The sequence below is a fragment of the Micromonospora sp. LOL_014 genome, from assembly GCF_048060245.1.
Classification (GTDB): Bacteria; Actinomycetota; Actinomycetes; order Mycobacteriales; family Micromonosporaceae; genus Micromonospora_E.
In genome coordinates this window covers 1-114997 of record NZ_JBHMIP010000018.1, presented here as the reverse complement: position 1 = coordinate 114997, position 114997 = coordinate 1, and the positions used below count along the sequence as shown (strand labels likewise).

The window sequence follows — 114997 nt, the reverse complement described above, 5'->3', positions numbered from 1 at the left end:
TCAACTTGGACGGCCCGGTGGCGGCGAAGACCTTCGACGTCACGTTCTTCGGTGAGCCCGGAATCGTGCCGGTGCCGCACCGGGACGCGACCACCGGGCAGGCGTTCCACACGGCCGTCGACGCGCTGCTCGGGCAGGTCACCGCCGGCCGGGCCGGACACCCGTGCGACGTCCGGTTCGGCCGGCAGGTGGTGGCCGTCCTGGCCGCCGCCGACACCGCCCGGACCGAGCAGCGCACCGTCAACGTCCCGGCTGAAAAACCGGTCGCCTGAGCGATGCCCGCCGGTTAATCTGCCAGGCGTGTCGACCACCTTCCAGGCGCTGATCCTGACCGGCGGTACGCCGGCCGGGTGGTGCCCGTTGCTGACTGCCCGCCCGCGTGCCCGGCGTCCCGTCCTGGCCTGCGGTCAGTTCGCGCCCGGCAGTTGACCGGCAGTTGACCGGCACTCCGCCGGTCACCAGTGCTGCTGATTCCGATCCACCCGTCGGCCCGCCGACGGGTACCAGTCGCGCGCGAAGCACCCCGCCCCGGCCAGGGCGGTCCGAGTCCTGCCCTTTCTGGACCGGCCGCCGGACCGGCGGCCGGTCCGTGAACCGCCGAGCCGGCCCCTGCCGGCCGGCAGACTGGACCTGGCCGTGCCTCGCCCCCACCGCAAATCTGATCCGACACGCAGATCCGATCCGACGCGAAACCTCGACCCGACCCGGGTCGGTGCCGCCACCGGCGCCGACCGTACCCGTCGGGCCTTCTCCCAGACCTTTCTGCACGACCGGGCGGCCATCGACCGGGTGGTCCGGGCCGTACGGCCCACGCCCGGTGAGCTGACCATCGAGGTCGGTGCCGGCACCGGGCAGCTGACCCGGGTGCTCGCCCGGGTGCTCGCCCGGGTCGACGGCCGGCTCCTGGCGTACGAGGTCGATCCGGACCTCACCGCGCGCCTGGCCCGCCGGTGTGCCGATCTGCCGAACGTGACGCTGGCACCCGGCGACTTCCTGGCCGCCGGGCCGCCGGCCGAGCCGTTCGCGGTGGTCGGCAACATCCCGTACGCCGCCACCGCGCCGATCGTGCGGTGGTGCCTGCACGCGTCCCGGCTGCGCGCTGCCACCCTGGTGACCCAATTGGAGTACCCCCGCAAACGCACCGGCGACTACGGTCGATGGAGTCTGCTCACCGTCCGCACCTGGCCGGAGTTCGACTGGCGGCTGGCCGGCCAGCTGCCGCGCACCGCGTTCCGGCCGGTACCCGGGGTGGACGCCGGCATCCTGCGGCTGACTCGCCGCCCGGTGCCGTTGGTGCCGCCCGCCGCGACACCGGCGTACCAACGGCTGGTCGAGCTCGGGTTCAGCGGTGTCGGCGGTTCGGTGGCGGCGTCGCTGCGGCGTGGCTTTCCCGTCCGCCGCGTCGACGCGGCGTTGCGGGCCACCCGGATCCCGGTCGACGCCCTGGCCGGCGAGATTTGGCCGGAGCAGTGGCTCACCCTGTTCCGGCTGATCACCGCCCGCTGACCCGTCGCCTCAGCCGGTGGCCAGCGCCAGCCACTGGTGGCTGGTGACCTCGGCGCTGGGCGGCACCAGCAGCCGGTCGAGTGTGCCCGGCGTCGCGGCCACCAGATCCCACAGCGCGCCGCCGGGCAGCCGGACCCGGGCCAGCGGGGTTCCCGCCGGATACGGCTGGCCCGGCACCACCAGCCAGCGATGCAGCCGCGCGGACCCGCCCGGGATGCCGAACGACAGCGGAACCATTGCGGTGGTCTCCGTCGACGCGCGGATGGTCCGTGGGCCACTGCGCGGCAGCCACCGGGCGGCACCGTGCACGGTCGCCAGCTCCGGCTCCTCCACCTGACGCAGCGGGCGCTGGAAGGCGTCGTGTACCGCCTGCGCCACGGCAGGCATCCGGGCCCCGCCGCCGACCAGCAGCACCGATCCGATGCTTGCCGGTGGCACCCCGACGGCGGCCAGCATCTGCCGGCAGCAGGCGATCGTGCGGGCCAGCAGCGGGGCCACCAGCTGCGCCAGGTCCGCTCGGGTCAGCCGGTACGCCGGGGTGTCCGGCAGCAGGAAGTCCTCCACCGCCGGGGTGTCACTGAGCTGGTGCTTGATTCGGTTCGCGAAGTCGGTGACCGCCATGCCGAGCCGCAACGTGGCCGGGGCGGACTGGCTGGCTGCGGCACTGGCCAGCAGCGGCGCCAGCCACTGCTGGCCGTCGGCGTGGATCCGTCCGGCCAGCAGCGCGTCGATGTCCCGGCCGCCGCAGTCGTCGATCGCCGCGTGTCCGAGCACCTCGTGCCAGCGTTCGTCGATGCGCACCAGTGCCGTGTCGAAGGTGCCTCCGCCCAGGTCGTAGACCAGCACCAGCTCGCCGGGGACCGGCGGTGGGCCGGCGACCGGGGCGAACGCGGCCGCGACCGGCTCCGGCAGCAGCTCGACCGGGCCGAGACCGGCCGCTTCGGCTGCGGCGATCATCTGCGCGCGGCGCGGGTCGTCCGGGCCGTACGACGCCGGAACCGTCACCACCGTCCGGTGCACCGGGGCGCCGTTTCGCCGCTCGGCCTCCGCCCGCAGCGCGGTCAGCACCGCCGCGACCTGCTCGATCGGCCGGAACCGGCGATCCCCGAGCGTCATCGGCACATCGGCGGCCATGCCGCGTTTGAACTCGGCGGCGTACGCGGTCGGCTCGGACCGCTTCCGCCGCTCCGCCAACGCGCCGACGATCATGCTCTGGCCGTCCCAGTGCACCGCCGACGGCCAGGTCGGCGCGCCGGTGACCGGGTCCGGTACCAGCTCACCGGTCTCACCGGTGACCACCATCGCGGCGGAGGAGGAGGTGCCGAAGTCGACCACCAGGACGGGCTGGTCAGACATCCCAGACATCGATCAGGCTCCGCTCGTTGGACTCCCAGTTGGCCAGCAGGTGCCGGCTGTCGGCGCTGAACCCGACCCGGACCCGCTGCCCGGTGCCACCCAGCACCCGGAACAGCTCCTGCCCGGTCGACGTGTCCTGCAGGACCACCGCGGCGATGCCGTCGAGCGCGCCGGCGACTGCGGCCCGCAGTTGCCCGTCGGCGCTGACCACAGCCGTGCCGAACCCTTCCCGCCGGCTGTGCTCGGCGAACTCCGGCATCCGCTGCTTCCACCGGTCGTCGGTGATCCGGTCGATCTGGCTGCCGGTACGCAGGTCCCACAGGGTCGTCACGGTGCGCCGGTACCGGCCTACCGCCTTCGCCCGGCCCTCGGCCGCTGCCCGCCACCCGGTTTCGTCGATCAGCACCCGGTGCGGCTCGCCCGGATCGCGGAACCGGGCGCTGAGCTTGCCGGTCTCGATATCCCACACCGAGATGAACCCGTCCGTGGCCCAGGCCACCACCGCCAGCCGGCCGTCCGGGTCGACGAACACCCGGCCGGTCGGCTGTGCGCCGGCGGTGTGCTCCGGGCGGAACTCGGCGCGGACCGTGTCGTCGGCGATCGCCCGGAGCCGGACCAGCCGGGCCGCCGGGTCGCACTCCACCAGATGCTCGCGGTCCGGGGTGAGCAGCCAGCTCCCGGTGGACTCCAGGTGCCGCCGCCGGGGCGGCGGCTGGCGCTGCAGGGCCACCGCGTCCTTCGCGGTGGCCACCACCAGGACCGGGCCGACCAGGTCGCCCGGGTACGCCTGCTGGCCCAACTGCCGGCCGTGCTGGGCGGCGGTGAGCTCGAAGACCCGCTCGTCGGGGGTACGGATGTGGGCGAGTACCGCCCCGGCCGGGTAGGGCTCGCCCGGCGGCACGCACCAGCGCAGCAGCCGGGCCCGACCGCCCGGGATCTCCCACGAGGTTGGCTCGGTGCGCCACCGCTGAGGCTCGGCGGTGACGGTGCGCCCGCTGGCGCCGGCCGCGAACCGGGCCGTGCCGCGCAGCACCGCCAGCTCCGGGTCCGAACCGCAGCGCAGCGGCCCCGGCGACCCGGCGTCGATGATGCCGAGGCCGGCCCGCAACGTGGTGTGCACCGCCGGCAGGTAGGCGTTGCCGCCGGCGACGACCACCGCGGCCAGGTCGGCCGGTGCGGCGCCGACCGCGCCCAGCACACCTGCGGCGCCCTCCACCAGCCAGCGCAACGCCGGTTCGGCGAACGCGTCCAGCCAGGCCCGGGTCAGCCGGTACGGCGGGGTGAGCGGGGTGAGGTGATCGACCACCTCGTCGGCGTTGACCAGTTGGTGCTTGAGCCGGCGGGCGAAGTCGATTGCCTCGTGGTAGGCGCGCAGCCCGGCGTCACCGGGTGCGGCGAGCATCGGCTCCAGCCAGGCCCGCCCCTCGGTACGCAGGTCGTTGATGAGCAGCGCGTCGAGCTCCTGCCCGGCCGGGCTGGTCTGCTGAGCGAGCTGGACGGTGTGGCTGCCGTACACCTGCACCAGCGCGACGGTCCAGGTCGCGCCGAGGTCACAGACCAGCACCAGCGCGCCGGCCGGCAGGTTGTCGCCGGTCGTCGGGTCCAGCGCCGCCGCCACCGCGCTGTCGATCAGCTCGACGTCGCGGAACCCGGCGGCCGCACCGATGGCGAGCATCGTGTCCCGACGGGGATCGCCGGGCAGGTAGTCCGCCGGCACCGACAGGGTCAGCCGGTCGATCTGGCCGCCGTACAGTTGGCGAACCTCATTGGCGACCACGGTGAGGTACGCGGTGAGCGCCTCGGCGCCGGTGACCTCCCGGTGTTCCAGCCGCATGGCCGCCTGGGCGTCGACGGCCCGGCGTGGCCCGTCGATGTACCGCCGCGGCATGGCCCGCTTACGTACCTCGGACGGAGTGCCGACCAGGAATCCCTCGTCCGCCAGACACACCGACGACGGCCAGCTGGTCGCTCCGCTGGCCGGTTCCTTGACCAGGGTCGTCTGGTCCGCGACGACCAGCGCCACCCGGGTGCCCGAGGTGCCGACATCAACCACCAGGATTGGCTCGGTCATGTTCCCGCCCTCACCACAGCAGTTCGGCGATTGATCGTCCTGAAAGTTCCGGGACAGTGTCCGTTAGCGCCGCCGTCACGTCCACCCTGGGGCGATGCGCGCGGTACGCCACGGACAGGGGTGAACGTAACGGAAACTGGTCGCGTTGGTGGACCCGCCCCCGTGTGTTCGGTCACCAACCGCGATCGTCGCTGCTGGAACCGCTAGACTCGGCGACTGCGAAGGGGAGTAGCTCCCAACATCGCGGTCGACACACTGGTGCTGCGCACCCGGCCGCGACGACCCGGCGGTACGTCGGGTGGGCGAGACCTTCGACCCAGGCTGCAGTAGCCGGGTCGAGGTCCGCGTGCCACGATCCGGCCCCGACCGGATGAGAGGCACCATGGACGGCTTCCTTGCCGCGACCGCGATCAGCTTCGGCGTGATCTTCATCGCCGAGCTGGGCGACAAGTCACAGCTGATGGCGTTGACCTTCGCCACCCGATTCAGGACCTGGCCGGTGCTGATCGGCATCACCGCGGCCACCGCCGTCGTGCACCTGGTGTCGGTCGCCCTCGGGTACGGCCTCGGCGTGGCCCTGCCCACCGGCTGGATCGCGCTGGCCGCCGCGCTGGCGTTCATCGGGTTCGGCTTCTGGACACTGCGCGGCGACACCCTCACCGACGAGGAGTCCCGCCGGGCGCAGCGGACCACCAGGACAGCGGTGATCGCCGTGTTCACCGCCTTCTTCCTGGCCGAGCTGGGGGACAAGACGATGCTGGCGACGATCACGTTGGCCACCCGGCACGGTTGGTTCGGCACCTGGCTCGGCTCCACGCTCGGCATGGTCGCGGCAGACGCGCTGGCCATCGTGGTCGGCCGGCTGCTCGGCCGGCGGCTTCCCGAACGGGTGATCGCGTACGGGGCGGCAGCGCTGTTTTTCGCGTTCGGCTGCTGGCTGCTGGTCGAGGCGGTCGTCGAACTGGCCGGCTGACCCGGCGCCCGTCGATGTCGGCCGTGCGCACAGCAACACGCGTACCGACGGCCGGTCCTGGGTACGTTGAGCGGTATGCAGCACTTCACGATCGCCACCGTCGCTGAGCAGAGCCCCGATTTCCGCCGGGTGCTCTGGACCGGTGAGCACTCCCAGCTTGTGATCATGACCGTTCCGCCAGGCGGCGAGATCGGCGAGGAGGTCCATGCGGACATCGACCAGATCCTCACCTTCGTCAGCGGTGTCGGCGAAGCGCTGGTGGCCGGCGAGCGGCAGGCCGTCGCCGCCGGTGATCTGGTCGCCGTGCCGGCCGGCACCAAGCACAACTTCGTCAACACCGGCCCCAACCCACTGGTGCTCTACACCGTCTACGGTCCGCCGGAGCACACCGACGGAGCGGTGCACCACACCAAGGAGGAGGCGGACGCGGCGGAGGCGTCCGGCCAGGACGAGCCGCCCACGTCGTGACGGCGGCCTCCGCCGTACACCTCGGCTATCCGGCGACGCGGCCGGTTCAGCCCTCCGTCGCCCCGTTGAGCAGTGACGGATCGCGTCGGATCAGCTCTGCCAGGCGGGCCGCCGGACCGTCCTGGGCGGGCTGTCCGCGCGGCGGCCATTCCGGTGGGCGCCCGGCGGTCGGCACCCCGGGCGCCGCCGGGTCGCCGGACGGCGGGTTCGGCCCCGCCGCAGGCGTACCGCCGTCGACCGTCACCTGCACCCGGCCGTCCCGGTTGCCGACGGTGAGCTGCACGGCCTGACCGCCGTCGGTGAGGTGGACCGTCGCGGTCAACCCAGGGTGGCGCTCGACCACCTGCCGGACCGCCGCGGCGATCTCGTGCGCCGCCGACGCCGTCCGGTCGTTGCCCTGACTGACCCGCTTCTGCAACTGGTCGCGTCGGGCGAGCCGGGCGAGCGCGTCGTCCAGGTCACCACGCATCTGTCCTCCTCTGCTACCACCTCAGGATGGCTGACTCCGTACCGCTCGGTCCAGCGCCCGGTCCAGGACCACCAGCAGCGCGTCCCGGACCGACAGTCGGTCGCGGGCGTCGTACGCGACGACCGGAACGGCCGGGCCGGTCGCCAACGCCCACCTAACCTCGTCAATGCTATGACCAAGGCGGCCGTGGAAGGTATTTACTCCCACCACGAACGGCAGCCCGGCCCGCTCGAAGTAGTCGACGGCGGGATAGCAGTCGTCCAGGCGTGAGCTGTCCACCACGACCAGTGCGCCCAACGCCCCCCGGGCCAGGTCGTCCCACATGAACCCGAAACGGGTCTGACCCGGGGTGCCGAACAGGTACAGCTTCAGACTTCGGTCGATCGTGACACAGCCGAAGTCCATCGCGACGGTCGTGGTGGTCTTGCCGGACTCCGAGCCGGGGTCATCGACTCCGACGGAGACGGTGGTCATCTCCGCCTCGGTGGTCAGCGGGGCGATCTCGGAGATGGCCCCTACGGTGGTGGTCTTGCCGACCCCGAAGCCACCCGCCACGACGATCTTGACCGGGATCGGCGCGGTCCGGGGTGCGGCCCGGTGCCGGGCTGTCGGGGGCGGTCCGGCGGTCGGACGGTCAGGAGATGGCACGTAGTCCACGGATCACTCGCAGGATGGTGTCGGCATCGGCAGGGGCGTCGACGTCGGGTACGTGGACGTCGAGATGGGCGGAGGCGCGGAGGTCACCGACGAGCACCCGGGTCACCCCCAGGTGCAGCCCCAGCCGGGCGGACAGTTCCGCGACGGAGATCGGGTCGGCGGCGAGCGCGATGATCGCCCGCAGCTCAGGGGCCAGGCCGGCTCCCGAGGGGCCGGGGCCGAACAGGTCCGGTGCCCGGGCGGTCACCTGCGTCTCCAGGTTGATGTCCGGGTCCGCCCCGGTGACCCGACCGGCGGTCAGCACGAACGGCCGCAGCGTCGTTGGCGCGGTGTCGCCGTCCGACCGGTCCGGCCCGCCGCCATCGGACTTGCCGACACCGGGCGAAGCCCCACCCGCCGGGGCGTCACCCGCCGGCGGGGTACGCAGGTAGGGGCGGATCCGCGGCTGCGGATCGACCGGCTCGTCCGCCCCGTACGGCGGTCGGGTCACGACTGGACGGAGTTCTTCAACTCGGCGATCAGCCGGGGAGTGAGCGGGCCGCCGGCGCGCCCGGCGAACAGGGTCATCTCGTAGGCGACGGTGCCAAGGCTGGCCGAGCGGTCGGCGATCACCCCCAGCACCGATCCGGAACTGATCGAGCTGACCAGCAGGTAGCCGTCGGCCATGTCGACCACCACCCGGTTCAGCGTGCCGAGTGAGTACCAGTTCGCCGCGCCACCGGCCAGGCTGGTCATGCCGGACACCACCGCCGCCAGCCGCTCGGCGTTGGCCCGGTCCTGAATTCCGGACATGGCCATCAGCAGCCCGTCAGAGGAGACCGCGATGGTCTCACGGACACCGGCTGTGCTGGAGGTGAACGAGTCCAGCAACCAGTTGAAGGTCTGCGCTTCGGCGCTCAGCGAGCCGTTGCCGTTGCCGGCCGGGGTCGTCGGGCGTTCCGCGGTGTCCGGCGTGTAGGGACTGTTCATCCGTCGGTTCCTTTGCTGCCGTGCTGAAAGGTGGTGGTGATCTCGGTGAGCGCGCGCTGAACGCCCGTCTCAAACTCGTCCAGGGACTCCTTGGCCCGCTGCGGGTCCGGTGGCCAGGACTGGCTGTTGCCGGCGGTTGCGCTGGCCGGGGGCGGGTCGGGCAGGCTCGCCCCGGGCACCCGCTGAGTGAGGCGGTCCGACCTGGCGACCGCCGGGTCCTGCGCAACCGCTTGCTGTGCCCGCCGTACCCCGGCCTCGAATTCCTCCAGCAGCGCTCGTGCGGCGACCGGGTCGGCCGGTGCGTCGCTGAGCGCCGCCGGTCCGCCGCCGACCGGATGCTGGGCGCCGGGAACGCGCTGCCGCAGCGGTCCACGTCCCACCGGCTCGGCGGCGGGCGCCGCCGCCGGCTGGTCCGGTGCCCCGGCCGCTTCGGCCGTCGTGCCGAACGCGTTCCACGGGGTTCCGGTGCCGAGCGACCGGGTGGCCCGCTGCACCGCTGACGAGTCGAAGCCGGCGCCGGAGCCGTTTGGTGTGCCGGTGCGGACGCTGGCCCGCGCGACGGTCCGTTCCGGTCGGGGCTCGCTGGCGGTTGCCGGCGGCGCGGCCGCCGGACTGTCCCCGGACGGTCCGTCCGGGGCGGTGCCGATCAACACCGCATCGGCCGGGACCGTGCCGGGTATCGGCGCGACGGTGGGCGCGACCGCTGGCGACCGGCTGGCGGAACCGGTGGCCATGGCCGGTCCAGGGGTGCCGGTGGCCGGCACGATCAGATTGGGTCCCAGGTCGACCGTGACCGTGACCCCACCGCCCGGCGTGGCGGTCAGTTCGACGTTCATCGCATGCCGGCGGGCGAGTCGGCCGACCACGAACAGGCCGAGGACCTCGGTCGGTACCAGGTCGAGCCGTTCCCGTCGGGTCAGCCGGGCGTTCTCCTCGGCCAGTCGTGCCGGAGACAGCCCGAGCCCACGGTCGGAGACGCTGACCCGCAGACCGTCATCGAGCGGCCCGGCGGTCACGGTCACCCGGGTGTGCGGTGGCGAGAAGACGGTGCCGTTCTCCATCAGCTCGGCCAGCAGCAGCACCATGTCGGCGATGACCGACGGCTGGAGGGCGTACCCGGCTGGTGCCTGTACGTCGACCCGGGTGTAGTCCTCGATCTCGCCGAGAGCGAGTCGGATGACGTCGGAGATCGGCAGTGGGGCCATGTGCTCCTCGGCGCCGGTCGCGCCGGAGAGCACCACCAGGCTGCCGGCGTTGCGCCGCAGCCGGCTGGAGACGTGGTCGAGCCGGTAGAGGTGCTGCAGCCGGCGCGGGTCGGTCTCCTCCCGCTCCAGCCGGTCGATGATCGACAACTGGCGGCCCACCAGGTTCTGCGTCCGCCGTCCGACGTGGCCGAACATCTGCGCCACGTTGCGTCGGCTCGACACCTGTCGTTCGACGAGCCGGGCGGCGGTCTGCTGCACCCGTTCGAAGGCGCGGGCCAGGTCGCCGATCTCGTCGGTGGCGGAAACCTCGACCGGGTCGAGGTGCACCGGGTCGGGGCGTTCCGATTCGTCATCGGCCACCCGGACCAGCTCCGCCTCGGCGATCCGGGCGACCCGGTCGGCCGAGGAGGTGAGCCTGGCCAGCGGCTGGGCGACCGACCGGGCCACGTACAGACTCAACGCGACGACCGCCAGCAGGACCAGCAGCGCACCGGCCACCACGCCGTACGCGATGAAGAGGATCTGTTCCTGCCGCCGGGTCACGTCGACCGTGACGTCGATAACGATCTTGCGTTCGACGAACCGGCCGAGGGCGATCAGCGACTCCAGGGCCGGGAACAGCGTGGTTACGGACAGGCCGGCCAACGCCTGGGTCGGGTCGACTGGGAAGCCGTCCTGCGCGCCGGCCTGGGAGGTGGCGGTGAACCCGCTGCCGAGCCGCTGGTCGAGCGCCTCCTCGACCAGGCTGTAGAGGGCCACCTGGTCGGCGGTGGCGAATCGGCTGAACCGAGCGGCGTTCTCCTGCGCGGCGACCAGGCTCATCGCGTACCGGGTGGCGGACTGCGGATCGCGGGATCCGACCACCAGCAGCATGTGAGCCGCTCCGGCGCTGATCGCGGCATCCAGCCGCAGCGCGGCGTCCAACGCTACGATCTGGCGTCCCTCCGGGGTGGCGACGTCGGCCGAGTCGACCAGCTTCAACCCGTCGATCAACCGCTCGATGAGATCGCCGTACGTGGCCATCACCTGATCGCTGGTTGCCGTGCGGTCGCGTACCGCGGACCGGACCTCGGCGAGGTCGTCGACACTGTTGACCGCTGCGGTCAGTTCGGTGCCGAGGTGGTCCCCCAGCTCCGCCCGGATGTCGGCGACCCGGTCGGTGACGGTTGCCTCCTGCAACACCAGTCGGGACCGATCCACGCTGTCCAGCAGGTAGCCGATCGCCAGCAGACGTTCCTGCTGCAGGTCCTGGGCGAGCGAGCCGATCTGGCCACCGGTCTGCACGGTACGGACCGTGTCGGCGGCTCGGCCGGCCAGCGCGGCGCGGTCGATCACGATCGGCACTGTCAGGGCAGCGACCGCGATCAGCGGGATCATGACCAGCAGGGCCAGCTTTCCCCGGATCCGTAGCCTATCGAGCAGCAACGGTCGGCCCCCATCGTCCGGTGCCCGGGTCGGCGGTGCCGGCGGGTGCGCCACCGTGCGCCGTCGGGTCGAGTTCCGGCCAGCGGGTCTGCTGGTCCGCCGCGTCCGGACGGGGCTCGGCCGGTCCCGGCGGGTGACCGGTCCCGGCGTGGCCGGCCGCACCGGTGCCGGGCTGGCCGGCGGTCGACGCGGGCTGGCCGAGGTAGGCGATGACCATCGGGGCTACGGCCAGGGCGAAGGCCACCACCAGGGCGCCGGCCGAGACCCACTGGCCGCGTTGCAGGGTGCTGATCCGGTCGGTGATCAGATTGTCCAGCTCGGCCAGCATGGTGCCGGTGAGTTCGGCCGCTGCAACCTGGGCATCGCCGCGAAGCCCGATGAGCGGACCCAGGTCGGGCAGCGCTGCCCCGCCGCCCGGTGCCGCGGACCCGTCCTCCGAAACGACATCTGCGGGTTTCAGCGCGGCGGCGGCAGCGGCAATGGTGTCCATGCTGCGCCGGAATCGGTCGACCTGGGTGAGCAGGTTGCTGCTCATCGTCCGGCTGTCGGTGCTCTCCACCGCGGCTTGGACGTTGTCGGCCAGGTCGCCGGCGGGAGAGAGCACGTCGCCGGCCGCGCTGATCAGCTCGACCAACGCCAGTGGCTGGTCCTGCGCCGGCCGGGTCGGCAGCAGCACGGCGAGATCCGCGAAGCGTCCGGTGGCGACGATCGCCTCCGGCAACTCCTCGGCCGCACCGTCCTGCAGGTGGTAGGCGTCGCCTTCCGGGTCGCGCGTCAGGTTCGAGCTCTCCCGGATTCGGTCGTACTGGGCCAGCAGCAGGTCGGTGGCCTGGCGGTACGAGTCGAAGGCTTCGGCCGGCCGGCTGAACTGCCGGTCCGACAGGGATTCCACGGCGGAGCGCAGCGTCGCCCACCGTTGCTGGGCCCGTAGTGACGCACCGATCCGCTGGTCGACCTCGGTGACCGCGTCGAGAGCCCGAAGCAGCGCCTCGTCGTTGACCGGCTGACCGGCGACGGCCGCTGACTGTGCGTCGACCAGGGCCACGGTCAACTCGTTCAGCGCGCTGAGATACGCCACGCCCTCGCGTTCGCGTTCGGCGAAGGCGATGTCCGCCGAGGTGCCGCGCCACAGCTGCGTGAACAGCACGCAGACGGGTACGAGCATCAATACGGTGATGGCTGATCGGAGCAGTGCTCCGTCGAGCCATCGCTTGCGGCGTACGGCGTCCTGTGCGGGTCGCCGTACGGCTTCGTGTGCAGGTTGCATCGCCCACCCCCCTGGCGGTAGCAGCGAATTACGGCGGACAGCGTCGAGTGCGCAGGATCGCGTCGTTCGTGCGGCCCGCCGGCAGGGAAGATAGATGCCCTGCCGGCGGGCCGGAACCCTCCGTGAGGCCGCCAGTCGCGCACCGTACGGTCGACTCCACCGCAATGTGCGAGGACGGCTACGAACAGTGAAAATTCGTCGTTCAGCAACCGTTTTCTGTCTGATTTGGGGCTTATAGCAGAATTATCGGTATCTGCGGGTGGTCGGCCGAATGGGTATTGGTATCGGGCAGACTGTCGGATCGGCGCTGGTCGACATGGCTCAACCTGCTACCGGCCAACGGCTAGTCGACCGGACCGCTGACCGGCGGAACCGTCCCTTCGCCGAGCAGATCGAGCACCAGTGCCGCAGTCCAGCTGAAAGCCGCTGATCCGACCCCGTCGCCGGTCTCCGGGTGGAAATACTCGTAGTAGCCGGACCGGCGGACCAGTTCCAGCATTGCGTCACGCAGCGTTTCGGCCTGATCCAGATGGCCATGCTCCCGAAGTCCCCGGCAGATCAGCCAGTTGATGTTGATCCACACCGGTCCGCGCCAGTAGCGCACCGGGTCGAAGTCGGCAGCGGAGCGGTCGTAGCTGGCCACCGGCATCGACGCAGACAGCCCGAACCGGTGCGACTGGGCCGTCGCCACCAACGCCGCGACTCGGTCGGGCGGTAGGTCGGGCAGGATCAGCGGGACCAGACCGCTCACGCAGCGTGCCGGACTGAGCCGTCCGGTCCGGACATCCCGGGCGTGGTACATGCCGGTCTGCGGGTTCCACAGTTGGTCGTCGACCGCCCGGGTGATCCGCGCGGCTCGGTCCAGGTGGACCGCCGGGTCGGCGCCGATCACGGCGGCGATCCGGGCGAGCGCGTGTTCGGCGGCGGCCAGCAACGCGTTGAAGGTCGGACATTCGACCACGAAATCGTGGCGGGCGGCGAGCTCGTCGTCCCGGTAGCCGCCGTCGCGGTAAGCCAGCGCCAGCGCGACGAACCGGGCGTAGTCCTCATCGGTCGGCCGGTGGGCCGCCGCGGCCACCCGGTTGTCGTGCCGCTGCCGCCCGACGAGCACGCCGAGGTCGGCCGGTACGGCGGCCAGCGCCGCATCCCAGGCCGGGCTGTTGTCCAGGCCGGACTCCCAGGGGTGCACGATGCTGGCCAACCCGTCCCCGCTGGCGTCGCGACAGCTCGACAGATAGTCCTGGGCGGCGACCAGCCGCGGGTAGAACCAGCGCAGCTCGGCTTCCGCCTGCGGCCCCGGTGCCCGTCGGTAGATTTCCCAGATGGCGAGGGCGTGGGCGGGCGGCTGGACGATGCCGGTGCCGTCCGGGTGCCCGGGACGGCGCAACGGCACCTGCCAGAAACCCGGTCCGGGAAAGTAGTCGTGTTCGGCGACGTCCGGGTCGAAGACGATGTGCGGGACCCGTCCGTCCGGCCACTGCGCCAGGAACAGGCTGCGCAGGTCGAGCCAGGCCCGGTCGGGGTCGATCCGGGCCAGGCCGATCGCGATGAACGCCGCGTCCCAGCTCCACTGGTGCGGGTAGAGGCTGCGCGACGGCACGGTGTGGTTGCGCGACCAGTTGGCGTCGAGCACGGCTCTGGCCATGTGCCACAGGTCGGCGGGCGTGCGTTCGGTGAGTTGTCCGGCCGGCGGCCGGTCCGTGACCGGGATCCTCGCGATGGCCGTGTGGGCGGTGCTGATACTGCTCATTCTTCCGTCCTGGTCAATCTCCGGCCGGGCCGTCGGCCAGGCAGGAACCACCGCCAGTGGTGGGGTGGTAACGACGAATGTACGCGCGGTGAACAGCATGTGCCCTTGTCGCAGGCAGCGGTAGGGTCTGTCGGCTACCGGACGATGAGTCGTCCGGTCAAGGAATACGGGCAGGTCGAAGGGGGTAGGCGGGGAGGATGGCAACGCATGGTGAGCAACCTGTGGCAATTCTGTCGTCCGGGGTCGGGATGCCGCTGCTCGGGTTCGGCACCTGGCAGGCGACGGGCGACGCCGGGTACCGGGCGGTCCGAGCGGCATTGGACGCCGGCTACCGACACGTCGACACCGCCACGATGTACGGCAACGAGGCAGAGGTCGGCCGGGCGATCAAGGACAGCGGAATCGCCCGGGACAAGATCTTCATCACCACCAAGCTGCCGCCCGAGCGGGTCGGGCGGGAGGCGGAGACGCTGGCTGCGAGCCTGGCCGCGCTGGGCACCGAGTACGTCGACCTGTGGCTGATCCACTGGCCACCGGCCGGTGGTGCCGGCGTGCCGACCTGGCGCGAGTTCGTCGCCCACCGGGATACCGGTGCGGTCCGGGCGATCGGTGTCTCCAACTACGGCCTCGACCAGATCGACGAACTGACCGAGGGGACCGGGGTGGTGCCGGCGGTCAACCAGGTGCCGTGGGCACCGGCGATGCATGATCCGCGGACGGTGGCCGAACACCGCGACCGCAGGGTGGTACTGGAGGGGTACAGCCCGTTCAAGAACACCGACCTCGCCGACCCGGTGCTGGCCCGGGTCGCCGCCGCCCACCAGGCGAGCCCAGCCCAGGTGGTGCTGCGCTGGCACATCCAGCACGGCATCGTGGTGATTCCGAAGTCCGTCACGCCGGAGCGGATCCGTACCAACGCCGACGTCTTCGGCTTCACACTGTCCGCCGACGAGATGGCCGCGATCGACGCCCTGCGCGACTGAGGCCCACTACCACCGGCTGCCGGGCGGGTAGGTCGCGGCGCTGTCCGGGATCCCGGGCCGGGCCTGCGGCGGACGCGTCACTCGCACCGCGGGCCGGGCCCGGGTCCGTGGATCAGCCGGTGGTGCAGGTGGTGCCGTTCAGGGTGAAGCTGTTCGGCGAGGAGTAGCTACCGCTGTAGCTGGCCTGGTAGCCGAACGAGGCGGTCCCCCCGGGGGCCAGCATGCCGTTCCAGCCCACGTTCCGAGCGGTCACCGACGATCCGCTCTGGGTGACGGTGGCGTTCCACGAGTTGCCGACCGTCTGCCCGGCCGGCAGTTGGTAGGCCAACGTCCAGCCGTTGATGGTGCCGCCACCGGTGTTGGTGACGCGTACGTCGGCGGTGTAGCCGTTGTTCCAGGTGTTCGCCGTGTAGCTGACCCGGCACCCGCCACCACCGGGCGGCTGACTGGTCGGCGGGGCGGTGGTCGGCGGGGCGGTGGTCGGCGGGGCGCCGCCGGTGGAGACCGAACCGGAGAAGGAGTTGACCCCGAGTCCGACGCCGCCGTTCCACGGCTCGAAGCCGGCCTGGACGCTGGTCAGGTACCAGGAGTTGGTGATCTGCCCCCGGGCCCGGACGTCGGCGATGAAATCGAGCACGTTGAAGCTCCAACTGGTGATCGACGACGGGGCCAGGTAGGACACCACGTTGTTGGAGCCGTTGCTGCCGGTCCAGACCTGCCAGCTGCGGCCGGCGACGGTGGCGTTGCCGACCGGTGAGCCGATCGGCTGGATGGAGCCCTGCCGGTGGAACCAGATCATGATCTCCATCTGGCTGACACCGTTGGTGCGCGGGGTCGGGTCGAGCCAGATGTCGTACGAGGCGTTGTACGTCCCGTTGCCGACGTACTGGTAGTTGATGCTGGTCGGTGCGTTGCTGATCCGGCTCACCTGGATCGGCATGTTGGTGCCGGGGGAGCAGTTGGTGTAGTGGCAGCCGTAGAAAATTGACGGGTACGACACCGGTGCGCCGTTGGTCGGTGAGCTGCCTTGCTGCGAGGTCACCGAGAAGCCGGTGCCGGTCACGTTGATGCACTGTTCGGCGGTGGTGCCCCAGCGGTTGTTCTGCACCACGTAGCGACCCTGAATGGTGGTGCTGCCGTACTGTTCGCAAATTCGTGTGTCGGCCTGGGCTGGCGTGGCGGCGACCACGGTGACGAGGCCGCCGGTGAGCAGCAGTACGGCTGCGGCGGCGGCGCGGATCGGACGTCTCATGGTTCTCCTTAGACCGTGGAGACGGCGGGTAGGAACCAACGTCGCGGGAGCGCTCCCATCACGGTAGATCACATCGACATACATGAAAAGAGTCAGTGGGAGATCAGCCCGCGGGCGGCGGCCACCTGGTCGGCGGCGGCCCGCAGCGCCTCGACCATCCGGGCTTCGCCGGCGGCGTCGATCCGGTTCGCCGGGACGGACAGGCTGATCGCGTCGCCGGCCGGCTGGCGCAGCGGCATCGCCATCGCCAGGCAGACGATCCCCTCGGTGTTCTCCTCCCGGTCCACGGCCCAGCCCTGGGCGCGGACCTCGGCCAGGGCGGCGTGCAGGGCGGCCTGGTCGGTGATGGTACGCCGGGTCATCCGGCGCAACGGCCAGCTCAGCAACTGGTCGACGGTGTCGTCCGGATGTTCGGCGAGCAGCGCCTTGCCCAGCGCGGTGGCGTGCGCCGGCAGGTGCCGGCCGATCGCGCTGTACAGCCGCAGCGGGTGCACCGACTCGCGCTTGGCCAGGTAGACCACGTGCGGGCCGTCCAGCCGGCCGAGATGGACAGTCTCACCGAACTGCCCGGCCAGCGCGTCGAGCACGCCGTCCAGCAGGCTGACGGCGTTGTCGGCGGCCAGGTACGCCGCGCCCACCTGCAGCGCCCGTACGCCCAGGCCGAACCGGGTGCCGGTGGGATCGGTCTCCACCCAGCCGCGATGCACCATCGTGCGCAGTATCCCGTGCAGGCTGCTCTTCGGGATCTGCAGGACCCGCGCCAGTTCGCCGAGGGACCGGCGGTCGGGGGCGGCGGCCAGCGCCTCCAGTACCTCCAACGTCCGGCCGGCGGACTTCACCGGCTGGAAACCCTCCTGCGCCGCCATGGCGGTCACTCTAACCAGCGCCGCACCGGTTGACAGCGATGTGCCACGGAGTATGGTCACGTATGTGACCGATGTTCATGATGCTGAACGTGAGTCAACCGGCCGAGAGACCGACCAGGGCGCGCACGACGGCGGCGACGTCGTCTCGGTGATCGGTGCGGGGCGGATCCTTCCGGTGGTCGTCCTGGCCGATCCGGCCGGTGCCGCGCCACTGGCCGAGGCGTTGCTCGCCGGCGGGCTGCGTACCGCAGAAGTGACCTTCCGCACCCCGGCGGCGGCGGACGCGATCGCGGCGATGGCCGGGCACCCCGGCATGCTGGTCGGTGCCGGCACCGTGCTCACCGTCGAACAGGTCGACCGGGCGGTCGACGCCGGCGCCCGGTTCGTGGTCAGCCCTGGCTTCGGACCTGCCGTCGTGCGCCGCTGCCAGGAGCTCGACCTGCCGGTCTTCCCCGGGGTGTCCAGCGCCACCGAGATCCAGATGGCCCTCGACGCCGGGCTGGACACGGTCAAGTTCTTCCCGGCCGAACAGCTCGGCGGGGTGGGCATGGTGTCCGCGCTCGCCGCGCCGTTCCGGTCGGTGCGCTTCATTCCGACCGGCGGGGTGAGCCCCGCCAACGTCGCGGACTACCTGGCCAACCCGGCGGTCCTCGCCGTCGGCGGCACCTGGATGGTCGCCCCCCGCCTGCTCGAGGCCGGCGACTGGGCCGAGGTGACCCGGTTGACCGCAGCCGCGGTCGCCGCTGCCCGCGCCGCCGACTGACCGGTTCGACCCGGCGTGGGACCGACCTTGACAAGGACCGGTTCGACCGCGATCAGGACCGGTCCGACCGTTTGACTGAGGAGTCGTGAGATGGCCGAACAGCACCCTGTCGACCGCGCCCCGCTGCACCCCCGGCCGGCCGCCGACTGTCGCTACGACCTGGTCTCGCTCGGCGAGGTCATGCTGCGGCTGGACCCGGGTGAGGGACGGGTGCGCACCGCCCGCAGCTTCCGGGCCTGGGAGGGCGGCGGCGAATACAACGTCGCGCGGGGGCTGCGCCGCTGCTTCCGCCTGCGTACCGCGGTCGTCACCGCGTTCGCCGACAACGAGGTCGGCCGCCTGCTGGAGGATCTGGTGCTGCAGGGCGGCGTCGACACCGCATACGTGCGCTGGCTGCCGTACGATGGGATCGGCCGCACCGTCCGCAACGGGCTCAACTTCACCGAGCGCGGCTTCGGGGTGCGCGGCGCGATCGGCACCTCCGACCGGGCAAACAGCGCGGCCAGCCAGTTGCGCCCCGAAGACGTCGACTGGGACCACCTGTTCGGTACCCTCGGCGTGCGTTGGCTGCACACCGGCGGCATCTACGCGGCCCTGTCGCCGACCACGCCGGACACGATCGAGGCGGCGATGACAGCCGCCCGCCGGCACGGCACGATCATCTCCTACGACCTGAACTACCGGCCCAGCCTGTGGAAGGCGGTCGGTGGACAGTCTCGGGCGCAGGAGGTCAACCGGCGGCTGGCCGGCTACGTCGACGTCATGATCGGCAACGAGGAGGACTTCACCGCGAGTCTCGGGTTCGCCGTGCCGGACACCGACGAGAGCCTCACCGACCTGGAGGTCGCCAACTTCCAGCGGATGATCACCGAGGTGACCGGGGCGTACCCGAACTTCAAGGTGGTGGCGACGACGCTGCGTACGGTGCGTTCCGCGACGGTGAACGACTGGGGTGCGGTCGCCTGGTCGGCACCGACCGGTTTCGTGTCCGCCACCCACCGGCCGGGCCTGGAGATCCTGGACCGGGTCGGCGGCGGTGACAGCTTCGCGTCCGGCCTGGTCTACGGTCTGCTTGAGCTGGGTGACCTGGCGGTCGCGGTGGAGTACGGTGCCGCCCACGGGGCGCTGGCGATGACCACTCCCGGGGACACCTCGACGGCCAGCCTCGAGGAGGTGGCGGCGCTCGCCGGTGGCGGTGGGGCAAGGGTGCAGCGCTGAGGGTCCCGCTGGCACCGATGAGCCGTTAAGATTGTCCATTGGTGGATGTTGCCCGGTGCCGTGGCGGGTGGCATTCGCGCGGAGCAAGCAGGGTGGGATGGGCCTACCGCAGGCAGTGTTGCCGGCAGTAGTCTCTTGGCTTCAATGAGTGTCTATTCCCCCGGAGGCGGCGCGGACCATGGCTCAACCACCCGTGCGCGTGCTCATCGTCGGTGCCAGCGTCGCCGGGCTGGCCGCCGCCCGGGCGCTGCGGCTGGCCGGCATCCGGCCCGAGCTGGTGGAGAAGCTGGCTCCGACCGTCGTTGCCGGCGCTGGGATCTTCCTGCCCGGCAATGCCATCCGCGCGCTTCGTGAACTCGGGCTGGACAATCCGTTGCGCCCGCTCGGCGCGGTGATCCGGCACCAGCGATTCCTCGACGCAACCGGTGCCGAGCTGTGCTCGGTCGATCTAAAACAGCTGTGGCAGGGGGTCGGGCAGTGCCGGGCGTTGCCCCGCGCCGACCTGCATCAGGTGCTACTCACCGGTGCCGGCGGCGAAGTGCGGTACCACACCGAGGTGTGCGACGTGGAGATCGGCGACGAGACCACCAAGGTCGCCTTCGGCGACGGTTCCTACGCCGAGTACGACCTGGTCGTCGGAGCGGACGGGCGCCGGTCGGCGGTCCGTCGACTGGCCGAGATCGGTGGCGCGCCGCACCCGGTCGGCCAGATCGCCTACCGCAGCGTGGTCAGCGGCGGTCCGGTGATCACCGAGTGGACGGCACTGCTCGGGCGACGGTCCGGCATCGCGCTCGCCCCGATGGGCTACGGCCGGGTCTACCTCTACGCCGACGAGCCGTTGCCGGCCGGCTCCGCCCCGCCGGCCGACCCGTTGGTCCGGCTCCACCAGCTCCTCGGTGACTACGGTGAGCCGGTGCCAGCGGTCCTCGACGCGGTGGAGAAGGTCCAGGTGGCCGTCACCGACGAGGTGGAGCTGAGCGGCTGGTCCCGGGGGAACGTGGTGCTCGTCGGGGACGCTGCCCACGCCACCGCACCGACCCTGTCCCAGGGGGCGGCGATGGCGTTCGAGGACGCGCTGGTTCTGGCCGAGGAGCTACGCGCCGCGCCGTCGGTCGTCGAAGCGCTCGCCAGGTACGAGAGCCGACGTCGGCCGCGTACCCAGTGGGTCCTGGACCGGACCCGCGACCGGGACCGGACCCGCGACGCCGCCCCGGCCCTGCGCGACCCGATGCTGCGTGCCAAAGGCGGCACCATCTTCCAGGAGCACTACCGGTTGCTCGTCGACCCGGTGTGAGCCGACCGGCAGCCCGCAGCGGGGCAGGCACCCGGCGTGCGGACCGGCGGTGAACGGGGACTATCCTGCCTGCGAGGCACGGCCAGCGGATCATCACCCCGGGCGCCGTGGGATTGACGAGAACCGGAGGCCATTCGTGACCACCGTCGCACCGAAGCCGATCGCCAGCCGGCCCTTTCCGGTCCGCAGGCCGGTCCGCGGCTCGGCCATGGCGCGGCTGCTGCGCACGACCGACGCGAAGCAGATCGGGATCATGTACATGATCACCGCCTTCGCGTTCTTCATGATCGGTGGCCTGATGGCCCTGATCATGCGTGCGGAGCTGGCCCAGCCGGGGATGCAGTTCCTCTCCCCGGAGCAGTACAACCAGCTGTTCACCATGCACGGCACGATCATGCTGTTGTTCTTCGCGACGCCGATCGTGTTCGCCTTCGCCAACTACGTTACGCCGATCCAGATCGGCGCGCCGGACGTTTCCTTTCCCCGGCTGAACAGCTTCGCCTACTGGCTGTACCTGTTCGGTGGCACCTTGGCGATGGGTGGCTTCCTCACCCCGGGCGGCGCCGCCGACTTCGGCTGGTTCGCGTACACCCCGCTGAGCAGCGTCGAGCACTCTCCGGGCGTCGGCGCCAACATGTGGATCGTCGGCTTGGCGATCTCCGGTCTGGGCACCATCCTCGGCGCGGTGAACATGATCACCACGATCCTGACCCTGCGCGCGCCGGGCATGACCATGTTCCGGATGCCGATCTTCACCTGGAACATCCTGGTCACCAGCCTCCTGGTGATCATGGTCTTCCCGCTGCTGGCCGCCGCGCTGTTCGCGCTCGCCGCCGACCGCATGCTCGGTGCCCACGTGTACGCGCCGGAGACCGGCGGGCCGCTGCTGTGGCAGCACCTGTTCTGGTTCTTCGGCCACCCCGAGGTGTACATCGTCGCGCTGCCGTTCTTCGGCATCATCAGCGAGATCATCCCGGTCTTCTCCCGCAAGCCGATCTTCGGCTACAAGGGTCTGGTGGCCGCCACGATCGCGATCGCCGCGCTGTCGATGAGCGTCTGGGCGCACCACATGTTCGCCACCGGCGCGGTGCTGCTGCCCTTCTTCAGCTTCCTGTCCTTCCTGATCGCGGTGCCGACCGGCATGAAGTTCTTCAACTGGATCGGCACCATGTGGCGGGGGCAGATCAGCTTCGAGACGCCGATGCTCTGGTCGATCGGCTTCCTGGTCACCTTCCTCTTCGGCGGTCTGTCGGGTGTCCTGCTGGCCAGCCCACCGATCGACTTCCACGTCTCGGACTCGTACTTCGTCGTCGCACACTTCCACTACGTGCTGTTCGGCACGATCGTGTTCGCGGTCTTCGCCGGCATCTACTTCTGGTTCCCGAAGTTCACCGGTCGGATGCTCGACGAGCGGCTGGGCCGAGTGCACTTCTGGCTGACCTTCGTCGGCTTCCACACCACCTTCCTGGTGCAGCACTGGCTCGGGGCCGAGGGCTTTCCCCGCCGGTACGCCGACTACCAGGCGATCGACGGCTGGACGACACTCAACATGATCTCCACGGTCGGCTCGTTCGTCACCGGCATCTCCACCCTGCCGTTCCTGTACAACGTGTGGAAGTCGTACAAGGCCGGACCGCTGGTCGAGGTCGACGACCCGTGGGGCCACGGGAACTCGTTGGAGTGGGCGACCAGTTGCCCGCCACCGCTGCGCAACTTCGACCGGATGCCCCGGATCCGCTCCGAGCGACCGGCGTTCGACCTGAAGTTCCCGGAGCTGGCCGCCGGCCACCACTCGGTCGCCGGCCCGCCGGAGGGCGGTGCCAAGCCGCTGACCAGCGAGTCGGACGGCGGTGCCACATACCAGGAGGACACCGCCAGCAACGTCGACCGGCGCTGACCCACTGGCCGGCGCTTACCCCACGATCGGTCTACGACGCGGCCCCGGGCGACATCGCCCGGGGCCGCGTCGGGTGTTCGGGCAGCCCGTCACCGCGGTGCCGGCACCCGGTCCGGCACCGGCCGGCGGCGCCACCGCATCGCGACCATCGGCAGCGCCAGCAGCAGCCCCGCCGCACCGATCGCCACGAACCCCCACGTCGGCGTACTGGCGTCGATCACCGCACCGGTCAGCGGTGCCCCGACGGCCATGCCCACGGTCAACGCCGAACCGTGCAGACCCATCGCCTCGCCGCGTACCGCCGCCGGGGCCAGCCGGGCGACCGCGTCGGACGTGGCGGCGATCGTCGGCGCGCAGAGCAGCCCGGCCGGGGCCAGGGCCAGCCCGAGCGTCCACCAGTGCCCGGCCCCGAGCCCGACCGGGACCGTGGCGGCGGCCAGCGCGACCATCAACCCAACCGGCGGCACCGCACGCCGGGTCGCACCGTAGGCGAACCCGCCGACCAGGGAGTACGCCCCCCAGCCGGCGAGCACGACGCTGGTCCAGGCCAACTGGTCGCTCTCCCGCAGCGCGGCGATCAACGCCACGTCGGTGCCGCCGAGCACCAACGTCGACGCCGTGCCGACCGCGAGTACCCCGAACAACTGCGGGGTCAGCCAGTCCCGGCGGGCGATCCGGGTGCCAGCCCGGTCGGCTTCCTCGTGCCGGGCCCGGATCGGCGGGTCGACGACAAACAGCGCCAGCCCGGCGGCGACCAGGCCAGCGCCGACCGCGACCATCGCGATCCGGGGGGAGACCGCGGTGGCGAGCAGCACCGCCAGCGCCGGGCCGACCATGAAGGAAAGCTCGACCGACATCGAATCCAGGGCGTACGCCGGACGGCGCTGTTCCGCCGGGACCAGCGCGGCCAGCGACTGCCGGATCACCGAGAACACCGGCAGGCTGAGCAGGCCGGCGACGACCGCGGCGACCAGCAACGCGGGGTACGGCAGCGCCTGCGCCACGGTCCAGAAGACGCCCTGGGCGGTGACCGAGACGACCAGCGCCGGGCGTAACCCGCGTCGGTCGACCAGCCGACCCAGCAGCGGTGCGCCGATCGCGGCCCCGATGGTCAACGCGGTACCGGCCAAACCGGCGGCGGCGTACCCCCGGCCCAGGCCCAGCACGACGTACAGGGTCAGCGCCACACCGGCGGCGGTGTTCGGCATCCGGGCCAGCACCGACAGGGCGAGCAGCCGGGCCACCCCGGGCAGCGCGAGCGCCTGCCGGTAAGGAGTCAAATTCATCGACAGTGTTACCTCCGGCCGGCATCATGCCCGCCGGGTACGACGTCGGCCAGCCGATATCCGGGCCGGCTTTCCGGCGGGTCAGGTCGGACGCAGCACCGGGGAACCGGTCAACGTCACCCCGGCGGCCCGCATCGCGTCCACCGCCACCTCGGTGGTATCCCGGGCCACCCCGGCGGTCAGGTCGAGCAGCACGGTGGTATCGAAGCCGGCCCGGGAGGCGTCCAGCGCGGTCGCCCGTACACAGTGGTCGGTGGCGATGCCGACCACGTCGACCCCGGTGATGCCGTGTTCCCACAGCCAGTCGGCCAGGCCGGTGCCGTCGTCGCTGTGGCCCTCGAAGCCCGAGTAGGCCGCCGCGTACTGGCCCTTACGGAAGACTGCCTCGATCCGATCGGTGGCCAGCCCGGGATGGAACTCGTCCCCGCCGGTGCCCACCACGCAGTGCGCCGGCCAGGTGTCGACGAAGTCCGGCGGGTCGCCGAAGTGCGCGCCGGGGTCGACGTGGTAGTCCTTGGTTGCCACCACGTGCCGCCACCGCTGCTGCGGTGCCTCGGCGACGGTCTGGGAGATCGCCACCGCCACATCGGTGCCGCCGCCCACCGCGAGTGAGCCACCTTCACAAAAGTCGTTCTGTACGTCAACGATGATCAGTGCCCGGTGCATGCTCGTCGTCCTCCTGCTGCTGACTTCTGCATGGTCGATTACCAGCCGCTACCGGTCGCGGCCCGGCGGTCACTGGACGGCGGGCACGACGGTCACCGGGATGGTTGGATCTCCGGCGGACAGCTTCAGCCCTTCCCACGGTATCGAGATGAGGCAGCGGCGCAGGTGCTCGCGGGACTCGTCGAGGGTCGGCCGGGTCCGCGCCTCGCCAGCGGCGACAAAGGACCGTTGCAGCACCCGGTCACCGTTTGCCCGGTCCGGGACTCCCTGCGAGACGACAATCTCCTCGGTGGCGGTGCCGGTCGGCTTGTGCCGGCGTACCGCCACCTTCCGGCCCCCGACAGTGGCCTTGTTCTCGGAGCGCTTGACCACCGGCCGGCCGTCGACCTCGACCAGCTTGTACACCAGCCGGGCGGTCGGCGCGCCGGAGCCGGTCACCACTGCGGTGCCGGCACCGTACATGTCGACCGGCTCGGCGGCGAGCGAGGCGATCGCGTGCTCGTCGAGATCACCGGAGACAATGATCTTGGTCTCGGTGGCGCCGAGCGAGTCGAGCAGCTCCCGGGACTGTTGCGCCAGGACCGACAGGTCGCCGGAGTCGATCCGGATCGCCCGCAGGTCCGGCCCGGCGACCTCGATCGCATTACGGATGCCCTGGCTGATGCTGTAGGTGTCGACCAGCAGTGTGGTGTCCCGCCCGAGCGTGGCCACCTGTGACGCGAACGCCGCCCGTTCGTCGTCGTGCAGCAGGGTGAACGCGTGCGCCGAGGTTCCCGCGGTCGGGATGCCGTACCGGGCACCCGCCGCCAGGTTGGACGTGGCCGCGAAACCGGCCAGGTACGCGGCCCGGGCCGCCGCCACCGCCGCCTCCTCGTGGGTGCGCCGCGAACCCATCTCAATCACCGGCCGGCCGCGGGCGGCGGTCACCGCCCGCGCCGCCGCCGCCGCGATCGCGCAGTCGTGGTTCAGCACCGACAGCACCAGAGTCTCCAGCAGGACGCACTCGGCGAACGTGCCGGAGACGGTGAGGATCGGCGAGTTCGGGAAGAACAATTCTCCCTCGGCGTACCCGTCGACGTCCCCGGTGAACCGGTAGTCGGTCAGCCACTGTGCGGTGCCGGCGTCGACCACCGCGCGGTCCCGCAGGTGTCGGACGGTTTCCGCGTCGAAGCGGAAGTCCCGGATCAGGTCGACCAGCCGACCGGTGCCGGCCACCACACCGTACCGGCGGCCGGTCGGCAGCCGCCGGGCGAAGACCTCGAACACGCAGTGCCGGTGCGCGCTGCCGTCCGCCAACGCGGCGGCGAGCATGGTTAGCTCGTAGTGGTCGGTCAGCAGAGCAGGGCTGGCGCTGGTCACCTGGCTACTGTACGGCCGCCCGGCCGGTGCGGCCCGGCCCGGCCTGGCCCGGCGGCCCCGGCTCGTCGGGCAGAGCGCGCACCGCCTCGGCCAGGTTGGCACGCCCGGTCACGCCGAGCTTGCCGTACGCCCGTTGCAGATGGTTCTCCACGGTGCGGGGCGACAGGAACAACCGCTGGGCGATCTCCCGGCTGGCGACGCCGGCCGCCGCCAGCTTCGCCACCTGGTGCTCCCGGTCGGTCAGGTTGGGCAGGCCGGCCAGCAACGCCGGGGTACGCACGTCGACGCACTGGCCGAGCGACCGGCCGAGCAGCATGTTGGTCTGCCCGGTGACCGGCGACCGGGCCAGCCGCTGCCGCCGTACCGCCATCGCGGCGGACTCGGCGGCGAACAGGTGCAGCCCGAGGCCGGCGAAGCCGCTGGCAGCGCGCAGCAGGGCACCGTACGGTCCGTTGGTGGCGCCTTGTGCCTGGCGCAGGACCAGCGGCGGCAGTGGGCCTTCGACCACCTTGGCGAGCTCGGTCAGCCGGTCCACCGCCAGGTCGGCCCGGTCCAGCCGGACCAGGTCGTGCAGCACCATCACCTCGTGGCCGGCGAACCCGTCGGTACGCAGCCGGGCCGCCAACTCCCGCAGCATGTCGACCGCGCCGGTGACGTCCCCCTCGGCGACTGCCACCCAGCAGCGCGCCTGCTCCCGCCACGGGTACAGGATGGCCATCCCGGGCATCTGCGCCCGGTCCGAGTCGGCCATCGCCGCAGCGGCCTGGGCCGCCTCGCCACGCAGGGCGGCCGCGTGTGCCCGTTCGGCGTGGGCCAGCCCGGCGTACACCCGGCCGGTGGCCAACGTGGCGCACGCCTGCAGGCTGTGTCGCAGCGCCTCGTCGAGCCGGCCGCGCAGCCGGGCGGCCTGCGCCCGGATCACCGACAGGTAGCCGGACCCGAGCCGGAAGTCACCGGCGTCGGCCAGGTCGGCGAACTCCTCGGCGACGATCGTCTCGATCCCGGGCAGCTCCCCGGCGAGCACCAGCCGGGTGCCGCGAGCGAGTTCCAGTGCCAGCTGAAGGTAGGGAAGTTCGGTTCGCCAGTGCGGGGCGTCGGCCACGACCCGGGCGATGGCCCGGCCGCTGCCGGTCAGGTCGCCCTGCGCGGCCTGTAGGTGGGCGATGGTGCACTGGGCCAGCCCGTGGGCGGCGGGACTGGCCGCCGGCCGGGCGAGTACGGCGCGGGCCAGCCGCAGCGCGGCGTCACACTCCAGCCGGTGCAGCCGCATGATCGCCTCGAACGAGTCGACCCGGACCCGCTCGGCCGGGTCGGTCAGCTCGCGGGCACCGGCCGCCAGGTCCTCCGGCGTCGACTCGTTGCCGAGCCCCCAGTAGGCGACCAGTCCCAGCACCATCAACCAGCGGCTGCGTCGTTTGTCGGTGGTGACCTCGTCGCGGACCGCCTCGATGGTGGCCAGCGCCCGCTCCGGCTCGTCTCGGAACATCAGGATGGTCGCCCACAGCTCGGCGGCGTCGAACCCGCCGCCGGCGTCGTACGCTCGGGCGGCCAGCCGGTCCGCCAGTGGGACGTCGTACCCGGCGAACGCCCGGCCGGCAGCGTCGAGCAGCATCGCCGGGTCGTCGGCGGTGTTCGACTCGAGCCGCCAGACGGCGACCCGCAGCAGGTCCTCCCGGCGGCGTGCCCCTACCCCGTCCACGAGCGAAGCGAGCTGCGCCTGCAGCCGCTGCGCCCGGGTGACCGGGCATCGGCGGCGCACCACCTCGCCGTACAGCGGATGGGCCATGTGCACGTCCTGCCGGCGGTCGTCGACGTCGACCCGGATCAGTCCTCGTTCCTCGGCGGCCTCCACATCGGCGTGCCGGCTGGTCCGCAGCAGCAGCCGCAGCCCGATCGGCTGGCCGAACGCCACCAGCTCGACGACGCCGCGGACCGGCGGGCTGAGCTGGCCGATCCGGGTGTCGATCAGGTCAGTCAGGCTCGGCGCCAGCTCCAACCGGCCGGTCCACCGCCACACCCCGTACGTCTGGGTCAGCTCCTGCCCGGACTGGGCGGCGATGACGAGCTCCCGCAGCAGCAGCGGGTTTCCCTCGGACAGCCGCCACAGCCGTTCGGCCGAGGTCGGGTCCAGCGGTCCACCGAGCAGTTCCATCAGCAGGCCAGTGCTGTCGACGACGTCCAGTGGCGCCAGCTCGTCGTGTACCACCAGATCGTCGGCCCACAGTGCCCGGATCGGCAGCGGCACCGGCTCGCCGCTGAGCAGCGTACCCAGTACAGTGGCCCGACCGGAGCGGGCGATCAGGTTCGCCGCCGCCGCCGAGGAGGGGTCGAGCAGATGCGCGTCGTCGATGGCGAGCACGATCGGCCGGCCTGCGGCCCGTTGTCGTAGCGACTCGACGGCCCACCGCAGTAGCGCCGAGGGGGACAACCCGGGTGGCTGGTTCGCCGGGAGCACCTGGGCGAGGCCGGCGAACGGCAGGCCCGCGGCGCTGACGCTGCCCGAGGCGGACCAGACCGCGTAGCTCTTGGTCGGCAGTCTACCTACGACTTCGCGCAACAGCCGACTCTTGCCGATCCCGGCGGAGCCACTGAGGATCAGGCCGCGACCGCCGTCGGTGGCGGCGGCGAACAGCCGGTCGAGCTCTTCGGACCGTCCTACGAAGCTCCACAGGCCCATGGCAGGGGAGCATATAGAACGGTCGCCAAGGGGGAAGGGTCGGTCACGGATCGCAGTTGAGTATGAAGTGTTCGGTCAGTGAGTAGCGACAGTCGTCGCTGTGTAGGTGATTGTGCACGTAGCGTCGGTGGACTGGTAATTCGTGGCGATGACGCCCGAAGGAGCTCGTCTTGTGGAGTCCGTGACAGTACCGGCGAATCGCCCGGCCACCCGCGCCGCCGCCCGCGTTCCCCGGCAGCGCAGGCAGCCGCGCCGCCCGGGTGACCTGGTTGTGGAGTAGCCGATGGCCGCCCCGGCGCCGCCGCCCCCACCGGCCGACGAACCGGTCGCGGCCGTCGTGGTCGGAGCCGCCGCCAGTAGCCGCTCGGCCGTGCTGACCGCGTTTGTCGACGGTGAACCGCTGCCCGATCTGCGTCCGCCCGAGAGTTTCCTGGTCGTCCGGCACGGTACGGTCGAGCGGATCGCGGCATATCTGCCCGGCTGGTCGCAGCCGTGGATCGTCCCGGCGCGGTCAGCGCGGTCCGGTGCCAACCTGGCCCTGCCCCGTCCACCGCGCCGGGTCGAGGTGATCCGGCCGGATGCCTCGCTGCGCCGGCTCAGCCTGGTCGATTCGCCCGACCTGGAGACGCTCCGGTCGGCCGGCGCGACGGTGCTGCTCGACACGGCGGTACGCGGCGGCGCGCTGGTCTTCGTGGTTGGTGCCGGGCCGCCGCCCGGGCAGATCGAACACGAACTGCTGCGCCGGACGCTGGGTGCCGGTGTCGCGGTGTTCGTCGCGATCACCGCGGCCGGCGTACAGAGCGCGGGCGGGTCGTTCCAGCGGGCCGAGCTGCTCGCCGCTGTTCCGGAGCTGGAACAGGCACCCTGGCATTCGGTCGACGCGGCAACCGGCGATGCGGTGTTTCTCCGCCGGGAGGTGACCGACTGGGCAGCCCGGGAGGCGCTGCACCGGGCCGGCGCCGGTCTGGCCGATCAGCTGGCGTTCGACGAGCCACTGACACTGCCATCCGGCGGGCCGGCAGTCGGCTGGTCCGAGCGGCTGGACCGGGTGGTGCGACGGATCGGCCAGCGGGTGCGGCACACCCTGGCGATCGAGCTGGCCAACCTGCACCTGGCTGCCGTCCGCGAGTTGTTGTTCGGCGGTGGACCGGCCGGGATACCCGGCTTCCTGGACCGCGAGCTCCTGACCCTGTCGTTGCACGCCAGCGCGGCCTGTGCCGCCGGCGTGGACGACGCGGTGGACGAGGCGGTCGAGCAGGTGTTCGGGCCGGACCCGGCACAGCGGCTCGGACCGCTGCTGCGCGAGCAGCTCCGCGGCCGGCTGCTCGGGGATCCGCCCAGGGCGGTCGCGGAAGGACTCCTGACGACCGCCGCGGGCCGGTGCGAGCCGGTGCCGTCCACCGTCGCCGGGCCGTCCACCATGGTGGTGGATGTCTTCGCCGCGTACCCGGTGCAGCGGTCCCGGTGCACGGTGCCGCCGATCGGCGTCGCGCTCGCCGCCGACTGCTGGCATCCGCGCGGTGGACCGTCCGGGATGGCGCCGGACCAGGCCCGGTCCTGGATCCAGCAGGCGCTGCGGGCGGTGGAGATCGCGCTGTCCCAGGAGATCGCGTTGCGGTTCGCCGCAGTACGGCGTGGCCTGGCCAACCTGTTGGCTGATGCGATCGACAGCGGCGACGCGCCGGGCTGACCGCGGTGGGCGTTGTCCGCCCCGGCCCCACCGATGGCACGATGGGGGAATGGCGGCTCCCCAGGTTGCTCCGGTCGAGACGCCGGACACGGTCGAGACGCCAGGTGACGAACGCCTGTGGGTGACCATCGTCTGGGACGATCCGGTCAACCTGATGACGTACGTGACCTGGGTCTTTCAAAAGTTGTTCGGGTACAGCCAGGCCAAGGCGGAGGAGTTGATGCTCGACGTGCACAACAAGGGCCGGGCGGTGGTGTCCAGCGGCGCCCGCGAGCGGATGGAGCTCGACGCGTCCCGGCTGCACGCCTACGGGCTCTGGGCGACGGTCGACCGGGCATGAGCATGTTCCGGCGCCGCAACGGGCGCGTCGTGGCCGTCTTCTCCCCCGACGAGGTACGGGTGTTGCGCAAGGTCGCCGGTGAGGTGGTGAACCTCCTCACCGACGGGTTCGAACGGGACGACCCGGTGGTCGACCGGCTGTTTCCGGACATCTACCCGGACGATCCGGCGAGCTCGGCGGAGCTGCGGCGATACACCGAGAGCGACCTCAAGACGGCAAAGATCGACCAAGCGGGCGCCGTGCTCGCCGCGTTGCCGGCCGACGCCGGCGACACGGGCGCGGAGGTCCGCCTGGACGGCGAGGCGGCCGAGGCGTGGCTACGCGCGATCAACGACGCCCGGCTGGCGATGGGCGTCCGGTTGCAGGTGCGGGCCGACACCGATCTCGGCGCTGAGCTGGCGGCGGCCGAGCGGGACGATCCGTCGTCGAGCCGGCTGTACCAGCTGTCGGTCTACGCCTATCTGGGCTATCTGCAGGAGTCCCTGCTCGGCGCGTTGCTCGACTAGTGTCGACGAGCGTGACGACCGCCACGGGCCGGCCGGGCCGGAGAAGCGGAGAAGGCGGTAGGCTGGGGTGGTGCTGAGCATCGACCGGTCGATCATCGACGCGATCGTCGCCCATGCCCGCCGGGACCACCCTGACGAGGCGTGCGGCGTCGTCGCCGGTCCGGCCGGCTCGGACACGCCGACCCGGCACATCCCGATGCAGAACGCGGCCCGCTCGATGACGTTCTACCAGTTCGACTCGATGGAGCAGTTGCATCTGTGGCGGGAGATGGACGACCGGGACGAGGAGCCGGTGGTGATCTACCACTCGCACACCGCGACCGAGGCGTACCCGTCCCGCACCGATGCGGCGATCGCCGGCTGGCCCGAGGCCCACTACCTGCTGGTCTCCACCCGTGACCCGGAGGTCACCGAGATCCGGTCGTTCCGCATCGTGGACGGCGTGGTGACCGAGGAGCCGGTCAATCTCATTGACGCCGGTGTCGACCCGCACGCGGTGCAGTCGTACCTGTTCGGGCAGACCCCGACCACGGTCGACTACGAGTGTTCGTCCGGCCGCTGACACCTGGCGCCGTACCGCACCGCGATCTGGTCCGACCTACCGTTGCAATAGGAGCACGTCAATGTCTATCGAAGTTCGCGTCCCCACCATCCTGCGTAGCTACACCGGCGGCGCCAAGGTCGTCGAAGGCACGGGGGACACCCTCGCCGCCCTGCTGAACGACCTCGACGCCAAGCACTCCGGCCTGCGTGGCCGGCTGGTCACCGACGAGGGCAACCTGCACCGGTTCGTCAACATTTACGTCAACGACGAGGATGTCCGTTTCCTCGGCGCGCTCGACGCCAAGGTCGCCGACGGGGACACCGTGACGATCCTGCCCGCGGTGGCCGGCGGCGCGAGCGACGTCGCCCCGGCCGCCACCGACACCATCAGCGGCTGAGCGGCCCGCCATGACGCGCTACGACAGCCTGCTCGACGCGTGTGGCGGCACCCCGCTGGTCGGCCTGCCCCGGCTCTCCCCGGTGGTGCCCGACGGGGCGCCGCCGGTACGGCTGTGGGCCAAGCTGGAGGACCGCAACCCGACCGGCAGCGTCAAGGACCGGGCGGCAATGTTCATGGTCCGCGCCGCCGAACAGGCCGGGCAGCTCCGGCCCGGCGACACCATCCTCGAACCCACCAGTGGCAACACCGGGATCTCACTCGCCATGGTGGCGAAGCTGCGCGGCTACCGGCTGGTCTGCGTGATGCCGGAGAACGTCTCCGCCGAACGGGTCCAACTGCTTCGGATGTACGGCGCCGAGATCATCTTCTCGCCGGCCGCCGGCGGCTCCAACCAGGCGGTGGCCACCGCCAAGCAAATCGCCGCCGAGCACCCTGACTGGGTGATGCTCTACCAGTACGGCAACAGCGGCAACGCCCAGGCGCACTACGAGACCACCGGGCCGGAGCTGCTGCGCGACCTACCCACGGTCACCCACTTCGTCGCCGGGCTCGGCACCACCGGCACCCTGATGGGCACCGGGCGCTACCTGCGGGAGAAGGTCGACGGCATCGAGGTGGTCGCCGCCGAGCCCCGCTACGGCGAGCTGGTGTACGGGTTGCGCAACATCGACGAGGGCTACGTGCCGGAGCTGTACGACGCGAACGTGCTCACCCGGCGGTTCTCGGTGGGTACCCGCGACGCGGTGCTGCGGACCCGGCAGTTGGTCGAGGTGGAGGGGCTCTTCGTCGGCTTCTCGACCGGTGCCGTACTGCACGCCGCGCTCGCCGTCGCGCACGAGGCGGTCAACGCCGGCCGCCGCGCCGACGTGGCGTTCCTGGTCGCCGACGGCGGCTGGAAGTACCTCTCCACCGGTGCGTACGGCGGCACGCTGTCCGACGCCGAGGAAGCGCTGGAAGGTCAGCTCTGGGCCTGAGGCGCACCGGCGGCATGGTTTGTGCTCCGGCGCTCCGGTGCAAATGATTGGTTGCGCTATGGGCGATCCTGGGGCGGGTTGTCGAAGTCGCTCCAGTTGTTCGCGCTTCGGTGTCACGTTGACGACAAGTTGCAGCGGATCTTTCATTCCGCCGCTGGCCGCGGCGTAGGCTGCCGAGCGTGGCAGAGCCGCTGGTGGAGATCTTCGATGGCATGAACGGCGCATCGCCGGTGTCTCACCGCGATCGTGGGAACAGTTGATGCGTCTGACCGTACTCGGCTGCGCCGGGAGTTTCCCCGGGCCCGAGGCCGCCTGTTCGGCCTACCTGATCGAGGCGGACGGGTTCCGCCTGCTCGTCGACTTCGGCTCGGGTTCGCTGTCCGCCCTGCAGCGGTACGTCGGCCTGCACGCGGTCGACGCGATCCTGCTCACCCACCTGCACTGCGACCACATGCTCGACGCCTGCACCTACGTGGTGGTGCGGCGCTACGCCCCGGACGGCCCGTACCCGCCGCTGCCAGTCTACGCCCCGGCCGGCGCGCCCGACCGGATCGCCACCGCGTACAACATCAGCGGCGAGCCGGTCGACGACGTCTACACCTTCTACGGCCTGCAGCCCGGCAGCTTTCCGATCGGCCCGCTGCAGGTCACCGTCGACCGGGTCAACCACCCGGTGGAAACCTACGGGGTACGCGTGGAGCACGGCGACCGGGTGCTGACCTACTCGTCGGACACGGCACCCTGTGAGGCGCTGCTGCGGCTGGCCCAGGACGCGCACGTCTTCCTCTGCGAGGCGAGCTACCTCGACGGGGTGGACAACCCGCCGGACCTGCACCTGACCGGCCGGGAGGCCGGGGAGGCCGCAACCAAGGCGGGGGTCGGTCGGCTGCTGCTGACCCATCTGGTCACCGCCTGGGGCAGCGAGGCGTTGACGTTCGAGGCGGCGGCATCGAGCTTCGACGGGCCGGTCGAGATCGTCCGGGCCGGCGCCCACTACGAGGTCTGACCGGTCGACACCGGCCAACGGTTCTTTTGCCGCAGAGTTCGCCCGCTGGTCAACGCGGCGTAGCCTCGGCCACCCGCACAGGCGAGACCGTGACACCCATGCGCGTCGCGATCGTCACCGAGTCCTTCCCGCCGGACCTCAACGGGGTGGCGCACTCCGTGGTGCGGGTCGCCGAACACCTGGTCGCCCGCGGGCACGAGCCGTTGGTCGTCGCACCGGCGCCGGCTGCGGCCGAGCGGGCGGAGGTCCACGTCCACCCGTACCCGGTGGTCCGGGTGCCGAGCCTGCCGGTGCCGCTCTACCGCAGTTTCCGGCTCGGCCTGCCGAGCCGCCGGCTCACCGAGGTGCTGGCCGACCACGCCCCGGACGTCGTACACCTGGCCAGCCCGTTCGTGCTCGGCGCGCGGGGACTGACGGTGGCCCGCCGGTTGCGGCTACCCACCCTGGCGGTCTACCAGACCGACGTGGCCGCCTACGCCCGCGCGTACCACCTGGGGTGGAGTGCGGCGACGGTATGGCGCTGGCTGCGCGAGATCCACAACGCTGCGGACCGCACCCTGGCGCCGTCGACCGCTGCGGCCGTCGACCTGACCGCCAACGGCATCGACCGGGTACGCATCTGGGGCCGCGGCATCGACCCGGTCCGGTTCGCCCCGGCCCACCGCTGCGAACCGACCCGCCGCGAGCTGGCCCCCGGCGGTGAGACGCTGGTCGGTTACGTCGGCCGGCTCGCCGCCGAGAAGCGGGTGGACCTGCTCGCCGAGACCAGCCGGCTGCCGGGCGTACGGGTCGTGGTGGTGGGTGACGGACCGGCCCGCAAGGAGTTGGAGCGCGCCCTGCCGGCGGTCCGCTTCCTCGGCGCCCGGCACGGCCGGGACCTGGCCCGGCTGTACGCCAGCTTCGACGTGTTCACCCACACCGGTCCGCACGAGACGTTCGGTCAGACCGTGCAGGAGGCGCAGGCCAGCGGCGTACCGGTGGTGGCGCCGGCCGCCGGCGGGCCGGTGGACCTGGTCACGCCCGGGGTGACCGGGCTGCTGGTGCCACCCGGTGATCAGACGGCGCTCGCCGGGGCGGTCGCCGGGCTGGTCGCCGACCCGGCCCGTCGGGCCCGGTACGGACGGGCCGCGCGGGCCGCGGTCGCCGGCCGCACCTGGGCGGCGATCGGCGACGAGCTGATCGAGCACTACCGCGCCGTGCTGGACGTACCCGGCGTCGTGGCCCGCCTGCCGGTCGCCGCCTGAGCGGACCGGTCCGGTGTGACCCGGACGGGGCCCGCAGCGGCGCGGCACATAGGCTCTGCACATGGCACGACCCGACGGACGCACCCACGCTCAGCTACGACCGGTGACCCTGACCCGCAACTGGAGCATGCACCCGGAAGGGTCGGTGCTGGTTGAGTTCGGGCAGACCAAGGTGCTCTGCACCGCGAGCGTCACCGAGGGGGTGCCCCGCTGGCGGAAAGGGTCCGGACTGGGCTGGGTGACGGCCGAGTACGCCATGCTGCCGCGGGCGACCACCACCCGGTCGGACCGGGAGAGCGTCAAGGGTCGGCTGGGCGGCCGGACCCACGAGATCTCCCGGCTGATCGGGCGCAGCCTGCGCGCCGCCGTCGACCTGAAGGCGCTCGGGGAGAATTCGATCGTGCTGGACTGCGACGTGCTGCAGGCCGACGGCGGCACCCGGACCGCCGCGATCACCGGCGGTTACGTCGCGTTGAACGACGCGGTCAGCTGGTTGGCCGACCGCAAGGCGCTCAGCGGCAAGCCGGACCGGGTGATGCGGCGCTCGATCGCGGCGGTCAGCGTCGGCGTGATCGCCGGCGAACCGCGGCTGGATCTGTGTTATCTGGAGGACGTCGCGGCCGACGTGGACATGAACGTGGTCTGCACCGGCGACGGGGACTTCGTCGAGGTGCAGGGCACCGGCGAGGCGGCGGTGTTCGGCCGGGACCAGCTCGACGCCATGCTCGACCTGGCGGTCGCCGGTTGCGCCGAGCTGACCGCCGCGCAGCGTAGGGTGCTGGACCGGTGAGCGCGGCACCGGCCGGGCGTACCCGGCTGCTGCTCGCCACCCGCAACGGCAAGAAGCTGACCGAGCTGCAGCGGATCCTGGACACCTCGCTCGGTGCCCACCGGGTCGAACTGGTCGGGCTGGCCGACCTGGAGCCCTACCCGGAGGTGCCCGAGTCCGGTCTCACCTTCGGCGAGAACGCGCTGCTCAAAGCCAGGGAAGGCTGCCGGTACACCGGGCTGCCGACGGTCGCCGACGATTCCGGGCTGGCCGTCGACGCGCTGGGTGGGATGCCCGGAGTGTTCAGTGCCCGGTGGTCCGGCCGGCACGGTGCCGACCTCGCCAACCTGAATCTGGTGCTGGCCCAGCTCGCCGACGTGCCGGACGAACACCGGGCGGCGTCGTTCGTCTGCGCTGCGGCCCTGGTGCTGCCCGGCGGCAAGGAACACCTGGTCGAAGGACGCCAGTCCGGCCGGCTGTTGTGCGCCGGTCGCGGCGACGGTGGCTTCGGTTACGACCCGATCTTTCTCGGTGACGGTCAGGAACGGACCAACGCCGAGCTCAGCCCGGCCGAGAAGGACGCGATCAGCCACCGTGGCAAGGCATTCCGGTTGATGGCAAAGGTCGTCGCGAAGACCGTCGGATGACGCCGGTAGATTTAATTAGTGCTTAGATCTCTGGTTACGCGGCGTACATCTGAGCTCACCCCCGTTAGGCTCGCGCGGCAAGCTCATGCCACAGGGGGGCTGTTTTCTTGAGTAGACACAGATTGAGCGACGCCATCGCGCGTACCGGGTCCGGCCGCCGCCGGCTCATCGTCGGCGGCGTGAGCGCCGCGCTGCTGGCCGGCATGGTGGTCACCGCTCTGCCGTTGCTCGCCGACGACGAGGTCACCGTGCCGGCCACCGCGGACACCACCGCCACCGACGTGCCGCAGGACGGTGACAACGGGGCGAAGACCACCCTGGCCACCTGTCCCGCGCTCTGCGAACGCAACCCGCGGGGGGCCCGGGACGCGATCGTCGAGTTCACCGTCGACCAACTGCCGAAGGCCGTCCGCAACCTGCGGGTCCGTCTGCAGTTGTACTCCTGGCAGGACCTGAACGCGCAGGTCACCGCGTACCGGACCGCAGTGGACGCCCGTCAGCCGCGGCCGTCGCTGGCCGGGGCGGACGGGATCGCCCGGACCGTCGACCGGGCACTCGCGACGCTGCCGACGGTCCGCAAGGGCTACAACGAGTGGGACGTGTCCGCGCAGGTCGCCGGCAACGGCACCTACACGTTCGCGCTGCGCCAGACCGGGCTGAACCAGCGCGTCTACTGGCCGTCGGTCGAGTACCGCGACCAGTCAATCCGACCCCGGCTGGTGATCAGCTACGAATCGGCGGCGGACGCGCCCAGCACTCCGCCACCGGCAGCGGCGCCCACTCCGTCCGCGCCGCCGAGCGCGCCGGTGCCGACCACCGCGGCCCCGTCGGCGTCCGCATCGGCGTCCGCTTCGCCGACCGTCGCGCCCAGCGCGTCGGCCAGCCCGCCGGCCTCCGGCGCCGGCTGCGGCTCGGTGTCGGACCTGCTGGTACCCGCCTGTGGCGCCTGGTGGGGGATGTACTCGCCGACCAGCGCCGCGAAGGGCTGGAACCACGGGGGTGCGGTCGCCGAGGTGGAGGCGCAGGTCGGGCGCAAGTTCGACATCGTGCACCGCTATCACGATTTCTCGAACGCCGGCAGCAACGGGGCGTTCCCTGACAAGTTCGAGCAGGAGCAGATGCGGGGCGGCCGGTTGATGTTCTTCGCCTGGGAGTCCCGGATCTTTTCCTCCGGCACCACGTTGAGCTGGCGGGACGTCTACAGCGGCCGGTACGACTCGGTGATCGACGACGTGGCCGGCCGGATCAAGGCGACCGGGGTGCCGGTGTTCATGGGCTTCGACCACGAGCCGGAGGACGAGCCGGCCAAGGGCAGCGATGCCGACTTCGTGCGGGCCTGGCGGCACGTGCACCAGCGCTTCGCAAAGGCCGGCGCGGACAACGCGGTCTGGGTTTGGGTGATGATGGGCTGGTCAGGCCATTACGACCGGTACGCCGACCTCTATCCCGGCGATGCCTATGTGGACTGGGTCGGCTACGATCCGTACAACTTCTACGCCTGCAACGGTGGCAAGACCTGGAAGGACCCGCACACCACGGTCGGTGGGTTCTACCGGTGGCTGGACGAGCACCGCATCGGCGTGGGCAAACCCCGGATGCTGGCCGAGTTCGGCAGCAACTTCCACCCGGACGACCCGGCGGCGAAGCAGCGGTGGTTCGAGCAGTTCCCGGCAGCGATCAAGGCGCATCCGAAGATCAAGGCGGTGGTCTACTTCAACTCCGCCGGATCGACGCGCACATCGGCCACCTGCAACATGACGATGAACCACAACCCGTCGGCGCTGGCCGGATTCACCAGGGCCGGCAAGGACTCCTACTTCCGGCAGCCGCTGCCGGGCCGGAGTTGACCTGGTAGAACGTTCAGCCAAGACTGGTAGAAACCCGATCGGCTGCCGTCCGATCGGTGGATGTCTGACCCGGCTGGGGTTGGCGCACGCTGTCTGAGACAATTTCCCATCTGGAGGGAAGCGTGAACCAATCCCAGCCTGGCTGGCGTCTGTCCAGCGGCCGTCGCGTGTGGGCATCGTCCCTGGTCGCGACTGCTGTAGTGCTGACACTGATCATCGACGCGACGGCTGCGGGTGCCGCCGTCGTCCCCACCCCGGCCCCGGCCACTCTGGTCTCGACCAACCCGGCGGACCACACCCCACATGCTCGCAACGGCGAGGCCCGAGCGTTCGCCGAGATCGGTGGCGTGATCTTCGTCGGTGGCACCTTCACCGAGATCCGGCCGACCAGCTCGGCGACCTGGCAGGCCCGGCCGTACCTGTTCGGCTACCAGCGGTCCACCGGTGCGCTGGTCGCCGGCTTCCAGCCCGACCTGGACGGTGCGGTGAACACCCTCGAGGTCACTCCGGCCGGTGAGCTGATCGTCGGCGGGGTCTTCCGCAACGTCAACGGAGAGGCCCGCCGCAATCTGGTCGCCCTCGACCCGGCGACCGGTGCCACGGTGTCCTCCTGGGAGGGCCGCTCCGACGGCGGAGTGGTCCGCGACATGGAGGTCAGCGGCGACTGGCTCTACATCGGTGGTGCGTTCAACTGGGTCAACGGCACCCAGCACGCCGGGCTCGCCCGGCTGGACGTGGACACCGGCGCGATCGATCCGACCTTCGATGTCGACATCGCGGTCGGCCGGCACGACGTGCCGCCGTACGTGTGGACGCTCGACGTCGCGCCCGACGGTGACACGCTGGTGTTCGGCGGCAATTTCCGCGAGGTCGAAGGCCTGACCCGGGAGCAGATCGCGATGGTCGACCTGACCGGCACCCCGGTCCTGGCCGACTGGGACAGCAACCATCGGTTCGCGCCGAGCTGCTCCTGGCGAACCTTCACCCACTACGTGCAGGACATCAGCTTCGGCGACGACAGCAGCTACTTCGTCGTCGGCACCAACGGTGGCTCGGGCTGGCCGGCCGCGTACTGCGATTCGCTGGCCCGGTACGAGACCGCCGACCGGGGCAGCGGCCTCGACGCCACCTGGCTCAACTTCACCGGCAACGACACCATCACCTCGGTGGTGGTCCGCGACGGCATCGCCTATACCGGTGGGCACTTTCGCTGGCTGAACAACCCGAACCGCAGCGACAACGCCGGCGACGGCGCGGTCGACCGGCTCGGCATCGGCGCGGTGACCGTGGCGACCGGGATGCCGGTCAACTGGAACCCGCGGCGCAGCGGCGGATCGGCGCTGCCGGCCGGCGCGAGCAGTTGGGGTTCCGCAGTACCGGTGCTCTGGTTCGGCTCCGACGGCCTCTACTTCGGCCACAACTCCGACGGCATGGGCAACGAGTACCACGGCCGGCTGGGCATGTTCCCCGACGCGGGCGGGCGGACCATCGTGTCGCGTAACCCACCGACCGACAGCACCGGTTACCTCTACCTGGCGGCCGCCAACGGCGACCTGACCAAGGTGCCGTTCGACGGGGCCACGCTTGGCGCGGCGACCATCACCAACCAGCCCAACCTGGTCGACGCCGGCGCGGTGTGGCGGGTGCACGACCGGATCTACTGGGCCCGCCCGGTCGCCGGCACCGAGACCGGCAGCCGGCTGGACATCTCGATGTTCAACGGCAGCAGCGTCGGCGGTCCGTGGGAGAGCTCGGGCTATAACTCCTGGTTCGACGCGTTGTCGCTGAACGCGGCGTTTTACCTGGACGGCCGGCTCTACTACACCCGCGCCGGCAGCGGTAACAACCAGCTGTTCTACCGGTACTTCGAACTCGACGGCAACTATCTCGGCGCCACCGAATTCACCGTGCCGACCGACGGCGTCACCTGGAGTTCGGTCCGTGGCATGGCCTGGGTGGCCGGCAGCATCGTGTTCGGCTCGTCCGACGGGCGGCTGCGAGCGGTGCCGTTCGATCCGACCGCCGACGTCGCCGTGGCCGGCACCTCGGTGACCGTGCTGGCCGAGCCCGACCCGGCGCTCGACTGGACCAACCGGTCGATGTTCTTCGCGGCCGAGTGACCTGGCGGTAGACCGCCCGGTGACCAGAGGTGGGCCGGCGGCAGCACCGAGGCTGCCGGCCCACCGGCCATTTTGTATGGTGAGGCATCGTTGCACAGGGGAGGCGGACCGGTGGGGTCGAGCACACGTCGGCACGGCGCGTTGCTGCGGGTGTTGTTCGCCGTCAAACGGACCTACTACCAGCTGCGCTATCCCCGGCTGCGGCTCGGCCGGGACGTCGAGATCCGGGGCCGGGTCCGGCTGCGCAGAGGGGTACGGGTGACGATCGGCGACCGGACCCGGCTCAACAAGCTGGTCCGCTTCGCCGGCACGGGTGAGGTCACCGTCGGTGCCGACTGCCTGCTCAATGCCACCTGGATCGGTAGTTGGACCAGCGTTGAGGTCGGCGACCGCTGTCTGCTGTCCGACTGCGAGCTGATGGACAACGACTTCCACAATCTCCCGCCGCAGCTGCGGCACGTACCGCCCGGCCCGGCGACCCGGGCACCGATTGTCGTCGGGGACAACGTCTGGATCGGGGCGCACGTCCTGGTGATGAAGGGCGTCCGGATCGGCCACGACAGCGTCGTCGGTGCCGGCACGGTGGTTCGCGTCGACGTACCTGACCGGGTCGTCGTGATCGGCAATCCGCAGCAGATTGTGAAGAAGTTCGATGAGTGACCAGCCAGCCCGGACCGTGACCCTCACCGACCTGCTGCGGATTCCGAGTCTGCGGTGGATGACGGTCGTCGCGGGTGCCGCGACCGGCCTGCTGTTGGCGATCGGCTACCTGGTGGTGGCCCCACCCGCGGCCTCGGCCACCGCGGTCGTCGCGGTCCGGCCGGTGGTCACCGACGCCTTCACCTATCCCGGGGCCGGTGCCGACCGTTCGGTCAACATGAACGTCGAGAGTGGCATCGCGGCCAGCACCGAGGTACTCTCCCGGATCGCCGAGGCCCGGTCTTCCGACGTCGTGGAGGTCCGCCGGGCGCTGGAGATCGAGGTCCCCACCGGCGGCCAGATTCTACGGTTCACCTACTCGACCGGCACGGTCGACGACGCAGTCGACACCGTGAACCTGGCGGCCGCCACCTACCTGCAGGTCCGCCAGGAGATGTACGAGCAGCAGCGGACCGACATGCTGGCCTCCTACGACGAGAGCATTGTCAAGGTCGCGGAGCAGCAGGACGCGGCGCAGAGTCGGCTCGCCAACGCGAACAGCACCCCGGCGGCCGACGCCGCGCTGGCCGAGTTCGGCTCGCTGAGCAATCAGCTGACCGAGCTCAACGCGGCCCGTACCGAGATCGCCGCGATCGACGTCACGCCCGGCTGGATCACCCAAAGTGCCCAGCAGCAGCTGTCCACCGACGGTCCGCCCGGGATCCTGTACCTGGTGGCCGGTCTGCTGGTCGGCGCGGTGCTCGGGGTGCTGCTGACCTACCTGCGGGAGTCGGTGGACCGGCGGATCCGCAGCGAGGCGGAGGCCAGCGAGGTCGCCGGGCTGCCACTGCTGGGCACCGTACGCCGCCGCGGGTTGCGGGTTGACGCGCGTACCGTCGATGCCGACGTCCGGTACGTCGGCATGGCCATAGCCGAACAGCTCCGCCAGGCGGTCCGTACTCCGGTGGTGGTGATCTCGTCGCGGAACCGGGAGGACACCACCCCGATGACCGCGAGCCTCGCCGTCGCACTCGCCGCCGACGGGCAGGACGTCTACATCGGCGACGACAGCCACCGGGTGACCGCGCTGCGCGACGCGCTGCTCGCCGATCGGCGCCGGGTGCCGTCCGGGCCGTTCGTGCCGGCCCAGCCGGGTGGTACGGCCCCGGCCCAGCCGGGGGGTACGGCGCAGCGCCCCGGCGACAGCGGCGACCCGGAGAGCACCTTGATCTTCTCCCTGCCCAACGCCGACCAGGACCGTACGGTGATCCTGCCCCGGGTGACCGACACGGCGGACGCCCCGGCGGGTCCCGCACGGCGACCGTCGCCGCGGCCGACCGCCGGCACCGGGCAGTCCCGGCCGTCGACCGGGGACCGGTCGGCGGCCGGTGACGGTGGCCCGGTGGTAGCCACCATCCCGGTCCGTACGCTGCCGGCGGACGCGCTCACCGTCGGGGCCGGCATGGTCCGGATCGGCCTGTACGCCCAGGCACCGCGCGACGGGGAGATCGTGTTGTTCAACGCCCCACCGGCCGAGTCGGACGAGCGTGGCGTGCGGGAGGCGCGGACCGGCACCGCGATCGTCGTGGTCGAGCGGGACCGTACCCGGCTGGCCGACCTGCGTCGGTTGACCGACCGGTTGCGCGCCGCCGGGGCCGAGCCGCTCGGCTTCGTGCTCACCGGCAGCGGCCGTGGTTGACCAGGCCCGGCACCCCCCGGCGCTGCCGATCTGGCCGCTGTGGCTGATGTTCGGCCTGGTGCCGGTCTGGTGGCTCAGCGGGCTGTTCTACTTCGGCTGGCCGGTGCTCGGCGCGCTGCTGCTGATCGTCATGTTCGTCCGGGGGCGGATCCCGTTGCCCGCCGGCGCCGGACTCTGGCTGGCCTTCCTGGCTCTCGTGGTGGTCAGCGCCACCCAACTGGCCGACGTCGGCGCGCTGCTCACCTTCACCTTCCGGTTGTTGTTCTACGTTACCGCGATCGTCGTCTGCTGCTACGTGTACACGATGGCGCGGGAGCGGGACGCGTTGACGGTGGTGCTCGGCCCGCTGTGCGCGTTCTTCGTCGCCCTGGTGTTGCTCGGCTGGCTCGGCCTGCTGATGCCCCGGTTCGGCATGGTCACCCCGTTCGAACTGGTGCTACCGGGTGGGTTGTCCGGCAACCCGTTCATTCGGGACATGGTGCACGCCCAGGCGACCGAATACAGCGCCCGCTCGACCAATCCGATCTTCCGGCCGGCGGCCCCGTTCGCCTACACCAACACGTTCGGCAGCACGTTCGCCATCACCCTGCCGGCGGTGGTGGCCTGCCTGCTGCTCGGTGCCCGGGGGCCGGCCCGGGCGGTCCTGCTGGTCGCCCTGCCGTTGTCGCTGCCGCCGGCGTTCCTGACCCTCAACCGGGGCATGTTCCTCAGCCTCGGCGTCGGGCTGGCCGTGCTCGGCCTGCGGGCCGCGGCCCGGGGCAACGTCAAGGCGTTGGCGTCCATGCTCGGGATGCTGGCCGTCGGCGGGCTGGTCACCCTGTTCATCCCGATCGGCGAGCTGATCGAGCGCCGGGTGAGTGTCAGCGACACCAACACCGACCGGCTGTCGCTCTACCTGGAGGTGCTGCGCTGGGTCCAGCGGTCGCCGCTGCTCGGTTTCGGTGCGCCGGTGCAGGTCGACACGGTCACCGCCGACGCGCCGATCGGCACCCAGGGCCAACTGTGGGCGGTGCTGTTCAGCCACGGTATTCCGGCGTTGGTCTGCTTCATCGGCTGGTTCGTCATCGTCGGGCTCCGCTGCTGGCCGGTTCGGACGGCGGCCGCGCAGTGGCTCTCCGTCGTGCCACTGATCGGCCTGGTCCAACTGCCCTTCTACGGCCTGGTCAACCAGAACCTGACTGCGATCTTCTACGTCGCCGGGGTGGCGTTGGTGCTCGTCGACCGGGAACGTCCGGGTCGCCCGCCCAGTCAGCGTCCAACCCCGCAGCCTCTGGCCGGGGCTGCACGGTGACCGCCGCCACCGATCAGCGGGAGACCCGGCGTAGCGCCCGCAGCGGTGTCATCGGACTGGCCGGCGCGGCGGTCAGCGGGCTGTTCGGCTTCGTCCTGGCGGTGGTCATCACCCGCGGCTACGGGCCAACCGGCGCGGGCGCGTTCTTCGCCGCCGTCGGACTGCTCACCGTGGCCACTGCGGTCTGCACCCTGGGGGCCGAGACAGGACTGCTCTGGGCGTTGCCCCGGCGCCGTACCGGCGCCACCGGGGACGCCGCCCGGATGCTGCCGGTGGCGTTGCTGCCGCCGCTGGTGTTCGCCATCGTGGTGGCCGTCGTCGGGCTGCTGGTCGCCCCACAGCTCGCGGACGGCCTGTTCGACCGAGCGAGCACGGAGACCGTACGCCTGGTTCAGCTCTGCGCGGTCGGGTTGCCGGTGCTGGTCGCCACCGGCCTGATGCTCGCGGCCGTACGCGGGGTCCGACCGATCGGCGGCTACGTGGCGGTGCAGTTCTTCCTGCTGCCGATCGGCCGGCCGGTGCTGGTCGGCCTCGCCGCGCTGGCCAGCGGCGCAGTGCTGCTCGGGTTGGCCGGCTGGCTGGTGCCGGCGCTGGCCGCCCTGCTGGTCTGCGCCGGCCTGGTCGCCGGACCGCTCGGTCTGGGGCGTGGCGCCCGACTGCGGGCCGGGTCGGCGGACTGGCGTGGCTTCTGGCGGTTCGCGCTGCCGAGGGCCGGCTCGGCCGCCATCGACGCGGGCGGCATGTGGATCGGGGTGCTGCTGGCGGTGGTGCTGGCCGGGCAGGCCGAGGCGGGCATTTTCGGCGCGGTCGGTCGGTACATCCTGGCCGGGCAGCTCGCCCTGCAGGGGCTGCGGGTCGCGGTCGCGCCGCAGCTGTCCCGGCTGCTCGGCGCGGACCGGCCGGCCGAGGCGGCGGCGGTGCACCGGCAGACCACCAGCTGGGCGATCGTGCTCTCCTGGCCGGTCTATCTGCTGCTGGCGGTCTTCGCACCGGGTTTCCTGAGCATCTTCGGGCCGGAGTTCGCCGCCGGCGCTACGGCGATGACGGTGCTGGCGGTCGCGATGCTGGTGAACGTCGCGGTCGGAAACGTGCAGACGTTGCTGCTGATGAGTGGTCACAGCGGCCTGCACCTGGTGGCCACGCTGGTGAATCTGACGGCGACGGTGTCGTTGGCGTTCTGGCTGGTGCCCCGGCACGGGGTGCTCGGCATGGCGGTGGCCTGGGCCACCGGGATCGTGCTGGAGAACCTGATCGCGGCGACCGCCGCCCGGCTGGTGGTCGGGCAACCACTGGTGGACCGCCCGGTGTCGGTGGCGGCGGCGGCGACGTTGGCCGGTGTCGGGGCGGTCAGCGTGGTTGCGGTCGCTGCGGCCGGCCGGGACGCGGCCGGCCTCGGTACCGCGTTGGCTCTGGTCGGCGCGGTCGTGATCGTAATGTCGGCGCTGCCGGGTGTGCGGCGCCGGGTGTGGCGCAGCGTCAGACAGAGAGGTGGGTGAGACGGCCATGGCGTCCATCAGGGACCGCATCAAGCAGGCGGTACCGACCCAGGTGACCGACCGGGTACGCGAGTCGATGGTGCACTATGGAGTACGTACCAGTCACCGTCGCCCGCTGCCGGACTTTCTGATCATCGGCACGAAGCGCGGCGGCACCACGTCGCTGTGGAACTACCTGATCCAGCATCCGCTGGTGCCGCGGCTCTTCCCGGCCTGGAACACCAAGGCCACCCACTACTTCGAGGAGCACTGGTCGCGGGGGGAAGCGTGGTACCGGTCGCACTTTCCCACCGAGCGTCAGCGCGCCGCGCTGACCGCCCGGTACGGCGGCCCGGTCCGTGCCGGCGAGGCCGCTCCGCTGTACATGTTCCACCCGACGGCCGCCGAGCGGGTCCAGCAACTGCTGCCCCAGGTACGGCTGATCGTGCTGCTGCGCGATCCGGTCGAGCGGGCGTACTCGCACTGGAAGGAGCGGCGGACCGAGGGCAAGGAGCCGCTGGACTTCCCGCAGGCGTTGGCGAGCGAGCCGGAGCGGACCGCCGGTGAGCGCGACCGGCTGATCGTCGATCCGAACTACTTCTCCGAGCCGTACGACTGGTACACCTACCGGGCGCGTGGGCGCTACCTGGAGCATCTCGAGCCCTGGCTGGACCGGTTCGACCGCGCCCAGTTCCTCTTCCTGACCAGCGAGGAGTTCTACCGCGACACCCGGTCGGCCTATCTGCGTACCCTTGATTTCCTCGGCCTGCCCCGGCATGAGCTGCCGACGTTCAAGGTGTACAACGACCGCCGGTCGGCGCCGATGGACGACGCGTTGCGTGCCGAGCTGACCGCCTACTACCAGCCGCACAACGAGGCGCTGGCGCAGCGGCTGGGGTTGCGGCTGGACTGGGCCGGGGCGCCGCGATGACCGGCACCGACCCGCGTCGCCGCGACGACGGTCTTGGTTGGGTGACCCGGGCGGTCTTCCCGGACGAACGGGTGCGGCTGACGCTGCTGCCGGCCGGGGCGTCGCAGCCGGCGCTGGATCCAGCCGACCGGCTGCTGGCCCGGTACGCGGTGGTGCCGTCGCCGGCCCGGGCCCGGTTTCTGTTGCCGTTGGGGCCGCGTCGGGTGACCGCCGCCTCGGTCTGGGCGTACAACGCGCTGCGCCCGCTGCGGGTGCGGCTGCCCCGGGCGTTGCTCGGTCTGGCGGCCCGGACCGGGGTGCTGCAGGTGACCCGGCCGGCGGTGCTGACCGTGTCGGCCGGGCCGGGGTCAGCCGGGCAGCTGACCCTGGTCGACGATCTGGCGGCGCACTCCGGCGGGGCGCGCTGGTACGCGGCGATCGGAGTCCGTCCGCCGGACCCGAACCACAAGCCGACGGTGCAGCTGTTCGACGCGGCTGGCCGGCCGCGCGGCTACGCCAAGATCGGATGGAACGACGCCACCCGCGAACTGGTCCGTGCCGAGGCAGCCGCGTTGGCGGCGGTGGCGCCGGTAGCGGGGGTGGGTGAGTATCCGATGGTGCCGAGGTTGCTGGCCGCAGGCGAGTGGTCCGGTCAGGCGGTCACTGTCGTCGAGCCGCTGCCGGCCGACGTGCGAGGGGTCGGGGTGGGCGAGCCGCCGCAGGTCGCGGCGGTGCTGGCGGTCGCCCGGCGGGGTGGTGCGCCGGCCGCGCCGCGGCCGCTGGCCGGCTCGGCGTTCCTGGACCGCCTGCGCCGGTCGGCCGCCGCGGCCGCGGGTGACTCCGACGGTACGGCCGCCGACGCCGCGGCGGCAGGTGCACTGGATCCGCTGGCCGGACGCCGGCTGGCAGCGGCGGTGGAACGGCTTGCCGAGCGGTTCGAGCAGGTGCGGGTCGAGTTCGGTCACTGGCACGGTGACTGGGTGCCGTGGAATCTCGGCCGGTACGCCGGCCGGCTGGTCGCCTGGGACTGGGAGCACAGTGGCCCCGACGTACCGGTCGGCTTTGACCTGGCGCACGATGCCTTCCAGCGCAAACTGGTGCTCGACGGGGCTCCGGCGGCGAGCGCGGCGGCTGCTGTGGACGCCCAACTGCACCGGCTGGCCCCAGCGTTGGGTGTGGACGCCGAGCGGCGGCGGCTGATCGTCCAGAGTTACCTGATTGAGATGTGGCTACGGACCTGGCGGCTGGCGGCCGGCGGTGCCGGTTGGAATCCGGCGCTGCACCCGGCGCTGCTGGACGTGATCGAGCAGCGGTGCGCCGACTGACAGTCGCCCTGGATCGTCTCATATATTGAGACCCGCTTGTCGTGGGCCCGACGTCTGGATTGTCGATCACGTGATTGCCAGCTTGCCGGCGGTGGCGCCTGGGTCTGCTTGCCTACTAATCCTATCGAACGGATAGAAATACTTTCACATTCTTGGGCACGGATAGTAACTGCTTGTTGGAATGCTCGGTGGTCGTACGGTTTCGGTGTGTAGCTGCGAGCTGTGGTGATCGGGGATGTTGTCGCAGGTCAAGTGGATCGACGGGAAGGCGTCAAGCGACCCCCGCCAATTATCTTTCCGGCCGTGGTCGCATATATTGTCAATGCAAACAGTGGTTGGCCGGCTAGTGAACTCTGGGGGCATCTGTGGCCAACAACGTGCCTGACGTTGACAGTGCACCCACGCTCCTGCTCGTCGGCTCGAGCGGTGGTCACCTCGCGCAGTTGCTCGCGCTCGAGCCGTGGTACGTCAACCGAACCCGGTGCTGGGTGACCTTCGACACGCCGGACGCCACGTCGCTGTTGCGTGGCGAAGATGTCATGTGGGCGTACCATCCGACGACCCGGAACCTGCGGAACCTGGTCCGCAACGCCCGGCTCGCGGTGCGGATCTTCCGGCGGCGGCGGGTCGCCGCCGTAATCACCACCGGTGCCGGAGTGGCCTTTCCCTTCGTGTTCCTTGCCTGGTTGCGCGGGGTGCCGGCGATCTACATCGAGGTCTATGACCGCATCGACACGGCGACGCTCACCGCGCGGCTGTGTCGCCCTTTCCTGTCGGCGATGCTCGTGCAGTGGGAGGAGCAGCGGCGCCAGTACCCGGAGGCAACCGTCGTTGGCAACCTGCTATAACTGTGCGCATTTATGAATGACGATGACATGTCAACGTAACAAGAGTAGAAGTGGCCAGGTCAAGGAGTTGATCGTGGTGGAATCCGCGTTGTCGAACACCGGGCCGACCAGCGTCGCCGCACGAATCCCCCGGCAGCGCGTCGGGCCGCGTACCGGCACCATCCTGGTCGCCGTCGGGACCGACCGGCACCGGTTCGACCGGCTGATCGGCTGGCTGGAGGACTGGCACACCGCCGCGGACCGGGTCGAGCTGATCGTGCAGTACGGGCACAGCCAGGCACCGAAGCTGGCCGGGGCAGTCGACTTCCTCGACCACGACGCGCTGCAGCAGGCCATGCAGCGGGCCACCCTGGTGGTGTGCCACGGCGGCCCAGCGACCATCCTCGAAGCGCGTCGGCACCGGCACCTGCCGATCGTCGTACCGCGGGATCCCACTCTGGACGAGCACGTCGACGACCATCAGATGCTGTTCGCCCGCCGGCTGGCCGACGCCGGGCTGGTCCGGCTCTGCCAGTCGCGTACGGCGCTGTTCGAGGCGCTGGAGGACGGGCTGCGCGCCCCGGCGAGCTTCGGCGTCACCGCCGACGCCGGCACCGACGCGGCACGACTCGCGGCCGTCGCCCGGGTCGGCGAGATCATCGAAGGGTTGATCTCATCGGCGCATCCGCGCCGCGTGCTCAGCCGGCGGTCGCGGTGACCGCCGGCCGGACCCCGACGGTCAGCGTCGTGGTCCCCACCCGGGACCGGCCCGAGCTGCTGCGCGAGGCCATCACCGCGATCCGCGAGCAGGACTATCCGGGCGTCGTCGACGTGGTGGTGGTCTACGATCAGTCCACTCCGGACATCACGCTGGCCAGTGACGATCCGCACCGGACGGTCCGGGTGATCGGCAACGGCCGGACCGCCGGCCTGGCCGGCGCCCGCAACAGCGGCATCCTGGCCGCGACCGGCGAGCTGGTCGCGTTCTGTGACGACGACGACCGGTGGCTGCCCGGCAAGCTCGCCGCCCAGGTCGCCGAGCTGCTCGCCCACCCGGACGCCGAGTTCGTCAGCTGCGGTATCCAGGTCAGTTACGACGGCACCGTCAACGACCGGGTGCTCGACCTCGACAGCGTGTCGCTCGCCGCGCTGCTGCGCGACCGGATGACCGAGCTGCACCCGTCGACGTTCGTGATCCGGCGCGCCGCGCTGGTCGACGGATTCGGGCTGGTCGACGAGGAGATCCCGGGCAGCTACGCGGAGGACTACGAGTTCCTGCTCCGGGCCGCCCGCAGCGCCCCGCTGCGCAACCTGCGGACGCCGTACGTGCTGGTCCGCTGGCACAAACGGTCCTACTTCGCGCAGCGCTGGGACACCATCGCCACCGCCCTGCAGTGGCTGCTGGACCGCTACCCGGAGTTCGCCACCGAGCCGGCCGGCGAAGCCCGGGTCGCCGGTCAGATCGCCTTCGCCGAGGCCGCCGCCGGGCACCGCCGCGGGGCGATCCGCTGGGCCCGGCACACCCTGGCCCGCAACCCGCGCGAGCCGCGCGCCTACCTCGCCCTCGCCGTCGCCAGCCGGGCGGTACGGCCGGACCTGGTGCTCCGTACCCTGCACAAGCGCGGCCGAGGAATTTGATGACACGGCCTGGGCGCGCAGCGGCCTGCTGAGACGAGCGGGCATCGCTGTGCCTCCCGGCGCTCCGAGCGGATATCGGTGAAGGCGGGCCGGCAGGGCGTGACGGCGACACGCATCGGGTCAGCGCAGCGGGCCGATCCGGGCCTCGATCTCCGCCCGCAGCTCGGTGCCGGCCACCACCGCGCGCGTCGCCTCCAACGCCGGGGCCAGGAAGATGTCCGGCCCCGGCTGACCGGCGACCCCGCCGACCAGCTTCACCGCCGCCTGCCCAGCCGGCGACGGCCGCAGCGGGGCGCGCAGCTGCAGGCCGCGTACCGCCGCCAGCAGTTCCACCGCGAGTAGGCTGGTCAGGTTGTCCAGCACGGTACGTAGCTTGCGGGTCGCCGCCCAGCCCATCGAGACGTGGTCTTCCTGCATGCCGGAGGTGGGCACCGAGTCCACCGAGGCCGGTGCGGCCAGCCGGCGGTTCTCCGCGACGATGCCGGCCGCAGTGTACTGGGCGATCATCAGCCCGGAGTTGACCCCGGCGTCCGGGGACAGGAACGCCGGCAGGCCCCGGGACCGGTTCAGGTCCAGCAGCCGGTCCACCCGGCGTTCGCTGATCGACCCGACCTCGGCGGCCGCGATGGCCAGGAAGTCGGCGGCGAAGCCGAGCGGCGCGCCGTGGAAGTTGCCGGTCGACTCGACCCGCCCGTCCGGCAGCACCACCGGGTTGTCCACCACCGACCGCAGCTCCCGGCCGGCGACGGTGCCGGCGAACGCCAGGGTGTCCCGGGCCGCCCCGGCCACCTGCGGCGCGCACCGCATCGAGTACGCGTCCTGCACCGCGTGCAGCAGATCGTCGCGGTGCGAGTCCATCACCGCCGAGCCCTGCAACAGCCGGTGGATGTTGCCCGCCGACACGCCCTGACCGGGATGCGGCCGGATGGTGTGCAGGTCGGCCTGGAACGGCCGGTCCGAGCCGAGCATCGCCTCGATCGCCAGCGCGGCGGTGACGTCGGCCATGGTGAACAGGTGCCCGGCGTCCTCGACCGCCAGCAGCAGCATGCCGAGCATCCCGTCGGTGCCGTTGATCAGTGCCAGACCCTCCTTGGCGGCCAGCTCCACCGGGGCCAGCCCGGCCCGACGCAGCGCCGCCGCGCCGTCGACCCGGTCCCCGGTGTCCGGGTCCCGTACCCAGCCTCCACCCATCAGCACCAGCGCGCAGTGCGCCAACGGCGCCAGGTCACCGGAGGCACCGAGCGACCCGTGCTCCGGCACCCACGGGGTGATCCGATGGTTGAGCAGGTCCAGCAGCGCCTGCGCCAGCAGCGGCCGTACCCCGGAACGGCCCAGCGCCAGCGACCGCACCCGCAGCACCAGCATGGCCCGGACCACCTCGTCGGGCATCGGCGCGCCGATCCCGGCCGCGTGCGAGCGGATCAGCGCGTGCTGCAGCTCCGAACGCCGGTCCGGCGCGACAAAACTGCTGGCCAGCGCGCCGAAACCGGTGGAGACGCCGTACACCGGGCGGCCGTCGCGTTCGATCGACTCGACGATGTCCCGGCTGCGGGCCATCGCCGCGACCGCGCCGGGGCTCAGCTCGACCCGTGCCCCGTCCCGGGCCACCGCCCGCACCTGTGCGGCGGTCATCCCGTCCGGTTCGATCGTCACAGTGGACATGTCGGTACTCCGTCGTGCAGGACCTGATGGATCAGCGGCACCCCCGGCCGGTAGGCCAGGTGCAGATGGGACGGCGCGTCGAGCAGGAGCAGGTCGGCGCGGGCGCCCGGGCGCAGCACGCCGACGTCGGCGCGGCGCAGCGCCCGGGCACCACCGGCGGTCGCCGCCCAGACCGCCTCCGCCGGCGTCATCCCCATCTCCCGGACCGCCAGTGCCACACAGAACGGCATCGACGTGGTGTACGACGAACCCGGGTTGCAGTCGGTGGCCAACGCCACCGTCGCTCCCGCGTCGAGCAGCCGGCGGGCATCCGGGTACGCCGCCCGGGTGGAGAACTCCGCGCCCGGCAGCAGCGTCGCCACCGTCGCCGACCCGGCCAGCGCCGCCACGTCCGCGTCGGACAGATGAGTGCAGTGGTCGGCGCTGGCGGCCCCCGACTCCACCGCCACCGATACCCCAGGGCCGGGACCCAGCTGGTTGGCGTGCACCCGCAACCCCAGCCCGGCGGCGGCCCCGGCGGCCAGCACCGCGCGGGCCTGGTCGGCGTCGAACGCGCCGCGCTCACAGAACACATCCACCCAGCGGGCGTACGGGGCCGCGGCGGCCAGCATGTCGCCGGTGACCAGGTCGACGTAGTCGTCGGGGCGGTCCGCGTACTCGGCCGGCACCAGGTGGGCGCCGAGGAACGTCGTCTCGTCGGTGAACTCCGCCGCCACCCGCAACGACCGGGCCTCATCGGTGATGCTGAGCCCGTACCCGCTCTTGATCTCGATCGTGGTGCTGCCCTGCCGCAGCGCCTCACGGCGTAGTCGCCCGACGGTGCCGCGCAGCTCGTCGTCGCCGGCGGCGCGGGTCGCCGCCACCGTGGTCCGGATGCCGCCGCCGTCGTAGCGGACGCCGGCCATCCGGGCGGCGAACTCGCCCGCCCGGTCCCCGGCGAAGACCAGATGCGCGTGGCTGTCCACGAAGCCCGGCAGCCCGGCCCGGCCGCCCGCGTCCGACCGCCGGTCGGCGGCCGGCGCGTGCGCCCCGCGCCCCACCCAAACGATCCGGTCGCCGTCGACCAGCACCGCCGCGTCGGTCAGCAACCCCAGCGGGCCGCCGTCGTGGGTCGGATCGTTGGTGACCAGCTCCCCGATGCCGGTCACCAGCAGCGTGCCGCTCACCGGCAGCGTGCCGCTCACCGCCGTCACCGGGTCACCGCCCGGATCGCGGCGGCCAGTTCGGCCGGTACGTCGACGTGCAGATGCCGGCCGTCGGCGACCACCGGTCGGCCGTCGACCACCACGTCGGTGACATCGGCGGCGGTCGCCGCGAAGATCATCCCGGCCGGGTCGACCCCGGCGGTCCGTACGCTGTCGCACCGGACGGTGACCAGGTCGGCACGGGCGCCGACCGCGATCCGGCCGGCGTCGGCCCAGCCCAGCGCGGCGTGCCCGGCTTCGGCGGCCATTGAGATCAGCTCGCCGGGGGAGAAGTGCCCCCGCCGGCCGGTGCGCAGCCGCTCGTGTGTCTCCACCGCCCGTGCCTCCTCGAACAGGTCGACCACCGCGTGGCTGTCACTGCCCACGCTGAGCGTGACCCCGGCGGCCGCCAGCGGGCCGGCCGGGCCGATCCCGTCGGCCAGGTCCCGCTCGGTGGTCGGGCAGAGGCAGACCCCGGCCCGCGCGCCGGCCAGCAGCGTCACGTCGGTATCGGTCAGGTGGGTGGCGTGCACCGCGGTGGTGTCCGGGCCGAGCACCCCGGCGTCGGCCAGCAGCGCAGTCGGGGTCCGGCCGTACCGGGCCAGACAGGCCGCGTTCTCGGCCGGCTGCTCCGACAGGTGTACGTGCAGCGGGACGCCCCGCTGCGCCGCCGCCCCGGCGACGACCGGCAGCTCGGCGGCGGGTACCGCTCGTACCGAGTGGACCGCCGCGCCGGCCCGGACGTGGTCGCCGGTGGGCCGCCACCCGGCGGACCGGTCCGCCCAGTCGGCCGCGTCGGCGTCGCCGAACCGGCGCTGCACCCCGGTCAGCGGTGCCCCGTCCACCCCGGCGGTCAGGTAGCAGGTGTCCAGCAGGGTGATCCGCACCCCGGCGTCGGTGGCGGCCTGCGCGAGCGCCTCGGACATCACGTTCGGCTCGGCGTAGCGCCGGCCCTGCGGATCGTGGTGCAGGTAGTGGAACTCGCCGACGCAGGTCACCCCGGCGAGCGCCGCCTCGGCGTACACCGCGCGGGCCAGCGCCAGGTAGCTGTCCGGGTCGAGGCGCCCGGCGACCGCGTACATCCGCTCCCGCCAGGTCCAGAAGCTGCCCCGGTCGTCGTGAATCTGTCCGCGCAGCGCCCGGTGGAAGGCGTGCGAGTGGGTGTCGGCCAGGCCGGGCAGGGTCACCCCGGCGAGCCTCGGCACGCCCGGCGGTGCCGCCACCCCGGCTGTGACCGCGGTGAACCGGCCCGCCTCGGCCTCGATCAGCACCCCGGCCGCCGGGGCCGGCCCGCCCAGCCAGGCGTGTTCGGCGTACCAGCTCATCCGGGCCGCCCCGGTTGCCGGCACCTTCGTCCGGGCCGCCCGATCCGCCGGCCGCTTCATTCGCCGGCCAGGTCGGCCAGCGCGGCGGCGAGGGCCCGCACCCCGGCGGCGCAGTCGTCGTCGGTGGCGTGCTCGTCCGGGGCGTGCGACACCCCGGTCGGATTCCGCACGAAGATCATCGCCGTCGGCACGTGTCCGGCCAGGACGCCGGCGTCGTGCCCGGCGGCGGTCGGCAGCACCGGCACCGCAGCGGTCCGCCGCGCACCCACCGCCGTGGCGATCCGGTCGGTCAGGTCCGGGTCGAAGGCGACCGGCGGGCTGTCCGACTCGCGGACCACCGCCACCGACGTACCGTCCGCCTGTGCCCGGGCCGCCGCGTCGGCCCCGACCGCCTCGACCAGTGTGGCCAGTGCGGTGGTGTCGGCGGCCCGCGCGTCCAGCCAGGCGTGCACCTGGGCCGGGACCGCGTTGGTGGCGTTGGGCCGCACCGAGATCCGGCCGATGGTGGCGTGCGCGCCCAGCAGGCGGGCCTGCGCCTCGGCGGCGAGTACGGTGTGCGCGCAGGTCAGCATCGGGTTCCGGCGGTCGACCATCCGGGTGGTCCCGGCGTGGTCGCCGGCCCCGGTGAACTCCAGCCGCCACCGCCCGTGCGGCCAGATCATGCTGGCTACCCCGACCGGGGCACCGAGGTCGACCAACGCCCGGCCCTGCTCAACGTGCAACTCGACAAAGACCCCGATCCTGGCCAACCGGTGCGGGTCCGGCCCGGCCCCAGCCGGGTCGGTGCCGCCCGCCCGCATCGCCTCGGCCAGCGTCACTCCGTCGGAGTCGGTCAGCGCCAGCGCGTGCGCCGCCGACACGCCGCCGGTGAGCAGCCGCGACCCGAGGCAGGCCAGGCCGAACCGGGCCCCCTCCTCCTCGACGAACGCGGCGACGGTCACCGGCCGCGCCGGGGTGAACCCACGGTCCCGCAGCTCGTCGACGGCGAGCAGCGCCGACACGATGCCGAGCGGTCCGTCGTAGCCGCCGCCGTGCGGCACCGAGTCGAAGTGACTACCGGTGACCACCGCCGGGGCGGCCGGATCCACGCCGGACGGTACCCAGTCGGCCCACAGGTTGCCGTTGCCGTCGGCCTGCACCGCAAGCCCGCGCCGGACCGCCTCGGCGGTGAACCACTCCCGGCAGGTCAACTCCGCCGTTGACCAGGCATAGCGCAGGTAGCCGCCGGTCGCCGGATCACGCCCGACGCCGGCCAGCTCCGCCCACATCGCCCGGAACCGCTCGGCCAGCGGGTCAGCGGTGGTCACCGGGGCCGGGCCGGTCATCCGCGGCCCATCGGCACCGGCAGGTCGTGCGCGGCGGCGACCTGACCGGCCAGCTGGTATCCGGCGTCGACGTGGCGCAGCACCCCGGTCGCCGGGTCGTTGCGCAGCACCCGTTCGATCTTCTGCCGGGCCAGCGCCGATCCGTCGGCGACGCAGACCTGACCGGCGTGCAGCGACCGGCCGATGCCGACCCCGCCGCCGTGGTGGATGCTCACCCAGGACGCGCCGCTGGCCGCGTTGACCAGGGCGTTGAGCAGCGGCCAGTCGGCGATCGCGTCCGAGCCGTCGGCCATCGCCTCGGTTTCCCGGTACGGCGACGCCACCGACCCGCAGTCCAGATGGTCCCGACCGATCACCACCGGGGCGGCCAGCTCCCCGGCGGCGACCATTTCGTTGAACCGCGCCCCGGCGAGTTCCCGTTCGCCGTACCCGAGCCAGCAGATCCGGGCCGGCAGCCCCTGGAACGCGACCCGTTCGCCGGCCAGCCGGATCCAGCGGGCCAGCGCCTCGTTGTCGCCGAACAGGTCGAGGATCGCCCGGTCGGTGGCGGCGATGTCGGCCGGATCGCCGGACAGCGCCGCCCACCGGAACGGGCCCTTGCCGGCGCAGAACAACGGCCGGATGTACGCCGGCACGAAACCGGGGAAGTCGAACGCCCGGTCGTAGCCACCGAGCCGGGCCTCGTCGCGGATCGAGTTGCCGTAGTCGAACACCTCCGCGCCGGCGTCGGCGAAGCCGACCATCGCGGCGACGTGCCGGGCCATCGACTCCCTGGCCCGCTGCGTGTACTCCTGCGGTGCCCGGCCGGCGTACGCCGCCGCGTCGGCCAGCTCGACCCCTACCGGCAGGTAGCTCAGCGGGTCGTGCGCGCTGGTCTGGTCGGTGACGATGTCGATTTCGACGCCGTCGGCGAGCAGCTGCGGCAAGACGGTCGCCGCGTTGCCGACCACGCCGACCGACAGCGCCCGCCGGTCCCGCCGGGCCGCCTGCGTCGCCGCGACCGCCTCGGCCAGCGAGCTGACGACGGTGTCCAGGTAGCCGGTGGCGACCCGGCGGGCGAGTCGCTGCGGGTCGACGTCGACGATCAGGCACACCCCGCCGTTCATGGTGACGGCGAGCGGCTGCGCGCCGCCCATCCCGCCACAGCCGGCGGTCAGGGTCAGCGTGCCGGCCAGCGACGCGGCGCCGACCCGGTCGATCCAGGCCGGCGGCGCGGTCGGGTCGGCCCCGCCGGGTTCGCTTCGGTCAGCCGCCGGCTCCGCCGTCCGGCCCGCCGCCAGTTTGGCGGCGACCGCCGCGAACGTCTCGTAGGTGCCCTGCAGGATGCCCTGGGTGCCGATGTAGATCCACGAGCCGGCCGTCATCTGCCCGTACATGGTCAGGCCGAGCTGTTCCAGCCGGCGGAACTCCGGCCAGGTCGCCCAGTCGCCGACCAGGTTCGAGTTGGCCAGCAGCACCCGGGGCGCCCACTCGTGGGTGCGCAGCACGCCGACTGGCCGGCCCGACTGGACCAGCATCGTCTCGTCGTCGGCCAGCTCGGTCAGCGTCGCCACCAGCGCGTGGTAGGACGGCCAGTCCCGGGCCGCCCGGCCGGTGCCGCCGTACACCACCAGGTCGTCGGGGCGTTCGGCGACGTCCGGGTCGAGGTTGTTCATCAGCATCCGCAGCGCGGCCTCCTGCGGCCACCCCTTGGCGGTACGGGTGGCGCCGCGCGCCGCGCGGATCAGCTCAGCCATGTCGCGGTCCCTTCCGGGTAGTCAGCCGATGAAGACGTTGCGCAGGGCGGCGGAGCGCTCGAACTGCTCCAGCCGCCGCTGTGCCTCACCCGGTGCCGCGTCGCAGATCGCCTGCAACAGCACCATCGCCAACGCCATCGGCGCGGCGTGCAGGTCGAACACCAGCTGGTCGCCGACCGGGGCGGGCAGCACCAGGTCGGCGTGTTCGGCGGCCGGGCTCAGCAGGGAGTCGGTGATCAGCACCACGGCCAGGCCGACGGCGCGCGCCTCGACCAGCGCGTCGACGGCCTCCCGGGGGTAGCGGGGCAGCACGATGGCCAGCAACGCGGTCGCGCCGGCCTCCCGGGTCTGCTCCAGGCGCTCCGGAAGCAGGCTGCCGCCGCTGGCCAGCACCCGCACGTCCGGGCGGACCTTGGCGGCGAAGAACCCGAAGTAGGTGGCGAGTGGCGCGGCGGCCCGCAGCCCCAGTACCGGCAGCGGGGTGCTGCCGGCCAGCAGGGTGCCGGCGGCGGTGAGCCGGTCCCGATCACCCAGCTGGTCGGCGAGCGTGCTCAGCTGCCGGGCCTCGGCGCGGACCGCGCGCTGCATCTCGTTGTCGGCGGCGTAGGTCCGCCGCCCGCCGCGCCGGGACTCGCCGCGCGGTGCCGGCAGGCCGGCCGGGCCGCCGGACTGGCCGGTGCCAGCCGGATTGACGGCGAACTCCCGTAGCCGGCGGCGCAGCGCCGGGTAGCCGTCGTAGCCGAGCGCCATCGCGAACCGGGTGACCGACGGCTGGCTGACCCGGGCCAGCTCGGCGACCTCGGCGGCGGACAGGAACGCGGCGGAGCCGGCGTGCTGCACCAGGCTGTGTGCGATCCGTCGTTGGGTGGGGGTGAGGCGGACACCGGTGAACAGGTCGAGCACCCGTTCGGCCGAAGCGGCCGGGACGGCCTCGCTGTCATTCACCCTGACACTGTATGCAATATTTCATTCAGTCGGCAACGGTGGCCGCGTCGGCACCACTGGTGGCTGTGGTAGAACCAGCGCGTGGAACGCTTACCGCCGCATCGCAACCCGGTCCGTATCCGGCCGCCGTCGTGACCGGCGTGCGAGTCGCCGCCCTCCACACGTACCCGGTCAAGGGGTGTCGCCGCCTCGACCACGACGATGCCCAGGTCGAGCCCTGGGGCCTGGCCGGGGACCGACGCTGGATGATCATCGACCCGGACGGAGTCGGCATCACCCAGCGGGAGGCTCCGGCCCTGGTCCACATCCGCCCCCAGCCCGTCGCCGGTGGACTCACCCTGCACACCGCCGGCCGGCCGACACCGGACGTCCCCCCACCGGTCGCGCCCACGCTGGATGTCTGCACGCCGGTCGCCGGCCCGCCGGTGCAGGTCCGCGTCTTCCGGGCCAAGGCCGCGGTGCCGGCCCGGCTCGCCGAAGCCACCGCACACGCCTGGATCAGTGCGGTCATCGGCCGACCGGCCCGACTGGCCTGGCTGGCCGACCCGACGGTACGGGCGGTCAACCCCGACCACGGCCGTCCCGGTGACACGGTCAGCTTCGCCGACGGCTACCCGGTGCTGCTGACCAACGCGGCCTCCCTCGACGAGGTCAACGACTGGCTCGTCGAGTCGGGCGACCCGGCCGCGCCGTTGCCGATGCACAGGTTTCGCCCCAACGTGGTGATCAGTGGCGCGCCGGCCTGGGCCGAGGACGGCTGGCTGGGGCGTCGGATCCGGATCGGCGACGTCACCTTCCGGGTGGCCAAGACCTGCGCCCGCTGCGTCGTGACCACCACCGACCAGGACACCGGCGAACGCGGCCAACAGCCGCTGCGGATCCTCGCCCGACATCCCCGTGGGCCGAAGGGTGTCCTGTTCGGGATGAACATCATTCCGGACAGCACCGGGCGGATCACCGTCGGCGACAACGTGGTGGTTGCGGCCGGTCCCTACTCTTAGGTCTCACTTAGGACCGTTGCCCGGGTACGTCGCAGTACGGCAGCATCACTGGACGTGACCGACGACGGACCCGCCTCCCATGCCGGCCGGACCCGCTGGCTGGCCGGCGGTGCGGCCGCAGCCGGGGCCGGCCTGCTCGGCCTGCTGCTGGCCGCCCAGGTCGGCGCCAGCCCGGCCTGCGCGGCACCACCCGTCGGCGGCGGCATCCATCAGGGCAAGGCCACCTTCTACGACGCGCAGGGGCAGGGTGGCAACTGTTCGTTCGACAGTGCGCCGGCAGACCGGATGTACGTCGCGCTCGGCCCGGACGAGTACGCCGACGCCGCCGCGTGCGGCGGGCACCTCGACGTCACCGGTCCACGTGGCACCGTCCGCGTCGTCATCATGGACCAGTGCCCGGAGTGCGCCGTCGGTCACCTCGACCTGTCCCGGGAGGCGTTCGCCCGGATCGCCGACCCGGTGCGGGGCATCGTCGACCTCAGCTACCGGGCGGTGGTCGACCCGCCGACCGGGCCGCTCGCGGTGCGGGTCAAACAGGGCGCGTCGCAGTGGTGGTTCGCGGTGCGGGTCACCGACCACGGCAACCCGCTCGCGACCGTCGAGGCCCGAATCGGATCGGAGTGGCGCGGACTTGTTCGGCACGACTACAACTACTGGCTCGCCGACGACGGGCTCGGCCCCGGCCCGTACTCCCTGCGGGTCACCGACGTGTACGGCAATCGGGCGACCGTGCCGGGGGTCCAGTTGGCCCCGGGGCGGACCCAGCAGACGGACGTGCGCCTGTACGGCAGCGGATCGGGTTCCAGCTCCGGCTCCCGGTCGTCCGGGTCGTCCTCGGCCGCCGGCGGCTCCGGCGCCGACCGCGCCGGTGACCGGCCGCCGGCGGCCCAGACCACGTCGACCGCCGAACCACCGTCGCCAGGTCCAACGTCCACCGGGTCGGCCTCGCCGGGTCCGTCGCCAACCGCCGGTGCAGCGGGTCTCGACGCGGCCGCCAGCCCGTCGACGGTGCCGGCTGCAGCTCCTGTCGACCCGCCGTCAGTCTGCGGCTGACCGATCGTCGGTTTGCGGCTGACCGACCCAGTCTGCGGCTGGCCAGTTCGCCGGTGCGCCGCTCAGCTCCCGCCACATGATGATCTCGTCCCGGTCGTCGCCGTCAGCCACCCGCAGCGCGCTTGGCAGCCGACCTACCTCCCGGTAGCCGCACCGCTGGTAGAACGCCGGCAACCCGTGCCCGTCGCGGATGGTGACCTGCAGCGCGGACAGACCCATCGACCGGCCGACCCGCTCCGCCTCGGCCATCAGGGCCAGCCCGTAGCCGCGCCCCTGCCGGTCCGGTGCGACCACCACCCGCTTGAGCACCCGCCAGTGCTCCTTGAGGTCGAACCGGTTGCTGGTGACGAAGACGAACGCGGCCAGCCCGGCATCGTCGTGGCCGACGAGCAGCCGGTCGACGCCGGCGGCGACCCCGGCGAACGCCGCATCGGCGGTCGGGCGCACGTCGGCGACGGTCACCGGGGCGACGAAGCCGACCGCGCCGCCGGCGTTGGTCGCGTCCGCCCAGAGCGCGATGATCCGCTCGCGCAGCTCGTCGACGAGCGGCGGATCAAGAACGAAGCCCAGCCGTACGGAGAGCGGGGGAATCATTGCGGTGTGTCGACTCCGGGTGGGCCTGGGTGTCAGGCGCTGGGTAGGGCCGGCGGGACTTGAACCCACACTGGTGCGATCCTAAGTCGCATGCCTCTGCCAATTGGGCTACGGCCCCGAGCGCTCCTAGGTTACGTGCCGAGGACAGGCTAGCCGAATCCCGGTCGGCCGGAGCCGGGGCCGGCGGCTGTTGCGTCAGTCGAGGCCGAGGTCGCGGCGGAGCTTGGCGACGTGGCCGGTGGCCTTGACGTTGTACAGCGCCCTGGTGATCCGCCCGTCGGCATCGATCACGAAGGTCGACCGGATCACCCCGGTGACCGTCCTGCCGTACAGCTGCTTCTCGCCGTAGGCGCCGTACGCGGTGAGCACGGTCTTGTCCGGGTCGGACACCAGCGGGAAGGTGAGCCCGTCGCGCTCGCGGAACTTGGCGAGTTTCTCCGGTTTGTCAGGAGAGATGCCGACCACCTCGTAGCCGGCGGCCTGCAGTCCGGCGAGCGAGTCGCGGAATCACACGCCTGCTTCGTGCAGCCCGGGGTCATCGCCGAGGGGTATGCGTACAGCACCACGTGGCGCCCGCGTAGCTCCTTGAGGGACAACTGGTCGCCACTGTCGGTCGGCAGGGTGAACTCCGGGGCGGGTTCGCCCGGCGCGAGGCGGACCGGCCCGCCGGTGGCAGCTGAGGTCATGGCCGGAGCCTACTCCGAGGCCGTCGGCCGGGTCGGACCGCCAACCGTGATTAGTTGCATGCCCTATGCAAGAGCAGCGGTAGCGAAATAGGCTGGCCACGCGACCAACGGACTGCCCAGCCGGGAGGAACCAGGTGGACCCCCTCGCACTCCATATCCAGAACGGGGTGCTCAACGGCCCCGTAGCGATCAGCTACGCCGTGCTTGCCGCGGTGGCCTTCGGGTACTGCCTGGTCCGCGGCCGCCGGGACCTCGACGACCGGCTCGCCCCGATGGCCGGCCTGGTCGCCGCGTTCATCTTCGCCGTCCAGATGCTCAACTTCCCGGTGCTGCCCGGGGTCAGCGGCCACCTGCTCGGTGGCGCGCTGGCCGCGCTGCTGGTCGGCCCGTGGGTCGGCGCGCTCTGCGTGTCGATCGTGCTGATCGTGCAGGCACTGCTGTTCGCCGATGGTGGGGTCACCGCGATCGGCCCGAACGTCACCAACATGGCGCTGGTCGGCACCGCCGCCGCGTACGGGCTGATCTTCGTCCTGCTGCGCGTGCTGCCACGCACGCCGACCGGGCTGGCGGTCACCGCCTTCGTCGCGTCGGTGGTCAGCGTGGTCGCCGCCGCGTTGAGCTTCGTGCTGCAGTACGCCATCGGCGGCACCACGCAGCTGCAGGAGTTCGGCCTCGGTCAGGTGCTGGCCCTGATGACCGGCACCCACGTCCTGATCGGCGTGGGTGAGGGGTTGATCGCCGCGGTCACCGTGCTGACCGTCGCCCGGACCCGCCCGGACCTGGTGTACGCCCTGCGCGGACTGCGCCACCCGGCCATGCCGAGCCCGCCGGCCGCTCCCACCGCCGCCCAGCCCGCGTCCACCGGAGGTGCCGCATGAAGCGCAACACCGGTTTCGTCCTGGCTGGTCTGTTCGTCTCGCTGCTGCTGGCCGGCGTGGTAAGCAACTTCGCCTCCGGCTCGCCCGACGGGCTGGACTCGGCGTCGACCCAGGGCTGCGAACTCGACGGCGAGGAGATCGTCGGCGGGGCCTGCATGGGCTCCGGCGCGCAGGACCACGAGCTGGCCGACAGCCCGTTCGCCGACTACGGCCTGACCGCCGTGGACAACGGTTTCGTCGGTACGGCGGTCGCCGGCGCGGTCGGGGTGCTACTCACCTTCGCGGTCGCCGGTGGGCTGTTCTGGCTGACCCGCAGCCGCCGGCCGGCAGCCGGGACACCGGCCGCCGAGGCAGCGGCCATCGAGGCAGCGGCCATCGAGGCGCCGGCCGGCGGACCGCAGAGCTGACCAGCGGTGGGAGCCGGGCACGCGCAGCTGCTGCACCTGGAGCGGGACAGCCCGGTGCACCGGCTCCCGCCGGAGACGAAGATCGCCGCGATGCTGGCGTTCACCCTGGTGGTGGTGGCCACCCCACGCGAGCGGCTGTGGGCCTTCGGCGGCTATCTGCTGCTGGTCGTGGCGGTCGCCGTCGTCGCCCGGGTGCCGGCGGCCTGGCTGGCCCGGCGGTCGCTGATCGAGGTCCCGTTCGTGGCCTTCGCGTTCGCGTTGCCGTTGCTGGCCGGCGGTGAACGGATCCCGGTCGCCGGTCTGAGCCTGTCCGTCGAGGGCCTCTACGGCGGCTGGAACATCCTGGCCAAGGCCACCCTCGGGGTGCTCGCGTCGCTGCTGCTGGCGGCCACCACCACCAGCCGCGAACTGCTGGTCGGGCTGGACCGGCTGCGCTGCCCGTCGATCGTCACCCAGATCGCCACGTTCATGCTGCGCTACGTCGACGTGCTGGTCGACGAGGCCCGACGGATGCGAATCGCCCGGATCTCCCGGGGCGACGACCCGCGTTTCCTCTGGCAGGTACGCGGGTTCGCCGCCGGCGTCGGCGCGTTGTTCCTGCGGGCGTTCGAGCGCGGCGAGCGGGTGTACCTGGCGATGATCTCCCGCGGTTACACCGGTCGGATGCCGGTGGCCTGGCAGGCCACCGGCGGTGCCACGGCCGGCCAGTGGATGCTGGCCGCGTCGGTACCGGTGACGGCCGCTACCATCGCCGCCGTGGCGGTGTTGTCGCGGTGAGCGATCCGGTCGACGCGGGCTCGACGCAGCCGGCCGGCGACGCCGGTACGACACAGTCTGCCGATTCGGTGCCGCCGTCGCTGCTGGTGCGCGATTTGCGGTTCAGCTACCCGGACGGGCATCCGGCGCTGCACGGGGTGGACCTGACCGTGCCCGCCGGTGCCCGGGTCGCGTTGCTGGGCCCCAACGGTGCCGGCAAGACCACGCTGGTGCTGCACCTCAACGGCGTCCTGCGGGGTGGGTCCGGCCAGGTCGAGGTCGGCGGGCTGCCGGTGGACCAACGGCGGGCGACCCTGGCCGAGGTGCGCCGCCGGGTCGGCATCGTCTTCCAGGATCCGGACGACCAGCTGTTCCTGTCGACGGTCGCCGAGGACGTGGCGTTCGGCCCGGCGAACCTGGGGCTGCGCGGTGCCGAGCTGGCGGCGCGGGTCGACGAGGCGCTCGACGCCGTCGGGATGGCGCAGCACCGGGACCGGTCCCCACAGCACCTGTCCTTCGGCCAGCGGCGGCGGGTGGCGGTGGCGACGGTGCTGTCGATGCGTCCGGAGATCCTGGTGCTGGACGAGCCGTCGTCGAACCTCGACCCGGCGGCCCGTCGAGAGCTGGCCGAGGTCCTGCACCGGCTGCCGGTGACGATCCTGATGGTCACCCACGACCTGCCGTACGCGTTGGAGCTGTGTGACCGGTCGGTGATCCTGGACGGCGGCCGGGTGGTGGCGGACGGTCCGACCACAGCATTGCTCGCCGACGCGGAGCTGCTGGCCCGGCACCGGCTGGAGCTACCGTTCGGCTTCGATCCGCTGCTCGCCGCGCGCCAGCTCGCCTCCGTCCGGGCCGACACCCTCCGGGCCGTCGCCGACGGCTCGACCGACGCTGTCCGGACCGGTGACGGGCTCCGCGCGCAGGCGTAGCACCGCGCCGACCGCCACGGCGGCCCCGCTGACCAGGACGGCGGCGACCGCGATCCGCGGCCACCAGGCCGGTCCGGGCACCGGGGCGATCGCCCGGGTGAACACGGCGGCGTTGGCGGCTCCGGCGAAGAGCGCCAGGCAGGCGCCGGTCAGGGCGAGGGCCAACTCGGCACCGGGCCGGCGGCGTGCCGCGTACCCGGCGGCAGCCAGCGCGGCCAGCCCGGTCAGCAACGCCCAGACCGGCCCGTCGAGCAGCACGCCGAGCAGGCCGAGCGGCCCACCCGTGCCGGATTCGACGGCGCGGGCCATCACATAGCCGACGGCGGTCGCGCCGCCGACGGCCAGCCCGCCGGCGGAGACCAGCTGTGCGGTCCACCGGCCGCGCCGGGCGGTGGTCACCAGAGCGACCGCCAGCAGTACGGTGCCGAGCAGCGTGCCGCCCCACCAGCGCAGCGGGTCGGGCGGCGGGATCCAGTCCAGCGTGCCGCGCAGCTCGACCGGGGTGACGCCGTCGCGCAGCGGCACCACCCAGTCGCGTACCCGGTGCACCTGGTCGGGTGCGGCCCGCACCGCCTCCGGCGGGGCGGCGTCCAGCCAGTAGGTTCGTTGGTCGTGCCAGCGGACCAGCGGTCGGTCGGCGATCCGTCGCCAGTCCGGGGGTGCGGCCGGGTCGGCGTCGGCAGGCACCGGGGTGTCGCCGGACAGGGTCTCGTTCTGGTAGGCGGTGGGGGAGCGCCGGTTCTGGTAGACCCCGTCCGGTCGGATCTCCAGGTACGGCTCCCCGGCGTAGCCGAGCACCTCGATCGGTCGGCCGCTGTGGTTGGTCAGCTCGAGTCGGGCGCCGGCCTCGACGACCCGTACGGTGAGCCCGTCGACGGCAGGCACGGTGCCGGTCACCGCCACCCGGTAGTCGGTGGCCGCGGGGGCGTCCGCGCCGTGCGCGGCGGCCGGTGCCGCGGCACCGGTGAGCAGCACCGCCGCCACGCCGGCGAACACCGCCAGCCGACCGACCAGTCGCGGGCCAGCCGGCTGCCGGGTGAACCGTGCGTCAGCTGGCCGTCGGGTGACCCGCACGTCAGCCGGCCGCGTCCACCGCGGCAGTGACGGCTTGGGCGCTCGATGCGACGGTCGCGCCGTCGACCATCACGGTCGGGGTGCCGCTGACCCCGGCCCGGCCGGCCTGCTCGGTGACGTGGGCCGGCCAGCCGGCGTAGGTGTCGTCCCGGACGCACTGGCCGAAGCTGCCGGTGTCCAGCCCGACCTCACCGCCGATGGCGATCAGCTGCTCCTCGCTGAGCCCGGGGCCGCCCTCGGCCGGCTGCTGCTCATAGAGCGCGGCGGCGTACTCCTCGAACTTGCCGCCGGCCGCCGCGCAGCCGGACGCCGCCGACGCCCGCGTCGAGTACGCGTCGTCGCTGAGCCGGTCGAGGATCGCGACGGGGTGGAACACGAGCGTGATCCTGCCATCCTCGACGAGCTGGTCCAGGGTCGGGCCGACCTGCTGTTCGAACTGCCGGCAGGCGGGGCACAGGAAGTCGGCGTAGAGGTCGACGGTGACCGGGCCGTCCCCGATCGGGATGCCGGAGTCGTCGGCGACCGCACCGGGCGGCGCGGTGTACTCGCCGCCGCGCTGGGTCTGGTAGACGGCCCAGCCGATCATGCCGGCGAGGACCAGCGCCACCACGGCCGCCACCGACGTCCAGAGGGCGCGCTGGCGCCGCCGCTCCCGGGCCAGCTGCTCGCGGACCACCCGGGCCGCCTTCTTCTGCTCCACTCGCCGGCTCATCGCCGTCACCCGCCGATCTACCTGAAAGATGACTATCTGTTGCTGTTTACCCACGAATCTGTCGACAGTGCCGTGCGCGGCCACCAGACCAAAAACCCGGCGAGCGCCAGGAAGGCAAGGTCGCGGGCGATCTCCGGGCCGTAGGCAGGGGTCTGCCCGGCGGCCAGTTCACCGCCGACGCCGAAGCAGCCGCAGTCGATCCGCAGCCCGCGCACCCACGCGGAGGTGATGCCGGCGATGAAGACGACCAGCAGGCCGGCTGAGACGACCGCGCAGAGCCGGGTGGCCAGCCCGATCAGCAGCAGCACCCCGAGCGCCAGTTCGACGAAGGGCAGCGCGGCGCCGATCACCATCGCCAGGTCGTACGCAAAGACCTGGTAGGCGTTGACAGCCCGGCCGGACCCGGCCAGGTCGGTGACCTTCGACCCGCCGGCGAACAACCAGACGGCGGCCAGCCCGAGGCGGACAGCGGCACCGACCCAGGGTTGTACCCTCATGTCTGTTAGTCGCTGCGCACCCGGTGCCGAGTTCCACGGCGACGCGCCAACAAACCGGAAAATCCGATGTCGTACGTCACATCGGGCATCGCTGGAACTTCGACTTCCGCCCAGCCGACCAACCACCAATGAGGGGAGGCCGGGTCGCGCGGACCCAGGTGGACCGGCGAGCATATTCCCCATGACTGCCGCAACGAATAGATGGACGTCGCGCATCGCGGCTATGGCCGGCCTGCTGCTGGCGGCGCTGCCCGTGGTCCTGCTACCCGCCGCCGCGCCGGCCAGCGCGCACGCCGTCCTGGTCAGCACCAGCCCGGTGACCGACTCGGTGCTGCCGAACGCCCCGGCCGAAGTGGTGCTGACCTTCTCCGAATCGGTGCGGCAGGTCCCCGACCGGGTACGGGTGATCGCCCCGGACGGGCAGCGGGTCGACCAGGGCGAGCCGGTCTTCGACGGCGCGGTGGTCACCGTCGGCGTCGAACAGCAGACGTCGCGCGGCACCTACCTGGTCAGCTACCGGGTGATCTCCGCCGACGGACACCCGGTCAGCGGCGGCTTCACCTACTCGGTTGGCGCGCCGTCGGCGGTGCCCACCGACGACGGCGGCGCCGACACCGATCCGCTGGTCAGCGGGCTGCTCCAGGCGGCCAAGTTCGTCGGGTACGCCGGACTGCTGCTGATCGTCGGCCCGGTGCTGGTGCTGAGCATGCTCTGGCCGCGCCGGCTGGCCCGTGGCGGGCCGGGCCGCCTGACCTGGGCCGGGCTGGGACTCGTCGCGGCGGCCACCCTGGCCACCATCTGGCTGCAGGCCCCGTACGTCACCGGCGGCGGGATCGGCGACGCCGACGGCGCGGCGCTACGCGACGTCCTCGGCAGCGGGATCGGCGCCGCGTTGCTGGTCCGGCTCGGGGTGCTGGCCGCCACGGCGGTGCTGCTGCGGCCGTTCCTGGCCGGCTCGGAAGGCCGCAGTGACCAGATCCTGCTCGGCGTCCTGGCCGTCATCGGGGTGTTCACCTGGCCACTGGCCGGTCACCCGAGCGCCTCGCCGGTGCCGGCCGTCTCCGTCGTCATCGACGCCGTACACCTCAGCTCGATGGCGGTCTGGCTCGGCGGTCTGGCGATGCTCACGGTGTTCCTGCTCCGGCAGGCCGAGGAGCGGGAACTCGCCGCGATCCTGCCGATCTGGTCGCGCTGGGCGGCGTTGGCGGTCTGTGCCCTGCTGCTGGCCGGTACGGTGCAGGCGCTGATCGAGGTGGGCACGCTCGAGGCGCTGTTCGGCACCACGTACGGCCGGTTGCTGCTGGCCAAGATCGGCCTGTTCGGGCTGGTCCTCGCGGTGGCGGCGTACTCGCGGCAGCTGGTGCGCAATCGCAGCGCCGCCGGCCGTCCCGGCCGGATGCGGCAGGCGGTCGTCGCCGAACTGGCCGTCACCGCCGTGGTGCTGGCGGTCACCGCGGTGCTGGTGCAGACCACGCCGGCCCGGACCGCCATCGGCGAGGACCTGCGGGCCGGCAACGGCTACTTTTCCACCACGCTGAACAGTGACATCTACTCGCTGCAGGTGGAGGTGGACCCGGCCCGGCGGGGCAACAACTCGGTCCACCTGTACGCCTACACCGAGGAGAACCGGCCGCAGCCGGTGATCGAGTGGCAGGCCACGGCGGCGTTGCCGGCCAGCGGGGTCGAGCCGATCGAGATCCCGCTGCTGCCGCTGACCGACAACCACGCCACCGGTGAGATCAGCCTGCCGGCTGCGGGAGACTGGGAGCTGCGGATCACCGTCCGGATCTCCGACATCGATCAGGCGACCGTGACCACCACGGTGGAGATCAACTAGAAAGGGCTACTTCATGCTCCGTCACCGACGCACACCGGCCCGCGCCGCGGCGCTTACCGGTGCGGCCGTCCTCGTCGGCGTCCTCGGCCTGGCCACCCCAGCGGCCGCGCACATCACGGTGTACCCGTCGCAGGCCACCGTCGGCGACTACGCCCGCCTCGACTTCCAGGTGCCGAACGAGAGCGACGAACACAGCACGACCAAGGTCGAAGTGGTGATGCCGGAGGACACGCCGATTGCCTCGGTGTCGCTGGCCCGGGTGCCCGGCTGGACCGTCGAGGTGCAGACAGTGCCGGTCGATCCGCCGCTGGAGGTTCACGGTGCCCAGGTGACTGAGGCGGTGTCCCGGGTCGTGTGGACCGCCGAGACCCCGGAAGCCAGCGTGCAGCCGGGCGAGTTCCTGGACCTTCCGATCCGGATGGGTCCGCTGCCGGAGGCCGATCAACTGGTCTTCAAGTCGCTGCAGACCTACTCCGACGGCACCGTGGTGCGTTGGATCGAAGTGCCGGTGCCCGGCGAGGAGGAGCCGGCCACCCCGGCCAGCGTGCTCACGTTGACCCCGGCTGATGAGGACAGCCCGGCCGTCGGCGGTGGTCAGGAACAGGTCGACGACCAGGCGCCGGCCGACGACACCGCCACCGGCGAAAGCGACACCGGCGGCAACGGTGCCGCGCTCGGGGTGGGGATCGCCGGGTTGCTCGCCGGCCTCGGCGGGTTGGCACTCGGCGGGCTGGCGTTCGCCCGGACCCGCCGCCCGACGCCAGCTGCGGCAACTGCCCCAGCGGCCGCTACCCGCCCGGAGCCGACGTCGGGTAGCGGCGGATCGGCAGACTGACCAGCAGCAGCGCGACCGCCAGCACGTACAGGTTGCGCAACACGAAGGTGGCCGGATCGTCGGTCGGCACCTTCGCGTGCCCCCAGTCGATCAGTGACACGACACCGACGACCAGCGCTGCGAAGATGGCCGCCGCCAACGCTACCAACGCCGCCGGTCCGGCGGCCCGGACTCCGCTCCGGGCCGCCGCCGGCTGCGGCCCGGCGGCGACCAGCGGGCGGTCCGGCAGCGCCGCGTCGAGGAGCACGATCAGCGCCGGGACGAACCAGTAGACGTGGTGCGGCCAGGTGATCGGTGCGATCAGCGCGGCCACCAGGCCGGTCAGGGTCAGCCCGGCCAGCTCGTCGCCGGCCCGTACCGCGCGGGCCGCGCGCCACAGCCCGTAGCCGGCGGCGACGGCCACCAGCACCAGCCAGACCAGCCGGTCCGGCTCGGCCGGAGCGGCCAGCCGGGCGAGTAGCCCTTGCAGCGACTGGTTGCCGGTGTAGTCGCTGCGCCCCACCCGGTCGGTGCTCCACAGCTCGGTGAGCCAGAACCGCCACGACTCCGTCGGGGCGACCGCTGCGGCGAGCCCGGTGGCGGCCGCCGCCGCCAGGCAGGACACCCCCGCCGCCCGCCACCGCCGGGTGACCAGCAGGTAGACGATGAAGATCCCCGGGAACAGCTTGATCGCCGTCGCCAGGCCGACGCCGACGCCGGCCCATCGGGACCGCTTCGGTACGGCGAACAGCAGGTCGGCCAGGATCAGCACGACCAGCAGCATGTTGATCTGCCCGAGGAAGATCGTCTCCCGGGTCGGCTCGATCAGCACCACCAGCGGTACCGCCAGACCGGCCAGCCACCAGCGCGGCAGGCCGCGCCGGCGGGCGATCGGCGTGACCAGCCAGACCGTGGTGACCACCACCGCCAGCAGCGTGCCGACGGTGAACACAGCGGCGGCGGTCCCGGCGCCCACCGCCGCGAACGGGCGCAGCAGCAGCGCGGTGAACGGGGGATAGGTGAAGTAGAGCTGGCCCTGCACCACGTCGGGCTGAACGTAGTCGTAGAGCGGGTTGCCGTCGGCCCACCAGCGCATCGCGCTGAGGTAGATCTTCAGGTCGTAGAAGTCGTGCCGGTTGCCGTACCAGAGAAGGGCGGCGACCACGGCGGCGCTGAGCGCGACGACGACGGTGACCCGGCGCGGCGTGCGGGATCTGTCGTCAACGGGACGCGGCGCGGAGCCGCCCGGGAGGGTGTCGGCGGGCACGCCCGCGAGCCTAGCGGGGACCGCCGCCGGTGACCTGGCCGGCCGCTGGACGGTGCCGCGTAGGCTGTCCGCGTGGCGGATCTTCTTGTCTGGATCGACTGTGAGATGACCGGGCTCGACCTCGGCAGGGACGCGTTGATAGAGGTGGCCGCGTTGGTCACCGACTCGGACCTCAACGTGCTCGGTGACGGCGTCGACCTGGTGATCCATGCCGACGAGGAGACGCTGGCCGGGATGCCGGACGTGGTGCGGGAGATGCACGCCAAGTCCGGGCTGACCGAGGAGGTGCGGCGCTCGGCGGTCACCCTCGCCGAGGCGCAGGACCGGGTGCTGGAGTACGTGACCAGCTTCGTACAGGAGCCGAGGACCGCGCCGCTGTGCGGCAACTCGATCGCCACCGACCGGGGGTTCATCGCCCGCGACATGCCGCGACTCGACTCCTACCTGCATTACCGCATGATCGACGTCTCGTCGATCAAGGAGTTGTGCCGCCGGTGGTACCCCCGGGTCTATTTCGGGCAGCCGGCCAAGGGGCTGTCGCACCGGGCGCTGGCCGACATCCGGGAGAGCATCCGGGAGCTGGAGTACTACCGGCGGTCGATCTTCGTGCCGTTGCCCGGCCCGGACGTCGACGCGGCCAAGGCGATCGCCGCCGGCCTCTGACCGTCGCCGAACGACCGGCCGGTGGGCGGCGGCCGGGGGCCGGCCCGGCGGAACCCGCTCGACGTGATGCCCGCCGGTAGGGCTATCATTGGTCGGCACCCCACGCGGCAGTCCGCCGGGTGTGGTTCTTGGTGGCTGTAGCTCAGCAGGTAGAGCACCGGGTTGTGGTCCCGGGTGTCGAGGGTTCAAGTCCCTTCAGTCACCCCATACCGAAGCGCCCGGCCAGGATCAGATCCTGGCCGGGCGCTTTTGCTCGGTACCCGTTCCCGGGCGGGGACGGGTCAGGCCGGCGGGTCCGAGCTGGTCCCGGACCCGCCGGCGGCACCGCCCGGCGTCGACTCCGACTCGGTCGACTCGGTCGATCCGGGCTCGTACGGCAGGGCGCTGCCTTCGACGAGCTCGTCCCAGCTGAGGTTCCACACCGTCCAACCGTTGCCGTTGGCGAGCTGAACCTCGGTGCCCTTGACCGTGACCGGGTCACCGACCCTGGTCTGGTTGAACAGCCACTTGGCGTTGTCCGTCGACATGTTGACGCAGCCGTGTGACACGTTGCGTACCCCCTGGTCGGCCACCGACCACGGGGCGGCGTGGATGAACTCGCCACCCCAGGTCAGCCGCTGGGCGTACTCGATGTCCGTCCGGTAGCCCTCCTCCGGACCCAGCTCCTCGTACGTGTCGAAGACGGTCTCCTTCAGCTTCTCCATGACGATCATGGTGCCGCTGGAGGAGGGCGTCTTCGGCTTGCCGAGACTGACCGGGATCTCCTTGATCGTCTCGCCGTCCTTGGTGACCACCATCGTCTTGCTGGCGTTGTCCACTGTCATCACCAGCGCCGCGCCGACCTCGGCGTCCACGGCCAGGTCGTTGCGGCCGTACCAGCCGTCGCCCATCGGCAGGCCACCGGTCTGCGCCTTGTAGAACAGCTGGGTGCCGGCCTGCCAGAACTCGCGTGGCCGGAACTGGACCTCGGTAGGGCTCACCCAGTACCAGATGCCCTCCTGGGCGGGCTCGGTCTCGACGCTCAGCCGTCGCTGCACGTCGTCGCGGTAGTCCTGCGGGATCTCCCGGCTGAACCGCAGAATCAGTGGCATCGCGACGCCGACCACGTTGCCGTCGCCCAGGAAGCTGGACACCCGTACCTGGTTGCCCGGCTGGGCCATGGTCCGGAAGTTGTGGCTGGTCACGGTGGTCTCGCCGTCGTCGCCGGTCACCGTCACCGTCGCGGTGTACGCGGCGTCGTACTCCAACTGCCCGTTCGGCAGGAAGAAGGTGCCGTCGGCGTCGACCTCGCCCGGCACCGGGTTGCCGTCGGCGTCGGTCAACTCCACCGTGGTCTGCGCCGCCTCGGTGGTGGTGAACGTGATCGCCGTCGACGCGGGCACGTCGGTGGCGTCGGCGGCCGGCTCGGTGATCGTCGCTCGGGCCTGCGGGCTCGGGTCGGCTTCCGTACCGCCCTGCCAGGTGGGGGCGTCGCCGGCGCCGGTGCAGGCACCGGTGAGCGCGAGCGCGGCGGCGAGCGCGACGGCCGTGACAACCCGCGGTATGGGCGGTCGCGCCCGCCCGGTGCGCGGCTCTACCTGAAAGCAGCTGACTCGCATGATCCCCTCACGAAGTTCGGTCCCCGAATCCCATCGTCCATCAAAGACGCATTGGGGCAACTCCCGGGTTCGTGCCCCAACGTACGCAACAACGACACGGCTGACCGATATTCCCCGGATCGTCCGGTCCGCTCGGTCAGCCGTGTCTCATTCGTCCGTAGTTGGCAGTTATTCAGATGTCAAACTGTGCCCGCCTGACGTGGACCGGAAACGCATCGATCGTCATCCGGACGTCGCTGTCGGTACCGGCGCCGGCGTCGTCGGTGCCGGCGAACCAGCCCCTGCCGGCTGTAGATCGGCCGGCACTGGCAACGCACTACCTTTGACGAACTCGTCCCAGGTGAGGTTCCAGGCGGTCCAGCCGTTGCCGTCCGTCAGCTCCCGCTCGGTGCCCTTGACCGTGATCGGATCACCGACCTTGGTCTGGTTGAACAGCCACTCGGCGTTGGCCATCGACAAGTTGACACAACCGTGTGACACGTTGCGTACCCCCTGGTCGCCGACCGACCACGGGGCGGCGTGGATGAACTCGCCACCCCAGGTGATCCGCTGGGCGAACGAGATGTCCGTCCGGTAGCCCTCCTCCGGGCCCAACTCGGCGAAAGTGTCGAAAACGGTCTGTTCCTGCTTGTCCATCACCACCATGGTGCCGCTCGACGACGGCGTACTCGGCTTGCCGAGACTGACCGGCATCTGCTTGACCAGCTTGTCGTCCTTGAACATCGACAGCTGCTTGGTGGCGTTGTCGACCTCCACGGTCACCTTCTCGCCGATTTTCGCGGTGGCGCCCCGGTCCATGTCTCCGTACCGGCCGTCACCGGTCGGGTGACCGTCCAGCGCGATCCGAGTGGTCAACGTCGTGCCAGCCTGCCAAAAATCCGGAGCCCGGTAGAACGCCTGGGTACCGTTGGACACCCAGTACCAGGTGCCCGGCTGCGGCGGGTCGGTCTTGACGAACATCCGCTTCTGTACGCTGGCCCGCTCCTGCTCGGGGATGCCGGGGAAGAACTCGACCACCACTGGCATTGCCACCCCGTACGTCCGTCCGTCGAACAGGTAGAGGCCGGTGCCGGTCTGCGACCCGGATCTACCCATCGTGGTGAACGACGTGGTCTTGGTCTCCTCCTCCCCGGTGCTGCTGGTCGCGACGACAGTCGCCGTATACTTCTTCTGATTCTTGAGTGGTTTGTCCGGCACCCAGGCGGTGCCGTCCTCCCGCATACTGCCGCTGACCTTGCCGCCACCGTCCTCGACGAGGCTCACCGAGGTGACCTCCCCGCCGCTGACCGTGGTGCCGATCTCCGTGCTGATCGGCAGGTTCTTCGCGTCCGCCTTCGGTGCGATGGCGAACTCGAACGGCTCCGGCGAGGGTGTCGGACTCGCCGTGGCCACCTGGCCACTGACGAACCGTGGCGTTTTGCCCGATCCACACCCTGCCAGTGCCGCCGGTGCGATGACTGCCAGTGTCACCGCGACCGACCAACCCCTCCTGACCTTGTGCATGCCAGTCCCCGTTCCTTGTTCCGTCCCTGCCGACATCGTGCATCACCCGCCATGCCCTTCGTGCCTGATCCGGAAGGGTGCCAGATCCGCGCACGTGGGCAGGTCCGCCGGACAGACGGCTCGTTGCCGGCAACTGGTTGGAAGCTGGACGGCCGGACATGCTAGGGTTGCCCGCGTTGTCAGCGAGCGCCGCTAGCTCAACTGGCAGAGCAGCGGACTCTTAATCCGCGGGTTGTAGGTTCGAGTCCTACGCGGCGTACCAGACACAAAGGCCCCGACCAGGCGATTACCGCCCGGTCGGGGCCTTTTGCCGTACGCCGTACGGCCGGCTGGGTGCTCGCCGGGCGCTCGGGAGCCGCTGGACCGGTCGCCGTCCGCAGGGACCGGGCGCCGGGCACGTGGACGCTCTGTCACAGACTCTCTTCGAATGGCGGTTGATCGACCGGTGGCTGGGTGCGAGCCCCGTGAGGATGATGAGCTGAGGCCGCTATGTACTCGTGACGTCAAGTGGAGGCCCCCGGCGGTCTCCCTGATTCGTGGGACTTGCAGACCGGTAGCCTCCGCGCGACTGGACCGAGGGGGCTGCTGGGATAGCCGCGTAGGGATACCTTCAGCCATCGGACCGGCCTTCTTGCGTCGAAGCGCCTGGGCGGTCGGGACTACCTGAGGCGAGGCGTAGGCGCACTCTGGACCTGTCGGTTGTGGCGGGGCTGACCTAGGCTGCAGTCCATGGAGGAGAGGCCTCGTGCGGATCCCGCGCCTCGTCAACGCGGCGGTCCCGTTCGAGTATGGGTCAGAATTGATGCGGATGGTTGCCCGGTTGTCTCCTTCGAGCCATTGCCTGACGCCATGGCGGTCATGGTTCCTATGCCCGAGGACATCGAAAGGCTGCTCCAGCTTCACAGCTCCATCGCCACGACGATGCGGGCGGTGGCGGACGTCGACAACAACCGCGATGCTATCCGAACGCTGCGTGACCGCGTTCAAGCTAAGCGTCAAAAGAAGCGAGATGGTCAGGTGTCGACGGTCCGGGAAGTTCGCAGAGCTTCGGCGCGTTGGAGGCAGGAACCGGCTCGAGACCTACAACGCGAGTACCCAGATCAGACCACTCAGAGCGTTCAGGCTCGGCCGATCGGTCAACCGGACAGCAACCGTAGGAGACATTGAGTTGTGTCGGCCGAGGAGCGCCTCGTCAGAGTGAGAGCGTCGAGGTAGGTGCAGTGTTCCAGGACCTCGTGGTCGGCTTCGGTGAGGTGGCCGTACTCGTCGAGGAAGCTGGCGCGGAGGTCCGGGCGCTGGGGCCAGAGGCGGGTGGCGAGGCGTACGAGGTCGCGGGCGGGCAGGTCGTAGCGGCTGTGCTCGAAATCGATCAGGCGGACGATGCCGTCGTGACCGTAGATGATGTTGCGGGGCATGAAGTCGAGATGGCAGGGGACAGTCGGTAGCGGGGCGAGATCTTGGAGGGCTCGCATGTGGGCGCGTACCTCGGCGCGGTAGCTGAGGGTGATCCGGTCTCCGGCTTGATGGATCCAGTGTTCGGCGCGGTCGGCGAGCCAAGCTGTCCAGTCGGGCTCCAGCCGTGGTGGCCCGGCGGCGTGGAGCGCCTTGAGTAGCTGTCCTGCCTGCCGGTATGCGTCCTGCTCGGCCTCGGGGGCGAGTGTTCGTTGGCTGAGCGGGATCCCTGGCACGGCGGTGATGACGATCGTGGGCGGATCGCCAGCTGTCGCGAGTAGGCGGGGTGCCCGGTCGTGGAGGGCCGCTGTGACCCAGGTGCGGTAGGCGTGAACCTCCTGCGTGTGCCGTTCCCGGCTGCGGTGTGGCTTCACCATGACTTCCCCGTGGTTGGCGGTCGCGGCACGGAGCACCTGGGTGCCGGCGTGGCCCGGGTGCCAGGCCACGGGGACGGCGTCGGTATCGAGAAGGCGCCGGCAGAGTTGAAGGAGGTCGATGCTGCTCATCGAATGGGTTCGAGGTGGCGGGTGTCGTTGTGCGCGACGAGCTGCCAGGTGGTGCGGCCAAACCGGTTGGTCCGCCGCTGCCATCGGGTGATGGAGGCGTGGTCGGTGACGAAGCCGAGCCGTAGGCAGGCGTTCCGGGGGAGCGCGAGGAGCAGGTCGTTGGCGGCCTCGATGGTTTCTCCGTGGGCGGCGATGAGGATGCGCTCGCCGTTGTGCCGGGCGAGGATTTTCTGTAGGGCTTTGGTGGCGCGGTCGAGGTACTCGTTCCACGTTTCTGAGCCGTGGGCGTACGGGAGGTCGGGGGCGTGTTGGGGCGGACCCTGAAAGGCGGTCTTGATGTCTGCCCACGGGCGGCCGTCGGCCTCGCCGTGGTCGGGTCCGCGAAGTTGCGGCTCGGCGGTGGGCGGTAGGCGGAGGGCCTGGGTGATGATCTCGGCGGTTTGGACCACCCGGAGTCGGGGCGTGGAGTAGAAAACCGCGTACGGGCGGGCTGCGTGTTCTGCGGCAAGCCGGGCGGCGAGCTGGGCGACTTGGCGGCGGCCTTGGTCGGTCAGGCCGGTGCAGCCGTGTTCGCCGCCCACGATCCCGGCGACGTTGCAGGCGGCCTCGCCGTGACGGGCGATGACGAGTTCGGTGGTCTGGTCCATTGGCAAGACTCCTCCGGGGTCAGTTTGACGCGAACGGGTCGGGCCATGGCCGCACGGTGGGCCACGGGTGTCGGTAGCCGTTGGTGCCGAGGTAGCGCAGCGTCAGGAGTTGGTGAAGTTCGGCGTACTGCCGCAGCTCGTCCATGCCGCAACGGATCGGCGAGATCGCGTCCCGGTAGGCGTCGACGCAGTCCGTGAGGATCCACTGGTCGAGGTTGCCGTAGGTGAGGGAAGCGGTGACGAGAAGGCCGGCTAGGTCGTAGCCGAAGGGGGCGAGGGTGAGGTCGTCGAAGTCGACGACCGCGATGTCCTCTCCCTCGACGAGATAGTTGCGGATGTTCGGGTCCTTGTATAAGGCCACCGGCCGGTCAACCCGGTCGAGGACCGCGTCGAGCGCGGCCAGGCCGATACCCGTGATGCGGGCGGCGCGGTGCAGCGCTTTGCGGCGCGGGCTGGCGAAGTCGGGGAGCGCCAGTCCGGTCGACGTGCTGTGGGGTTGGTCGAGGCGTGCGGAGCGCAGTTCTTTCCGGTGCGCGGCGTCGTGCAGCTGGCCGAGCGTTGCCGCGACTCGAGGCAGGTCCGCTACCTGGGGCGTCCGGCCTGGCAGCCGTTCGAAGACCAGGTGGCGAGGTGCCCGGGTGACCAGGTGCGGAAGGCGGACTCCCGATTGCAGCCCGGCGAGCCAGTCGTGGTGGGCCGCCGTTGCCGAGCAGCGCTGCGGGTCGTCGTACCGCTTGATGAAGAGGTTGTTGGTCACGGCCGGGCCGCCACGGCGTAGCTGACGGTGGAGCGGGTCAGATACGGCGGCGCTGGTAGCCGCGCCTGGAGGAAGGCGGCGAGGTCAGCCGGTCCACTGTCTGGGCGGATCTGATACTTCGGGGTCGTGGCCAGGTATCGGGCGAGGTGAGTGGCATCGGTGAACTCGAAGACATGTTCCTCGTGCAGGACGTCGAGCACGGTGAGGTGCACGGCGGCGATGTCGAGCAGGTTGCCGCTGTGGAAGCTCTCGTAGAGGCTGGGCCGGCGGATGGCGTCGGGGTCCAGGTGGGCGGCGTGGACGAGTTGGTCGAGTTCGGCGTAGCTGTCCAGCGACTTGGTCACCAGGACGGCGATACCTCCGGGACGGAGGCAGCGGGCGATCTCCGCGACGGCGGCGGCCGGGGTGGCCGAGTGATAGAGGCAGAAGGCGGCTACGGCTGCGTCGGCCACTGCATCGGCCAGCGGCAGGTGGTGGAAGTTGGCGCAGACCGGCGAGCCGGACTCGTCGGCCTCGTGCAGCCGTGTCCGGACGGTGTCCAGCAGTGCGATCGAGGCGTCAACCGCGATGAGGCGTCGAGGGCGGAGACGGGCGGCGATGTGAAGCGTGCTGGTACCCCGTCCGCAGCCGATATCGAGCACCACGGCACCTGGTGTGGCCCGCCGGGCGAGCAGATCGGCGATGACTTCGGCGGCGTCCCGCCCGGCGATCTTGGCTTCGCGAAGCGCACGGGTGCGGTCCGCGAGCCGATCGCTGGCCCGGTAGAGGTCGCCGTGGACCAGAGCGGGATCGAGGAACGGGTTAGCCGACATCGGCCGCCGCCCGTCCGGACCGGGTCAGGTCATCGGTTGGGCTTGTCGTCGGAGCCGCTCGATCAGTTGGTTGGCTTGCCGGCGGCTGGTGAGGTGGACCAGCCGGACGTGCGGCCCGTGTTCGCGGATGAGGTTCTGGACTCGGGGCCGCATGGCGCGTCGGTAGCCGAGGATGTAGCGGACGAAGTTCCAGGTGATCCGGTCGTATACGCCGTCGGTCTGGTGCTGCCCGCCCCGGTAGCGGCGGCGTCGCTGGGCGATGCCCCAGAGACAGGTGGCGGCGGGAAGGTCGAGGAAGATCACGGTGTCGGCGGCGGCCAGCCGGATCGGCAGGGTGCCGGCGTAGTTCCCTTCGATGATCCAGCGTTCGCCGGTGACGAGTTTCTCCTGCTTGGCGGCGAACTCGTGCTGCGGGAGCGGGTTCCACTGTTCGTCGTAGTAGATCGCGTCGAGGTGGGTCAGCGGCGCGTCGAGGACCTGGGCGAGCTGCCGGGCGATCGTCGACTTGCCGCTGCCGCCGCAGCCGATGATGGCAATCCTGTCCATGGTCCTCCAGCGTAGGGGCGGTGCGGGTTTCGGCTGAGCGGACACGGCCGGTCATGACGGCACCCGATCCGGATCGAGTAGGAGACGATCGAGCACGCCGAGCTGGGCGGAGAGCCGAAACGGGGCGAGGCGGCGCAGACAATCTGCGATCAGGTTGGCGTGGTCGTTGGTGCCGGCGATCTTGGCGAGCCAGCCGACCCGGTGCCGTACGTCGGTGGCGTGCCTGACGTGCAGGCTTGGCGGTACAAGTGCGGCGGCACCGCGGACAGTGCTGGGTAGGAGCGGAACGCAGCCGGCGAGGACCGCTTCGAAGATCCGTTGGGTGATCTGACCTGCCTCGGCGTAGCGGTCGGGAAGCAGCAGCACGGTGGCGAGCGCGTCGGCGTGGATCTCGGCGACCTGTGGGAACGCGACCCGGCCGATGAAGTTGAGACCGGGCCAGCGGTGGGTGTCGGTCCACTTCCCGGCGATCAGGTGCGGCAGGTGCGCGGCGGCGGGGGCGAAGAAGGTGTCGAAGGCGTCGTCGCGGTCGTACTGGTTGCCGACGTAGACCAGCGGCGTCGACCGGTGCCGCGAGGCCAGCCCGCCGGGGTCAGCGGTATCGAGGGCCGTGTCGGCGACGGGAAAGAGCAGCGTCGTCGCGCCAGGGCTCGGGCGCAGGGCTGGCTCGCAGATGGTGACGTTGCTGGTCCGACGCAGCGGGTCCGCCGGGTCGAGCCGCCGGTCCTTGTCCCAGAGAATCGTCGGGGTGCCGAGCCGGCGGGTGTAGTGGGCGACGAGTTCGGACTGGCGGTGCAGATCGCAGGTGTGTCCGGGCCGGCCGCACGGGGTGGTGTTGCGGCCGGGGATAGGCCAGCGCCATTCGAGGAACAACGCATCGACGTCGGGCGTCCCGACGTCCCACAGGTAGCTGCCGGTGAGGTCGAGACCGGCGTCGCAGAGGTCGCGGCTGGGCTGGAGGAACACGATGTCGTGTCCGGCCTGGCGGAGCCCGTCGATCAGGGTGCGGCGGTGGCTCCGTCCGCCGTCGGGGGTGTCGACGATGCCTGGGCCGAGGAATCCCCAGAAGCTGTATCCGATCAGCACTTCGTCACCCACCAGCCCTCGATGAGCAGGGCGTCCAGGCCGGTTTCGGCGAGGCAGTCCAAAGCCATGTCCGGGGTGCCGCAGATCGGGTTGCCCTTGATGTTCAACGAGGTGTTGATCAGCACTGGGTGGCCGGTGATGTCGCCGAACGCGGCCAGCACGTTTGCGAGGAACGGGTGCTGGGCGCGGGTCACCGTCTGGACCCGCGCGGTGCCGTTGCCGTGCACGATTGCGGGCAGCTGGGTCCGGGTCAGGTCGGTGACCGGTGCGGCGATGGACATGAACGGCGAGAACTGGCGGAGCTGGACGTAGTCGGCGGCCCTGTCGGCGAGGATCACGGGGGCGAACGGGCGGAACGGTTCGCGGAACTTCACTGTCCCGTTCAACCGGTCTACGACCTCGTGTGCGAAGGGCGAGGCGAGGATGGACCGGTTGCCCAGCGCGCGTGGCCCGGCCTCGAGTGGGCCGGTGAAGTGTCCGACGATCGCGCCGTCGGCGAGCTGCCGGGCGAGATGCTGGACCGGGTCGGTCGGGCGTGTGGCGGTCAGACCGGGTCGCGGCGTGGCGGGAAGGGTCAGATCGGGGTACGCCGGGCCGAGGTAGCAGCGTCCGTCGATGCCTGTCGCGGCGCTTCCGGTGGCGTCGAGCCAGACTGCTGCGGCGGCGCCGATGGCGGTGCCCGAGTCACCGGGCGCGGGCGGGATGTGAACTTCGTCGACAACGCCGGCCTGGGCGATCTGTCCGGCGGCGACGCAGTTCATTGCGACGCCGCCGCCGAGGCAGAGCAGACCGGAGCCGGTCAGCCGGGTGGCCTGCTTGGCCAGGTGCAGCATGACCTGCTCGGTGCGTTCCTGCAGGGCGGCGGCGAGGTCGGCGTGCACTGGTTCGACCGGTGCGTCAGATGGGCGTGGTGGGCAGCTGGCGGCGGTGAACGCCGCGCTCGTCCGGCCGTATCGGCTGGACAGGACCCGCAGCGGCAACAGCCCTGGGTGGAGAGCCAAGCCGTCGGTGGTCAGCGCAATCGAGCGGGACATCAGGTCACGGAAGCGCGCCGGTTCACCGAGGGCGGCCAACGCCATGACCGTGCCCTCCTCGTCGCCGCGCCGCCAGCCGAGGTGCTCGGTCACGGCACCGTACGCGTAGCCGAGCGACGCCGGATCCTTGATGGCGGCGGCCAGGCGCAGATGCAAGGGCTGCACGTTGCGGTTTGTGGCGTGCCAGATCGTGGTGGTGTGCAGCTCGCCGAGGCTGTCCACGACCAGGACCGCCGCATCGTCGACGCCGGCGGACAGGAACGCGTAGAGGGCGTGTGCGCGGTGGTGTAGCACGGGGGCGACCTCGGCGAGCGGGAAGCGCCGGGCCAGGTCACGCATCCGTGCCTGGTATCGGCGGTACACCGTGAGGAAACTGCCTGAGCGGGCAACGGCTCGGCTTCGGGTCGCGGCGTGTGCCAGTTGCCCCGGAAGTTGGCCGAGCGCCGGAAGGTAGCGGCGACCGTCGAAGTTGTAGGCCACCGTCGTCACGTCGTTCGCGGTCAGCCCTGCTTCGCGGAGGAGCCAGGCGACGACGTTGGCCGGGTACGCCTTGCTGTGCTTGACCCCGTCGAGGCGTTCCTCTTCGGCGAAGCCGACCAGGTGGCCGTTGACCAGCAGCGCCGCGGCTGAGTCGTGCGTGTAGGCGCAGAGCCCGAGCACGACCTCGGCACCACGTGGCAACCGGCGCGTGATCATCCTTGTCCTCCTGGTACGCGTGAGGCGAGGTGGTCGTACCAGCTCGACAGGGCGACGCCGAGTGGACCGGGGGTGTCTGCGGCGAGCTTGCGTGCCTGGTCGCGCTCGCCTGCCTTCCACGCGCGGTAGCTGGCAAGGGTCCGGCCGAACGCATCCCAGGTGGGGCCATCTGCAGGGCTGCTCTCTCCAGAGATCACGCGCTGGAGCAGGGCATCGAGGTCAGGCCAGGGCACGACGGCCGGATCCAGCTCCACCGTGCTCGCCGCTCCATGCAGGGAGGCGGCGGCCGGCTCCGCATCGTGCGCATAGAGGTGCAGCGAGTCGACGTGGTGGTGATACTCGCCCAGCTCGACGCCGAGCCAGCCGGCCATCAACTCCTGGATCAACGTCGTGGTGAAGATGTCGTACGGGAACCCGAGCCACAGGTCCTGGCTGCGCATACTGGTGTGCATGATCAAACGGCCACGCCGTACGAAGAACCGGTAGCCCAGGGTGCACGGCACATCGCGGTAGCCGAGATGATCCCGGGACGGGTCGTACAGCTGGACCACCCCTCGTCGGGAATCCCGGTCCTGCTGCAGCTGCCGCCGGACCGCGTCGAGTTGGTCGACGTGGCCGCCCCACCGGCGAAGCCGTGGGCCGTACGCGCCGCGCAGCACGCCGTCGTCCGCGTACCTCCGCAGCCGGTCGTTGTAGTCGAAGATCCACGGGGAGTCGGAGCCGGAGAGGATCCACAGTGCCTCCGCGACCGCGAAGGCAGGGTTGATCACCCGGGCGGGCGGCACATCGACGAGCCGCCGTCGCGGGTTGGTAAGACACAGGTGCGCTCCGACCACCTCGGTCGTGGTCAGGTCGCGCGGGCATGCGGTCCGGCCGTTGATGAGTACGGCCTGGCAGGCGACGGTGAACAACTCACTCGCCGAGTCCGCCGTCAACACGATCATCAGAACTCCTTCGAGGCGTCAGGACGTGAACGCGGCGAGCCGGTCACGGGAGAGGTTGACCAGCCAGGCCGCCTGACGGGTGAGCCCTTCTGGCAGGCCGACGGTGGGCCGATAGCCGAGCAGCCGCCCGGCACGGGTCAGATCGGCGGCGGTCGAGGGGACATCACCCGGCTGGGCGTTCACGACCTTCGTCGGCACCTGCCGACCGGTCACTCGGGTTACCTCGTCGATCACCGTGAGCATCGAGACACTGGCGCCGCCGCCGACATTCACCACTGCGGCCTGGGCGTCGAGGTATCCGGCGGCGAGGGTCGCCGAGACGACGTCGCTGACGTAGGTGAACTCGCGGCGTTGGCTGCCGTCGCCGAACAGGGTGACCGGGAAGCCGGTGTAGGCGGCGAACAGGACCCTTCCGATGGCCATGTCGGGTCGCTGCCGAGGCCCGTACACCGTGAAGTAGCGCAACGCCACGACGCTGAGCGGGCTGTCGGGTCGCCGGGCGTAGGCGAGACACAGTTGCTCGGCGGCGAGCTTGCTCACTCCGTAGGGGGAGACCGGGCAGGTCGGGTCGCTTTCGCGGCTGGGCCGGTCGGCGGGACCGTAGACGCTCGACGACGAGGCGACAACCAGCCGCCGGGTGCCGTGGCGGGCGCAGGCATCGAGCAACCGATGTGTGCCGAGCACGTTCGCTTGGGTGTAGTCGAGGAACTCGCGGCTCCATGACGGCCGTACGCCTGGCCGCGCGGCGAGATGGAAGACGGTGTCGCAGCCGGCCACCACGTCGTCCAACTGGTCGGCGGCCAGGTCCAGGCAGTACGGCGTGAACAGCGGACTGGCGACGGCCCGGACCAGGTTCTCGTCCGCGACGGCATGCTCACCGAGCCTCCGCCGATCCAGGCCGACGACCCTGATTCCGCTGCCCAGCAGCGCGTCGACCAGGTGCGAGCCGATGAAGCCGGCCGCTCCGGTGACCAGAACGCGGGACATCATCGGCGTCGTTCCTTCCGTGCGCTCTGTTCGAACAGCCGCTGCCAGACGTGGGTGAACAGCGGAGGGTCGGTTCGGGATGTGGCGATGCGATCGCCCGCGATCGCCCCGCCGCCGTCGCCTGATCTGACGGTGCTGGCGACAGCTGCCGTCGTTGTGGCGTTGCGGGAGAGGTAGAGCGTCATCGCGGTCCCGCCCCTGACCTGTCGGTGCCGCGCTGGAGTCGGGGAAGCGCGTTACTGGGCCTGCAGTGTTGGTCGCCGAAGTGGCGGACCCGCCGCGATGTCGGCGGGTCCGCCACCGCGAGGCGGCGGCTGGGAGCACCCCGCCGGTCACCCACCCGCACAGCCCCAATGGCGGTACGCGGGTGAGGAATCAACCTCACGGAACCGAACCCGACCGCCGTGGCGGCAATCCGGTCCTGCCGAGGTGACGCCTTCTCGAATCTGATCGATGTGTCCACCATGAACCTCATGCCGTTGACGGATCGGGCCGGTGAGCACCGGAGCCTCCAGGAAGCGGCGGCATTCGATGCTCGGCATTAGCGAACCGTCTACAGGCGGTGACCGGTACCGTCCGCTACCCGTCCAATCGCGACCAGCTAGTGACGACCCGTAGCCGCAGTGGCTAGCGTGATCCATGTCGACAGGTGAAGCCCGGAGGTACGTGATGGCGGGACGGCGCTACCCCCCGAACCGGCGGCTCGCGTGGGAAAGGCTTCAACGCGGCTGGTCCTACGAGGAGATCACCGAACACATCCGCGCCGAGATGAGCCGCGCGGGCGAGACCGACACCGGGCTCAACGCCAACACCGTCCGACGCTGGGAGATCGGCGAGCGGTGGCCCGACCCGCGCTACCGCAAGCACCTGGTCGCGATCCTCGGCAAGCCGGCAAGCGACCTCGGTCTGCTCACCCCCGACGAGCTGGCCGTGCGCCCGGACGCGGAAACACTGCACGAGTTCAGGAGGTTGTGGGAGATGCTCACCGGAGACGACAACAGCAACGGATGGGACCGTGCATCGGTACTACGCGCACTCGTCGGCGCCAGCATGCTGCCCCTGGTCGCACCCCTGCTGTCCCTCGATCCAGACGCCGCCCACGCCGACGGCAGAACCGTCGACCCCGACTCGTACCAGCAGATCGTGCGCTGCCAGCGTGAGCTGTACTGGACCAGCCCGGCCCGCCCGCTCTACGAGGCCGCCTACGCCCACACCCAGCTCGGCGTCGGACTCCTGCGCGCCGCCGCCACCGGTACCAGTCGGGCCAGTCTCGCCAGCGCACTCGCGGAATCCGCGCTGCTCACCGCCCGGCTCGCCTTCTTCGACCTCAGCCAACCCGCCATCGCCGAACGCTGCTACGACGTCGCCCTCGCCGCCACCCGCGAGGCCGGCGACCACGCCCTGGCCGCCGCCGTCCTCGGCCACATGGCGTTCATCCCCGCCTTCGGCCACCAACCGGCCAACGCCCGCCCGCTGATCGACGCTGCCCTGCAACACACCTGGCACGGCGTCAGCCCCACGGTCCGGTCCTGGCTGCACTGCGTCGCCTCGGAGGTCGAGGCCCGCGCCGGAGCGGCAGCGGCCAGCCGCCGCCACATCGACCTCGCCGCCGGCGCGGTCGACGGCAACTCCACCCCACCCGAGTGGCTCGACTTCTACGACAACGGCCGCCTGCACTCGTTCGCCGGGTACGCCGCACTCGCCAGCGGCGACCACAGCGAAGCCGCCGGACAGCTCAACCAGGCGCTCGCCACGCTCACCGGCACCAGCGCCAAGCAGCGCAGCGTTGTCCTCGCAGACCTGGCCACCGCGCATGGCGGTGACGGCGATCGCGCCGCCGACTACCTCAACCAGGCCGTCGACGCCCTACACGCCGACTGGTACGGCACCGGCCTCGACCGGGTCCGAGCCGTCCGTCCGACGCTCGGCGACAGCCGACACGGCGCACTGCTCGACGAACGCGTCGCCGCTCTCACCGCCGGCAGGGCCGCGCTCTCGGGATAGTCAGCGAGCTGACTCGTTGTGCTTGCGGACGAGGTCGGGCAGCTCTGCCAGCGAGTCGAGCTGGAACAGGCAACGGTCGATGACCGTCTGGTCGTCGAGGATGTGCCCCCACGGGCCGCGACGGATCAGGGCGGTCGCGATCCCCGCCTGCTGCGCGGGTCGGATGTCGTTGTCCAACCGATCCCCGACATAGAGCACCTGGTCAGCCTGGCAACCTGCCTCGGCGACCACCCGGTCGAAGAACGCGGCGGACGGTTTCTCCACGCCCCAGCCGTCCGAGGTGCCGATGACGTCCACCGGCAGGTCGAGGACCCGCAGGATGGTCTCCGCCCGCGCCGTCTGGTTACCGGCCAGGCCGACCTGCAGCCCTGACTCACGCAGCGCTGCCAGGCACGGTCGGGCATCCGGATACAGGTCCTCCTCGGTGAAGGATTCCGGCTGCCCCGCCGCCGTCCGGCGTTGCCGCTCCTCGGCCAGGTCGAACCCCGGCCGGAACACCTGGAAGGTCTCCCGGTAGTCGAGGCCGCGCGCGATCACGGCTCCGAAGGCAGCGGAGAAGGTGTGCCGCGGGACGCCGAGCCAGTCCGCCCAGGTCCCGTACTCACGGGACTCGTCGACGATGGTCTCGCCCACGTCGAAGAACACGCTCGCGATCACCCGGCGATTGTGCCCGGCACGCCCAGCCAGAGCAACGTGCATCGCGAGTCGGACCAGCAATGCGGCGATAGGGTGCGGTACATGGGAGCCGGTGCTCGGCGGGGCAAGTGAGTGGACGATCCACGACGAGCGGGTCATCGACGACACGAGGCGTGCCGTGCTGAGCATCGCTGACGTCGAACTACCCGACGGCGTCCGGTTCGAGCAGTACGTACTCAGGTCGCCGTCCGCCGCGATGGTGATCGTCCTGGACGACGCCGACCGGGTGCTGATGATGTGGCGGCACCGGTTCATCATCGACCGGTGGGTCTGAGAGTTGCCGGGCGGCTACCTTGACCACGACGAGGACCCCGTCGTCTGTGGGGCGCGGGAGGTCGAGGAGGAGACCGGCTGGCGGCCCAGAAGCATGGAACCGCTGCTGGGATTCCAGCCTATGGTCGGCACCATCGATCAGCAGGACATCATCTACCTGTCACGAGGGGCCGACCCCACGGGCACCGTGCCTTGTTGTCGGCTGGTGGGCGACGATCACGGCGTCGGGGCGGTGAGCTATGACATGGCCAGACGAGACCAGGGCTCGGCGGCGCCGAGGGAACCCACACGGTTGTCTCAGCGCCGATTTGACGACAACGACGGTTCCCTCGACGGCCGGATCAACGTACGAACTGGAGTGGGCGGACCTGCGTTCAACTGCTCGGTCGACCATCCAGGTGACGGAGCTGCTCGGCCAGCTCCGTAGCCACCTGCTCCGGTTCGGCCAGGCAACGCCATGCGGGCACCCGGCGGCCGGTGCCGTGGTGGGCGGCGACGTCGAGGCGGGCAAGGACCTTGCGCAGGGCGCGGCCGGACGGATCGCCGGCCGGGTCGTCGACGTAGACGGCGATTTCCCGACCGGCCTGGCGGATGACGATATCGGCGGTCTGCCCGGCAACGGCGACGTCCCGTTGTACGGCGACTCCGGCCTCGAGCAGGGCACGGTGCAGCTGATCGGCGGGCCCTGGGACGGCGTCCGGCAGCGCTGTGGTCGACCTGTGGCCGAGGGCCACGGCGGTGAGCAGGCCCCGTTGGCCCGACCACCACGACCGGTCGCCGACGACGACGAGCTGGGATCGGGCCCGGGTGATGGCGACGTTCCACAGGTTCGTCTGGTGGGCGAGCCAGTCCCGGGTCCGGTCACCGATGCCGTGGGCACCGACCGGTGAGACGACCATGATGTCGCGTTCGCTGCCCTGGAACCGGTGGATGGTCGCGCAGAGCAGGTTCTCGGACAGGCCGGCGGCCTGGAGCGCGGACTTCAGGCCGCGCTGCTGCGCGGCGAGTGGCGTGACCACTCCGATGGATGCCTCCGGGAAGGCCGCGCGAAGTTCGGCCACCTCGGTCACCACCGCCGCGATCTCGACGTCGTTGCGTCCGGACCCGGTTGGTCCGTAGTTGTACGTACCCGGCACGTCGCGCCACCGTACGGCCGGTTCGGCGGGCGCGGTCAGGCGGGCCGGATCGGTCAGCACGGTGAGCCGGCCCTGGTACACCTCCCGGTTGGGGGCGTCGACGATGTCCGGGTGGCAGCGGTAGTGCTCGTCGAGCAGATAGGCCGTGCCAGCCGCTGCGGCGAACGCGTCGTACGCCGAATGGCGTGCGTAGCGCAGCCGTCGGGTGTTCAACCATCCGGTGCCGAGCCCGGCCTTGATCTGCTCGGCGAGATCGTCGGTCTCGGCAAGCTCGACGACGGGTGGCAACTGCCGGGGATCGCCGATGATCAGTGCCCGTTTGGCGCGGAACAGCATGGGCAGGATCGCCGGCACGGTGCACTGCGCGGCCTCGTCGATCACGACGAGGTCGTACATCGCCGGCTCCCGCCGCATCCATCGCACGGACAGCGCCGTGACGGCCCAGCCCGGCAGCACCCGAAGTAGCTCCGGGAAGTAGGCCCAGCTGTCTGGCCTGGCCTTGGCCATCTCGTCGGCCCGGTTCTGCAGCAGTCGGGCCCCGGACGTCACCCGCTGGGCGATCTGGGCGCGCAGTAGTTCGACGCTGCGCCGAGGCCGCTCGACGCCGATGAGTTCGGTCAACCGCCGCCACGACGTCTCGGCAGCGGGCAGCGCGTCGGCCTGTCGCCGACAGTCCCGCCACCGCAGCTCGATGACGGCACGTTCACCGAGGGCCCGGATCGCGTCCTGGTCGCCGGCGCCGTGCCGACGCATCCGCCAGCGGTACCACCAGCCGAGCCACCGGCTGTTCAGGGCACGGTCAGTGAGTCGGTACAGCCGCGCGAGCGCCGCGTCGTCGTCCGGCAGCCCGGCCGCTGCGGCATCGCGGCCGTCCCGGTGTTCGTGGCGTGGCCCCGGTCGGCGCTCGGCTGCGAGGTCGGCCAGGTCGCGTTCGAGTAGCCGCTGATCGTCCAGGCTCTGCCGCAGGCCGTTGATCTCGTCGGCGATCAGGCGGAGTTCGTACAGCGGTGTCCGATCGTCGGGCGCCTGGTGGCTCTCGGCCGACGGGTACGCGGCGATCAGGTCGGCGATGTGCTTCGGCTCCTGCAGCCGATGCTCCTTGTTCCCGGTGCGCAGCACCAGCCCGGGACCGAGCAGCTCGCCGACCCGGTCGAACACCGCGTCCACCGCCTGGTTGCTGGTGGAGCCGATCAGCACGCTCTGGCCGGCGGCGGTGGCGGTGGCGAGCAGCGCGGTGACCAGTTGACTCTTGCCGGTCCCCGGTGGACCCTGCGCGACGGTCAACGGCTGCGACATCGCGGCGCGGATGATCTCCTCCTGCGCCTCGTTGGCCGGAGCCAGCGCGACGGTCGCCATCGACACCGGAGCCTCCTCGCCCGGGCCCGCCGCGAGGGTTGCCAACGCCGTCCGGTCGATGAGCCGGGGATTCTTGATCATGCCCTGGAGGTCGACGACGAGCTGCTGCTGTGGCGAGGCCGTGGCGTCGACGGAGTAGAGCAGTGCGGCGTTCTGCACCCGGTCCAGTGGCCCGGGACGCGGTGGGCCGACCAGCGCAGTCGGGTCGAGGTCCGCCACCGGAGTCAGACCGAACGTCTTCATCAGCAGGTCGACGGTGGCGGTGAGGGCCGCCGGGTCACCGGGTACGAAGACCTGTCCGACCCGTTGCAGCAGTTCGTCGGACTCCACGTCGGACAGCTGCAGCAGGTCGAGCAGCGCCGGGCCGGGTCGTGGCGGGAAGGAGGCGTGCACGACCTCATCGGTGCCCACCGTGACGTCGCAGATCAGCAGCGGCGTCAACCGTACCGGCCGCTGCCTGGCGGGTCGGACCGCGACGACCGGATAGCCGTACTGCAGCTCCTTGCCGTCGTTGCGGGCCCGGACGGCCAGCGCGGATGCCCGGCCGGTCAACCGGACCGGCGAGGCCGCCGTGAACACGGCCTCGGCACCGGCCGGTGCCGAGGCGTATGTGCTGACCGCTTGCGGGTCGATGAAGGACCGCAGGGCGGCCGAGCGCTCCATGCAGTTGACGTAGTAGGTGATCAGGCGGCGCCACTGGTCGGCGTCGAACGGCGCGTCGTCGGCAGGGGTCGCCGGGCTGCTGTCAGCCTGCGCCCCGGCGGCCGCCGAGTCCGGCGTCGCGACCAGCCGGATGGGTTCGGTCACCCCCTCGCTCGACTCGACCGGTGAGTGCTGCCGCTGTCGGGCCATCTCGGTCATCGCGTAGCGGGAGAGGTCATTGGTGGTGACCCAGCCGTCGGCGGACCCGTCGGCCGCGCCACGCAGCCCGTCGAGCAGCACTGCGGTGAACACCGACGGCCGATCGGGCCCCTGCGCCTTTGCCGCCTTCATATGGGTGCTGGAGGTCAGGACGAAGGTGCCTCGTTCGCGCTTGCCCCGGCGAGGTTCCTCCCGTACGCCGCCCCGGAACCGGTGCCGTGCCGTGAAGGCTCCGGAGAAGCAACAGTCGAGCAGGACGACCTTCTGACTGGCCTTGGTGCTGTTCAGCAGATGCCGCAGGGAGCCGTCGACATCGAAGGCGGTGGCGTGCAGCTGCCCGGCGTGGGAATCCGTGGCGGTGAGAAACAGCGACTCCCGGTCCTCGTGCAGCACGCCGTGCCCGGAGTAGTACAGCAGGGCCAGGTCGTCTCTGCCGCACCGGCCGTAGAACTCCTCAACGACCTGGCGTAGGTGTGCGACCGGCCGGTCCAGTTGGGCGTCGACGGTGTCGAAGCCGCCGCTGCCGTCGAGTAGCGTCTTGAGCTGGGAGACGTCCTGGCGTACCGAGGGCAGCGCCGGGAGTCGCCGATCGGCGTGGTAACTGGCTGTGCCGAGCAGCAGCGCGTGTCGGCCCATCAGCGGTGGCCCGCTTCGATCGCGGCCCGTACCGTCTCGATCAGTTCGGCGGTCTCTCCCCGCGTGGGCTGGTCGATTGTCAACTCGACGTCGCCGACGCGGAGCTGGACGCGGCGGCCGGTGTGGCGTTGCAGGAACGCCACGATCACATCGACCAGCGACTGTACGTATGAGGGGTCGACGCTGGTCAGTACGGTGACGGCTGCCAGAGCCAGCTCCGCGATGCCCTTGCTCGCTGGATCGGGGGCGAGCGGAATGCGCCGTACGTCCCCGACCTCACGAAGATCGTTTGCCAGCTCCTCGGTGAGCTGGTCGAGAACGAAATCGTCATCGCCGGTCAGCGGTGTGAAAGTGACCTCGACACGTACCTGCGACACGCAGCCTCCTCCTGTTTCGCGACGAGAAGGCTACGGAGTCGCCGATGCGGCCGGGTGCGTCTGTCGGCTATCCGATCGTACCGTCATCCGGTCGATGCCCGCCGTCGGTGATCTCATCGACCATCGTCGAATAACTGTTGGTTCAAGGACAGAAGCCTCGCCAGTCGGGAGATGACGATGAAGATTCACCTATGGGAATGCGTCCGAGTAGAGATCACCGGACACCCACCTCATCATCGGGAGGTTCCATGGACAACAAGGCGCGCCGGACGCTCGGTGTCCTCGTCGCGACGGCGGCGTTGGCGCTGGCTGCCGCGGCGACACCCGCTGCGGCCACACCCACCAGCACCGTCGACATGGTCACCCCGGTCTCCGACACGGGCGAAACCATCAACCCGGCGGTCCTCGCCGAGCGGATCGACGAGACGATGGTTCAGGCCACCCGACCGGCGGTGCGGCGCGGCGCTGACGGGACGGACCGGGCGCCCGCCGCCCAGGTCGAAGGCAGGACCGAGCCGGGCGAGATCGGCATCAGCAGCATCATCGGTACGGACAACCGTTACCAGACGACCCCGGCGGACTGGTGGCCGGCGAGCTCCACGGTCCACATCACCCGTACCTCCGGTGGGGTCACCCGGGGGCACTGCACCGGTTGGATGATCGGTGCCGACACGCTGATCACCGCCGGCCACTGCGTCTATCCCCGAAACGGCACTGCGTGGTACCCGCGCAACGAGTTCACCGTCTGGCCGGGACGCGACGGCGGTTCCACGCCGTACGGCTCGTGCAGCGTTGCCAGCCTGCACTCGGTCGCGGGCTGGGTGAACAGTTTCACCAACGGTTACGACTACGGTGCGATGAAGCTCAACTGTACGGTCGGCAACAGCACCGGGACCTTCGGGTTCATGTGGACCTCCGCCAGCCAGAATGGCACGTCGACCTACAACCGGGGCTACAGCGGGGACAAGTCCTTCGGCACCCAGTGGGCCAGCTCCGACCAGATCCGGGTGACCCAGTCCACCGAGCTGTTCTACCATCACGACACGGTCGGCGGTAACAGCGGCGGACCCGTCTACACGTATTCCGTGACCGACTGCGGCCCCTGCGCCGTGGCGGTACACGCGCATGGCCTGCACGGCAGCGGGGCGCCGAACAACAACCACAACAGCGGACCGCGGATCACCGAGCCCGTGTTCAACAACTTCATCTACTGGCGCGACCTGTAGTACGACGCATGACAGCCCTGTCCGGTGACCGCGCAACCCGGTCGCCGGGCGGGGGTCGGCGCGGCGGCGACGCCAGCAGCTCGCCACAGGTTCTTGATACTCTGTGTGATCGAACAATGGCGTGATGCGAAGACTGGCCGCGAAACGAGGACTGGCCATGAAACCAGTACGACGTTCACTTCTGTCGGTGCTGTTCGTCAGCTTGCTGATGGCGGGCTGTGCGACTGAATCGTCGCCTTCGTCCGGACCGTCGGTCCCCAACAGTCCGGACACCCCCGTCTCCGACCAGCGGGACGTGCCATCGGGGTCGCCGGGTACGGTAGCTGGTCGCGGCACGGCGATCATCGAGGTACGGAACCCGGCGGGTGAACCGCTGCCGGTGATCCCGGTGGAGGTCCGTACGGTCGACTGGCCGATGCCCGCAGGACTGTCCGAGGACATCGCCCGGATGACTGACGCGCGTGGCGAGTACATCTGGACCGATCTGCCACCGGGGGAGTACGAGTTCACCGTACGGGTTCCGGGCGAGGACGTCGCCGCGGCCCGGCGGGTGACCGTGGCGGCGGACGAGACCAGCCGGGTGCCGATGACCCTCGGCTGATCAGCATCCGGTCCGGCCCGACGTCGGCCGTGGCGCGGTCGTGGGTCAACCGTGGCGCAGCTCGCGCCGGGACAGACCGAAGCTGAACGCGGCCAGCAGTGTCGCTCCGCAGGCCAGGAAGACCGCCGTACTGCCGTACCGGTCGACCACCAGGCCGGTGGCCACCGTCGACAGTGGGAACAGGCTCAGTGCGGCGAAGACGATCGCGCTCATCACCCGGCCCAGCAGGTGCGGCGCGGTGCGCTGCTGCATGGTGGTGATCACCAGTACGTTCGTGACGGTGCTGGCCAGACCGGCCACCACCAGGGCCACCACCGCGCCGAGGTAGCCGGCGAACGGCACCGCGGCGATCGCCAGGCCGAGCACCATGCCGGCGAGCATCGCCGTCGCGCCGCGCCGGGGCAGCCCGGCCAGGCCGGCGGAGAACAGCCCACCGACCAGCGAGCCGGCGGTGAACGCGGCCAGTAGTCCACCCAGCCCGCCCGCGCCGGCCGCCAGCTCGCCGTTGCTGAGCGACGGCAGCCCGATCCGGACCATGCCGCCGACGGTCAGGTTGGCGGCGGCGGTCACCAGCAGCACGGTACGCAGCAGCACCGACCCACGCAGCAGCCGCCAGAACCCGACCGGCGGCGCGTCCGACGGCGGTGCGCCACCGTCCGGTCCCGCCCTGCCCGGTTGCGGGCTGCCGTCGTCGGCCGGCGGCGGCGGTGGCGGTGGCGGTGGCGGTGGCACCGTGCCCCGCGCGACGCCGCCGATCATCGCCAGGCAGACCGCCGAGACGGCGAACGTCGCCGCGTCCACGCCGAACGCCACCGCCGGGGAGAGCGCCGCCACGACGAGCCCGGCCACCCCGGGGCCGATCATCCCGGCGGTGAAACTCGCGGCGCTGTGCAGCCCGTTGCCGGCCTGCAACTGATCGGCCGGCAGCAGCCGCGGGGTGATCGCGTACGCAGCCGGCTGGAACAGGCCGGCACCCAGGCCGGTGCCGGCGACCAGCACCGCGATCACCGGTACGGACGGGTTGTCGGCGACGGCGGCCGCGACGATGCCGGCGGTGAAGACGACCCGGCTCAGGTCGGAGATCAGCATCACCCGCCAGGGCCCGATCCGGTCGGACAGGATCCCGCCCAACGGTGTCGTCGCCAGCCGGCACACTCCGTAACCGGCGACCAGCAGGCCGAGCTCGCGCCCACCGCCGCCGAGCTGGTAGACCAGGAACGGCAGAGCGACGGCGTGGAACGTGTCGCCGAACACGGACACCAGTTCGGCGGCGAACAGCAGACGGTAGCCGCGCGAGCGCAGCGGCGCGAAACTGAGCTTCGGCCGGAACCGCCGAGCCGTCGTCGCGGCCGCCGCAGTCTCAGCCGTCGAATCAGGCGCCGATTCGGTCACGGACTCAGTCACGGGGTCGGTCAAGGAGTCAGCCATCGAGGGCCACCGGCAGCGACTCCAGCCCGCGGAGCATGATCGTGTTCCGCCACGGCAGTTCGTGTTCGTCGGCGGCGAGGCTCAGCCCGGGGTATCGGTCCAGCAGGGCGCCGAGCGCCAGCTCGCCTTCGAGTTTACCGAGGAACGCGCCGAGGCAGCGGTGCAGACCGTGGCCGAACGCCAGATGCCCGGAGTCGCCCCGGTCCAGGATCAACCGGTCGGGGTCGGGGAACCGGTCCGGATCCCGGTTGGCGCCGCCGAGCGAGACGAGCACGAGTTCACCAGCGGGAATCCGTACTCCGTCGATGTCAACCTGCTCGGTGGTGAACCGCAGCGTCGCCATACTGACCGGCGACTCGTAACGCAGAAACTCGTCGATCGTGGCCGGCAGCGCCGGCCGGTTCGCCAGCAGCCAGCGGAGCTGGTCGGGGTGGCGCAGTAGGGCGAGGGTGGCGGTGCCGAGCAGGTTGACGGTGGTCTCGTGGCCGCCGATCAGCAGCAGGAAGACCATCCCGACGATCTCGTCGTCGGTCAGCTCACCGGCGTCCCGGGCGGCCAGCAGGCCGGTCAGGATATCGTCGCCGGGATGGGCCCCTCGGTGCCGCAGCTGCCCGCCGATGTAGTCGGTCATCTCACCGAGAGCGGTGGTGAAGTCCGCCGGGTCGTCACTGTGCGTGAGGATCGCCGTCGACCAGGCGCGGTACGCGGCGCGGTCCTCGGCCGGGAAGCCGAGCAGCTCACAGATGATTAGCATCGGCAGCGGGAAGGCGAAGTCCTTCACCAGGTCCACTGTCCGGCGTCCGGCGATGTCGTCGAGCAGCGACGTGGTGATCCGGTCCACCATCGGCCGCATGGCGGCCACCCGCCGGGCGGTGAACGCCGCGTGGATGAGCCGCCGCAGCCGGGTGTGGTCCGGCGGGTCGCTGTTGAGCATGTGGACGACGTCACCGCCGAGGGTGACCCCGGCCACCCGGTCGTCGGCGAGCGCCTGGGCGCGCCGGGCGTCCTGCCTGAACCGCGGATCGGCGAGCGCCGCCCGCACGTCGCGGTACCGGGCGATCACCCACATCGGCAGCCCTTCGTCGCTGTGCAGGATCGACACCGGGCCGTTGGACCGGATGCGGGCCAACGTCGGGTACGGGTCGGCGATGTACGGCACCTCGGGCTGCGTCGCCGTACCGGTCACGGTGTCCATGTCCCTCCTCGCGGAGACCGTCGGGTGAAGGGAAACCCGGGCGGTACTCATACCGCCAGCGCTGGGAACGGCCAGCGGTACGCCGGGGTCGGCAGCCACCACAGCTGCCCGGCCTGGGCCGCGATCAGCCGGGCGTCGGCCAGGTCCCGCCGAACCGGCGCGGGCACCTGCCCGGCCGGTACTCCTTCGGTCAGCTGCCCGATGGCGACCAGATGCTCCGGTTCGTCGATGGTGAACAGCTCCAGCGCACCGGCGCGGCGGTCGCGGACCTCGACGAACCCGGGCCCGCGCCGGAATACGCACTTGCCGAGGAAGAACGAGTCCCGCCAACCGCGTACCGCCTGGTCGTCGGCGCCGCTGGCGCCGCCGTCCACCCGCTCCGGTGGGAGCAGATGGTCGAACATGCCCTGTCCGGCACAGCCGTCGTGGCAGTGGGCCACCCAGTCGACCGCGATGGCGCGGGCGGTGAGCTCCCGGATCAGCACCAGGGCGCGGGCGGAGGCGACCCCGGCGTCCCGGCACAGGTCGACCGGGGCGGGCAGCCGGGCATGTCGTACGCCGGCCCGGTGCAGGTCCGCCACCAGCGGCCGCCACGCACCGGCGACCCGCCGGGTGCCGAACGACATCCCGGATACCTGGGCCGCGTCGGGCAGATAGTCGCGGGACAACGCGATCTCGATCGCATACCCGGTCGAGTCGGTCGGGCCGGTTGACCCGGGCGGGCTGCTCGGGCTGGTCTGGGTGGTGGCGTCAGCCGATGGCGACGGCATGCGGCTCCTCCTCGCTCTGCCCGGTCGTGCCGGTGCCCGGTTGCCCGCCGCTGCCGCCGGTTGCGTTCCCGGCGGTGCCTGCGGCAGCCCTCCGGCGGTGGTCCGTCCGGGCCAGCATCTGGTTGTCGGACTCGACCGCGAGGTGCACCTGGTAGCCGTCGTCGTGGAACAGGATGCCCAGCGTCGACCAGCGGTCCAGCAGCGGTTCGACGACCGCCGCTCCGCCGGGCACCTTGGCGGCGAGGGCGGCGGCGGTACGCGGCTGATCGAGCAGCCGGAACAGGGCGATCTCCGGTGCCGTGGTCAGCTCCAGCACGGTCCAGTCGTAGGCCGCGCGTTGGCTCACCAGCACGATCCGGTCCGGCAGTTCCTGACAGGTGAGTCGGCTGACCGGGTACTGAGCCTGCCAGGCGGCCAGGGCAGCCTCGAGCTCGGCGGCCTGGGTCCGGTCGATGCCGTGCGGCACCGACGTGAAGATGTACGCCAGGTCGGCGAGTTCCGCCTCGGGCAGCCAGTAGATCTCGGCGTACTGCGGTGCCGGTCGGAGGGTGGCGAATCCCAGCTCCGGGCGGTCGAAGTAGGGGCTGAACCGTTCGATGGCGATCCGGGCGGCCCCCATCGGCGGCTCCAAGTGGTGCAGTGCCGGCAGCTGGTTGACGATGCTGGTGTAGTCCCGCGCCGTCTCGCCGGGGAACCCGTACAGGTAATTCCAGCTGACCGTCACACCAGCGCTCTGTGCGTCGCGCAGCGCCCGCACGTTCTGGCAGCCGGTCACGCCCTTGTCCATCAGCCGCAGCACGTGGCTGCTGAGATTCTCCACGCCCGGCTGGACCTGCACCGCGCCGGAGGCGTTGAGCTGCTGGAAGTGTCGTCGGCGCAGATTGGCCTTGACCTCGAAATGCAGGCGGATGTCGTACTCCGATTCGGCCAGGCGTTGCAGCACTGAGTCGAAGTAGGCCATGTCGAGGATGTTGTCGACCACGATGAAGTCGAGCAGTTGATGGTTCCGGGCGAGGTCGAGGACCTCGTCGAGGAAGCGGGCCGGGCTCTTGCTGCGGAACTGCATGAACGACCCGTTGAGCCCGCAGAACGTGCAGTGGTGTTTCTCGCCCCACCAGCAACCTCGGGAGCCTTCGACGACCAGCCGAGGCGCTACCCAGTCGGCTGCCGCCGACGTGTCCAGCCGGTCCAGGTAGCCGGTGTAGTCGGGCGCGACGATGTCGGCGGGCGGCAGCGGCCGGGACGACATCGGGTTGGTCCGCGCGACGCCGTCGGCGTCGCGCCAGCACAGCCCAGATATATCGGCGATCCCCGGTGGGCCGATCCGGCCGGACCCGTCGGCGGTGTCGGCCGGGCCGAGAACGGCGAGTAGTTGTGGGAAGGCGACCTCGCCTTCACCGCGTACCACATAGTCGACGTAGCGGAAGTTGCGGTGCAGCGCCGCTCCCTGCGGACCGTCGCAGTTGGCCCCGCCGAACACGATCCGGGCGTCGGGCCGCAACTGCTTGACCAGGCGGGCGACGGCGAGGCTGGCGGCGTTCTGCTGGAACGTGGTGGTGAAGCCGACGACCTCCGGGTCGGCAGCGGCCAGTTCGGCGGCGAGTTCGCGGACGAAGCCGGGCACCAGCCGGTGCATCGCCCGGGTCAGTGCGATCTCGGTGTCGGTCGAGCCGCCTTCGGCGAGCAGCCGGGCGTACGGGTCGAACGGGCGCTCCTCGTCGTCGAGCAGCCCGGAGAAGACCCAGTCCCCGGCACCGAGGAAGTAGGAAGACTCAGAGAAGTAGCGGTAGTCGGCGAGCGTGAAGTCGGTGACCCCGGTCACCCAGTCGACGAAGTCGATGTTGGCGTAGCGGACCTGCACGTCGTGACCGGCCCGGCCGGCTGCCGCGCGCAGGATGCCCAACGCGAGCGACGGCACGTCGATCGACCCCCACGGCATGTGCAGCAGGACGATTTTCACTTCCGGCCCCTTTCCGTCGGTGGTGGGCGTCGTTCCGGAGCGGCAGGCGCTTCGCTCTGGAACGACGCCGTCGATCGTGCGCTCAGCACGGACCTGTCACTCGCTGGCGGGCGCCTTGTCGGCCGCCGACTCGGTCACGTCCTGCCGCCTGGCCGGGACTGCCCGGTCCATGTCGAGGAGCATCTTGACGATGACCGCCCCGCGCTCCCGCTCGCTGGTGGTGATCGGGTCGTGACGTACACTGCGTCGCTTCATACCATTCACCTCCCTTCCTGGCTGGTCAGGTACGGGCGACCGTCCACTGCGGTCGTCCGGCTTCGGCCCGGTCGCAGCGCTGAGTCGGCGCGAAGGCAGCGTCCGCGTACCGGAGTAGTTCGTCGAAGGTCCGGGTCTGCCCGGCGGCGTCGCCGTGATGGCCGCCGGGCATCCAGTGCAGTCGGTGCGGCACCCGCCGGTGCCGCAGCGCGGCGACGTAGCGGCGGATCTGGTCCGGCGGGCAGCGTTCGTCGTCGGTGGCGGCGGCGATGAATAGCGGGCCGCGGACCCGGTCCAGGTAAGCCGTCGGGTCTGCGGCGTGGTACCGCTGCGGTACGTCGTCGGGCCCGCCACCGAACAGCTCGTCGTCGATGTCGCGCAGCGCCTCGGTGGCACCGTGGTAGGCCGCCGGGTAGTCGGCGATCGGGCAGACAGCGAGTCCGACCGCCCAGTCGGCCGGCGCGACGCCCATCGCGAGTAGCACCAGGTAGCCACCCCACGAGTAGCCGCACAGCCCGATCCGGCCGGCTTCGGCCACGCCGAGGTCGATCAGCTTCCGCCGTACGGCGGCCAGGTCCTCCAGCTGCGCCAGCCCGACCCGGTGGTCGAAGTCCCGTTGCCACCGTGGCCCGTACCCGGTCGATCCCCGGTAGTTGGTGCGCGTCACCGCGTAGCCGGCGCGTACCAGCAGCCCCACCCTCGGGTCGTAGGCGTCCCGGTCGTGCAGGTACGGCCCGCCGTGCACCAGGAACAGCGTCGGCCACGGTCCGGTGCCGGGCGGGGTGACCAGGAAACTGTGGATTCGTCCGTACGGCTGGTCGGTCCACAGCTCGGTGCGCCCGGCGGGGGTGGAGGGGTGGTCGGCGGGTCGGCGCCGGCGGGCCGGCTGCGCGGTGGCCGTACCGGGGTGGGCGACCAGCCGGCGGGGTGGCACCGAGTTGCTGGTCCAGATATAGTGAATCGCGCCGTCCGGGGCGACGGTCAGGTCGAGGATGGTGCCGGGTGGAGTGGCGACGGTAATCTGCTCACCGGTTTCGGGGTCGGCCAGCAGCAGCTGGCTGCGCCCGGCCCGGTCGTGCTGGACGAGGATCCGCCCGTCGTTGCCGTACCAGTGGGCAGTGATCTCCGACTCGAATGACAGGCCCTGGGACAGTTCGATGCCGCGGTCGCGCCGCCAAATGCCGATCTGGTACAGGTCCGGCGTCTCGACGACGATCAGCAGTTTCGGATCGGGTCGGTTGCCGGGGTGGAACTCCAGGGCCCAGATCCGCCGCCGGTCGCTGCCGGCGACGGTGTCGGTCCACCCGTCGGTGAGCCGCACGATGCTGACCGCGGTCGCGGCGTCGGCTCGGGCGGCGAGCGCGATGGTGTTTCCGTCGGCGGCTAGGTCGACCAGGGCGGTGTAGCCGGCACTGACCGCCATCAGGTGACCTGGTCCGCCCGGTTCTCCCACGTAGCAGCGGGTCTGCCGGCCGGTGCCGACGCAGATGGCGGCGCGGCGGCCGGTGGCGTCGAAGGCGATGCCGTGCTGCCGGCCGGGCGGTAGCCCGGTCAGTGCCAGCGGCGGTGGGCCGGCCGTGGCCCGGTCTGCCGCGCCCTGGCCGATTGCCGTCTGACCGGGGTCGACCGGCTGGCGGCGCCAGACACCGACATCGGTCCGGTCCGCGTCGAACCACCAGAAGTGCCGGCCGTTGGGCTCGATGTCGCAGGCGGACACCCCGTTCGGTGCGGCGGTGCGGATCTGACGTCGATCTGTCTCGATGTTCCAGGCCAGGACCTGGGTAAGGTCACCGTAATGATGCAATTCGACGGCCCTGGTCGGCTGGTGCGCAGCGAAGGCAGGTATGTGTGGTGTGTTCACAACCACCCCGATCGGGTCGCGTTCCACACCGAGTGTAATTGATTGGCTTCTATTGGTAAAGAAGATGTTGGATTGTCGGCGGAATCACCTGGTCACCGGCGTGGGTGCGGTGCTGCATCGGACGACGAGGGTGGTGCCGATCTCCACCCGGTGTCGTGGCAACACGCCACCGTTGGCCAGCGCGAGTACCATCCCAGCGGCGGTCGACGCCATCTCGGTCAGCGGCTGGCGCACGGTGGTCAGCAGCGGGCAGCACCAGCGGGCGTTGTCGATGTCGTCGAAGCCGACCACACTCAGGTCGTCCGGGATGCGCAGGCCGAGCTGCCGGGCGGCGCTGTAGACGCCGAGCGCCTGTAGGTCGTTGCCGCAGAACACCGCCGTCGGTCGGTCGGGCCGGTCGAGCAGGTCACGCCCGTGTGTCTCACCGTCCTCGAAGAAGAACCGGCCGCTGCGGACCAGGTCGTCATCCAGCCGTACGCCAACCGCCGCCATCGCCGCCCGGCAGCCCTCCAGCCGCGCGCGGGCGCCGAGCATGTCGAGCGGGCCGCTGATCACGGCGATCCGGCGGTGCCCAAGGTCGAGCAGATGGCGGGTCGCGGTGATGCCGCCGTTCCAGTTGGTGGCGCCGACCGACGGGGTCGGGTGGGCCGGTTCGCCGACCGGGTCCAGGGCGACCAGGGGGATGGCGCTGGCGGCCAGTTGGGCGTGCTGCTCCGGAGTGAACGCGGAGTAGACGGCGATCACCCCGACCGGTCGGCGGGCCAGCAACTGCTCGGCCCAGGACCGGCCCGGTTCGGTGCGGCCCTGCACCTCGGTGAACCCGACGGCGAGTTCGTTGGTCCGGGCGACCAGCTCCACCCCACGCAGGATCTCGATCGCCAGGTGGCTCTCGAGTTGATAGAAGACGACCTCGATCCCGGCGGTCGGGGAGGCCGAGCCGGGCCGCTGGTAGCCGTGCTCGCGAACCAGTGCCTCGATTCGGCGGCGGGTCTCCAGGGCCACTCCGGATCGTCCGTTGAGCACCTTCGAGACGGTGGGTTTCGAGACGCCGGCCAGCGCGGCGATCGTCGCGACGGAGAGATCGCTACGGCGGCGTGCGCGTCGCTGACCTTCCGGCGGCCTGCCGGTCGCCGGTGGGTGGTCCGGTTGGGTGGGGGCGTGGTCCACGACCGATTCGCCAACCTTCCGCTTGATCTGGGGCATCGCCCGGCTCATGCTACGGAGCGTCAGGCGTTTTTATGCACGTGCGTCGATGTTAGTCCGACGTCGACCTTGAATCTCGAACCATTCATATCGATACTAGTAACTGTTTCGAGCCGGAGTGAAGCGGGAGCTTGGGCAGCCCCGCGTCGGATCCCCATCCTGCGTGCGTTCCGGAGGAACCACATGAGACTCATGGCCAAGATGCTGGCCGCCGCCGCAGCAACCGTCACCGCCGCGGCGGCCGCACTGACCTTCGCGGCACCCGCTTCGGCGGCCACCCTGACCGAGGTCACCAACTTCGGCACCAACCCCAGCAACCTGCGCATGTACCTGTACGTGCCGGACCGGGTCGCGCCCCGTCCGGCGATCCTGGTCGCGATGCACTACTGCACGGGCTCCGGACCCGGGTTCCACTCCGGCACCCAGTTCGCGTCTCTGGCCGACCGGTACGGCTACATCGTCATTTATCCGTCGGTGACCCGCAGCAGCAAGTGTTTCGACGTCTACTCTCCGCAGGCGTTGACTCGCGGCGGCGGGAGTGACCCGGTCGGCATCCGGTCGATGATCAGCTACGTGGAGCAGCGCTACAACACCGACCCGGACCGGATCTTCGCCACCGGAACGTCGTCCGGCGCGATGATGACCAACGTGATGCTCGGCGTCTACCCGGACGTCTTCGCCGCCGGCGCGTCCTTCGCCGGGGTGCCGTTCACCTGCTTCGCCACCACTGGCGGTTCCGAGTGGAACAGCCAGTGCTCCGGCGGGCAGATCATCCGTACCCCCCAGCAGTGGGGCGACGCCGTCCGCAACAGTCTGCCCGGCTACTCCGGACCGTGGCCACGGATGCAGATTTGGCACGGCACCAACGACGGGACGCTGCGCTACCCGAACTTCGCCGAGCAGATCAAGCAGTGGACCAACGTGCACGGGCTGAGTCAGACGCCGACCTACACCGACAGCCCGCAGGGCAACTACACCCGCACCCGGTACGGTAGCTCCGGCGGTATGGCGCCAGTCGAGGCGATCAGCATGCAGGGCACCGGCCACAGCATCCCGGTCGATGCCGCCCAGGTGATCCGCTTCTTCGGTCTGGACGGCACCGCGCCTCCGACGACGGCGCCTCCGACGACGGCGCCTCCGACGACGGCGCCTCCGACGACGGCGCCTCCGACCACGGCGCCTCCGACGACGGCGCCTCCGACCACGGCACCTCCGACGACTCCGCCGCCGCCGTCGGGCACCTGCCGGATCACCTACGGGGTGAACGCGTGGAACAACGGACTCGTCGCCTCGGTGACGATCGCCAACACCGGCAGCAGCGCGATCAACGGTTGGTCCCTGGCCTTCACCCTGCCCGCCGGGCAGACCATCACCTCTGGCTGGAACGCGACGTACTCGCCGACCAGCGGCGCGGTCACCGCCCGCAACCTGTCCTACAACGCAGGCATCCCGCCGAACGGCTCGCAGAGCATCGGCTTCCAGGCCACCCACACCGGCAACAACGGTAGCCCGACGTCGTTCACCCTGAACGGCACTCCCTGCGCCGTCGCCTGACACAGGCGGACGTCGCTGGTTGCGGGGCTACCGGTCCAGGATGACCGACCGCGACCAGCGACGTCCTACAGCGCTGGCCGCGGTCGGTCAGAGCCGGTGGCCGCCGTGGTCCGTGTCGTGTCGCGCCGATCCATGCGTCCTTGTCGTCGAGATCAGCTCAGTACCTGCCGGGATCCGAGATCCAGCCACGGCCCGGCCGTCGCGCCGGGTGCCTGGTTGCGGGTCCACCAGCGGGCCGTCCACAGGTGCCCGCCGTACGCCACCGTCTCACCGCCGGTGTAGATCCATGATGGTGTCCAGGCGCGAATGGTGCCGTCGAAGCCGCCAACCACGGCTCCGCTCTCGGCCCAGGCGCCGTACGGGTTCGTCCCGGGCACTTCGTTGCTGGTCCACCACTGAGCCACCCAGACCGATCCGGCGTAGGTGACCTCGTCGCCGGCGTTGTAGACCGTCGACGCGGACCAGTCCGACGGCGGCTCGAGCAGTGTGAATGCCACCTCGGTCACGTTCCCCGCCAGATCGAACACCCGTAGCGTGTTCGTGCCCACGACAGCGCCGTACCTGCCCGGCTCGACGCCGTCGAGCGACGTCCGTACGGCGTCGGCAAGGTCGGTGGTGACGCCGTTGACAACGACCTTGTCGAGCGTGCCCTCGTCGTACAGCGCGAAGCTGACCTGTCGGTAGCTGCCGTCCTCGCTCTCGGACCACGGCTCGATGGTGACCGTGGGGGGCGTCACATCGACGGCGAGGAGCCTGTGGATCTCGATGGTGTTTACCATCACCGATCCCGACGCCTCGTTGGCCATGTCGACGTTGACGGTGAGGAAGCCGTTCGTCACCGCGACTGTCGCGGACGCCCGGACCGGTTTGGTCCAGTCCTTGGACAGCTTGGTGGGCGGTAGTGCGGTCACTGCCTCGCTGGTTCCCTCGTTGAGGGTGACGGTCGCTTCGTATCCTTTGTCGACCTGCGCTGACCAGCCGGTAGCGATGGCGAGGTCGACGCGGTACCGGCCGTTGGCCAGCTCGAACTTGTACGGTACACCGACTCGCTGCGCCAGCGGTTGCGTCTGGTCCTTGGCGTAGCGGTAGGTCTGACCGACAGGTGTGCCGTCGGTGTATCCGAGGTTTTCCGCGGGCCAGGTGTAGGTGCCGGTGAGCAGGTTCGGGTAGGCCGCCGACGGTTTGGCGGTGTCCAGCACACCCCAGTTCCTTCCGGTGACCGGGTCAGGCCCGAAGAACTGGTCGGTGACGCTGTGGTGCGTGCCGAGCCGGGAGCCGGCGTTGACGGTCGCCGGGTCGATGTCGCCGGCGTCGACAAGGTAGGCGAGCTCACCGATTTCGAGCCACTGCGCCCAGACGGTCATGTCGCCAGCGACGATCGTGTCCGCGTCGACACCTGCACCGGCGCCGGTCCGGGCGGTGTTCCAGCCCACGAACTCGTATCCGTTGCGTACCGGTGGTGCCGGCAGGGCACCGAGGGCGGCCCCGATACTCGCGAAGATCCGGGCGTGCTCACCCCGACCGTCGTTGCTGTCGAAGACGACCGTCGCGTCGGTCGTCGGCACCCCGGGCGCGGCGACCAGGAGGCTTCGTACTCCGATGTCGTACCCGGTGCTCGCGGTGTTCTTCCCGGCGCCGACGATGCGGTAGGTGATTTCGTGCGTACCCGCGCTCAGGTGGACAGTGCCGTGCTCGTGGTCAACCAGTCGTGGCTGCGCCGAGTAGAGGTCCACTGGCGTGCCGGTCGACACACCGTCGACGTACGGCTGCACGAAGGCGCCGCTGCCGGTGGCGACGAAGTCGGTGCGCAGCCGGTACACGGCTGACTCGTCGACGTCGAACCGGTATGTCACCGTGTCTCCGCTTTCCATGGCGGTCTCCGCGCCGTCGCCGTCGCGGTAGCTGCTCGGCGTACCGCCGGTGTGTGCGGTGTAGGTCGTTCCCGCGAGCCTCGCCGTCGAGGTCTGGACCGTGCCGGTGCTGCGTACCTCGACCGGCTCGGCTCCCGATCCCGGCACCGCGCTGTAGCGCGTGGGGTCGGCGGCGGGCGGCGTGACGAGGATTCGGGCGGCGGTGCGACCGGGCAGGTCGAGGGAGAACGATGCCTCGCCCGCTGCGGCGGCGACGTTGCGGCGCAGCACCGGTACCGTGCCGTAGTTCGGCGTGGCCAGCGTCTCCTGGATCAGGTCCACCTGTACGTGCACCCGGCCACTGGCGACGAGTGCCGGTGGGAGGTTGCGCAGTGTGACCGGAATGGCCTTCGCCGTCTCTTCCCAGTTTCCCAGCAGGATCCAGGACTCGTTGACGGTCGAGTCGTCGTTGTAGGTTGCCAGCGCGTCAACCGACGTTTTGTCGAAGGTCGTTCCGATCTTACGACCGGTCATGTCCCAGTAGGTCTGGTACACGTACCAGATCCCGGTCGCCATCTTGCCGTGGTCGTCGAAGGTGGCCATCTCGCCGAGGAAGCTGCGCGAGTTGGGATTGTCGCCGGGCAGACCCCACGCGGACCGCAGTCCGAACTCCAGGCTGGTGCTCTCCGACGCGCGTTCGAGCTCGCCCAGGTACGAGACCGAGAGCCCGGGGTTGTAGTTGCCCTGGCTGCGACGTCCGGCCTCCGTCGTCGAGTATCCGGTGCCCTGGTACTCGGTGATGGCGATCGGCATGACCGGGATGTCGTTCTGCCGCATCCACTCGGTGATCTGGCGGGCGTGGTCCTCGATCGCGGTGCGGGTCCGTGTCAGCTCGTGCCAGGCCAGCACGTCGGGCAGGCAGTCGTGCTGCTTGCAGTAGGTCAGGAAGGCAGTGAGGTACGAGAACTTGAACGAGGCGAGCTCAGGTCCTTGGACCAGCTGGGTCGGGTCGAAGTCCTTGACGCCGTCGTAGCCGTTCTTGAACCCTCGGAAAAATGCGTTCTGGTTGCTCCACTGCAGGTCAGGCTCGTTCCAGAGCACCCAGGAGTAGACGTCGATGTCCTTCGCCGCCGCGTCGGCGAGCTCTCCGGCGATGTACTCCTTGTAGGCGGCGCCCCCGTCGATCTGCGCCAGGGCCTTCCAGTCGGTGTTGCCGCCGTACTCGCCGCGGGCCACCTTGCCCTTGAACCCGTAGTAGGTACCGATCATGAGCTTGGCGTCCGGGTTGATCGTCTGCAACCGGTCGCGGGTGGCGTCCTCGAACCACCCGGGGAGGTAGTCGTGGTAGACGCTCGTCCGTTTGGAGTAGTCCGTCCCGCGGATCGCGTTGATGTCGATGCCGTCGGTCAGCCACTGCGCGGGGCCCCGTTCGTCGAACGGGTGCAGGTTGCCGCCGCCGACGTGCCGCATCGCGCCGGCATCGACCTGGTAGTCGACGGTGACGGGGTAGCTCGGGTCGGCGGCGGCCGGCGATCCGGTCGCCGGGATGAGCCCGAGCGCGAGCGCGACCCCGGACAGGGCAGCCAGCGCCCGTTGTCTTCCTCTGGTCATGACCTCTCCCTGCATCTCCTGATGGCCTCTCCGAGATCGTCAGCGCACCGCTGGCGGGCGAGTGCTTCCGGTGATCGAGGCGGTACCGTGGGCAGCGAAAGCAAGGTCAGCCTCGGTTTCGCCGCCCGCCGGCAAGCAGTTGGGCCAGCCGGCGGCGACCCGCCGTCAGCGCACCGCTGCGGCTCTGCCGGAGTCGCGGTGCGGCTATCTTCGTGGGGCTACGGAACGTAGGTCTGTTAACAATGCCGACTCGACTGTGACTTGTGGCGGCAACCATAGTGATCGATCACCTTGGTGTCAACGCTGGCCGAGGTGCCGGCGAGGAAGGGAATACCTATCAATGGCGACAGAGCCCTCGGCGACGCCGGAGCGAAGCAGGAAGCCGGCGACCATCTTCGAGGTGGCCAAGGAGGCGGGGGTGTCGCACCAGACCGTCTCACGCTTCCTGCGTGGCAACGGTGGGCTGCGCCCGGCGACGGTCGAGAAGATCACCCGTGCGGTCGAGCTGCTCAACTACCGTCCGAACCGGGCGGCCAGGGCGATGCGGACCAGGCGAACCGACCGTATCGCGATCGTCATGCCGGACATCACCCCGTTGGTTCCCAACCGGCTGCTACAGGGTGCTGCGGGCGCTGCCCACGATGCCGGCTTCCACATCGACATCGTCAGCCTCGAGGGCTCTGCGGCGGACCGCGCGGCCCGGACCCGGGCACTGCTCCAGCCCGAGACGGTGGACGGGATTCTGTCGTTCGCGCCGTTGCAGGACAGCTTGGACGGTTCGGACGTCACGGAGTTCCCGGTGCCCATCGTGATCGTCGGGGAGTACGACGACAACATGCGGGGGCGCAGCCATTTGGCTGACGCGGCGCCCGTGACCGCCATCATCGGGTACCTCGCGGCCAACGGTCATCGTCGGTTCGTCCACGTCGCCGGATCGCCGTCGTGGGCCTCCGCCCGCAACCGGCGGGCGGCGTACGAGGCGACCGTCGAGCGGCTGGGCCTCGAATCGTGTGCCGTCGTCGACGGCGACTGGACCGTACGATCCGGTTACGAGACGGCCCGCACCGTGGTCGCGGGCTGCGGTGCGACAGCCGTGTTCGCAGCCAACGACCAGGTCGCGCTCGGCGTCATCCTCGGCCTGCAGAGCGTCGGCATCGATGTGCCGGGCCAGGTCAGCGTGTTCGGCTGGGACGACGAGGAAATCGGACGGTACTTCAGACCGAGCCTGTCGACGGTGGCGGTGGACCGGGAGCGGCATGGCCGGTTGGCGATGCAGCGGCTGCTGGCCCTGATGCGGGGTGAGCCCCTGAACGAGGCCTTCCCAGCCGACCTGCAGCGGCTGGTGCTCCGCGACTCGACCGGCCCGGCATCGGTTTGAGTCGACCCCTTGCATTCAAGGGTGATCGATCACTATGGTGCATCACACATCCGATTCGGCGAGGTTACGAGCAGCAGCACCCAGCGTCGCGTGCCTGCTGGCGCACCCAGGTCGTCGATCGACATGCGACAACTGCGGACCGCTGTCGACGAGGTGTCCGCGAGCGGGAGGAAGGGGTCGAACATGTGTAGAGCCTCCTGGCCGCGGTCAGCGTGGGTGGCGCGGTGAGCGTCGCCGAGCTGCAAGCGATCAGCCGTCGTGATCCCGGAGCCCGGCCGCCGCAGGCCGCGCGTGACACGCGGGTGGCCGCAGCGTTTCTTGCGCCCTGGCTCATCGGCCTGTTCGTCCTGACGCTGGGCCCGATGCTCGCGTCGTTGTATCTGGCCTTCACCAACTACAACCTGCTCCAGGATCCGAGCTTCATCGGGCTCGACAACTTTCAGCGGATGCTCACCGACGAGCGACTGCACCGTTCCCTGGGCGTCACGTTTCTCTACGTGGCCGTCAGCGTGCCGGCCCAACTGGCACTGGCGCTGCTGCTCGCACTGGTGCTGGATCGGGGGATGCGCGGACTGGCGTTCTACCGGTCCGCGTTCTACCTACCCTCGTTGCTGGGGTCCAGTGTGGCCATCGCTGTTCTTTGGCGGCTCATCTTCGGCGGTGATGGCCTGGTCAACGATCTGTTGGGCTTCCTCGGGGTCGAGAGCACAACGAGTTGGGTGGCGGACCCGGCGACCGCCCTGTGGACGCTCGTCGTCCTGCACGCATGGACCTTCGGATCGCCGATGGTCATCTTCCTGGCCGGACTGCGACAGATCCCCTGGGAGTACTACGAGGCGGCGCAAGTCGACGGCGCAGGTACGGTAAGCCGGTTTCGCCACATCACGGTGCCGCTACTAACACCCATCATCTTCTTCAACTTTGTGCTGGCGGTCATCAATGCGTTTCAGACATTCACGCAGGCATTCGTGGTGTCGGGAGGCACCGGAGGCCCGTCCGACTCGACGCTGTTCTACACGTTGTATCTCTACCAGGAGGGATTCGGTTCGTACCGAATGGGCTACGCCTCCGCGATGGCATGGCTTCTGGTCGTGATCATTGGAGCTCTCACGGCAGTCAACTTCTGGGCGGCAAGGCATTGGGTTCACTACGATGACTGACTCGATGACGCGGGAGCCGGCGCGGCTTCGGCCGCCGGTCACGAAGGCCGGGCCTGCGCGGCGGGCCGGCGCAGCAGGCGTTGTTCGAGGCGTACGACACGTCCTGTTGCTGGCCGTGGTGGCGGTTGCGCTCTACCCGGTGTTGTGGATGGTCGTCAGTTCTCTGCGGCCCGACGGCCACATCTTCGGAAATCCGTCGTTGGTGCTCGACACATTCGACTTCTCGAATTACCCCCGTGGCTGGAACGCGCTCGCGCAACCCTTCGGCTGGTATCTACTCAACTCGGGAATCATCGTTGCCGGTGCAATCATCGGAAACCTCATCAGCTGTTCGATGGCGGCCTACGCCTTCGCGCGCCTTCGGTTCCGGTTCCAGCGGCCCGCTTTTGCAATCATGCTTGTCACGATCATGCTGCCCATCCATGTCGTGATCGTCCCGCAGTACGTCCTCTTCGCCCAGTTGGACATGGTCAACAGCTTCTGGCCGCTGATCCTGCCAAAATTCCTTGCCGTCGACGCCTTCTTCACCTTCCTGATGGTCCAGTTCATCCGCGGACTGCCGCGGGAGCTCGACGACGCTGCTCGCATCGACGGAGCGGGTCATGCGACCATCTTCCTCAAGGTGCTGTTGCCATTGATGCGGCCGGCGTTGGCCACCACCGCCATCTTCACCTTCATCTGGACCTGGAACGACTTCTTCAGCCAGCTCGTCTACCTGACGGACCCCAGCCTGTACACGGTGCCGGTTGCGCTGCGGTCGTTCGTCGACGCACAGTCGGAATCATCCTTCGGTGCGCTGTTCGCGATGAGCGTGGTGTCGATCGTGCCGCTCGTCGTCGCTTTCGCGGTCGGTCAGCGGTATCTGATCCGCGGCATCGCAACCACTGGTGGCAAATAGACCAGCCTGTCCCTGTCCAGCTGCGTCGACAACTTCCATTCATCGGAACGGAGAGTAGAATGCGTATGTCATCTTTCCCGAGTCGGCTGGCGATTGCCGGCGCGCTCGTCGCGGTACTCGGAGTAGGCGCCTGTGGCACTGCGGACTCGTCCGGCGGGACTCAGGAGCTCAGCGACGGCGACGTCACATTGCGACTGACCTGGTGGGGCGCTGACGCGCGGCACGAGCGGACCCAGCAGGCAATCGAGGCGTTCCAGGAGCAGTATCCGAACATCGAGGTGATCGGGGAGTTCAGCGACTGGACCGGGTACTGGGACAAACTCGCGACGGCGACTGCCGGCGGTAACGCTCCGGACGTCATCCAGATGGACCAGCTGTACCTCGCCTCGTACGCCGACCGCGGCGTGCTGGCCGATCTGGCCCAGCAACCGCAGTTGGACACGACGACCCTGCCGCCGGCCGTGCTGGACACCGGGCGGTCCCGAGGCACGCTCTACGGCATGCCGATCTCCACGTCGGCGTGGGGCATCCTGGTCAATCAGGACAAGCTTGCCGAGCTGGGCGTCGCCCTACCCGACACCGAGAACTGGACCTGGGACGAGTTCGCCGACTTCGGCCGGTCGGTGACCGACGCGTCCGGCGGCGAGGTGCACGGATTCACCCCACACTGGAACGAGTTCTCCTTGCAGATCCACGCCCGTCAGCACGGCGAAGCCCTGTTCAGCGACGGCAAGGTCAGCATCAGCGTGCCGACGCTGGCCAGGTACTTCCAGCAGGTGCACGACTGGGCGACGGCCGGGGCCTCCGTGCCGGCCTCGCAGTTCGCCGAGGGTGTCAGCGCCGCGCTGGATCAGACGGACTTCGCCACCGGCAAGGTTGCGATGATCTTCGCCAACGTGACGCAGCTGGCGGCGTACACCAAGGCCACGGGGGGAGCCGACCTGATCGCCGTCAAACTGCCGACGGAAGACGGGAACTCGACTCCGTTCAGCTACCTCAAACCGGGCATGTACTGGTCGGTGTCGGCTGAAAGCGAGCACCCCGCCGAAGCCGAGCTGCTGATCGACTTCCTGGTGAACACCACAGAGGCCGGCGAGATCATCGGTTCCGAGCGGGGCATTCCCGCCAACACCACGGTGCTGGAATCCATCAGAGACTCGCTCACCCCTGGCGAGCTGCAGGCCGTGGAGTACGCGGAGTCGATCCAGGACCTGCTCGGCGACGCACCGGAGATCGTGCCGAACGGTGCCAGCGAGATCGAACGGACCATCGTCCGCTACCTGCAGGACGTCATGTTCGACCGAAGGACCGCCGAGGAGGCCGCCGAGGCATTCGTGGCCGAGCTCCAGTCTTCGATCGACGCCGCTCAGTGACTACTGTCGGGCTGCGGCTTCCGGATCGGGCGGACGACGGGCCTGGCCGAGAAGCAACGGCACACCAGATCAGTGCTCCACGTCACGCCAACGAGATGGAGGACGGCATGCTCAATGTGGGAATCATCGGTGCGGGAAGCATCGCGGGCACACACATCGCCGGCTACCAGAAGTTCGCAGACGACTGCCGGATCACCGCCGTCTGCGACGTGACCATTGAGAAGGCGCAGGAACGCAGGACCACCTTCGGTCTCACCGATGCCCGCGTCTACGACGATATCGGGGTTCTACTCGCTGCCGAGGACATGGACCTGGTGAGCATCACGACACCGCCGTCGACGCACGCCGACCTCGCCATCGCCGCCCTGCGTTCGGGAGTCAACGTCCTGGTGGAGAAGCCGATGGCACCGTCCCTGCAGGAGTGTGACGCGATGGTCGCCGCCGCTGCGGAGTCGGGCAAGCTGCTGTCGGTCGTCGCGCAGAATCGGTTCCGTGACGACATGGCAACCTTGAAGGAAGTGCTGGACTCTGGTCTGATCGGAGCTGTGTCGCACGTCCAGGTCAACTCGTCCTGGTGGCGGGGACGGCCCTACTACGACCTGTGGTGGCGGGGGACCTGGTCCTCCGAGGGCGGCGGCTGCACCCTCAACCATGCCATCCACCACATCGATCTCACCATGTGGATGCTCGGCCGCCCGTCGGCGGTGACCGCGATGCTGGTCAACGCGCAGCACGACAACGCAGAGGTCGAGGACCTGTCCGTCGCGATCCTGCAGTACGACCGGGCACTGGCTCAGCTCACCAGCTCGGTGGTGCACCACGGCGAGGACCAGGAGATCGTCATCCAGGGCGCGCACGCCAGGGTTTCCCAGCCGTGGCGGGCGGTAGCCGAGAGCAGCGCGGCGAACGGGTTTCCCGCGCCGGGCGGCAACCAGGACCTGGTCGCCGACCTCGACGCACTTGTGCACGCGCACCAACCGCTCACGCATACCGGGCACACCGGCCAGATTGGCGACGTGCTGCGTGCGGTCCGGGAAGGGACGGCACCCGCCGTGAGCGGCACAGACGGGCGAAACGCGGTCGAGTTGGTCACCGCGATCTACGAGTCGGGCATCGAGCGCCGCCCGGTGAGTCTCCCATTGTCCCCGGACGATCCCTACTATCACCACGGTGCCCTGGTACAGCGCGCGCCCCGGTTCTTCGAGAAGACCGCTACGGTGCGCGACCTGCCCGGTCCCATCACCGTCGGCGGCACGCCCCGACAGGACAGCTGAGGAGACGAACAGGTGTCGATGGCCAATGGAGCGACGTACGCGCCGGATCCCGTACCGGCCCCGGTGGTGACACCCGGGGAGTTCGTCTTTGCCGCGGTTGGTCTCAACCACGGGCACATCTACGGCATGAGCGCGGGCCTGCTCGGTGCCGGCGCCACGCTCAAGTGGGTGTACGACCCCGACCCGGCCAAGGTCGCCGCGTTCCGTCAGCGGTTCCCGCAGGCGCGGGTGGCACGCGACGAGTCGGAGGTCCTCGACGACGACACGGTCCACCTGGTGGCCGGCGCTGCCGTCACCTCGGAGCGGTGCGCTCTCGGCCTGCGGGTCATCGATGCAGGCAAGGACTACTTCACCGACAAGGCCCCGCTCACCACCTTGGAGCAGCTGGCCGAGGCACGAAAGGCCACCGCGCGCACCGGGCGTAAGTACGCGGTCTACTACTCGGAGCGGATCCACGTCGAGGCGGCGGTGCTGGCCGGGCAGCTCATCGAGCGCGGCGCCATCGGCCGGGTGGTACAGGTCATGGGCCTTGGTCCGCACCGGCTCTCCGCCGCCGGCCGCCCGGACTGGTTCTTCCGCAAGGAGAAGTACGGCGGCATTCTCTGCGACATCGGCAGCCACAACGTGGAGCAGATGCTGCACTTTACTGGGGCGACCGATGCCGAGATCAGCCACTCCACCGTCGGGAACTTCAACCACCCGCAGTACCCGGAGCTCGACGACTTCGGCGAGTTGGGGCTGGTGCTGAACACCAGCGCGACTGGGTACTGCCGGGTGGACTGGTTCACTCCCGACGGGTTGCGCACCTGGGGTGACGGGCGGACCTTCATCCTCGGCACCGACGGCTACCTGGAGCTGCGTAAGTACCTCAACGTGGCGACCGACGCCGGTCCCGGCCATGTCTTCCTCGTTGACGGCAAAGGTGAGCACCATCTGGTCGCAGCTGGTCAGGTCGGCTATCCGTACTTCGGTCAGCTGATCCTCGACTGCCAGCACCGGACCGAGAACGCCATGACTCAGGAGCACGCGTTCAAGGCGGCGGAGCTCAGCATCCGTGCCCAACTGCAGGCCAGGGTGATCCGCCACGTCGCGGACCGCTGACCGACCGACCACAGCAGCGGCGCCTCCTTGAGTGAGGTCCGTGGCTCGCGCTCGAGCCCCCCGATCTTCGTGAAAAGACCTCATAATGGAGATTTTCGACGAATAGCCGCATAGCGGCGATAACCGACTTATGCTCAGCGCAGTGCGGGATGCCCCCCCCAACACCCCGTCCAGGAATTTCTACTAATCTTCGGGACGCTGCGGGAGCAACGGTGACCAGTGAACGACGCTTGCGTCGACGACTCAAACAAGCACAAACCCCTGCCAAGGTGGGCTATCTTCTCCTGCTTGCCGCGACGACAAGTAGCTTGACACCAGCGGTGCAGCCGGCCAGCGCGGCCGAGGTTCGGCCGTTGGGGGATGCGCGTCCCAGCACAGAGTCTTCGCTCGTCACACCTGGGCCGAACGGGTATCGCACTGTCTGGTATCCCGCTGCGCCGTTGCGCGACGACCCGGGTATCGGCGACCGTGAACGTTGGCAGCCGGGCCTCGGGCCGCAGGGTTGGCAGCGCTCAGAGGACGAATGGCGTCGGCACAAGCCGAGCCGTGGTCCCCAAGGACCGCAGGGTGCGCAGGGTGCTGATGGTGCCCAGGGCGTGCAGGGTGCCCAGGGTGCGCAGGGCGTGCAGGGCGTGCAGGGTGCGCAGGGTTTCCAGGGTGCGCAGGGTGCCCAGGGTGCCCAGGGTGCGCAGGGTGCTGATGGTGCCCAGGGTGCGCAGGGTGCGCAGGGTGCTGATGGTGCCCAGGGTGCGCAGGGTGCGCAGGGTGCTGATGGTG

97 protein-coding genes, 3 tRNA genes and 5 pseudogenes (1 of these 105 cut by a window edge) are annotated in these 114997 nt (G+C 70.8%); 53 read left to right on the top strand and 52 right to left on the bottom strand.

The window, feature by feature from the left end; all coding sequences use genetic code 11:
* The 3 genes from ACFHW1_RS17335 to erm all read left to right on the top strand — a co-directional run.
* A protein-coding gene (locus tag ACFHW1_RS17335; RefSeq protein ID WP_416554744.1) for a Gfo/Idh/MocA family protein crosses the window boundary here: on the top strand, positions 1-272 show its 3' portion. The gene continues 649 nt to the left of window position 1, outside the view; 272 of the gene's 921 nt are visible here — the last part of the coding sequence; its start codon lies off the left edge, out of view; its stop codon occupies positions 270-272.
* 28 nt (positions 273-300) lie between these two features.
* On the top strand, positions 301-429 hold the full coding sequence (locus ACFHW1_RS17330; protein WP_416554742.1) for a hypothetical protein: 129 nt from the start codon (positions 301-303) through the stop codon (positions 427-429).
* 207 nt (positions 430-636) lie between these two features.
* A complete protein-coding gene (erm, locus tag ACFHW1_RS17325; RefSeq protein WP_416615716.1) occupies positions 637-1506 on the top strand; it encodes an ErmE/ErmH/ErmO/ErmR family 23S rRNA (adenine(2058)-N(6))-methyltransferase in 870 nt (289 codons plus the stop codon).
* A 9-nt stretch (positions 1507-1515) separates the two neighbouring features.
* On the opposite strand, the gene ACFHW1_RS17320 is transcribed toward erm, so the two are convergent.
* Both ACFHW1_RS17320 and ACFHW1_RS17315 read right to left on the bottom strand, forming a co-directional pair.
* Positions 1516-2862, bottom strand: a complete 1347-nt coding sequence (locus tag ACFHW1_RS17320; protein WP_416554738.1) for an Hsp70 family protein — start codon at positions 2860-2862, stop codon at positions 1516-1518.
* Entirely contained in the window at positions 2855-4933 is a 2079-nt protein-coding gene (locus ACFHW1_RS17315; RefSeq protein ID WP_416590962.1) for an Hsp70 family protein, read from the bottom strand. The genes ACFHW1_RS17320 and ACFHW1_RS17315 overlap by 8 nt, the downstream gene beginning before the upstream one ends.
* A gap of 382 nt (positions 4934-5315) precedes the next feature.
* Here ACFHW1_RS17315 and ACFHW1_RS17310 point away from each other — a divergent pair, with 382 nt between their 5' ends.
* Both ACFHW1_RS17310 and ACFHW1_RS17305 read left to right on the top strand, forming a co-directional pair.
* Positions 5316-5906: a TMEM165/GDT1 family protein gene (locus tag ACFHW1_RS17310; RefSeq protein WP_416554797.1), complete on the top strand. Its 591-nt coding sequence runs from the start codon at positions 5316-5318 to the stop codon at positions 5904-5906.
* A 75-nt stretch (positions 5907-5981) separates the two neighbouring features.
* Entirely contained in the window at positions 5982-6374 is a 393-nt protein-coding gene (locus ACFHW1_RS17305) for a cupin domain-containing protein (RefSeq protein WP_416554734.1), read from the top strand.
* Between the two features lie 46 nt (positions 6375-6420).
* On the opposite strand, the gene ACFHW1_RS17300 is transcribed toward ACFHW1_RS17305, so the two are convergent.
* The 7 genes from ACFHW1_RS17300 to ACFHW1_RS17270 all read right to left on the bottom strand — a co-directional run bounded on the left by ACFHW1_RS17300 (position 6421) and on the right by ACFHW1_RS17270 (position 14116).
* Positions 6421-6843, bottom strand: a complete 423-nt coding sequence (locus ACFHW1_RS17300; RefSeq protein ID WP_416554732.1) for a hypothetical protein — start codon at positions 6841-6843, stop codon at positions 6421-6423.
* 21 nt (positions 6844-6864) lie between these two features.
* Positions 6865-7500: a GTP-binding protein gene (locus ACFHW1_RS17295; RefSeq protein ID WP_416554730.1), complete on the bottom strand. Its 636-nt coding sequence runs from the start codon at positions 7498-7500 to the stop codon at positions 6865-6867.
* The gene (locus ACFHW1_RS17290) at positions 7478-7990 is read right to left on the bottom strand and encodes a DUF742 domain-containing protein (RefSeq protein ID WP_416554728.1); all 513 of its coding nucleotides are present in this window, start codon (positions 7988-7990) and stop codon (positions 7478-7480) included. Before ACFHW1_RS17290 ends, ACFHW1_RS17295 begins: the two co-directional genes overlap by 23 nt.
* Entirely contained in the window at positions 7987-8469 is a 483-nt protein-coding gene (locus tag ACFHW1_RS17285) for a roadblock/LC7 domain-containing protein (RefSeq protein ID WP_416554726.1), read from the bottom strand. The genes ACFHW1_RS17290 and ACFHW1_RS17285 overlap by 4 nt, the downstream gene beginning before the upstream one ends.
* On the bottom strand, positions 8466-11099 hold the full coding sequence (locus ACFHW1_RS17280) for a nitrate- and nitrite sensing domain-containing protein (protein WP_416554724.1): 2634 nt from the start codon (positions 11097-11099) through the stop codon (positions 8466-8468). The genes ACFHW1_RS17285 and ACFHW1_RS17280 overlap by 4 nt, the downstream gene beginning before the upstream one ends.
* Positions 11086-12264: a hypothetical protein gene (locus ACFHW1_RS17275; RefSeq protein WP_416554722.1), complete on the bottom strand. Its 1179-nt coding sequence runs from the start codon at positions 12262-12264 to the stop codon at positions 11086-11088. Before ACFHW1_RS17275 ends, ACFHW1_RS17280 begins: the two co-directional genes overlap by 14 nt.
* Positions 12265-12709: 445 nt before the next feature.
* The gene (locus ACFHW1_RS17270; protein ID WP_416554720.1) at positions 12710-14116 is read right to left on the bottom strand and encodes an MGH1-like glycoside hydrolase domain-containing protein; all 1407 of its coding nucleotides are present in this window, start codon (positions 14114-14116) and stop codon (positions 12710-12712) included.
* A gap of 248 nt (positions 14117-14364) precedes the next feature.
* Here ACFHW1_RS17270 and ACFHW1_RS17265 point away from each other — a divergent pair, with 248 nt between their 5' ends.
* Complete coding sequence (locus ACFHW1_RS17265; RefSeq protein WP_416554795.1) at positions 14365-15099, top strand: aldo/keto reductase; 735 nt, start codon at positions 14365-14367, stop codon at positions 15097-15099.
* Between the two features lie 112 nt (positions 15100-15211).
* Here ACFHW1_RS17265 and ACFHW1_RS17260 read toward each other — a convergent pair whose 3' ends face one another.
* Complete coding sequence (locus ACFHW1_RS17260) at positions 15212-16351, bottom strand: GH12 family glycosyl hydrolase domain-containing protein (protein WP_416554718.1); 1140 nt, start codon at positions 16349-16351, stop codon at positions 15212-15214.
* Between the two features lie 92 nt (positions 16352-16443).
* The gene (locus ACFHW1_RS17255) at positions 16444-17217 is read right to left on the bottom strand and encodes an IclR family transcriptional regulator (RefSeq protein WP_416554716.1); all 774 of its coding nucleotides are present in this window, start codon (positions 17215-17217) and stop codon (positions 16444-16446) included.
* Between the two features lie 64 nt (positions 17218-17281).
* Here ACFHW1_RS17255 and eda point away from each other — a divergent pair, with 64 nt between their 5' ends.
* The 4 genes from eda to ctaD all read left to right on the top strand — a co-directional run bounded on the left by eda (position 17282) and on the right by ctaD (position 22389).
* Positions 17282-17980 carry a bifunctional 4-hydroxy-2-oxoglutarate aldolase/2-dehydro-3-deoxy-phosphogluconate aldolase gene (gene eda / locus ACFHW1_RS17250; RefSeq protein WP_416554714.1) on the top strand — a complete coding sequence of 233 codons (699 nt, stop codon included), beginning with the start codon at positions 17282-17284 and terminating at the stop codon, positions 17978-17980.
* A 90-nt stretch (positions 17981-18070) separates the two neighbouring features.
* Positions 18071-19198: a sugar kinase gene (locus ACFHW1_RS17245; protein WP_416554712.1), complete on the top strand. Its 1128-nt coding sequence runs from the start codon at positions 18071-18073 to the stop codon at positions 19196-19198.
* Positions 19199-19376: 178 nt separating this feature from the next.
* Positions 19377-20492, top strand: coding sequence for an FAD-dependent monooxygenase (locus ACFHW1_RS17240; RefSeq protein WP_416554710.1), 1116 nt, complete (start codon positions 19377-19379; stop codon positions 20490-20492).
* Between the two features lie 136 nt (positions 20493-20628).
* Positions 20629-22389 carry a cytochrome c oxidase subunit I gene (gene ctaD, locus ACFHW1_RS17235; protein WP_278167436.1) on the top strand — a complete coding sequence of 587 codons (1761 nt, stop codon included), beginning with the start codon at positions 20629-20631 and terminating at the stop codon, positions 22387-22389.
* Positions 22390-22478: 89 nt separating this feature from the next.
* Here the strand turns inward: ctaD and ACFHW1_RS17230 are convergent, their stop codons facing one another.
* From ACFHW1_RS17230 to ACFHW1_RS17215, 4 genes are all read right to left on the bottom strand, one after another.
* Positions 22479-23675: an MFS transporter gene (locus tag ACFHW1_RS17230; RefSeq protein WP_416568324.1), complete on the bottom strand. Its 1197-nt coding sequence runs from the start codon at positions 23673-23675 to the stop codon at positions 22479-22481.
* An 81-nt stretch (positions 23676-23756) separates the two neighbouring features.
* Positions 23757-24341, bottom strand: coding sequence for a nicotinamidase (locus ACFHW1_RS17225; RefSeq protein ID WP_416554708.1), 585 nt, complete (start codon positions 24339-24341; stop codon positions 23757-23759).
* A gap of 69 nt (positions 24342-24410) precedes the next feature.
* Positions 24411-25700 carry a nicotinate phosphoribosyltransferase gene (locus ACFHW1_RS17220; RefSeq protein WP_416554706.1) on the bottom strand — a complete coding sequence of 430 codons (1290 nt, stop codon included), beginning with the start codon at positions 25698-25700 and terminating at the stop codon, positions 24411-24413.
* A gap of 4 nt (positions 25701-25704) precedes the next feature.
* Entirely contained in the window at positions 25705-28377 is a 2673-nt protein-coding gene (locus tag ACFHW1_RS17215; RefSeq protein ID WP_416554704.1) for a LuxR C-terminal-related transcriptional regulator, read from the bottom strand.
* Positions 28378-28660: 283 nt separating this feature from the next.
* On the opposite strand from ACFHW1_RS17215, the gene ACFHW1_RS17210 reads away from it, so the two are divergent.
* The 21 genes from ACFHW1_RS17210 (at position 28661) to ACFHW1_RS17110 (ending at position 50267) form a co-directional block, all read left to right on the top strand.
* Complete coding sequence (locus ACFHW1_RS17210) at positions 28661-30067, top strand: hypothetical protein (protein WP_416554702.1); 1407 nt, start codon at positions 28661-28663, stop codon at positions 30065-30067.
* Between the two features lie 49 nt (positions 30068-30116).
* Complete coding sequence (clpS, locus tag ACFHW1_RS17205) at positions 30117-30407, top strand: ATP-dependent Clp protease adapter ClpS (protein WP_416554700.1); 291 nt, start codon at positions 30117-30119, stop codon at positions 30405-30407.
* On the top strand, positions 30404-30913 hold the full coding sequence (locus ACFHW1_RS17200) for a DUF2017 domain-containing protein (RefSeq protein ID WP_416554698.1): 510 nt from the start codon (positions 30404-30406) through the stop codon (positions 30911-30913). Before clpS ends, ACFHW1_RS17200 begins: the two co-directional genes overlap by 4 nt.
* 70 nt (positions 30914-30983) lie before the next feature.
* Complete coding sequence (locus ACFHW1_RS17195; RefSeq protein WP_416554696.1) at positions 30984-31475, top strand: Mov34/MPN/PAD-1 family protein; 492 nt, start codon at positions 30984-30986, stop codon at positions 31473-31475.
* 61 nt (positions 31476-31536) lie between these two features.
* Positions 31537-31854, top strand: a complete 318-nt coding sequence (locus ACFHW1_RS17190) for a MoaD/ThiS family protein (protein ID WP_416554694.1) — start codon at positions 31537-31539, stop codon at positions 31852-31854.
* 10 nt (positions 31855-31864) lie between these two features.
* Positions 31865-32830 (top strand): PLP-dependent cysteine synthase family protein, encoded by a 966-nt coding sequence (locus ACFHW1_RS17185; protein WP_416554692.1) that lies wholly within the window; start codon positions 31865-31867, stop codon positions 32828-32830.
* Between the two features lie 259 nt (positions 32831-33089).
* Entirely contained in the window at positions 33090-33836 is a 747-nt protein-coding gene (locus ACFHW1_RS17180) for an MBL fold metallo-hydrolase (RefSeq protein ID WP_416554690.1), read from the top strand.
* A gap of 98 nt (positions 33837-33934) precedes the next feature.
* On the top strand, positions 33935-35080 hold the full coding sequence (locus ACFHW1_RS17175) for a glycosyltransferase family 4 protein (protein WP_416590947.1): 1146 nt from the start codon (positions 33935-33937) through the stop codon (positions 35078-35080).
* Between the two features lie 61 nt (positions 35081-35141).
* Positions 35142-35870, top strand: coding sequence for a ribonuclease PH (gene rph, locus ACFHW1_RS17170; RefSeq protein WP_416554686.1), 729 nt, complete (start codon positions 35142-35144; stop codon positions 35868-35870).
* On the top strand, positions 35867-36496 hold the full coding sequence (rdgB, locus tag ACFHW1_RS17165) for an RdgB/HAM1 family non-canonical purine NTP pyrophosphatase (RefSeq protein WP_416615714.1): 630 nt from the start codon (positions 35867-35869) through the stop codon (positions 36494-36496). Before rph ends, rdgB begins: the two co-directional genes overlap by 4 nt.
* 122 nt (positions 36497-36618) lie before the next feature.
* A complete protein-coding gene (locus ACFHW1_RS17160) occupies positions 36619-38343 on the top strand; it encodes a glycoside hydrolase family 26 protein (RefSeq protein WP_416590945.1) in 1725 nt (574 codons plus the stop codon).
* 182 nt (positions 38344-38525) lie between these two features.
* Entirely contained in the window at positions 38526-40463 is a 1938-nt protein-coding gene (locus ACFHW1_RS17155) for a hypothetical protein (RefSeq protein WP_416554793.1), read from the top strand.
* A 111-nt stretch (positions 40464-40574) separates the two neighbouring features.
* Positions 40575-41123, top strand: a complete 549-nt coding sequence (locus ACFHW1_RS17150) for an acyltransferase (RefSeq protein ID WP_416590944.1) — start codon at positions 40575-40577, stop codon at positions 41121-41123.
* Positions 41116-42801, top strand: a complete 1686-nt coding sequence (locus ACFHW1_RS17145; protein ID WP_416615713.1) for a lipopolysaccharide biosynthesis protein — start codon at positions 41116-41118, stop codon at positions 42799-42801. Before ACFHW1_RS17150 ends, ACFHW1_RS17145 begins: the two co-directional genes overlap by 8 nt.
* A 46-nt stretch (positions 42802-42847) precedes the next feature.
* Positions 42848-44092, top strand: a complete 1245-nt coding sequence (locus ACFHW1_RS17140; RefSeq protein ID WP_416554791.1) for an O-antigen ligase family protein — start codon at positions 42848-42850, stop codon at positions 44090-44092.
* Positions 44089-45588 carry a lipopolysaccharide biosynthesis protein gene (locus ACFHW1_RS17135; protein ID WP_416554678.1) on the top strand — a complete coding sequence of 500 codons (1500 nt, stop codon included), beginning with the start codon at positions 44089-44091 and terminating at the stop codon, positions 45586-45588. The genes ACFHW1_RS17140 and ACFHW1_RS17135 overlap by 4 nt, the downstream gene beginning before the upstream one ends.
* Before the next feature lie 7 nt (positions 45589-45595).
* Positions 45596-46498, top strand: a complete 903-nt coding sequence (locus tag ACFHW1_RS17130) for a sulfotransferase domain-containing protein (protein WP_416554676.1) — start codon at positions 45596-45598, stop codon at positions 46496-46498.
* Positions 46495-47802, top strand: coding sequence for a hypothetical protein (locus tag ACFHW1_RS17125; protein ID WP_416554674.1), 1308 nt, complete (start codon positions 46495-46497; stop codon positions 47800-47802). Before ACFHW1_RS17130 ends, ACFHW1_RS17125 begins: the two co-directional genes overlap by 4 nt.
* Before the next feature lie 377 nt (positions 47803-48179).
* On the top strand, positions 48180-48650 hold the full coding sequence (locus tag ACFHW1_RS17120; protein WP_416615712.1) for a UDP-N-acetylglucosamine--LPS N-acetylglucosamine transferase: 471 nt from the start codon (positions 48180-48182) through the stop codon (positions 48648-48650).
* An 88-nt stretch (positions 48651-48738) separates the two neighbouring features.
* Positions 48739-49347 carry a glycosyltransferase gene (locus ACFHW1_RS17115; protein WP_416554789.1) on the top strand — a complete coding sequence of 203 codons (609 nt, stop codon included), beginning with the start codon at positions 48739-48741 and terminating at the stop codon, positions 49345-49347.
* On the top strand, positions 49344-50267 hold the full coding sequence (locus tag ACFHW1_RS17110) for a glycosyltransferase family 2 protein (RefSeq protein WP_416554670.1): 924 nt from the start codon (positions 49344-49346) through the stop codon (positions 50265-50267). The genes ACFHW1_RS17115 and ACFHW1_RS17110 overlap by 4 nt, the downstream gene beginning before the upstream one ends.
* Positions 50268-50387: 120 nt before the next feature.
* Here ACFHW1_RS17110 and hutH read toward each other — a convergent pair whose 3' ends face one another.
* From hutH to ACFHW1_RS17080, 6 genes are read right to left on the bottom strand one after another with little or no spacing between them, the layout of a single operon-like run.
* Positions 50388-51929, bottom strand: coding sequence for a histidine ammonia-lyase (hutH, locus tag ACFHW1_RS17105; RefSeq protein ID WP_416554668.1), 1542 nt, complete (start codon positions 51927-51929; stop codon positions 50388-50390).
* Positions 51917-53095 carry an imidazolonepropionase gene (gene hutI, locus ACFHW1_RS17100; protein WP_416554787.1) on the bottom strand — a complete coding sequence of 393 codons (1179 nt, stop codon included), beginning with the start codon at positions 53093-53095 and terminating at the stop codon, positions 51917-51919. Before hutI ends, hutH begins: the two co-directional genes overlap by 13 nt.
* A gap of 23 nt (positions 53096-53118) precedes the next feature.
* Positions 53119-54438, bottom strand: a complete 1320-nt coding sequence (locus ACFHW1_RS17095; RefSeq protein WP_416554784.1) for a formimidoylglutamate deiminase — start codon at positions 54436-54438, stop codon at positions 53119-53121.
* Positions 54439-54494: 56 nt separating this feature from the next.
* Positions 54495-55763, bottom strand: a complete 1269-nt coding sequence (locus ACFHW1_RS17090; protein ID WP_416568319.1) for an allantoate amidohydrolase — start codon at positions 55761-55763, stop codon at positions 54495-54497.
* Positions 55760-57499, bottom strand: a complete 1740-nt coding sequence (locus tag ACFHW1_RS17085) for a urocanate hydratase (protein ID WP_416554664.1) — start codon at positions 57497-57499, stop codon at positions 55760-55762. The genes ACFHW1_RS17090 and ACFHW1_RS17085 overlap by 4 nt, the downstream gene beginning before the upstream one ends.
* A 21-nt stretch (positions 57500-57520) precedes the next feature.
* Positions 57521-58444 carry a MurR/RpiR family transcriptional regulator gene (locus ACFHW1_RS17080; RefSeq protein WP_416554662.1) on the bottom strand — a complete coding sequence of 308 codons (924 nt, stop codon included), beginning with the start codon at positions 58442-58444 and terminating at the stop codon, positions 57521-57523.
* Between the two features lie 140 nt (positions 58445-58584).
* On the opposite strand from ACFHW1_RS17080, the gene ACFHW1_RS17075 reads away from it, so the two are divergent.
* Together ACFHW1_RS17075 and ACFHW1_RS17070 are read left to right on the top strand one after the other, a co-directional pair.
* Positions 58585-59445 (top strand): MOSC domain-containing protein, encoded by an 861-nt coding sequence (locus tag ACFHW1_RS17075; protein ID WP_416554782.1) that lies wholly within the window; start codon positions 58585-58587, stop codon positions 59443-59445.
* A 54-nt stretch (positions 59446-59499) separates the two neighbouring features.
* Entirely contained in the window at positions 59500-60498 is a 999-nt protein-coding gene (locus tag ACFHW1_RS17070) for an expansin EXLX1 family cellulose-binding protein (protein WP_416554660.1), read from the top strand.
* Here ACFHW1_RS17070 and ACFHW1_RS17065 read toward each other — a convergent pair.
* The 3 genes and pseudogenes from ACFHW1_RS17065 to bcp all read right to left on the bottom strand — a co-directional run bounded on the left by ACFHW1_RS17065 (position 60484) and on the right by bcp (position 61778).
* Positions 60484-61092, bottom strand: a complete 609-nt coding sequence (locus ACFHW1_RS17065; protein ID WP_416554658.1) for a GNAT family N-acetyltransferase — start codon at positions 61090-61092, stop codon at positions 60484-60486. The genes ACFHW1_RS17070 and ACFHW1_RS17065 overlap by 15 nt on opposite strands.
* 44 nt (positions 61093-61136) lie before the next feature.
* Positions 61137-61210 (bottom strand) — tRNA-Leu (locus ACFHW1_RS17060).
* Positions 61211-61287: 77 nt separating this feature from the next.
* Positions 61288-61778, bottom strand: a pseudogene (bcp, locus tag ACFHW1_RS17055) (thioredoxin-dependent thiol peroxidase).
* A gap of 134 nt (positions 61779-61912) precedes the next feature.
* Here bcp and ACFHW1_RS17050 point away from each other — a divergent pair.
* From ACFHW1_RS17050 to ACFHW1_RS17035, 4 genes and pseudogenes are all read left to right on the top strand, one after another.
* Positions 61913-62656, top strand: a complete 744-nt coding sequence (locus ACFHW1_RS17050) for an energy-coupling factor ABC transporter permease (protein ID WP_416554654.1) — start codon at positions 61913-61915, stop codon at positions 62654-62656.
* The gene (locus tag ACFHW1_RS17045) at positions 62653-63063 is read left to right on the top strand and encodes a PDGLE domain-containing protein (protein WP_416554652.1); all 411 of its coding nucleotides are present in this window, start codon (positions 62653-62655) and stop codon (positions 63061-63063) included. The genes ACFHW1_RS17050 and ACFHW1_RS17045 overlap by 4 nt, the downstream gene beginning before the upstream one ends.
* Before the next feature lie 6 nt (positions 63064-63069).
* Positions 63070-63840, top strand: a complete 771-nt coding sequence (cbiQ, locus tag ACFHW1_RS17040) for a cobalt ECF transporter T component CbiQ (protein WP_416554650.1) — start codon at positions 63070-63072, stop codon at positions 63838-63840.
* A gap of 68 nt (positions 63841-63908) precedes the next feature.
* Positions 63909-64640: pseudogene (locus tag ACFHW1_RS17035) on the top strand (energy-coupling factor ABC transporter ATP-binding protein); the annotation flags it as partial.
* Here the strand turns inward: ACFHW1_RS17035 and ACFHW1_RS17030 are convergent.
* The 3 genes from ACFHW1_RS17030 to ACFHW1_RS17020 are packed head-to-tail and all read right to left on the bottom strand — an operon-like array spanning position 64620 to position 67034.
* On the bottom strand, positions 64620-65825 hold the full coding sequence (locus ACFHW1_RS17030; protein ID WP_416554648.1) for a hypothetical protein: 1206 nt from the start codon (positions 65823-65825) through the stop codon (positions 64620-64622). The pseudogene ACFHW1_RS17035 and the gene ACFHW1_RS17030 sit on opposite strands and share 21 nt — an antisense overlap.
* A gap of 1 nt (position 65826) precedes the next feature.
* Positions 65827-66537 (bottom strand): DsbA family protein, encoded by a 711-nt coding sequence (locus tag ACFHW1_RS17025; RefSeq protein WP_416554646.1) that lies wholly within the window; start codon positions 66535-66537, stop codon positions 65827-65829.
* Positions 66538-66569: 32 nt separating this feature from the next.
* Complete coding sequence (locus ACFHW1_RS17020) at positions 66570-67034, bottom strand: DoxX family protein (RefSeq protein WP_416554644.1); 465 nt, start codon at positions 67032-67034, stop codon at positions 66570-66572.
* 172 nt (positions 67035-67206) lie between these two features.
* On the opposite strand from ACFHW1_RS17020, the gene ACFHW1_RS17015 reads away from it, so the two are divergent.
* Together ACFHW1_RS17015 and ACFHW1_RS17010 are read left to right on the top strand one after the other, a co-directional pair.
* Complete coding sequence (locus ACFHW1_RS17015; protein ID WP_416554780.1) at positions 67207-68871, top strand: copper resistance CopC/CopD family protein; 1665 nt, start codon at positions 67207-67209, stop codon at positions 68869-68871.
* 13 nt (positions 68872-68884) lie between these two features.
* The gene (locus tag ACFHW1_RS17010) at positions 68885-69706 is read left to right on the top strand and encodes a YcnI family protein (RefSeq protein ID WP_416554642.1); all 822 of its coding nucleotides are present in this window, start codon (positions 68885-68887) and stop codon (positions 69704-69706) included.
* Here the strand turns inward: ACFHW1_RS17010 and ACFHW1_RS17005 are convergent.
* Positions 69660-70952 carry a glycosyltransferase family 87 protein gene (locus ACFHW1_RS17005; protein WP_416554640.1) on the bottom strand — a complete coding sequence of 431 codons (1293 nt, stop codon included), beginning with the start codon at positions 70950-70952 and terminating at the stop codon, positions 69660-69662. The genes ACFHW1_RS17010 and ACFHW1_RS17005 overlap by 47 nt on opposite strands.
* Positions 70953-71024: 72 nt before the next feature.
* Between ACFHW1_RS17005 and orn the strand changes: the two genes are divergently transcribed.
* A complete protein-coding gene (orn, locus tag ACFHW1_RS17000; RefSeq protein WP_416554638.1) occupies positions 71025-71615 on the top strand; it encodes an oligoribonuclease in 591 nt (196 codons plus the stop codon).
* Positions 71616-71746: 131 nt separating this feature from the next.
* Positions 71747-71822, top strand: a tRNA-His gene (locus tag ACFHW1_RS16995).
* Between the two features lie 74 nt (positions 71823-71896).
* On the opposite strand, the gene ACFHW1_RS16990 is transcribed toward ACFHW1_RS16995, so the two are convergent.
* Together ACFHW1_RS16990 and ACFHW1_RS16985 are read right to left on the bottom strand one after the other, a co-directional pair.
* Complete coding sequence (locus tag ACFHW1_RS16990; RefSeq protein WP_416554636.1) at positions 71897-73213, bottom strand: Ig-like domain-containing protein; 1317 nt, start codon at positions 73211-73213, stop codon at positions 71897-71899.
* Between the two features lie 222 nt (positions 73214-73435).
* Complete coding sequence (locus ACFHW1_RS16985) at positions 73436-74716, bottom strand: Ig-like domain-containing protein (RefSeq protein WP_416554634.1); 1281 nt, start codon at positions 74714-74716, stop codon at positions 73436-73438.
* A gap of 186 nt (positions 74717-74902) precedes the next feature.
* On the opposite strand from ACFHW1_RS16985, the gene ACFHW1_RS16980 reads away from it, so the two are divergent.
* Positions 74903-74978 (top strand) — tRNA-Lys (locus ACFHW1_RS16980).
* An 874-nt stretch (positions 74979-75852) separates the two neighbouring features.
* Here the strand turns inward: ACFHW1_RS16980 and ACFHW1_RS16975 are convergent.
* The 10 genes from ACFHW1_RS16975 to amcA are packed head-to-tail and all read right to left on the bottom strand — an operon-like array spanning position 75853 to position 84368.
* Positions 75853-76674, bottom strand: coding sequence for an aminoglycoside phosphotransferase family protein (locus ACFHW1_RS16975; protein ID WP_416554632.1), 822 nt, complete (start codon positions 76672-76674; stop codon positions 75853-75855).
* Positions 76671-77321, bottom strand: coding sequence for a histidine phosphatase family protein (locus tag ACFHW1_RS16970; protein ID WP_416554630.1), 651 nt, complete (start codon positions 77319-77321; stop codon positions 76671-76673). Before ACFHW1_RS16970 ends, ACFHW1_RS16975 begins: the two co-directional genes overlap by 4 nt.
* 19 nt (positions 77322-77340) lie before the next feature.
* On the bottom strand, positions 77341-78078 hold the full coding sequence (locus ACFHW1_RS16965) for a phosphotransferase (RefSeq protein ID WP_416554628.1): 738 nt from the start codon (positions 78076-78078) through the stop codon (positions 77341-77343).
* Entirely contained in the window at positions 78075-78890 is an 816-nt protein-coding gene (locus ACFHW1_RS16960) for a class I SAM-dependent methyltransferase (protein ID WP_416554626.1), read from the bottom strand. Before ACFHW1_RS16960 ends, ACFHW1_RS16965 begins: the two co-directional genes overlap by 4 nt.
* Positions 78891-78914: 24 nt before the next feature.
* The gene (locus tag ACFHW1_RS16955; RefSeq protein WP_416554624.1) at positions 78915-79436 is read right to left on the bottom strand and encodes a topology modulation protein; all 522 of its coding nucleotides are present in this window, start codon (positions 79434-79436) and stop codon (positions 78915-78917) included.
* A 51-nt stretch (positions 79437-79487) separates the two neighbouring features.
* A complete protein-coding gene (locus ACFHW1_RS16950; RefSeq protein WP_416554622.1) occupies positions 79488-80534 on the bottom strand; it encodes a hypothetical protein in 1047 nt (348 codons plus the stop codon).
* A complete protein-coding gene (locus tag ACFHW1_RS16945) occupies positions 80516-82252 on the bottom strand; it encodes a carbamoyltransferase (RefSeq protein ID WP_416554620.1) in 1737 nt (578 codons plus the stop codon). Before ACFHW1_RS16945 ends, ACFHW1_RS16950 begins: the two co-directional genes overlap by 19 nt.
* Positions 82249-83196 (bottom strand): thymidylate synthase, encoded by a 948-nt coding sequence (locus tag ACFHW1_RS16940; protein WP_416554618.1) that lies wholly within the window; start codon positions 83194-83196, stop codon positions 82249-82251. The genes ACFHW1_RS16945 and ACFHW1_RS16940 overlap by 4 nt, the downstream gene beginning before the upstream one ends.
* Positions 83197-83214: 18 nt before the next feature.
* The gene (locus ACFHW1_RS16935) at positions 83215-84183 is read right to left on the bottom strand and encodes an NAD-dependent epimerase/dehydratase family protein (RefSeq protein ID WP_416615710.1); all 969 of its coding nucleotides are present in this window, start codon (positions 84181-84183) and stop codon (positions 83215-83217) included.
* A complete protein-coding gene (amcA, locus tag ACFHW1_RS16930) occupies positions 84183-84368 on the bottom strand; it encodes a multiple cyclophane-containing RiPP AmcA (protein WP_416554614.1) in 186 nt (61 codons plus the stop codon). Before amcA ends, ACFHW1_RS16935 begins: the two co-directional genes overlap by 1 nt.
* Positions 84369-84852: 484 nt before the next feature.
* Here amcA and ACFHW1_RS16925 point away from each other — a divergent pair, with 484 nt between their 5' ends.
* Positions 84853-86187 (top strand): XRE family transcriptional regulator, encoded by a 1335-nt coding sequence (locus ACFHW1_RS16925; protein ID WP_416554612.1) that lies wholly within the window; start codon positions 84853-84855, stop codon positions 86185-86187.
* On the opposite strand, the gene ACFHW1_RS16920 is transcribed toward ACFHW1_RS16925, so the two are convergent.
* Positions 86188-86844, bottom strand: a complete 657-nt coding sequence (locus tag ACFHW1_RS16920; protein WP_326555190.1) for an HAD family hydrolase — start codon at positions 86842-86844, stop codon at positions 86188-86190.
* 67 nt (positions 86845-86911) lie between these two features.
* Between ACFHW1_RS16920 and ACFHW1_RS16915 the strand changes: the two are divergent.
* Positions 86912-87343: pseudogene (locus ACFHW1_RS16915) on the top strand (NUDIX hydrolase); the annotation flags it as partial.
* 187 nt (positions 87344-87530) lie between these two features.
* On the opposite strand, the gene ACFHW1_RS16910 reads toward ACFHW1_RS16915, so the two are convergent.
* On the bottom strand, positions 87531-91145 hold the full coding sequence (locus tag ACFHW1_RS16910; RefSeq protein ID WP_416554610.1) for a caspase, EACC1-associated type: 3615 nt from the start codon (positions 91143-91145) through the stop codon (positions 87531-87533).
* Positions 91145-91522 carry a hypothetical protein gene (locus tag ACFHW1_RS16905; RefSeq protein ID WP_416554608.1) on the bottom strand — a complete coding sequence of 126 codons (378 nt, stop codon included), beginning with the start codon at positions 91520-91522 and terminating at the stop codon, positions 91145-91147. Before ACFHW1_RS16905 ends, ACFHW1_RS16910 begins: the two co-directional genes overlap by 1 nt.
* Before the next feature lie 248 nt (positions 91523-91770).
* On the opposite strand from ACFHW1_RS16905, the gene ACFHW1_RS16900 reads away from it, so the two are divergent.
* Together ACFHW1_RS16900 and ACFHW1_RS16895 are read left to right on the top strand one after the other, a co-directional pair.
* Complete coding sequence (locus ACFHW1_RS16900; RefSeq protein ID WP_416554606.1) at positions 91771-92748, top strand: trypsin-like serine peptidase; 978 nt, start codon at positions 91771-91773, stop codon at positions 92746-92748.
* A gap of 295 nt (positions 92749-93043) precedes the next feature.
* Positions 93044-93349, top strand: a complete 306-nt coding sequence (locus ACFHW1_RS16895) for a carboxypeptidase-like regulatory domain-containing protein (protein WP_416554604.1) — start codon at positions 93044-93046, stop codon at positions 93347-93349.
* A gap of 45 nt (positions 93350-93394) precedes the next feature.
* Here ACFHW1_RS16895 and ACFHW1_RS16890 read toward each other — a convergent pair whose 3' ends face one another.
* The 7 genes and pseudogenes from ACFHW1_RS16890 to ACFHW1_RS16860 form a co-directional block, all read right to left on the bottom strand.
* Entirely contained in the window at positions 93395-94741 is a 1347-nt protein-coding gene (locus ACFHW1_RS16890) for an MFS transporter (RefSeq protein ID WP_416615709.1), read from the bottom strand.
* 28 nt (positions 94742-94769) lie between these two features.
* Positions 94770-95972 carry a cytochrome P450 family protein gene (locus ACFHW1_RS16885; protein WP_416554600.1) on the bottom strand — a complete coding sequence of 401 codons (1203 nt, stop codon included), beginning with the start codon at positions 95970-95972 and terminating at the stop codon, positions 94770-94772.
* A 47-nt stretch (positions 95973-96019) separates the two neighbouring features.
* Entirely contained in the window at positions 96020-96742 is a 723-nt protein-coding gene (locus ACFHW1_RS16880) for a DUF5825 family protein (protein ID WP_416554598.1), read from the bottom strand.
* An 82-nt stretch (positions 96743-96824) separates the two neighbouring features.
* Positions 96825-98702, bottom strand: a pseudogene (locus ACFHW1_RS16875) (RiPP maturation radical SAM C-methyltransferase); the annotation flags it as partial.
* A 96-nt stretch (positions 98703-98798) separates the two neighbouring features.
* Positions 98799-98957, bottom strand: a complete 159-nt coding sequence (locus ACFHW1_RS16870; protein WP_416554596.1) for a hypothetical protein — start codon at positions 98955-98957, stop codon at positions 98799-98801.
* Between the two features lie 5 nt (positions 98958-98962).
* Positions 98963-100824: pseudogene (locus ACFHW1_RS16865) on the bottom strand (alpha/beta hydrolase family protein).
* 78 nt (positions 100825-100902) lie between these two features.
* Entirely contained in the window at positions 100903-102033 is a 1131-nt protein-coding gene (locus ACFHW1_RS16860) for a LacI family DNA-binding transcriptional regulator (RefSeq protein ID WP_416615707.1), read from the bottom strand.
* Between the two features lie 171 nt (positions 102034-102204).
* Here ACFHW1_RS16860 and ACFHW1_RS16855 point away from each other — a divergent pair, with 171 nt between their 5' ends.
* A complete protein-coding gene (locus ACFHW1_RS16855) occupies positions 102205-103575 on the top strand; it encodes a PHB depolymerase family esterase (RefSeq protein ID WP_416554592.1) in 1371 nt (456 codons plus the stop codon).
* A 152-nt stretch (positions 103576-103727) separates the two neighbouring features.
* Here the strand turns inward: ACFHW1_RS16855 and ACFHW1_RS16850 are convergent, their stop codons facing one another.
* Positions 103728-107036: a carbohydrate-binding protein gene (locus tag ACFHW1_RS16850; protein ID WP_416615706.1), complete on the bottom strand. Its 3309-nt coding sequence runs from the start codon at positions 107034-107036 to the stop codon at positions 103728-103730.
* Positions 107037-107376: 340 nt separating this feature from the next.
* On the opposite strand from ACFHW1_RS16850, the gene ACFHW1_RS16845 reads away from it, so the two are divergent.
* The 6 genes from ACFHW1_RS16845 to ACFHW1_RS16820 all read left to right on the top strand — a co-directional run bounded on the left by ACFHW1_RS16845 (position 107377) and on the right by ACFHW1_RS16820 (position 114220).
* Complete coding sequence (locus ACFHW1_RS16845) at positions 107377-108414, top strand: LacI family DNA-binding transcriptional regulator (protein WP_416554588.1); 1038 nt, start codon at positions 107377-107379, stop codon at positions 108412-108414.
* Between the two features lie 224 nt (positions 108415-108638).
* A complete protein-coding gene (locus tag ACFHW1_RS16840; protein ID WP_416554586.1) occupies positions 108639-109574 on the top strand; it encodes a carbohydrate ABC transporter permease in 936 nt (311 codons plus the stop codon).
* Complete coding sequence (locus tag ACFHW1_RS16835) at positions 109567-110472, top strand: carbohydrate ABC transporter permease (protein ID WP_416554584.1); 906 nt, start codon at positions 109567-109569, stop codon at positions 110470-110472. The genes ACFHW1_RS16840 and ACFHW1_RS16835 overlap by 8 nt, the downstream gene beginning before the upstream one ends.
* Positions 110473-110531: 59 nt before the next feature.
* Positions 110532-111845, top strand: coding sequence for an ABC transporter substrate-binding protein (locus ACFHW1_RS16830; protein WP_416590922.1), 1314 nt, complete (start codon positions 110532-110534; stop codon positions 111843-111845).
* Positions 111846-111952: 107 nt separating this feature from the next.
* Complete coding sequence (locus ACFHW1_RS16825) at positions 111953-113119, top strand: Gfo/Idh/MocA family protein (protein ID WP_416554580.1); 1167 nt, start codon at positions 111953-111955, stop codon at positions 113117-113119.
* An 18-nt stretch (positions 113120-113137) separates the two neighbouring features.
* On the top strand, positions 113138-114220 hold the full coding sequence (locus ACFHW1_RS16820) for a Gfo/Idh/MocA family protein (protein WP_416615721.1): 1083 nt from the start codon (positions 113138-113140) through the stop codon (positions 114218-114220).
* Between the two features lie 512 nt (positions 114221-114732).
* Here the strand turns inward: ACFHW1_RS16820 and ACFHW1_RS16815 are convergent.
* Positions 114733-114997, bottom strand: a 265-nt coding sequence (locus ACFHW1_RS16815; RefSeq protein WP_416615704.1) for a hypothetical protein, incomplete at its 5' end; no start/stop codon positions are given.

What these genes read in the sequence shown, in the direction of transcription:
- ACFHW1_RS17320 (WP_416554738.1), bottom strand. Translation starts at nt 2,862, where the DNA reads ATGTCTGACCAGCCCGTCCTGGTGGTCGACTTCGGCACCTCCTCCTCC.
- ACFHW1_RS17315 (WP_416590962.1), bottom strand. Translation starts at nt 4,933, where the DNA reads ATGACCGAGCCAATCCTGGTGGTTGATGTCGGCACCTCGGGCACCCGG.
- ACFHW1_RS17310 (WP_416554797.1), top strand. Translation starts at nt 5,316, where the DNA reads ATGGACGGCTTCCTTGCCGCGACCGCGATCAGCTTCGGCGTGATCTTC.
- ACFHW1_RS17305 (WP_416554734.1), top strand. Translation starts at nt 5,982, where the DNA reads ATGCAGCACTTCACGATCGCCACCGTCGCTGAGCAGAGCCCCGATTTC.
- ACFHW1_RS17300 (WP_416554732.1), bottom strand. Translation starts at nt 6,843, where the DNA reads ATGCGTGGTGACCTGGACGACGCGCTCGCCCGGCTCGCCCGACGCGAC.
- ACFHW1_RS17285 (WP_416554726.1), bottom strand. Translation starts at nt 8,469, where the DNA reads ATGAACAGTCCCTACACGCCGGACACCGCGGAACGCCCGACGACCCCG.
- ACFHW1_RS17275 (WP_416554722.1), bottom strand. Translation starts at nt 12,264, where the DNA reads ATGCTCGTACCCGTCTGCGTGCTGTTCACGCAGCTGTGGCGCGGCACC.
- ACFHW1_RS17270 (WP_416554720.1), bottom strand. Translation starts at nt 14,116, where the DNA reads ATGAGCAGTATCAGCACCGCCCACACGGCCATCGCGAGGATCCCGGTC.
- ACFHW1_RS17265 (WP_416554795.1), top strand. Translation starts at nt 14,365, where the DNA reads ATGCCGCTGCTCGGGTTCGGCACCTGGCAGGCGACGGGCGACGCCGGG.
- ACFHW1_RS17260 (WP_416554718.1), bottom strand. Translation starts at nt 16,351, where the DNA reads ATGAGACGTCCGATCCGCGCCGCCGCCGCAGCCGTACTGCTGCTCACC.
- ACFHW1_RS17255 (WP_416554716.1), bottom strand. Translation starts at nt 17,217, where the DNA reads ATGGCGGCGCAGGAGGGTTTCCAGCCGGTGAAGTCCGCCGGCCGGACG.
- ACFHW1_RS17245 (WP_416554712.1), top strand. Translation starts at nt 18,071, where the DNA reads ATGGCCGAACAGCACCCTGTCGACCGCGCCCCGCTGCACCCCCGGCCG.
- ACFHW1_RS17240 (WP_416554710.1), top strand. Translation starts at nt 19,377, where the DNA reads ATGGCTCAACCACCCGTGCGCGTGCTCATCGTCGGTGCCAGCGTCGCC.
- ACFHW1_RS17230 (WP_416568324.1), bottom strand. Translation starts at nt 23,675, where the DNA reads ATGAATTTGACTCCTTACCGGCAGGCGCTCGCGCTGCCCGGGGTGGCC.
- ACFHW1_RS17225 (WP_416554708.1), bottom strand. Translation starts at nt 24,341, where the DNA reads ATGCACCGGGCACTGATCATCGTTGACGTACAGAACGACTTTTGTGAA.
- ACFHW1_RS17215 (WP_416554704.1), bottom strand. Translation starts at nt 28,377, where the DNA reads ATGGGCCTGTGGAGCTTCGTAGGACGGTCCGAAGAGCTCGACCGGCTG.
- ACFHW1_RS17210 (WP_416554702.1), top strand. Translation starts at nt 28,661, where the DNA reads ATGGCCGCCCCGGCGCCGCCGCCCCCACCGGCCGACGAACCGGTCGCG.
- clpS (WP_416554700.1), top strand. Translation starts at nt 30,117, where the DNA reads ATGGCGGCTCCCCAGGTTGCTCCGGTCGAGACGCCGGACACGGTCGAG.
- ACFHW1_RS17200 (WP_416554698.1), top strand. Translation starts at nt 30,404, where the DNA reads ATGAGCATGTTCCGGCGCCGCAACGGGCGCGTCGTGGCCGTCTTCTCC.
- ACFHW1_RS17190 (WP_416554694.1), top strand. Translation starts at nt 31,537, where the DNA reads ATGTCTATCGAAGTTCGCGTCCCCACCATCCTGCGTAGCTACACCGGC.
- ACFHW1_RS17185 (WP_416554692.1), top strand. Translation starts at nt 31,865, where the DNA reads ATGACGCGCTACGACAGCCTGCTCGACGCGTGTGGCGGCACCCCGCTG.
- ACFHW1_RS17180 (WP_416554690.1), top strand. Translation starts at nt 33,090, where the DNA reads ATGCGTCTGACCGTACTCGGCTGCGCCGGGAGTTTCCCCGGGCCCGAG.
- ACFHW1_RS17175 (WP_416590947.1), top strand. Translation starts at nt 33,935, where the DNA reads ATGCGCGTCGCGATCGTCACCGAGTCCTTCCCGCCGGACCTCAACGGG.
- rph (WP_416554686.1), top strand. Translation starts at nt 35,142, where the DNA reads ATGGCACGACCCGACGGACGCACCCACGCTCAGCTACGACCGGTGACC.
- ACFHW1_RS17145 (WP_416615713.1), top strand. Translation starts at nt 41,116, where the DNA reads ATGAGTGACCAGCCAGCCCGGACCGTGACCCTCACCGACCTGCTGCGG.
- ACFHW1_RS17140 (WP_416554791.1), top strand. Translation starts at nt 42,848, where the DNA reads ATGTTCGGCCTGGTGCCGGTCTGGTGGCTCAGCGGGCTGTTCTACTTC.
- ACFHW1_RS17130 (WP_416554676.1), top strand. Translation starts at nt 45,596, where the DNA reads ATGGCGTCCATCAGGGACCGCATCAAGCAGGCGGTACCGACCCAGGTG.
- ACFHW1_RS17125 (WP_416554674.1), top strand. Translation starts at nt 46,495, where the DNA reads ATGACCGGCACCGACCCGCGTCGCCGCGACGACGGTCTTGGTTGGGTG.
- hutH (WP_416554668.1), bottom strand. Translation starts at nt 51,929, where the DNA reads ATGTCCACTGTGACGATCGAACCGGACGGGATGACCGCCGCACAGGTG.
- ACFHW1_RS17095 (WP_416554784.1), bottom strand. Translation starts at nt 54,438, where the DNA reads ATGAGCTGGTACGCCGAACACGCCTGGCTGGGCGGGCCGGCCCCGGCG.
- ACFHW1_RS17090 (WP_416568319.1), bottom strand. Translation starts at nt 55,763, where the DNA reads ATGACCGGCCCGGCCCCGGTGACCACCGCTGACCCGCTGGCCGAGCGG.
- ACFHW1_RS17085 (WP_416554664.1), bottom strand. Translation starts at nt 57,499, where the DNA reads ATGGCTGAGCTGATCCGCGCGGCGCGCGGCGCCACCCGTACCGCCAAG.
- ACFHW1_RS17065 (WP_416554658.1), bottom strand. Translation starts at nt 61,092, where the DNA reads ATGATTCCCCCGCTCTCCGTACGGCTGGGCTTCGTTCTTGATCCGCCG.
- ACFHW1_RS17045 (WP_416554652.1), top strand. Translation starts at nt 62,653, where the DNA reads ATGAAGCGCAACACCGGTTTCGTCCTGGCTGGTCTGTTCGTCTCGCTG.
- ACFHW1_RS17025 (WP_416554646.1), bottom strand. Translation starts at nt 66,537, where the DNA reads ATGAGCCGGCGAGTGGAGCAGAAGAAGGCGGCCCGGGTGGTCCGCGAG.
- ACFHW1_RS17020 (WP_416554644.1), bottom strand. Translation starts at nt 67,034, where the DNA reads ATGAGGGTACAACCCTGGGTCGGTGCCGCTGTCCGCCTCGGGCTGGCC.
- ACFHW1_RS17010 (WP_416554642.1), top strand. Translation starts at nt 68,885, where the DNA reads ATGCTCCGTCACCGACGCACACCGGCCCGCGCCGCGGCGCTTACCGGT.
- ACFHW1_RS16990 (WP_416554636.1), bottom strand. Translation starts at nt 73,213, where the DNA reads ATGCGAGTCAGCTGCTTTCAGGTAGAGCCGCGCACCGGGCGGGCGCGA.
- ACFHW1_RS16985 (WP_416554634.1), bottom strand. Translation starts at nt 74,716, where the DNA reads ATGCACAAGGTCAGGAGGGGTTGGTCGGTCGCGGTGACACTGGCAGTC.
- ACFHW1_RS16975 (WP_416554632.1), bottom strand. Translation starts at nt 76,674, where the DNA reads ATGAGCAGCATCGACCTCCTTCAACTCTGCCGGCGCCTTCTCGATACC.
- ACFHW1_RS16970 (WP_416554630.1), bottom strand. Translation starts at nt 77,321, where the DNA reads ATGGACCAGACCACCGAACTCGTCATCGCCCGTCACGGCGAGGCCGCC.
- ACFHW1_RS16960 (WP_416554626.1), bottom strand. Translation starts at nt 78,890, where the DNA reads ATGTCGGCTAACCCGTTCCTCGATCCCGCTCTGGTCCACGGCGACCTC.
- ACFHW1_RS16955 (WP_416554624.1), bottom strand. Translation starts at nt 79,436, where the DNA reads ATGGACAGGATTGCCATCATCGGCTGCGGCGGCAGCGGCAAGTCGACG.
- ACFHW1_RS16945 (WP_416554620.1), bottom strand. Translation starts at nt 82,252, where the DNA reads ATGATCACGCGCCGGTTGCCACGTGGTGCCGAGGTCGTGCTCGGGCTC.
- ACFHW1_RS16940 (WP_416554618.1), bottom strand. Translation starts at nt 83,196, where the DNA reads ATGATCGTGTTGACGGCGGACTCGGCGAGTGAGTTGTTCACCGTCGCC.
- ACFHW1_RS16935 (WP_416615710.1), bottom strand. Translation starts at nt 84,183, where the DNA reads ATGTCCCGCGTTCTGGTCACCGGAGCGGCCGGCTTCATCGGCTCGCAC.
- amcA (WP_416554614.1), bottom strand. Translation starts at nt 84,368, where the DNA reads ATGACGCTCTACCTCTCCCGCAACGCCACAACGACGGCAGCTGTCGCC.
- ACFHW1_RS16925 (WP_416554612.1), top strand. Translation starts at nt 84,853, where the DNA reads ATGGCGGGACGGCGCTACCCCCCGAACCGGCGGCTCGCGTGGGAAAGG.
- ACFHW1_RS16910 (WP_416554610.1), bottom strand. Translation starts at nt 91,145, where the DNA reads ATGGGCCGACACGCGCTGCTGCTCGGCACAGCCAGTTACCACGCCGAT.
- ACFHW1_RS16900 (WP_416554606.1), top strand. Translation starts at nt 91,771, where the DNA reads ATGGACAACAAGGCGCGCCGGACGCTCGGTGTCCTCGTCGCGACGGCG.
- ACFHW1_RS16885 (WP_416554600.1), bottom strand. Translation starts at nt 95,972, where the DNA reads ATGGACACCGTGACCGGTACGGCGACGCAGCCCGAGGTGCCGTACATC.
- ACFHW1_RS16880 (WP_416554598.1), bottom strand. Translation starts at nt 96,742, where the DNA reads ATGCCGTCGCCATCGGCTGACGCCACCACCCAGACCAGCCCGAGCAGC.
- ACFHW1_RS16870 (WP_416554596.1), bottom strand. Translation starts at nt 98,957, where the DNA reads ATGAAGCGACGCAGTGTACGTCACGACCCGATCACCACCAGCGAGCGG.
- ACFHW1_RS16860 (WP_416615707.1), bottom strand. Translation starts at nt 102,033, where the DNA reads ATGAGCCGGGCGATGCCCCAGATCAAGCGGAAGGTTGGCGAATCGGTC.
- ACFHW1_RS16855 (WP_416554592.1), top strand. Translation starts at nt 102,205, where the DNA reads ATGAGACTCATGGCCAAGATGCTGGCCGCCGCCGCAGCAACCGTCACC.
- ACFHW1_RS16850 (WP_416615706.1), bottom strand. Translation starts at nt 107,036, where the DNA reads ATGACCAGAGGAAGACAACGGGCGCTGGCTGCCCTGTCCGGGGTCGCG.
- ACFHW1_RS16845 (WP_416554588.1), top strand. Translation starts at nt 107,377, where the DNA reads ATGGCGACAGAGCCCTCGGCGACGCCGGAGCGAAGCAGGAAGCCGGCG.
- ACFHW1_RS16835 (WP_416554584.1), top strand. Translation starts at nt 109,567, where the DNA reads ATGACTGACTCGATGACGCGGGAGCCGGCGCGGCTTCGGCCGCCGGTC.
- ACFHW1_RS16830 (WP_416590922.1), top strand. Translation starts at nt 110,532, where the DNA reads ATGCGTATGTCATCTTTCCCGAGTCGGCTGGCGATTGCCGGCGCGCTC.
- ACFHW1_RS16825 (WP_416554580.1), top strand. Translation starts at nt 111,953, where the DNA reads ATGCTCAATGTGGGAATCATCGGTGCGGGAAGCATCGCGGGCACACAC.
- ACFHW1_RS16820 (WP_416615721.1), top strand. Translation starts at nt 113,138, where the DNA reads ATGGCCAATGGAGCGACGTACGCGCCGGATCCCGTACCGGCCCCGGTG.